The sequence below is a fragment of the Mycobacterium marinum genome (assembly GCF_003391395.1).
Taxonomy (GTDB): domain Bacteria; phylum Actinomycetota; class Actinomycetes; order Mycobacteriales; family Mycobacteriaceae; genus Mycobacterium; species Mycobacterium marinum.
Genome location: NZ_CP024190.1, coordinates 4,608,084 through 4,718,592 on the forward strand (window position 1 = coordinate 4,608,084; position 110,509 = coordinate 4,718,592).

Sequence of the window (110,509 nt, forward strand, 5' to 3'; positions counted from 1 at the left end):
TACGCCCAGGGCCACCCGGCGGCGGTGCGGGGATTCCACCCATACGCCGACCAGCGGAGCCAGCAACGCGATGGTCAGGCCAGCGGCGGCCGCGGCTCGACCCAGCCAACTGGCCGGGTCACTGCCTCCGGGCATCCCCTCTCCCACCATGCTGGTCAGGTAGACGGAAAACACAAAGGTCGTCACGATCGCGTTCAAACCGGTCGACCCGCAGTCCCACAGCGCCCATGCCACCACCCGGGATCGCACAAACGTTCCGGTGGCCGGGTTGGTCATGCCCGGCACTCTATCTCGCGATTGGCCGCGACCTGCTGCGTCGGCTCCGCTGCGCTTGTGGTCGTTGTGAAAAGGCCACTGTCTACGATTGGCTCATGCCGATACCTGCGCCCAGTCCCGACGCACGTGCCGTTGTTACCGGAGCTTCGCAAAACATCGGCGAAGCGCTGGCCACCGAGTTGGCCGCGCGGGGGCACAACCTGATCGTCACCGCGCGCCGCGAATCGCTGCTGAACGAGCTCGCCGCCCGGCTGACCGACAAGTACCGCGTCACCGTCGAAGTCCGGCCGGCAGATCTCGCCGACCCACAGGAACGCACCAAGCTGACCGACGAACTCGCCGCGCGACCCATCTCGATCCTGTGCGCCAACGCCGGCACCGCGACGTTCGGTCCGGTCGCATCGCTGGACCCGGCGGGCGAAAAGGCGCAGGTGCAGCTCAATGCCGTCGCCGTGCACGACCTCACCTTGGCGGTGCTGCCGGGCATGATCGAGCGCAGGGCCGGCGGGATCTTGATTTCCGGTTCGGCGGCCGGCAACTCGCCGATCCCCTACAACGCGACCTATGCCGCCACCAAAGCCTTCGCAAACACCTTCAGCGAATCGCTGCGCGGTGAGCTGCGCGGCTCCGGAGTGCACGTCACCTTGCTGGCCCCGGGGCCGGTACGCACCGACCTGCCCGACGCCAGTGAAGCCTCGCTGGTCGAACGGCTGGTACCCGATTTCTTGTGGATCTCCACCGAACACACCGCCCAGGTTTCATTGGACGCCTTGGCCCGCAACAAGATGCGCGTCGTTCCCGGCCTGACCTCGAAAGCCATGTCGGTGGCCAGTCAGTACGCTCCCCGGGCCATCGTGGCACCCATCGTGGGCGGCTTCTACAAGAAGCTCGGGGACGGCTAGGCGTTACTTGCGCCGCCGCCGCCCGGTACCGAAGATGCTGCGGGTGAACTCTCGTGCGGCGGTGTTGATCGCGCTCTTCACGGTGGGATTCTTGAGCACTTCTTCCCACAACGGAGGTCCCTGCGGCTCCACGGGCGTCGGCATCGGCGGCAAGTCGAAGTCCTGCGGCCAGGGCAGCGGGTCGTATTTTCCTCGTGGGGGCTGAGGCGCCGTTGTGGGTGGCTCCGCCGCCTCGGTCGCCGGCGCGTACTTGGCGCTCAATATCTCGTGGGCCGATTCCCGGTCGATGGTCTGGCCGTAGACGGCCTGCAGTGGGCTGGCCTGGGCCACAGCGCGGATCGCCTCGGAGCCGATAGCACCCATCAGCGACCGCGGCGCGCGCATGCGGGTCCACGCCACCGGCGTCGGCACCCCCTTTTCGGAGAGCACCGTGACGACGGCCTCGCCGATTCCCAGCGAGGTCAGCGCGGACTCCAGGTCATAGACATCGGTTTTCGGGTAGGTGCGTACGGTCTTGGTCAGCGCCTTGTGATCGTCGGGGGTGAATGCCCGCAACGCGTGCTGAACCCGGGCGCCGAGCTGGGACAGCACGTCCTTGGGCAGGTCGGTCGGCAATTGGGTGCAAAAGAACACCCCGACGCCCTTGGAGCGAATCAGCTTGACGGTTTGCTCGACCTGCTCCAGGAAGGCTTTGGAGGCGTCGCTGAACAGCAAGTGCGCCTCGTCGAAGAAGAACACCAGCTTCGGCTTGTCCAGATCCCCCACCTCGGGCAGATAGGTGAACAGGTCGGCCAGCACCCACATCAGGAAGGTGGAGAACAACACCGGGCGCAGGGACTGACTCCCCAGCTCGAGCAGAGAGATGATGCCCCGGCCCTGGCCGTCGACACGAAGCAGGTCATCGGGTCTGAGTTCCGGCTCGCCGAAGAAGCTGTCGGCGCCTTCGGCCTCCAGGTTGACCAACGCCCGAAGAATGACGCCGGCCGTCGTCGGAGATACCGCGCCAAGAGATTTCAGCTCGGCCTTGCCCTCATCACTGATCAGATGCGTGATGACCGCACGCAGGTCTTTGAGGTCCAGCAGCGGAAGTTCCCGCTGGTCGGCCCAGTGAAAGATCAGTCCAAGCGTCGATTCCTGGGTGGCGTTAAGTCCCAACACCTTTGCCAGCAGGATCGGGCCGAAGCTGGAAATGGTGGCGCGCACCGGAACGCCCACCCCGCCGGCACCCAGCGACAGGAACTCCACCGGAAATGCGGTGGGCGTCCACGCATCCCCGGTCTCTTCGGCCCGCGCCGCCAGCTTGTCATCGGTCTGCCCGGCTCGAGACAGGCCGGACAGGTCTCCCTTCACGTCGGCCATCAGCACGGACACCCCTGCCGCGCTGAGTTGCTCGGCGATCAGCTGCAGCGTCTTGGTTTTTCCGGTACCGGTGGCCCCAGCTACCAGACCGTGCCGGTTGACAGTGGCCAGCGGAATGCGAATCTGTGCAGCTGGGTCCGCCTCGCCATCGATCACGACGCTGCCCAGCTGAAGCGCTTGACCGTCCACGTCGTAGCCGGCTGCGATCCGCTGCGCCGGCCCCACCTGCCCGTCGGGCCCATCGGTACTCATCGTTGCCGCGCCCCCTTTTCCCAGTGGTTCCGGCGTGCAGTTGGGGAAAGCATCACACTACTTTGCCGGGGGCAGGCGGGGTGCGAGCCGGGCGTGGGCCTTAGTCTGAGCGCTGTGCGTGAGGAATTGGTATGGATCGACTGTGAAATGACCGGACTGGATCTTGGGTCGGACAAGTTGATCGAGATCGCCGCACTGGTCACCGATGCCGACCTAAACATCCTGGGAGACGGCGTGGACGTAGTGATCCACGCCGACGACGCCGCGTTGTCCTCGATGGTCGACGTGGTCGCCGACATGCACTCGCGCTCCGGGCTGACCGAAGAGGTGCGGGCATCCACGGTCGACATGGCCACCGCCGAGGCGATGGTGCTCGACTACATCGGTGAACATGTGAAGCAACCCAAGACAGCGCCCCTGGCCGGGAACTCGATCGCCACCGACCGCTCGTTCATCGCCCGCGACATGCCGGCGCTGGACGCATTTCTGCACTACCGGATGATCGATGTCAGCTCCATCAAGGAACTGTGCCGGCGCTGGTATCCGCGTATCTACTTCGGACAGCCGCCCAAAGGGCTGGCGCACCGGGCGCTAGCCGACATCCACGAATCCATCCGGGAGCTGCAGTATTACCGGCGTACCGCATTCGTACCCCAGCCGGGGCCCACTACCAGCGAAATCACCGCGGTAGTCGCCGATCTTCAGGGCGCGGACGACGCACCGGAGACAACCGATTCGGCCCAGGAGCGTCCGAGCGGCTAGTATCGACGTCGCCGTTGGTTAGTCCCCGTTGGGGGCGGGCGACGGCCATGGTGAGTGTAGTTCAGTTGGTAGAGCACCAGGTTGTGATCCTGGGGGTCGCGGGTTCGAGTCCCGTCACTCACCCCACTGGTCAGAGGGCGTTTCCCGCCCTCTGACCTTTTGTTTTGGATGGCCCTCGAGACGCCCTCATGACGCCGTTGGAGACCCGGAGCCGGTTTGGGTGTCTGCGCGCATCTCGTGGATTCGTTGCGATCTGGCCAAGATCAGGCCGCTGACCAGCAGCACCCACGCGGGAAACATCAGCGTCACCCACATGCTGACGTCACTGACGGTCAACAGGGCCGCGGCGGCCAGGTAACTGATTCCGGCCAGCCAGCGCGGCATCAAGCCGGTCCGCAGCCAGATCGTCGCCAGCGAGATCATGAACACCGCCGCCATCCGCAGCGCGTAGGTCTTGCTGGCAGTCAGCACCACCGCCTTGCCAAACCTGACCACCTCGGCATGCGCGGCCGGGTCGACGACATTGGCATTGCTGGCCACCAGCCCGGCCGACGCCGCCGTCATGACGAAGATCATCGCCAAGAACAGCAAGCCGCTGCCCAGAAACACCGTCGCGAAAAACCGGTCCTCATAGCGGCCGAAGCCATCACGCACCACCCCGATGAACCACAAGAAGCTGATCCCCGCAAACGGCATCAGCACGGCAGCGGTCGCGATCCCGCCGTGCTCGTTGTTGAGCCAGCCCGCGGTATCCCCCTCTCCCTCAGGCATTCTGGTGCGAATCAGGATGATGACGGCGCCGAACAACAGCGCAAAGACCACTCCGGCCAGCGCCGCGGCTCGGGGGGTCGTCAACGGGTGCAGTGATGCCTGCGGTGGTGGATGCACGGCCTCATCCTTTCAAAGCTGCACGCACTGGCGCGGGGGTTTGAGCCGCTCCCGCTTGGACGCACCCAAATATCTTGGCGTACCACGAAGTTGGGCTCCGCTTCGCGACCCGACGGGAGATGCCTGATCGTATTACCGGAATCCGGCGAGCGCGATCCGCAACGCTTGGTCCATCTGGACGTGAAAGATCGGGCTGGACGGCGGATCCGTGCTCAGCCAGCGATCGAATACGAATTTCACTGTGCCCAGGCTGGTGTGGACCAGCAATGCCGGTCGAATGTCGATGCGCGCGTCGACTCCCATTCGGGAAGCGACGTGCTCGATGAACTGGTGCTGGTCGTCTTCGCTCACCAAAGCCGACTTGCTCAACAGGTAGGGAGCGGTCGCGATCGCCCGGCGCCAGGTATCCAGTTTGAGATCACCGGCGTCCCTGGCGTAGCTGACGAACAACGCGATCAAAGCCTCGACCGCGGATTCATCCGCGGGCCAGCTGCGGTAGGAGCTGACGATCTCGGTGATGGCCTGCCGGACCGGATCGACCAGCAGTCCCTCCTTGGTGGGGGCGTGCCGAAAGTAGGTGCTGATGGAGACTCCAGCCGCCGCGGCAATGTCTTCGGTCGTCACCGCATCGAATCCACGCTCGGCAAAGAGTCGGTGGGCGGTCTGCTGAATCAGCGAAAACAACTCGGCGCGCCGCCGGTCTCGCAGCGAACCAATGTTTGCTGGGTTCATACCATCACCCTCGGACGCCATCCCGGAACAGCAAGGCGATTATGCCTTCCGCGCTGATGGTAGATCATCGCGGATGAACGTTTCTACACTATTGAAAGTGCCTATCGACTAGGCTAGCGTGTTACCGCATACCGTACTGAGCTGCAGAGTCGCGGAACCCGAGCGCGCAACCCAAGGCAAGACTCGCTCCATGGCGCCCGATAACTTCTGCTGGACGATGTAGGACAAAAGCGGTGGGGAGGGCGCCAATGGAGTCGGGCGCTAGCACGCGATGAGGCGCGGCTTGGGTTTGCTCACGACGCCGTTGGTTGCACCGCGATGACCACCCAACCCGAGCCCGCACTGCTCGGTTCACGCAATGACGACGGCGTTGCCGCCATCGGTGACTGGGCCGCCGGCTACGTTAGGCGCCACCCACTAGCCGCACTCACCACCGTCGGTCAACAGTTCGTCCTCGGGGTGCGCACCATCCAATACTTCTTCGTCGATCTGGTCACCGGCCGCTTCCAGTGGCAAGAGTTCGTCCGCCAAGGCGCCTTCATGGCAGGGACCGCGGTGCTGCCGACGATCCTGGTTTCGCTGCCGATCAGCGTCACGTTGTCGATTCAGTTCGCGCTGCTCGCCGGCCAGGTCGGGGCAACCTCCCTAGCCGGAGCCGCCAGCGGCCTGGCGGTCATCCGGCAAGGAGCCTCGCTGGTGGCGGCCGTCCTGATGGCGTCGGCTGTCGGATCGGCCATCACCGCCGACCTAGGTTCGCGAACGATGCGCGAAGAGACCGACGCCATGGAAGTCATGGGCGTATCGGTGATCCGGCGCCTGGTGGTGCCGCGCTTTGCCGCCGCGATCATGATCGGTGTCGCGCTGACCGGTGTCGTGTGCTTCGTCGGCTTTTTCGCCAGCTACATGTTCAACGTGTACTTCCAGAACGGGGCACCGGGCAGCTTCGTGGCAACGTTCGCGTCTTTCGCGACGACCGACGACATGTTTCTGGCGCTGTTCAAGGCCGTCATCTTCGGCGCCATCGTGGCGGTCGTATCGGCCCAGAAGGGCCTGTCCACCAAGGGCGGGCCGACGGGCGTGGCGAACTCGGTGAACGCGGCGGTCGTCGAGTCGATCCTGGTGCTGATGATCGTCAACGTCTCGATCAGCCAGTTGCACGTCATGCTGGCTCCCCGGACGGGGCTGTGACATGACGGTTTCCGCCTACCGGCCGCTAGCGCCCATCACCGAGCAGGTGGTTCGGCTCTACCGCAGGACCACCAAGCCGATCATTCGGCTGGGCCACATGCTGGTCTTCTTCTTCCGGGCACTGGCCGGAGTGCCGATCGCGGTGCGCCAATACCGCGGCGAGTTTCTGCGGCTGTTGTCCAACATCACCTGGGGCAACGGCTCGATTGTGGTGGGGGGCGGTACCGCCGGGGTGGCGGTGGTGCTCGGCATGACCGTTGGCGCGCTGCTGGGCATCGAGGGTTACAACTTCCTCGATCTGCTTGGCCTGGGCCCCGCAACCGGCTTGATCTCATCGTTGGTCAACACCCGCGAGCTGGCTCCCCTGATGGCGTCACTGGCGTTTGCGATGCAAGCCGGCTGCCGGTTCACCGCACAGCTGGGTTCGATGCGCATCGCCGAAGAGATCGACGCGATGGAATCGATTGCGATCCGCCCGATCCCGTTCTTGGTGACGACTCGCCTGGTTGCCTCGATCGTCGCGATGATCCCGCTTTATGCCGCTTGTCTGGCCATCGGCTACCTGACCACCCAAGTGGTGGTCGGCATCAGCAGCGGGAGCTCCACCGGCTCCTATTTGCACTACTTCTCGCTGATGCTGGCCGGTCAGGACATCTTCTATTCGTTGCTCAAGACCGTCATCTTCGTGTGGATCGCCTCCACTATCCAGTGCTACTACGGCTTCTACGCCAGCGGCGGCCCCGAGGGGGTCGGTGTTGCCGCGGGACACGGCATGCGGGCCAGCATCACCGTCGTGATCATGGTGAACATGCTGATCACCATGGCACTGTGGGGCGTCGACTCCGGGGCACGGTTCGGCGGCTAGGTAGATGGTCAGGTTGATGACAGATGCCCAATTCCATTGAGTCCGACGGGCGTGGCCCGTCGGATCGCCAGCTGATCGGCATCGGACTGGTGGTTGTGCTGCTGGCGGCGGTGCTGACTATTGCGCTGCTGGTCAAATCGACCGGCCGGCTCAACGACTACGTGCGCGTAACCGCGGACCTGCGCAACGTGGGCGACGGCCTGCCCAAGAGATCTGACGTCAAGTATCACGGCGTGCTGGTGGGCATGGTGGACGACGTGGCTCCGGCGGCCAACGGGCGTCCCAACTACGTCCACATCAATCTCAAACCCGATTACGCCGCATCGATTCCGGCGGCGGTAACCGCTCGCGTCGTGCCCAGTAGCGTTTTCGCCGTGTCGTCGGTGCAGCTGATCGATGTCCCCGCACCGCGTGGTCACCAACCTGCCATCCGGACCGGGGCGCACATCCCCGAAGACAGCCGGCTACCCACGGTACTTTTTCAAACCACCGTCAGTAAGCTGCGCGATCTGCTCGCTGCGGCCGGACGCGGTCGTGAGGATAACTCGCTGGGAATCCTCGCTGCGATCGCGGCCGCCACCGACCACCGCCGTGCGGCCTTACTCAGCGGTGGAGCTCAGCTCAATCGCCTTCTCGATCAAGTCAATTCGATCGTCGCCACCGATTCGGAACCCTCAACGGTCGCCGCGCTCATCGACGCGACCCGTGGATTGCAGGCCAGCGCACCCGAACTCGTCGAGGCGTTGCACCAGGCCGTGGAGCCGATGAAGACGTTCGCCGAGACCCGTGCACAGCTCGCCGCCCTGCTCGCCGGCGCCGACCACACCATCGGGACCGCGCAGCAATCGTTGGGCAACCACATCGATCAGCTGATCCAGATCACCACCGACTTCACTCCGGTGCTGGGCGTGCTGGCGCAGGAGTCCGACAATTTTCTGCCCGCGGTCATCAAACTGGACAACCTGGCCACCAAGTTCATGGACGAAGTCTGGATGCCCGAGAACAACACCGGAAACATGCGGGTGAACCTGTCGTTCACGCCCAGCCACTCATACACGCGCGCGGACTGCCCGCGCTACGGCGAACTCAAGGGGCCCAGCTGCTTCACGGCGCCGCTGGTTCCGGTCCGGCCCGATCTACCGGAAGTGCTGCTGCCGCAGAACTATCAACCACCCAAAGATCTGGCACCGCCGCCGGGGACCGCCGTCGGGCCAGACGGCAACCTGGTGGCCCTCGGCCCGCCGCTGATCAACCCGAGCCCCAATCTGACCGATCCCAATCCACCGTTGCCCACATGGTTGACTCCATCGCCGCGGGTGCCGGGGACCGGGGACCCTGACGATGCGCCACCCGCGCCACCAGGGCCCGCTGCGCCGTCGGCATTCGGCGGCAACGTCGGTCCCGTCGGCAGCCGCCAGGAGCGCGACGCACTCGCCCTGATCACTGGCCGGCCCGCCACCGTCGCCACCGAATTGCTGCTGGGACCGCTCGCCCGTGGGACGGTTGTGTCGCTACGTAATTCGGGTGCGGGTGGGGAGCCACGATGAAGTTTCGCGGTCCGCTCATCGGGCTTTCCCTATTCATGGTCGTTGCGGTGGCACTCACCTGGATGGTCTATGTCAGCCTGCGACGTGAAGTCGCCGGAAAGACCGTGGCGTATGCGGCGGTGTTCACCGACGTGTACGGGCTGCGTGAAGGCGACGACGTCCGCATGGCCGGCGTTCGGGTCGGCCGAGTCGAAAAGATCGACCTTGAAGGGAAACTGGCGAAGGTACGGTTCGTTGTACAAAACGAGCAACGACTCTTCGGCAACACGGTCGCCTCGGTGACCTACCAGAACATCGTCGGGCAACGTTACCTCGGGCTGTCGTTGGGCAAGAAGGGCAGTCCGGATCAGCTCGCGCCGGGCAGTGTCATCCCCGTGCAGCGCACCGAACCATCCTTCGACGTCACGGCGCTGCTCAACGGTTACGAGCCGCTGTTCAGCCTGTTGAACCCACGTGACGCCGACAACCTCACCAAGGGCATCATCGAGTCGCTGCAGGGCGACACCTCCTCGCTGGCCACATTGGTCAGCCAGACATCCACGCTCACCGAGACATTCGCCGGCCGCGACCAGGCGCTTGGCGATGTGATCACCAACCTGAACAAGGTGATCTACAACCTGGCTCAGCAGAACGACAACCTCGACGGCGTGATCACCGATACCCGGGAGGTGGTGTCCACCCTCGACCAGCGCCGTCCAGAGCTGGTTTCCTCAATCGGCTCCCTGGCCCGGGTACTAGAGCGACTATCCGCCTCCGCCAACGACGTATACCCGCAACTGCGTGAGTTCATCGACCGCCAGCCCGGCGCCATCCGCCATATTCTCAGCGTCGAGCCCCAGGTGGCATTCTTCGGCGACAACATTCCGCTGCTGTTGAAAGGACTAACCCGCGTAGGCAACCGGGGCGCCTACGGCAACGCATACGTATGCGACATCAACGCCTTCGGATTCTTCCCCGGCCTCAACGACGTCATGCCGATCATCGTCAACGCCGCGACCCCGGGGAACCAAGCCCGGCACACGCCGCGATGCCGGAGCATGGCTGATGGCTGATTCATCGCTGCGCCAACGGCTTTCCGCGTTGCAGAGGCGCCCGCTGGAGAGCTACAACAAGACCTGGCTGGGGTTTGCCGCCGTCGCGGTGGTCGCGGTGGTGATCGCGGCCATGCTGGTGGTGCATCTGGTCGGAGCCGGATATCGGCGCTATACGGCGGAGTTTCTGCAGGCGGCTGCGCTGCGAGCCGGTAACCCGATCGCCATCGCGGGCATCCCGGTCGGCACCGTCACCAGCATGAGGCTCGTCGGTGATCACGTCGAGGCGGGTCTGCGGATCCGCGATGACGTGGTGCTGGGCAAGGACTCCACGGCCACCATCAGAGTCACCACCATTCTCGGATCCCGCTATCTGGCCATCGAGCCCGACGGCGCGGCGTCGCTTCCCGACAACACCTTCGACTTGGCACACACCGCGGTTCCCTACGATCTGCAGGCCGCGTTGAAAGACGCGACAACAACTTTCGAGCAGGTCGACTCGGACCGATTCGCGCAGTCGCTTACCGTGCTGGGCAGGCAGCTCGACAAGCTACCCCCGGTGGTGCCGCAGGCGGTGGCCAACATCGACTCGCTGTCCTCGATCATCGCCACCCGCCGCGATCAATTGGGCCAGCTGCTCGAGAGCACCGAGCAGGTCACCAATACCTTGCGTCGGCAGCTTTCCACCATCGGCGGCCTGGTCAACCAGGGACAGGACCTGATGGGCCAGTTCGTCGCGCGGCGCGCCGTCTTCCACGCGATGATGCGATCCCTCGACAGCTTCGTCGGCACCTTGCGCCAGATCATCGGCGACCGCCCGGGCGTGGATGCGCTGCTGAAAGACATGCGCGAGTTCACCGGCCTGTTGGCACAACACGACGACCTGTTGAGCAATCTGCTGCAGATCAGCCCGATCTTCTTCCGCGAGGCGACCAACATCACCGGCGATGGCAACGCCGTCAACTTCAACGCACCCAATGGCCTGCTGCTGGTGGATTCATGGATGTGTGCCATCAGCGGCCGCGCCGAGCAGTTCGGGATGATTCCCTATTTCAAGGACTGCAAATGACAACCAGCAAGGTCAAGATCCTCGCCGTCGTCGCCGCCGTGCTGGCGGTGGTCGCGCTGGCCGGTGCCGGGTGGTGGCGGATGGGTGCGGATGATGACCCGATGACCGTGACAGCCCAGTTCGACAGCGCCTCGGGGCTGTATGAGGGCAACGTGGTGGCTGTCTTGGGTATGCCGGTCGGCCAGGTCACCAAGATCAGGCCCAAAGGCGGCTACGTCGAAGTCGAATTCACCATCGATCGCAAGGTCAAGATTCCCGCCGACGCCCAAGCCGTCACGGTGTCGACCTCCATCCTCACCGACCGGCAGATCGAGCTCACGCCGCCCTATCGGGGTGGCCCGGTGCTGCAAAGCCACGACACCATCGGCTTGACCCGCACCAAGACTCCCGTCGAATTCAGTCGGGTGCTCAGCGTTCTCGACAAGGTGACCAAGTCGCTGCAAGGCGATGGTCACGGCGGTGGTCCCGTCGCCGATGTGCTGAGCGGGGGCACCGAGATCGTCGACGGGAACGGCGCCAAGATCAAGGGAGCCCTTGACGCCCTGTCGCGGGCGCTCCGGCTCAGCAGCGACGGCGGCGCCCAGACCCGCGAACAGATCACGACGATCATCAGAAACGTCAGCTCCTTGTTCGACGCCGCAGCAGCCAACGACGCAAAGCTCCGGGAGTTTGCCTCGACGATCCATCAGGTCAGCCAGATTCTGGCCGACGAGGATATCGGCGGCGGCAACACCGGCAAGCGGCTCGATCAACTGGTGCAGCGTGCCGGTGACCTGCTCGACGCCAACCGCGAGGCGATCCGACAGACAGTTCTCAACGGCAACACCACATTGCAGACGGTCAGCGACCAGCAGCGGGATCTCGCGGAAATACTTGATCTCGCGCCGCTGGTGGCCGACAACGGGTACAACGCCATCGACCGGGCCAACGGTGCCGTTCGAGCTCACTTCCTCACCGACAGAATGATATTCGACAGCCAGCTGACCAAAGAGGTCTGCAACATGATGGGCTTGAGGCAGCTGGGATGCAGCACCGGGACCCTGCAGGATTTCGGGCCCGACTTCGGCCTGACCTTCGTGCTGGACGGCATGGCCGCCATGGGGCAGAAGTGATGAGCGGGTTCGGGAAAGCCGCCGCCGCGATCGCGATGACCACGCTGCTCAGCTCCGGATGTGCCGCTAACGGCCTTGATAGCCTTCCTCTTCCGGCTCCGACACTGGGCTCCGGGGGTTACACGCTGACCGCAGTGTTCGCCGACGCGCTCAACCTGCCGATGAACGCGAAGGTCAAGCTCGCCGGCGCCGACGTCGGACAGGTCGAGTCAATGGTCGCGCGCAACTACACGGCGGTGACGAGGCTGCGCATTACCGATGACGTTCGGCTGCCTCGGGGCAGCACGGCGGAGTTGCGGACCGCCACCCCGCTCGGTGACGTGTTCGTGGCGTTGCGCCCACCCGCGGGAGCCGGTACCGAGGCGGCGATGTTGAAGGACGGCGACACCATCGGGTTGGATTCCACGACGGCGGCCGCAACCGTGGAATCGGTGCTGAGCTCTGCGGCAATCCTGGTCAACGGCGGAGCAATACGCAATTTCACCAACATGATCAACGGCTTCGGCAACGCCACGGGCGACCAGGGCCAGGCATTCGGAAATCTCATTCGCAAGTCCAACCGGCTGCTGGCCACGCTGGACTCGCGGTCTGAGCAGATCTCGACGGGCTTGAGCGAATTAGCCAGCCTGGCGGAACAACTCGATGCCAAGAACCAGGCCGTCACCGAGTTGATGGCCGCCGCCGAGCCTGCCGCCGACGCCCTGGCCGCCAACACTAGGGAGCTGTCCAACCTGGTCGTCCAGGTCGGCGACACCACCCGCCTGCTGGCCAGGTTCCCAGCATTGGGCGGAACCGACACCAGCGGCCGCAGCATGATCCGAGACCTCAACACGATTGCCGGGGCCGCCAACGACATCGCGGTCAGCCCCGACACCAGCTGGCTGGCCTTGAACCGGATGATCCCGCCGATGGTTAAATCCACTGCTGGGGGCGCACTTTCGGTGCGCGCCAGCGTGGACCGGTTGGTGCTCGGATCGATACCCGACATCGGCTTCCCCGGCGACGTCGGATTGCACGGACCGCACCGCTACAACTGGAACCAGTTCATCGGCTCGTTGAAGTACACCCTGTGGCGGCTGCAGGAACGAGTGGTCGGGCGCGGACCGGGTTCGCCGCAGCTGCCGGTGATGCCCGACCCGGAGGTTCCGGGCGAAATCCAGATCGCTCCTCCCCTGTCCCCCCAACCGCCGGGACCCCCACCGTGATCACGCCGATCGCCAATGCCGTTGTCCGCGTGGTGCGGGCGGGACATCGTCAGCAGACGTGGCTGTCAGTGGCGGGGCTGGTTCTCACCCTCGTCGTCTCGGCCGCATACTTGGTGGTCGGCGCGTTGCGGCTGACGCCGTTCGCCTCGAGCTACCGGGTTACCGTCTCGCTACCGGAATCCGGTGGCCTACTGCCCAATCAGGACGTCGCACTGCGTGGTGTGCGGATCGGACGAATCGAGTCGCTGCACCTCACCGAATCGGGTGTCGATGCCATCGCCAGCATCACGTCGCAGGTAAAGATTCCGGCGTCCAGCGCAGTTCATGTGTCGGCGCTGTCTCCGGCTGGTGAGCAGTTCCTCGATTTCGAACCCGAATCCGACACCGGGCCCTATCTAAGCGAGGGCGCAGGGATCGGAGTTGATCAGGCGAGGGTCCCGGTCAGCCTCGCGCAGTTGCTCGGTGATGCCAACGGATTGCTCGCGCAGATCGACCCGCACCAGGTCGAGCTGATCAAGAAGGAACTGAGCCTGAGCCAGGCGGGGCCGAAAAAGCTTGCCGCCATTGTTGATGGCGGCACGTTCCTGCTGTCGACGCTCGATTCGGTGTTGCCCGAAACCACCAGCATCATCAGGACCAGCCGGGTGGTGCTGAACCTGATAGCCGACAAGAATGCCGGGCTGGCCGCGACCGCCGTGGCACTGGATCGGACCCTGGCCGGCGTGGCCAGAATGCAAGGCGGGTATCGGAGCCTCACCGAGCGGACACCGCACACCCTGGCGGCCATCGACCACTTGTTCGCCGACAACTCCGACACGATGGTGCAGTTACTGGGCAGCATGGCTACCGCCGCGCAGCTGCTCTACCTGCGGGTACCGGCGCTCAACGCGCTGTTCCCCGACTATCGAGGATCGGTGCTGGACGCTCTGGCAAGCGCGTTCCACGACCACGGCGTCTGGGCGACGGCCGAACTCTATCCGCGCTACACCTGCGACTACGGCACCCCGTCGTATCTGCCTTCGGCGGCCGGCTATCCCGAACCGTTCATGTACACCTACTGCCGCGACGACGACCCCGCGGTCTCGATTCGAGGAGCCAAGAACGCGCCGCGTCCGGGCGGTGACGATACTGCCGGACCACCGCCTGGGGCAGATCTGGGCCGGCGAACCGATCCAACGCCGCGGGGCCGCTTCACCATTCCCACCCCCTACGGGGGGCCGGTGCTGCCGATCGAACCGCCTCACTGAGAACGACACCACGTCCAAAGCAAGGAGATGATTGTGGTCGCTACCACGGAGAAAGACGACGAAACCCAGTCCGAGGAACCCGCTGCCTCGTCGGAGGACGACCAAGACACCGAAGACACCTCACAGACCCCAGACATCGAAGTCGACTCGGTTGAGCACGCCGAGGCCGAGTCCGCGGACGACGACGAGGACAACACGCTGCTGGCGGGCAAGCGCGAAAAGGCGGCGCGCCCAAGCAGTTCCTGGGTGCAGTATCTACGGCGCGGCGCAATGCCGCTGTTGCTCGCTGGTGCGCTGGCGCTTTCGGCATTCCTGGGCTGGCAGCAATGGCAGCAGCACCAGGTGAAGCTGGCGGGCCAGCAGGCTCAACAGGCCGCCATCGCCTACGCCCAAGTGCTGACCAGCATTGATTCCAACAACGTCGACCAGAACTTCCGTCAGGTGCTCGACGGGGCGACCGGCGAATTCAAGGACATGTATACGCAGTCCAGCGTTCAGCTGCGCCAGTTGCTGATCGACAACAAGGCCAGTGCCCATGGCGTCGTGGTGGATTCCGCAGTTGCCTCCGAAACCGTGAACAAGGTCGTCGTGCTGGTCTTTGTCGACCAAACCGTGACCAACATGGCGGTACCGGACCCGCGCATCGATCGCAGCCGGATCAAGATGACCATGGAAAAGGTCGACGGACGCTGGCTGGCCAGCAAAGTCCAGCTGCTCTAAACCGTTCGGAGCCAACCCATGCCGATCACACGATTGCTCACGACACTGACGCTGGTCATAGCGGCAGCAACCTCGGGGTTCGTCAGCCCGCCAACGGCGCGGGCATCAGCTTCGTCGTTCTGCGGGGAGCTCGGTGGGGACTGGGACGGCCAGTACTGCCATACCTCGGTGGTCTCCGAACACAAAGCGGTCCGCGATATCAAAGTGGCGGTGCCCGCTGACCTCATCGACGATGCGACGGCAGGTCCGGTGGTCCGCGACTATCTGCGCACCCTGGTCACCAACTGGAAATCTGTGGGCGCACAGATGGTCGCGGACAGCTTCGGCGAGGAGAACTACCAGGTGTTCCGGCACGGCAGCATGCTCAGCGCCGTGTTCCACGAGGATTACCACGCCGACGGCCCCAAGCCCAACAACGCCTATCGCACGTTCACCTTCGACACGGGGGGCGGGAGGCGAGTGCAGCTGGCGGACCTGACGACCTCGAATCCGCTTACCGCAATTCCCCCGCTGGGCCAGCCCTACATCCAGGCAGCACTCGATGCGGCCGCGCCACCGCACGACCCGGGAACCTACCCATTCGTCGCCGACCGTTGGACACCCGACAAGGTCTATTCCGGCGGCTACCGGGCTTGGGCACTAACCCCAGACGAATTGGTTCTCTACCTGCCCGACTACCCGGTGGGTCACGACGAGCCGATCGACTTCACGCCCGGGGCCGCGCAATGGTCCATGGACGGAGGAGCCGTCGTAGCGCACATCCCGCTCTCGGCACTGGGTCCCGTACTGCGCGGCTGAGTTACGCGTTGGCGTTGCCGGCGCGCCACTGCTCCCAGGGAATGTTCCAGTCGCCAAGCCCCTCGGTGCCGGGCAGCGTGCCTCCCACGGTGTTGACGACCTCGACGACGTCGCCGGTCTTGATGTGGTCATAGAACCACTCCGCGTTGCTGGGGCTCACATTCAGACACCCGTGGCTGGTGTTCGTGTGGCCCTGGGCACCGACCGACCACGGCGCGGAGTGCACATAGACACCGCTATAGGACAGCTGCGTGGCCCAATTGACATCGGTGCGGTACCCATTGGGTGAGTTGACCGGTACGCCGTAGGTCGAAGAGTCCATGATGATGTGCTTGAACCGCGCGCCCACGATGTAGATGCCGTTGGCGGTCGGGGTGCTGTCCTTGCCCATCGAGGTCGGCATGGTCTTGACCACCTCGCCGTTGACCCGGATGGTCAGCATCTTCGTGTTGTCGTCGGCGGTCGCAATCACCTCGTCGCCGATGGTGAAGTGCGTCTTGACGTTGTCCTCGCCGAACATGCCCTCGCCCAGATCGACACCGTAGGTGTTCACCGCGACATCAACGCTGGTCCCCGACTTCCAGAAGTGCTCTGGGCGCCAACGCACCTCGCGGTTGTTGAGCCAGTAGAAGGCGCCCTCGACGGCCGGTTTGGTGGTGATCTTGATGGCCTTCTCGGCAGCCAGGCGGTTGGCGATGTTCTCGTCGAACCGGATCGCGACCGGCTCACCGACGCCGACAACCTCACCGTCGGCGGGACTCACGTACGGCATCGTCAGATGGGCCGGCGAACTGGTCTGGAACGTCATCTGGCGGGTCGCGGCACCGCCCAGGCCAAGCGCCTTGGCGTTGAGCGTATAGCGCCGGTTATATCCGAGCGGCTCGTCAGTCGACCAGTGCAGTCCGTCGGAGCTGAGTTTCCCGCTGATGGACTTGCCGCTCTCGTTGACCATGGTGACCGCGGCCAACACACCGTCGGAGACGCTCACGGTGACCGGTGCGTCCACGGTGACCCCGACGGCCCCGTCGGTCACCGATGCGGTGAGCTTGGGCACCAACAGGTCGGCAAACGGGGTGCCCTTGTTCTCGATCACCTTGGTCGCGGTGGGGGTAGCACTGCTGCCGCCGCAGGCGACGGTCAGCACAGCAACCGGGATCAGGATCGCAGCCAGCCACGATCGACGTCTGCTCAAAGGCGCCATCAAGTGACCTTCCAGATACTCACGCTTACTTTGGTCACCGCTGACCTCGGATTGTTACTAGCATTGTACTGCCTCATCACCGCCAGCTCGGCGAATGAGGCTCCGTTCCTGCGGTCCAGTATCGCACTGCACCCCGTGTGATCCGGAGATTTCCCTCTGCGCCGGGATGCCTGTTATTGTCGCAACGCGGTCTTGCCAGACCGATGCGCCGTTAGCTCAGTTGGTAGAGCAGCTGACTCTTAATCAGCGGGTCCGGGGTTCGAAACCCTGACGGCGCACAGCTAGGAGCGTTTTCGCGCGCGTTGTTGTACACAGAACTGTACACATCGCGCGCGATTGCGCGTACCATCTGCCAGTATGGCGACAGCCAGTACCCACGCGCAGACCAGCGAAGTACTGGCCGCGCCGTGCACATGCCCACGATGCGGGCTGGAAACTTCTTGCTCGCATGGGAGTTGGGCGGATCGGCATCCAACCGCCGCGGTGATGCTCGGCATGCCCACGGTGTTGTTCACACTCGGCGCGATCGGCGCCTACCCGTGGGTGTTCATCCCCTTGATCGCGGCGGCCGCGCTCGCTTACGCGGCGGATCGCGAGTGGCGGCGCCGGCAGGCGCTGGCCGCCCGCGCCGACTGGGACTACCGGGCGGAGACCCGCAACCAGCAGACACCTGCCGTCCGGGATGCGGCCGAGCAGATGCGCCGCACAGCATGGCAGCCAGACATCTGGTCGGCAGAACAGCTACTGTCGCCGCAACTCCCCCACGCGGTGCGGCCGAACAACCCGGCTCCGTGGCATGTCGTCACCCAATGGCCAACACGGCAATTCAGAACCGGTAGGCCACAGTGATAACCGATGGCATACGAGTCGCGCTTCAAGCAGTCCTTGACGCTGGCGTCGAGAACTGTGTGGAAGACCTGCCGCCCTGCACGCGCGCCGAAGGCCACGAGTGGACGCTCCGCAAAGGCGGAACCGTGACGATTCCAGGCCCGGCGCCGATAGTTGCTATTCAAGCATTCCGCCTCGACTGCGAGCACTGCGGATTTACGTTCTCTATTAGAGGGTGAGAGGGGTAAGAGTGATACGCCTATCCATTGCTGCGGCGTTCGTGGTGCTCGTCGCTGCAGCGCCGCCCGCCCAGGCCGCTCCCCCACCCGGCTGCCTCTACCAGTCCCCCAATTGGTATGACCCGTGCTCCGGTGTCCCGCCCTGGGTGCAGCAGAACGGCACCAACTGGTCCCCCGTAGACGGCCGGCCCGGCATGTGGGGCCCCCACGGCTACACCCCGGTAACCCAGCAGCCAACCCCCGGCCAGTGCACCGACTACCGCGCCGCCTGCCCAAGCTCCTAACGAAAGAGGAACGGTCGATGTCCTTTCTGACCACTGCCCCGGATCTTCTCGAAGCTGCCGCCTCAGATCTGGCAGACATCGGCTCGGTAGTCGCCCAAGCCAACGCCGCCGCGGCAACACCGATGACGGGCGTTCTCGCCGCGGCCAAGGACGAAGTGTCGACAGCGGTCGCAGCCCTGTTCTCCGAGTACGGCCAGGGCTATCAGGCACTGAGCGCCCAGGCGGCCGAGTTTCACACCCAGTTCGTCCAGGCACTGACCTCTAACGCGGGCGCCTATGCCACCGCCGAAGCAGCCAACGCGAACCCGCTTCTCAGCGCGATCAACTCCCCATTCCAGGCCATCCTCGGACGCCCCCTGATCGGCGACGGCGCCGATGGCATCACCAACGCGCAAGGCGTGGGAACCGCGGGCGGCGCCGGCGGGATCCTGTACGGCAACGGCGGCCGCGGCGGCGACAGCACAGCGGTCGGCATAGCCGGCGGGGCCGGCGGAATGGGCGGAATGATCGGCAACGGCGGCGCCGGCGGCAACGGCGGCCCGGCCGGGCTCATATTGGGCAACCTCTACCGGGGCGGTGCCGGCGGAATGGGCGGCGCCGGCGGTTGGCTGATCGGCGACGGCGGCGCCGGCGGCACCGGCGGATTCGCCGGCATAGACAACGGCCGCGGCGGGTGGGGAGGCTGGGGCGGGCCGGCCACAATGTTCGGTTCCGGCGGCGCCGGCGGCAACGGCGGGGATGCGAACGCGGGCTTCGTCAACACACTCCCAGGTAACGGCAGTATCGGTGGGCACAAGGGCGGCCTTCCGCTACTCCCAGACATCTTCGGATCCGTGGGCATGACGGGCATCAACGGGCAGTACGTGTAGTGCCCGTTGGCCGACAGACAAAAAGCCCCGACTGTCTCGGAGCCACGGGCGTAGCTCGACGAGACAGCCGGGGACGGCTGAACCTTTGGTGTTACCTAGTCATCGACGACGAGCACAGTCACAGCGCCGCTACGTCTAAACAGCATGCGAATCAACACGAATCCGATGCCAATCGGATCAGCACGCGGATCCAGTTCATTCGCCAGGTGCTTTGAAACCACACGGATCACATGCTTGAGCCAGGGCCAACGTTTCAGGTATCGGTCCCAAGCCTCCGACAACGTGTCGCCTTCTTCGGCCAGGAACACGTTGTAGACAACCGCGATGATCGGAACGACGATCCAGAAGCAGTCGGACGGACGCAGCTTCACCACACGGCCCTCCCCCTTATGGATCTAGGTCTGGTTCGAGTTCCGGTGGCGGAGGTGGCATTTCCTCGCCTGGCCAGTGCTCGGCGAACCAGCTCGCGATGCGTCGCAGATAGATGATGGCGACGGCATACAGTCGCTCCGCCTTGTGGCGCGCCAGAATCTCGGCTTGCAAAGCCAGATCGGTCTTCTCTTGGCGCTCCGAGAGCTTGCTCAGCTCAACGGACTGACTCTCGCACCACTTCTGCACGGCATCGGTGTAGCGGGCCCAGTTCAGGCTGGCCGCCTCGTACGCACGTGTGAAGGCGTCCCGGTTGGTGCTCTCGGCGTTCTTCTTCGCTGTGAGGTGCCCGAACCAGCCGCCGACGGCCGCGGCGAGGACGACGCCGGCACACGTGATGATCGTGGGCGCCAGCTCTTGCCAGTTCATCGCGGCTGGGTGGTGCGGTCGGCGGCCACAACATCGGCCAATGGGCTGGCGGTGCCGTTGTCTACGCGCAATGAAGCGAGTGATCGCAAAATGTCCTGGCCGGCCCCGCAGGCGAAGGCGATGGGGACTGCGTATCCGGGGACCGAGGGGACGACGTTGAATGCGCCCAGGGTCCATGCGGCTACAGCCGCCGCGCCGCCGGCGGCGACCGCGCGGTCAATGGTGTCCTTCCAGAAGATCTTGGTGAAGATGCTTTTCGGCATAACGCGGCACTGCCTTTCCGTGTAGAGGTCAGCGACCCGAAAACACTGAAGGTCGGTTCACATCTGAAATGGGCACTACGCGGCGTCGGGCTGCACAGTGCTGGCCCAGTAGCGGACGTGTTGGATCGCGAGGCCGAGGTAGGTTTGGCCGGGCCAGACTTCGTCGACTTCGTAGCGGATGTGCGGGCCGGTCCCGGCGGCCAGGAAGGTGAGTCCGATGCGGGCGGCGGCGGCCCCGGCCGCGGTGCCGGTGAGGGTGTCGTTGTTGCCGAATCCGATCAGCCCGGACAGCGCGCCGACCAGCAGCGGGATACCGTAGCCGGCCAAGCCGGGGATTCCGCCGGCGAGCGCGGCCAGGACGTCGGGCACGTCGATGCCCATGTCTTCGGCGATCTTGGGGACGGCCTGCACGATCGCTCGAGTGGCGGTGAGAATGTCGGAGAAGCTGAAGTCGGTGACCATGTCGTAGGCGGCCTGCATGATCTCACCGGTGACGCCGAGCGGAGTGATCGCGTACATGTCCGGCCCCAGGTTCGGTGGCGCGGTGTGATTCGACAGCCAGCAATGCCGCGGGTCGGTGACGTCGCCGTAGTGCCAGGAACCGATGCCTTGCCCGCCGGGCTGCACCGAGGCGTCGAACGGGTAGTAGGCGCCTCCGGGTGGCCGGGTGGGGTCTCCGAGGCTGAACGAGCACAGGTAGTTATCGGGGTGGCGTTGCTGGACGTAGCGGCGCACCAGGGCGGCCACGTAGGCGCCTGCACTGTATCCGCCGATGATGATGCGTCGCTGCGGGTTCTCGCTGATGGCGCGCTCGATCATGGGGATGCTGGCTGTCAGGGCGTCGGCGGCGCCCTTGTTCATCGACGGGTCGCTGGGGGCTCCGGCGGCCGCGACGGGAAGCCCGCCCATGGTGGCGGCCCAGGGCGGGTTCTCTTCCTGCACAAGGTCGGCGAGGGGCTGGCAGACGCGGGACACGTAATCCTCGCCGATGATGCCGCCGGTGCCGCGGTAGACCAGGGCCAGGTGGCGGACCATCAGCGCAGCCCTTTGAGAAAGCCGGGAATGACGATGAGCCAGGTGAGCATTACCAGCCTCGCTTCCGGTCGTTGGTGCCCAGTACGGCGTCGCGGATCTCGGCGACGGCTTCGACGAGGGTTTGGTCGCCGAGGCATGGCCAGCGCAGGGTGAGTTGGTCGTCGGCGGGTCCGACGGGGACGGGTCCGGCCGGGGGCGGGCCGGGCTCCGGGTCCGGTTCGGGCTGCAGGTCACCACTGATTCCGCAGGCAGCGGCGAATTCCGCTGGTGTGAGGCCGTTGGCGGCGTTCATGTCGCAGTTGCCGAACGGGGGGCATCCTTCAGGGAGCCCACCGCCGTAGCCCTGGCCGTCGGTGTACTGGTGGGCGACCATTCCCGGATACGTGGGGAGTCGGCCGTATCCGGCGACAATGAGTCGGATGCCGGGCGGTTTGGTGCGCCACATGCCGTTGAGGTCGCTCACGTTGCCGTATCCGATGATTCGGGCTGGGTCGCCGGTGTAGTCGGCCAACGCGGAGTAGAGGGCGTTGATGCCGCCAGACTGATCGCCGGGCGGGTTGCCCCCGCTCTCGATGTCGAGCATGAGCGCGACGCGGGGGTGCAGGCCGCCCGCAGCGTCGATCATTTGCTTGACGGTGGCGGCGTTCGACTGCCAGGTCTGGGGGCGAACGTAGGTGTAGACGATTCCGAATGTCAGCTTCCCGGAGTTCAGCGCGGCGCGCATCCACGTGTAGTTCCGGGCGAAGTTGCGATCTTGGTACGAGCCGTCGCTGACGCGGATCGACAACACCGGGTATGGGTAGGAGTCGTCCACGGGCACTTGCCATTCGGAGACGTCGGCAAATAGCGTGTCTTTCGGCGGTGCATCGGGCATGGGGATGGCCTCGCTCTGTCGGGTGTGGACGTGGTCGGTGTGGCCGGAGTAGTCGGCGGCGTAGTAGGCGGTCTGGGTGACGTCTTTGCCGCCTGCGACGCCGATGCGGGCTCCGGTGGCGGGGTTCTGCCAGATCACCTGCTCCAATGAGCCGCGCGTGGAGAGCAGATATTCGGCGAAGCGGTCCATGTCCGGCACTGCCCCGGCCCAGTCGATACCCCGGTTCTGGCGATTGGGGTTGCGTGCGTACCCGGCTTCGACGCGGTCTGATTCCTGGTGCCCCGGATAGGTGGAGGCGCGGAGGTTGAAGGCTGCTCCCAGCTGGTAGACCCAGTCGGGGAATCCTGGCTGCCCGTAGTTGATGTTGGTTCCGGTGGGCAGGCCGTAACTCATCAGTTCGCCTCGTCGTCCACAGTGAAGACCTCGCGCAGAACGTCTTTGATGCGCATCTGTGCGAGGCCGGCGAAAGCCTCCCCAACGGTCTTTTCGCCGAGCGGTGAGCGGATCAGCGCGTCGACGACGGACGCGCCCTGAGTCGCAACGTCGGGCGTTGACTTGGGTTCCGACTGAGGACTAGGGAACGGAATGACACCCATCTATCAGCGCCCCTTCTTGTGGTCGTGGTGGATTTTGGCGGCGATTTCGCCGATGATGAATCCGATTGCGAGCAGCGCTGTTCCGACGAATCCCGTCATGAGCAGGAATTCGGCGACAGTGAGTTTCATCGCCGTCGCGGCCGCAGAACCCTGCAGAGGCGCGCGGGCAGCATGTGCAGGAGCCAGGCGCGCAGCGGATACCTGAGTGGGATGTGGTCGCCGCCTGGGCAGCCACAGATGATGCAGCGCGCCTCGGGTGGGCCGGCGCGCCGCGCAATGCTCATCTCACGCCAGTCCACGCATGCACGGCTTGGCGGCTATCCATTGCCCGGATCCTGCTCAGCGGGAGGATCGGGATCTGGAGGTTCGGGCATCGTGAACGTCACCGGATCGCTGCTGGCGGAATTCCCGTAGCCGTCTGTGACTTTGACGACCGCGGTGTGTTCGCTAGTGGGCTCTAAGCCAGTAGCGGTGTGGGTGACACTGGCCCCGATGATCATGCCTTCAACCTTCGGACCGGGCGATTTGACCAGCGCCACGGCGGGTTCACTTTCGACAGGTTGGCCATCGATCGTGACCGCGAAAATGAAGGGGCCGTTTATCGATGTCGGCTGAGCCACCGAGATTTCAGCCGTCCCGTCCGCGCTCGCCCTGACTGTGACCAACGATTCCCACTGCAGGGGAACCTCCTGGTGCCAAGCCGCGACCGCTTCGGGCCCAGTGAGGACTTGCACGTCCTGCAGGTCGTCGGAGAACACGATCCAGTAGCCGGGATTGGCCACAATGTCGGCGTTGCCCTTGGGCGTACGCAGAAACACGCGCCAGCCCGCCCCTCCACCGTCTAGATCTATGAGCTGAGCGTCAGCGTTAAATCTGCCGGTTTCCTTGAGCGTCTTCGCGAGCCCCATCACCTCGGCGGCGTTGGCATCGATAACTTGGATAGCACGGTATTCGCGAGGAGTTATTCGGGTTACATCGATCATGCCCATGCGACGACTTCCCTGTCAGTACTCATTGATAGACCTGACTCGTAGAGATAATGGTTGAGACCAGCCGGTGTTCTGCCGAACAAAGAATCCGTACTGGTCTGGAATGGTGTGGGTGGATCGCGTCTGAAGCCATATCGATCGCCAATCGACGCCATTTATCGACACTTCGAAGTACCGGTCTGTCCCGTCCTCGCGGAACCGCATGAAATGCGGGAACTCTGGCCAGAAATTCAAACTCTGGTTAATATACGCAGCCGCCCCGCTGGTCGTGTACCCATTCCAATGCGCGACACCTATATAAGAACCAATTGTAGATACGCCAGAACTTTGTACCACAGACATCATAAGAATGTATCCGGTTGATGAGTTTCGTAGCAGCATGCCGCAATGCCAGAAATCCGCAACTGCCGGTGGCGTTACCTCAAGATATGACTCGATAGAATAATTGCTTGTGTTCGCCATTGATCGCACAAACGCGTGTAGCTGGGTGTCGTCTCCACTGGAGCTTGGCGTCTCAATCAGTAGCGAGTCGTTGTCCAGAGTTAGGCTTGCTGATCCTTGGTTAACTGGCGTCCAGCCCGGATAAGGCGGGGCTATCCAGCGGTGTATTGGACCGCGACGCTCCCATTCCAGATCGGGGTTACCCCGCAGAATCAAGGGTGTGTCAGTTGGCCAATACTGCTCCGCAGAGGTATTTGGATTATCGGGTAACAGTGCCCAGCCACCGGGCACGACACCCGGGCCATATACACCCCATTGCGTATATCTTCCCGGAAGACCGATGTCGAGGGGTGGATCATCGTCAAATTCCGAATACCCGATGGACCGGTAATCTGAGCCTTTCTGCGATACCGGAACTGAATCAGTAATAGTGCCCTTCAAAATCCCATTAACCGATACTTTGAAATTGTAGTCATCAGGTCCAACTGCGACCGATACCGATCGGCCTGGCAGAAAGTAGATTGGCCAACTGGCGCTACCAATAACGGTAGCTACACCAGATACAATGGCATAAATTGTACATCCGTTCGCGGCCACCTGAGCAAAAACGAAGGAGTCTCCCCCCTTTCGCAATAACAAGTGAGCGCTGATGTTACTCGGAATAATTGTTACAATTTGTTCATCTGTGGGGGTTTCGGCGGCATTATATTCTGCTATTGCATATGTTGTACCACCAATGACAATGGTGCCATCATCATCGAATTCACTCGGAAGTGAGCCATTGGGGTCGATCTCTACTGCCGCATTCAAATCCCCCACAGAGCCACTATTCGCCGAGGCTAATGCGGCTTGGATGGCCGAGATGTCGGCCGAATGCTGGCCCACGGTACTTGCGGAGTTCGCGGCGGCGGTAGCCACTGTTGCCGGCGTCGCCGCGGTAGCCCCGAAGCCGGGTATCCAGGCGTTGACGATCGTGTTCCACGCGCCCTGCACGGCCATCCCGAAGGCTGTGGCCACCACGCCCGCGTCGTTGAGTGCGTTGTTGACCACATCGTCGATACCGTCCACCGCACCGGCAAGCGCGGCACCCACCTGCGCCGCCGTCGACTGAGCAGCATTGCTGATGATGTCGGCGATATCCCCAACAGCAGCACCAGCATTAGTGATCGCAGCCGGTAGAACTGCGCCTGTCGCCGCCCACCAGTCTTTGATCTGTTGCACCACAGTGTTTACCGGTGTCACAACCGACCCGTTGAAGATGTCGCTGATCTGGGTGAGCATCGTCAACAAGCTGGCGATGAGCGTGCCGACCCCGGCTGCGTCGACCTGGAGCGCGTTCGCCACCAAATCGCCGAGAGCGCCAATCGCGTCGACAGCGTTGCTGCTCGCGGTGGCCAGGAACGAAACCAGAGACGTGATGTTGGCCAGGCTCAGCCCCGACAGAAGGGCGGTGAAGTTGTCGGCCGCCTCAGCCGCCAGCGACAGCCCGGACGCGATGAAAGTCACCAGGTCGCTGAAGGTGTGCCCGGTCCCCAGGATGCCGTCGATCATCGCCGCGAAGTTGCCGAACAACTCGGTCAAGTCGTCGACGAGTCCCTGGATGAAGCCTTTCTGCATCAGGTTGGTGCGGCGTATCGGGGCGTCGTCGAACCACACTTGGCCGGCGGTGGCGTTGCCGCTGACGTAAAGCCGTGTGCGGATTGTCGCCACCCCGGCCGGCACGGTGTAGGTGCCCGACAGGTGCGTCCAGCCTGCCGACGCCGCGGGCGAGGACACCGCCGCAATGTCGGTGGCCGACCCGCCGTCGGTCATCACCTGGAGCCTGAACGTTGACCCCGCCGCGGTCACCCCCGACCACGTCAGCCAGCACTCGGGGGCGAACGTCTGCCCCTCCACCACAGGGATCTCGGTGCCCAGCAGCGCATGATTGGCGCCGTCGCAGTCCACGGTGGCCGAGCCGGGCGCATTGCGCCCAACCAGATCCCACAGCCAGCCTTCCGGGTAGTCGACCAGCGGATCCAAGTCTTGCGGCGCCCACGCCGGCGAATCCTCGGCGATCGAAGACGACTCGTCGAAGCTCGAATCCAGCTGCAGGTCCGGCTGCACCTCGCTGATACCGCCCAGCGGGATCAGCAGCCGCCCAATGAACTGCTGCGCCGCGGCCAGAGGATTGAAGTTCGCGATAGCGAAGTTGATGCCGCCGAGGAACTTGATCAGGTTCGCCCACGGGGCGGTAAGCTGCGGCAGCGGGGAGTTCAGGACATCCTCGCCCGATCCCAAAATGTGCAGCACAGCGTTGGTGAAGTTGATGATCGACGTCAACTGCACGATCCACGGATCGATCGCGTCGGTGATGAACTCGACCGCGTTGCCGAACTTCTTGATGTCGATCGCCTCGAACAGCTTGATGATCGGCGCCAACGCCAAACCCAGCGGCCCCAAGCCGGCCGCGGTGATACCCAACGCGCCGAAGAACTCGTTGACGTTCGGCAACAGCCCGGTAACACCGTCGAACAGCTCGCCCACCGCGGTGACCAGAGCCTTGACGTCGGCGACGAACTTCTCGTCGATACCGAACGCCTCAAGCCACGTGCCGATGAAATGGTTCAACAAGTCGGTCCATGCCTGCGTGGGCACCACGTAGCCGAAGAAGAACTTCTCGGCCGCCGCGATCAAGTTCAAGGGGAACGGCCCGTCACCGAACCCGAACAGTGCGCCCAGCGCGGGCAGGATGTAGGTCAGGTCGCCGAAGTCGAGCACACCCTGGGCCAGCTGGCCGCCGCCGAACAACACGACCAGATCGGAGATGAACTGCTGCAACTGCTGGATCGGGTTCTGGGTCGCCTCGTTGATGCCCTTTTGCATCTGCTTCTGATTGCTGGCCAGGAACCGGATCTGAGCCTGCTGCGTCTGCAGCATCCGCGAGATTTCCTCGGCGCTCTTCGGCGTCTGCTCGCGGCCGTCGGTGATCGACGTCAGCGTCCGCTCCTGCGGCGAGCTGTAGGGGGCGCCGCCGAACCCGGGCGGGCTCACAGCACCATCTCCGCGTCGTCGAACCACACCTGGCCGGCCGTCATGCCGGCACCGACATACAGGCCCAACGCGCAGCGCGTGTTCGGCGGGATCGCGATCAGCTTGCCGCCCAGCCTGGTCCACGGCACCATGCCGCGCGGGCTCACGCTGCCCACCATGAACGCCTGGGTCGGCGTCAGGTCATCGTCGTAGAACTGGGCGAACACCTGCACAGCGGCCCCGGACGAGACGGCGTTGGAGCATTTCACCGACGCCCGCACGGGGAAGATCTGGAATGGGCTGAGCCCGAACGGCTGCGTTATCAGGTAGTGGTCGCCGCCGTCGGCGACGACGGTGGCCGAGCCGAGCCGGTTCGCGCCCTGGCCGGCGTCGTGGGACCATCCCCCGCCGCTGGCGGTCCAGCCGGTCAGGTTGAAGTCGAAGCCGGGGTTGCCGACGATGTTGGACACACCGCTGGGGAAGAAGATTGGATCGTAGTTGAACGCGCCTTCTGCCTTGAGCGTGAGCTTGCAGATGTTTTTGGTGTCATCGATGCCGATCGCAATGATCTTGTGCGCCAGCGCAATATCGCCGACCCAGGGCATGAATCCGGATACCGTGATCGTATCGCCGACATCGTAGGATCCGAACGGGGCGTTCGGATGGTTCATGTCGACGGTGATCTCTTCCCAATACGCCGGGGTCTGGCGGCGCGCCAACCGCTTGTGCGCCCAGGACGCGGCGCGTTCGTTGGAGTCGATGAACCCGTCTGTCTCGTCGAGGTATCGGCGTAGCCGGTCCGGGTCGGCGTTGGCCAGCTCGTAGGAGGCCTCCATGCCGGGGAACCAGCCCGACACCCCGACGTCGCTGATCCAATCGATCTGGGTTTCGATGTGCGGCTTGGCCGATAGGACGTTCTCGTTGATGACGAACGCCAGGTTGGTCTGGATCAGACCAAGGCGGGGATAGCCGAGCTCGATCTTCTTGACCACATTGGTGCGGGCTGCGTTCCACTGCGAGCGTTCGGCGTAGTCGAATGGAGTATCGCGCGCCAGGGCGTCGATGTAGTCGCCGCAGTCCAGCTTGTCTTGCGCCCGTATGAATGTGGCGAAAAAGTTGAGGTTCAACAGGTCTCCGTCGAACGCGTACCCGGGCAGCTGGATCACACCGGAGGTTTGCGGGAATACTTCGACGCCTAGGTCACCGTTGGGGAAGTCGTGCTGGATGTGGTCCCAGATCGCGACCACCGGCCGGAACACATCGTTGGCGAGCCAGTTGATGTCCTCAAGCCACGGGGTTTTCTTCGGGTAGCAGGAGAAGCCTTTGGCTTTCAGGTGCAGGATGCCGGTCTTTTCGTCGATCTCGGATGGCTGCACGATCGCGCTGATCCAGACGCGGCGCTTGCCGAGCATGACCCGTTCGATGTGGATGAGGTGGCCCCACGGCTTGAAGACGACGCCGGCAACTGAGTCGTCGTGGAAGTCGACGTCGCATTGGATGTCGGCCGGCGCCGACAGGGCGCGCTGGTGGACCAGGTTGGTGACGGTCAGGTCGGGGATGACGATCTGGCCGCTGCGGATTTCCTGCACGATGACACGCCAGCGCGGCGGGTCGATGATGTATTCGCCGTTGTCGGCGGTCGCCCGGCGCAGGCTCCAATCGAAGCCGCCGGACGCGGTGGCGGTCTTGGGGCTCAGCGCCACCGCGGTGGCGGCCCATTCGAAGATTCCCGATGCGGATGCGTGGGAGGGGCGCACCGCGACAGCGGTGCCGGCCCACCCGTATGTGCCGGACGCTGTGGCTGTGGCCATCGGCTAGCTCGAGGATCCGTTCAGTGCGAGGGATGTGATGGCGATGGACCCGGTGGCGTCGAAGGTGAGATCACCGGATAGCTCGAAGTTGCCGTACCAGATGCCGGATCCGGTTGTGTTGGACCACAGCGACACCCATGTGCATGGCCCGTTGGGTGTTCCGCCGGAGAAGTTGAGGTTGGCGGCCAGGTCGAAGTCTCCGTCCGCGTCGGGCGTCGTCCATGCGGGTACGACCATGGCTGCGCTGGACGCGTTGGCGGCCCCACCGGTGCCCGGGTTATCGGTGTGGGCTTTCGCCCCGCCCAGGGCCAGGCGGATCGCGTTGGCGCCGACCAGCATGGCGGCATCAGAAAGCGGCATTAGTTTCGACCACCTGTGTTGTGGGCTACCAGCCTGCCTAAATCGGTAGGTTCCCAGAGTGCTTCAGACGTCTGGCGCATTAGCCCTTTTACCTCAAGGGATTTCAATACGGCTTCGACTTGTTCTTTGCTCATCAGGTGCAGCTCCCTCAGAAGATGTGGTAGGCGTCGCGCCACACCACGAGGCACTTGCTGTCAACGCCGGTCAGGGTGGCCGACCAGGACATTGGGATCGATGTGTTCGGCGGAAGTTTCGGCTGGTCCAGGTACTTGGTGTTGCCGATCAGCTTGGTGCGCAAGTTGATTCCGTGATTGCTGATGACGCGCCGCTGCCACGGGTAGGAGCTGATCTCGACGAAGTCCCCGGCCAAGATGTCGCCGTTGAAAATGAAGTTGTCGACGCCGACGTCGATGACCGGGTTGTGCATCGGCCCATACAGCAGGATCCGGTACCAGGCTTGCGCGTCCCCACCAGCACGCGTGTAGTAGACGGGCTCGGCGTCGTTGATCAGCGACACCACCGTCTCGGTATCGTCGTAGGACAGGGTGTCGATGCGCGCATACTCGGCGGTCACCTTGTGGAACTGCGACGTCTGTGTCTTTCGGGTGTAGTCGAATTTCCTTGGGCGGCCGTAGATTCGGCGCGTCGACCCGTATCCGTCGCAGAAGATCAGCGGCTTGAGCTCGCCCCACTGCTTACGCACATCGTCGGCTTTCCATTCCTTCTGCAGCGCGGTCAGCAGCCTCGACGACTTCAACACCAGATCGGCGGGAAGGATGCCGGCGATGTAGCTGACCGGGGCGTTGTCCTTCACCCCGATCGTGAAGGTGATCGGCGTCCCCTGCAGGGTGTCCTGGCCCATGCGGGTCTCATCTGCCAGCGGAACCTGGGAGTCCTGGTCCTTCACGTTGTAGGACTGCGGTTTGACCCCGAACACCGGGTATTGGGTGTGGGCTCCGAAAACCAGGTCTCCCAGCTGGTATTGGAAGGGGCGAAGGTTGCGGGTGACCATCAGAAGTTCGACGGGGCTAGTGCACCTGTGGTGCCGCTCGTGTTGACCATCCACACCACCTCCCGAAGCATCTCCCCCGCCGGCTGGCCGGGCCCGGCATAGACGTTGAGTTGCTGATTGACTTGCGGGTTGGGGTTGCCGCCCCCGTACCCGTAGGCGGCGTTGAGGAGCCCGGGTACGGCGAGCGCGTTCTGGTTGCCGGGATTGTCGCGGCTGTAGGACAGCAGTTGTCCGGTGTTGGTGTTGAGCAGGAATCGAACGTCACCCATCAGCGGTGTGCCGCCGGGGCCGGCCACCAGATTCGACAGCAGCCGCCCAAAGTAGGTGCCGGCAACATGGTAGGCCTGCTGGCTGAAGTCGATGGCGGCGTTGACGGCCTGCAGGGCGCCTGACACGAGCTGGGAGATCATGCCGGCCAGCTCGAAGGCCTGGCCGACCGCGGCCACCGCGGCGCCCGGGTCACCGCCCGTCGGCCCCGAACCGGCCGATGCCGCCCCCTGGCCGGCGACCGAGATCACCGACCCGATCGACTGCAGGATGCTGCCCGTCGCCGAGGCGATCTGGGCGGCGAACGTGATGTACTTCTGCATGTCATCGACGATCGCGTTGATGTCCTCGGTGTTGCGCACACCGTAAACGAGCCGGTCAGCGATGTCTTGAGTCGCCGTAAGCGAATCCAAACCACCCTGAATCGCCTGGATCACACCGGTGATCGCGTTCGCCGCCCCACCACCGAGCGCCTGCGCAACCTGCAAGCCCTGAGAGAATGACGTCGGCCCCTGGGCGAACCCAGTCGACTGCGCAATCTGACTCTGAGTCGCCTGCAACGCCCGGATCGTGTTCTCGTTACCAATCGCATCCTGCGCCTTCAACCCAGAGATCGTGGTGTCAATCCCGGTCAACGCCTGCAGCACCGTCGCATCAGATGCGCCCGGCGTACGGGCAGCGCCGATCTGGGCTGCAAGGTCCGGGTTGCCCGCCAGAAAGGACTGCAGCAGCCGGTCATTAGCCGACAGGTTGCTACTGTCCAGCAGCTGGTCCACCGTCTTACCCGACGGCAGCACCAGTCCCCCGCTGGTGCGGCCAGCCGACGAACCCAACCCGCCGGCACCCGGCAGCACGCCCTGCACGGGGATGACCTTGCCGTCGGAGGTCAGCATCACCGGCGGCACATCCGTCGCCCAGTGAACGTGATCAGTGTGACCCGGTAGGTCGCCGCCGTAATAGCCCGGGCCTACCGTCTGTCCGCTGGCGATGCCGTAGTCGCGCGAACCGCGGTAGATCAGCTGAAGCGTCTGCGATGCGAGGTTCGACGAGATGAACTGTGCGAGAGCCTCCCTGCCGGCCGCGGGACCGTTGAAGTCGAACGCGAAACCCATCTGGTGCAGACTGCCGCCGCTGGCATACGTCGATGCCGTCAACCCGAACGCGGCGGCAAGCTGCTGCGCCCACGCCGGCACCTGATACGCCCCGGGCCCGCTCGTCGGGTACAGCGTCGGCAGACCGCCGATAGCCTTGATGCCGGCCTCAACATTCGGGGCATTGGGAACCTGGCCGGCCCGCGACGCGGCGTTGAGCCCGATCCCAGAACTCGGCAGCGGCGTACCAGGCGGCACCGAGATCGAACCATCGTGGCCGACCTTCGTTCCCGGCGGCAACGCGATCCCCGTGGTCGGCACACCACCGCCACCAGTGACCTGCTGCCAAGACGGGCCCTTCACACCGGGGCCGAACTGCTGCAGGATCTGGCTGGCCAACCCCAGCTTGTTGCTGACCGCATTCCAATAGTCCGAGCCCTGCGCCCCGCCGCCCAGCTGCGGGTTCTGGGTGAGCACCGCGGCCAGCAGCGGATTCGTCGGATTCTTCTCCAGCTGCTTCACGAATGCGTTGTAGAACGCGTTGATCGCATAGTTCGGATCGTTGACCTGATCCAAAGTCCCCCAGCCCGAACTCGGCGACTGCTGGTACAGGCCCGACACCAGACCCGCGCTGCCCTGCACACCACCGGAGATCGTCGGGTTGAAACCGCTCTCGGCGGCCGCGACCGCCAGCGCAGTCTGAATGTCGGCGTCGCTGAGACCGCGGGCCCGGCCGGCCGCAATGATGGCCTGCTGGATCTGCTCTTTACTCGAGCTCGCCGACAGCCCAAGCGGGGTCTGCTGCTGCCCGCCCGCGCCGGACGCGCCCGCGCCCGCGCCCAGCACATCACGCCAGCTCGGCCCCTTGTTCGCGTCCTGCAACGCCTGCCGCTGCAGATCCGCCTGCTGCTGCGCCGCGAACTGTGCCGCCGGGATCTTGCGCCACGTCTGCGCGTTGGCCCCGGGCAGCATCCCCATCACCTGCATCAGCGGCTGCAACCCCTGCTGGTAGGCCAGGTTGAACCCGTTCTGGAACACCGAAAGCAGGTTGCCCAGATCCTTCGCCAAGCCCTTGAGCCCGCGATTGTCGGGGAACTGGTGGCGCAGGTAGGCGTCGAGGATGCTGTTGTCGGCGCCTGCGATGTTGTCGGGAAGCAGGGCGCCGCCGGCAGTTTCCAGCCCGCCGGGCAGCGGTGCCCGGCCGCCGCCCAGCCCGCCGCTTGCCGCGGCCGCCGTCGACGCCGCAGCAGAAGCGATCGCAGGCTGTGCAGCCATCATTCCGGCCGCCATGTCCTGCACCATCTTCTGGCCGCGGATCAGCGTGTATCCGGCGCCCGAGAACGGGCCTTCCTTGGCTGGCGAGCTCTGGAACCACGATGCGATCCGGTCGACAATCCCCTTCGCGGCGTTCCGCAGGCCACTAAGACCGGTGGCGTCCAGCATGCCCTGGATCAAGCCGTGCACCAGGTTCTTGCCCCAATCCAGAGCCTTGCCCGGCAGGTCTTTGAAGAAGCCAGCGATGGCATCGCCGATACCCGACAGGTTCTTGGGCAGGTCGCCGATGAAGTCGGCGATCCCGTTACCCACCGTCAGGATGACGTCGATTATCTGCTTGAGCGTCTTTTCGACGCCGGCGCCGATCTCGACCAACACCGTGATTGCGGAGACGAAGTCGCGGATGAAGCCGATGATGGTCGGCATCAGCGGAATGAGTTGCTCGATCAGATCGGTGACAGCACCGAAGAACTTCGGCAACTGTGGGCCCACGTGCTCGATCAGCTGTGTGAATATCTGTACCAGCGGGGGGATTTGGGGCAGCAGCGCCACAAATGCGTTCGCCAGATCCTGGAAGATTTGCGGAAGCTGCGGTCCAAGGGTCTGTGTCAGCCTGATCATCGCCGCGGCGAGGTTGTCCAGGAATGTGCTGATGGACGGCGCGATTCCCGCAATGTGCGGTCCCAGCTCGGCCATCGTCGACGCGAACGTGTTGAAGAACGTCTGCCAGGCCGGTGCTGTCGCGACACCCAACTGCACGAACGCCTGACCGATCGACATCAGCCCCTCGGTCAACGGCTTCAGCATCGGCAGAAACGCATCCGTCGCCGTACGCAGCGTGGAGAAGAAACTCGACATGGCCTGCTGGCCTTCGGAGCTTTGCGTCCACGCATTGAGCTGCGTACCGAGCTTGTCCAGGAAGCCGAGCAGGCCGCCGCCACCGAACTTGTCGGCGACCGTCATGATCTGCGAAAACGCCTGCCCAAACTGCGACACCGCGCCGACAAGATGCCCAAACGCGTTGATGCCGGTCTGAATCCAGTCGTGCAACGCCCCGGACGCGTGAGCTTTCGACAACATCTGGTCGAACGCCGACAAGAAGTTAGTGATGTGGCCGCCGATCTCGGCGAAGAACGACGACCCCTCGACCGTGAGTTTCGCGAAGATATTCGCCAACGGGGTGATCGCCGGCAGCATCGACTGCAGCCCGGCGCTGATGTTGTCGATGAACGTCTCAAACACCTGCATCGCCTGCGGTGTCATCAGCGTCTTCGCCAGATGATCAGCGAACGTACCGAAAATCCCCGCAACCCGAGACATCGACGACGTCAATGCAGGCAGCCAAGTCTGGATCAGCGGAACAATATCCGCGGAGACCTGAGCGAAAAACGACTCCTGTATCGCCCCACCCGCAAGTTTGAACTGGTCCCGGAACTGCGCGACCTGCAGCATCGACTGCGCCGCCAGCGGACCCATATTCGCGATGTCCTCAAGGAACTTCTTGGGGTCATCGGCCATCATGTCCTTGAGGGCATCCCCGACACCGTGCAACGCGATCTTGAGCGTGCCCATTGAGAACCCGACACCGGCGACCGTCGCGGGCAGCAACCCCAACACCCCCGACAGCTGACGCACCGCGTCAGCGACATCGACCACGCCCTGCAACACCGACGCCCCACCCAGGCCCACCAGACCGCCCAGCGACGGAACACCCAGCGATACGCCCGCGATCTTGCCGAACGCCGCCTCGAATCCGGCGATCTGCTTGAAGAATCCGGCGATATGGCTGCTGCCCGCCGACGCCGAAGAACCCGCTTTGTCGAAGCCCTTCGACAAAATCTCAAGCCCGCCCGCAGCAGCCCGACCTTCCGGACCCAACAGGGCGACCGCCCTGGCCGCCGCACCCAACCCTTTGGCCAAAGTGTTCGACTTCTGCGACACGTCCTGCTGCACGCGCCCCAACTGCGTGAGCCGACTTTCCATGTTCGGGACCAGATCAGCCAGGCCACGCATTACCCGCTGGCCAACGGTCAGTTCACTGGCCAGCGCCCGGTGCGCCGCCCGGGCAGCCTCAGTCGCCCGCGCATGCCGGCGGTGAGCCTCGTCAAGATCTTCGGTGGCCCGCCGCACATCCTCCAGCGACGCCCTGCTGTCCAGCAGTGTCCGGTGAAGTTCCTTCTCTGCCCGGTCGACATCCTCGCTGGCGTCGCGGACCTCATGGAGCCTCACACTGTAGCCGTGCGCCGAGTTACCGGCTGAATCGAAATCCCGGTCGGTATCCTTCAGCGTGCGACTGGTTTTCGTCAGCGACGAATCGGCTTCGGCCGACGATTTCGCTACCCTGTCAAGATCCCGGGCGGCCTCATCAGCGCCCGAGCCGTTGTAGTCGATTTCGATATTGGCGTGGGCGCGTCCCAGGTAGTAGTCGGGCATCTAGCCGAGACCTACAACATCCTCGTCGCCGAGCAGCACTTCGTCGTCCTCATCGAAGTCATCCGAATCGTCTTCAGCGGGGCTCGGCTCGGCGAAAACAGTCGTCGGCAAGCCATCCCCCATCAGGCGCTCCCATTCCAGCTCGCGCTGCGCCCGGGCCAGGACCGGGTTTTCGCTGCGGCCGGCCTCATTGACGCGCCTGCCGACGTCCTCCCCGAAAGCCCAGATACCGCGGTCGAAGTAGCGCAGGAAAAGCGGCCCAACCGAATCGCCGAAAAATGCGACATCACTGGGCCTCTGTCCGAGGTCCTTGGCCTGCTTGTAGATCTCGTAGGCCCTCCTGCGGTTCGCCGAGTACACTTTTGAGCTTGGCGAGCTGCTCTCCAAAAGCAGCCTGGAAGATCACTATCCGGTCGGTCAGGTCGACGTCCTTGACGTTGATTTGCTGATCCGTGCTGGGCCCCGACGCGACGATCCGCGGGCACACCACCGCGGCGACCACAACCCGGTCGATCGGGTCGAAAATCTTGGCACGGTTCTCTTTGTTGGCGATCGCGCGGGTCATCTCGACCCGGTCGTCGCCTTGGGCTGATACCACCATTTCGGGGGTGAACCCGTCCAGCAGCTCGACAAGATCCAGTTCGAGTTCGCTGCCGTCACGGATCTTGCGGTAACGCACACGGCCGCCGCTGGGCAGGTCTAGATCGGCTTCGATGTTGCGCGGTAGCCAATACGGCGCGCCCTGGTCGATGGTGACGGCCTTCAGCTGCTCCTGGGCACGTTCAGACGCGGAGGGAGCCGCCGGCGCCGCCCCTTGTTCAGGAGACGGCGCCGGCGGCTCTGTGCTGTCCTGCGATGCCACGCACGGCGGCGCGTGCCCATCCTCCCTCGAACACACCCACCCTGGCGGGGGCAGTGTGCACGCCTTGGCGACCGGCGTGACTGTCGGGATCGCCTGGTAGGGCTGCTGGGCTTGCATCGGTGTGGACATGTCGGACATGTCGGCCTCCTAGGGCTCCGGTACTTGATGCTGTTGCGGCTACAGGGTGGTGGCTGTCACCAGCGAGCTGTATTCGCCGACAACCCCGTTGACCACGGCGGCGACCCGGAAGTCGTAGCCCGTGGCCGTAGTCAGTCCCTCGACAGTCGTGGACGGGTCGGTCGGCTCGCCGCCGTTGAGCGCCGTGACATCGGTCCACGTTCCGGCACCGGTGGGCGACTGCTGCACCTTGAAGCTGTCGGCGATCGGAATGTCGGTCCACAACAAGTCCACCGTCGTCGCGGCGATCGTCCCAACCGTCAAGTTGTTCACCGTCGGCAACGGGTTCGGCGTCGGCGTCGACCCCAACGTGGTCTTGGTCTGGTTGAAATCGATGTCGTAGGCGTAGTCGGAGTCATCGAACGGCAAAGGGGTGCCCTTGAAGTCGATGACCGGTGTCATGAAGGTGCCGTACTGCATGTCGATCTGGATCTTGCCGTTGGCCCTGCAGCGGTAGATCCGGGCGACATTGTCACCGCCGCTGTTGGAGATCACCTGGCCATCGACCCGCCAGTACGGGCGCTGGTCACTACCGCGCTTCCGCATCGTGCGCTTCAGGTTGGGCTCGAGACCAGATTCGACCAGCTGGGCGCCGGTAAAAATCGACATGGTCATCAGATCCAGACCGCCGGACTCGATGGAGCCGTCCACCGAGCAACCCTTGCCTTGGATCGCGACCGCAGCCTTGTCGTCACCGTCGAGGGTATCGGTGTCCTCTTTCTCGGCGAACATCAGCTTACGGGCCAGCGGAAGACGGTAGCTGGTGTTGCTCAGCACCGAACCGTCTTCGTCCAGGTAGGGGGTAATCCAGGTCCGGTGTAGACCATATGGCTTGCTGTCGGGTTGTCCAAGTGATGCAACCATTTAACGGGTTTCCTTCCGATATCTTGGGCTCCGAGGCCTCCGCGCGAATGGGTCTTGCAGCCTCACAGTGCGCACCAACTCAAGTTCTGGCAGCGAGTAGTGGTGGTAAACGACGACCGAATTGCCTTCCGTGCACGTCTTGTTGTTGCAACGGATTTCAAGAAAGCCGTCGACAACTCTGAAGTGCAGCGCGCCGCCCGGGCACCGAATGTCCCGGGGATTATCGCTATGCACGACAGGCTGTCGTTCGCCCCTATCGGGCGACTTTCTTTCCGTTACCGTCGACCAGCTCGAAACGCTTGCCCTGCGTGCTCAGCAAGTGGTCGATCTGCTCCTGCGTGAACTGGCTCGCCGGAATCCGGAACTCGTTCTGCAACTTCCACACATGGCCGTGAGTGGCCTTGATACCAGCCTGCGACCACTGCGTAGCGGTGACCTCGCAGAACGATCCGACACCCGGCGACTTGATCCGCGCCTCGCGCTTCACGGGATCCTTGATTTTGGATGCACGCACCGCTTCACGAGCGCCCGTGTAGAACACGTACCTCTCGCTCGACTTGTCCTTGGCCGACGCGCTGACCACAGCCTCGGCCTTGGCCTTGTCCTCGTCGGACACCGCAGTCTGCGCGCCCTCGGGAGCCTCGATCGGTGGAGTTCCACGCCCTGCTGATCCTGCTGCCATCACCCTGACACCTTTCTCTGGTCGCGCACAATCACGCAGTTACCTTGTTACTCAAGGCCATATACGACGCCTTCCGGCAAATCGTCTGATAGCCACTGTCTTTGAAGTCCGGGCCACGGCCCTCGAACCCCACGTAATACAGGGCCCGGCCATCCCCGCCGACCACAGGCGGGCCATCCTCAACCGCCTTGAAGATCTCGTCGATCCGATCATTCATGTCATCGATCCGCACAAAGTCAGTCGACAACGCAACCGGCCAATGAATGTAGAGGTCAAAATGCCAGGGCCCATTGTCCTGAATCGCCTCTTCGAAATCAGTCACACCCCAAGCGATCACAATAAACGCGCCCGCATCATTCGGCCGCTGATCAGCCTCAAAGTTCGGGACCACCACAAACCCAGACCCACCCAAAGCGACCAACGGCGCATCGTTACGCAGCAGCGTCAACACCGCGGCACGCGCCACCGCGCCTATGCCCGCTTCCGAAGCTCACTGAGCGAGCCGCGCAGGCTCTTCATCAGCCTCTTGGCCATCACCGCCACACTCGGCATGATGATCTGGTCCTTGCCGTTGTTCTTGATCTCCAGCCAAATCCCCCACGCCACACCGTGACTAAACCGGATGACCTTGTGGGCGCCCTTTAGGCTCGTCGTCGTATGCAGCGCAGACCTCGTCTCCCCAGGAACACGATCCTTGCGGTTGCCGGTGCTATCCCGCCACGGCGCATGATCTTTCATGTACGACTCACCCTCAACGGAGGTGAGAACCATCTGGGTATCCAGCAGCCGCTCATAGTCCGACTTCACGTCTTTCACGTTGTCCCGCAACCGCACCAGACCGCTATTCAGCTCAGTCAGCCGGCCATAGGACTTAGCCAATGCCGTGCCCCGTCACCTTCAAAAACGCTGTCCCGACAGCCTTCACCTGATACGGCTTCGTATTGTCGACACTGCCAACCGTGTACTTCGCGGCATCGTCTTCCCACGCATCCCCCACCTCCACGACCGCATCGAAAGCGCCGACCATGTCGAACGGCACCTGCCGCGTCGTGCCCTGATCCGCCGACGAATCCTGCCGGGCATCAGCACCAGAAGCGATGAACACCGCGAACGTTTGCACGGCCCGCGCCGCGCCCGGGCCGTAATCCTTACCACCGCCCGGCTTCTCCGTCACCGTCCCCGTCGCCGGGACCAACGCAATCGGCTGACCGCGTAGCTCAAGCAGCTCGGCGACCACCCCGCGGGCGTCTCCGGTCATCTGGTCCTCAGCGACAGCCACAGCTTCTCACTTGCTGATCAGACCTGGGACGACCCGGATTGTGCCAAACTTTTGCCGCTTCTTGCGTAGCCGAACCTTAGCCAGCTCGGCGGTGCTGAATTCGACCCGGCCGCGCGTCGTGTCTGGCGACCAGGTACGACTCACGGTGATGTCCGGCGTGGTTCGGCTCAACTGGCTGGACCCGTCCGGGTTGCGGAACAGTTCCAAGACCTTGCGTGCGACAAGACCTTTGACCCGGTTGATGCGATCCGAGTCGCCAGCCGCTACCGATTCAGCGGTGATCTCCTCGATCGACTTCCGCAAGGACGGCACCTGGTACATGAGTTCGGTTTCGACATCGCCGATGTAGGTGTCGACCCAGTCCAGCCGGTTAGCGGGAATGGTGCCCTCAAACCGTCCGGTCACGTCAGCGCGGGCCGCGAACTTGCCTTCGGTCACTCGACCGCGATGCCCTTATCCTCACAGGCGTCGATGATCTGGTCGCGTTTCCAGTCCTCATCGACGTCGATACCGTGTGCTGCGGCGTAATCCGCCCAGGCGCCACGCCCGGATCCCGCGCCGGCGCGCGGCGGCGGCCCCTCACCACCGCCGCGGCTGAAGTCGGCCACTTCCTCGTCCGGCTGGTCCTTGGCGAAGCAATGCGGACCCATCTGCTTGGCCGCCCACGCCGGCACACGCTGGCCGGGCAGGAAGCTGTGTACGGTGCCGTCATCGTCACGCAGGTAGACCGTGTGCTCGCCAATTACCGCCATCAGCGCAACCCCTCTTTCCTGTTACCGGACCTTGGCGACGAGGATCTTGCGCGGGTCGGCAATGACCGGCAGAACAACGCCGTCGACGAACGTGCGCTTGACGAACGGCGGTGCTTCCTCGCGGACCAAGATGCCGATGAGCCTGGTCGTCACCTCGACCTGAACGTTCTTGGCGTTCAGCTCCATCACCGTGGTCGGGGTGCCCCAAGCGGTGAACCCGAGCGTCGACATGTCGGCAGGCAAGAACAGCAGCCTGTCCTCCGGGAACGCCGCCACCGTGACGTCGTCCACGTCGAAGCTCGAGCTGTAGATGGATCCGCCGGGCTGCCCGTCGAGTGGGACCACAAACGGCGGGATACCGAAACCGGCCAGGAACGCGTTGATCTCGGAGATTGACACCCAGGTGACGCCGGTCTGGTCGCCCTTGATCGCGTCCCTCAACTGCTTGTTCTGCATCAGGTCCTGCACCACCGCGGTGGAAGTGCGGAACTGCCCGTGCGGCATCCCGTTGATGCCCGACCACACACCGGTCCAGGTGATCAGGTCGGTCAACGGCGTCGCGTTGGCGTGGTCGGACCACAACGTGTTCGCCGTCACCTTCTGAGCTGCCGGGATCCCGTAGTCGACCTGCTGCTTGACACCGTTCTCGTCGATGGTGAGCACACCATCGGTGAGAACGTCACCCCACGCCAGCTCGACACGGTTCTGCGCGTACCGGGCCAGGTCTTGCAGGTCGTTGTAGATCGCGTCGACCAGGATCGACTGGATCGTGCCGCCCACACGGGCGAACTCGATCTGGCGTCGCTCGTACTCGCCGACACTGAGCTGACCGCCCAGCGGCAGCATCCGAACCCGCCTCTCGGACCCGGTGTCACGCGGCGCAACCCAGTACGAACCATCCCAGTTGCGGAACTTCGCCGCACGGTTCGTCTTCTTGATCGTCGCGAAGTCGATCTCGTCGGTACCGACGTAGTCCTGTTCCGGGAAATCCACCGTGAACCGGTTGTTCGACGGAATCGGAATCTCCTGCGTGAACGTCAGGACATCTTCGAGCGGCAGTGGGCCGTCCAGGAAAAGTGCCATCAGTCAATCTCCTCTCAGGCCTCGAACCGGATGGTGGGCAAATCGGCTTTGCCGTTCGCGTCGATCGAGCCCGTCCCGGACTGGAACGGCAGCTTCGACGCGGAAACGGCGCCGGACACGACAGCGCCGGTGCCGACCATGTCGGCGACGGTCCCGTTCTGATGGACCGCGCGCACGTCGGCGTAGGTGAGCCCGTAGCAGACCTCCCGGCCGTCCACGGCAGTGTCGTCGTACGGGCCGAACAGACCCGGCGTCGCGGTGATCTCGCCGATCGCGGTGCCCGACGGGATGTAGCCGTTGGCGTAGTGGGCCGGGTTGACCAGCGACACCGTCGCCGATGAGCCACCACCGGTCAGCAGCGCGTCGTCGGCGACCAGCAGCGGAACGTCCTGGCTGGCCAGCGCGCCCTGGAATGTCACGGTGTACGGGCCGCCGTCAGCGCCAGAGACCGACACGTTGCCCGCGCCGATCGTCGACAGGCCAGCCAGCGCCGCCTGCACCGCGGCAGCGGTCGCGGCCTCTGCGATACCCGCGGTCGGGTCGCTGCCATCGAAGGCCAGGGTGTAGGTACCGCCGGTGGCATCGATCGTGAGCAGCTGGGCCTCGTCGCGCGAGAACTTCGAAATGTCCAGCGTCACATTCGGCTTGAACGTGGGCTCGTCCAGGAGCCACTGCTTGTTGCCGACCTGATAGGTCGTCGTCTGCAACGAAATGTCGGTCGACATAGCGTGCGTCCTTTCGGTTACGTGGTTTTGAAGCGCTTAGCCGCTTCGGCTCTGCCGGCTTCGCCGGGCCGTATCTGGCCACCGGTGCCGCCGCTGTGCTGCCCCCAAGACGGCTGCTGGTGCTGCTGCTGGCCGCCGTTTCCGGGCTGCTGTCCCTGGCCGCCGTCCGCGCCGAAAATGGCTGTCAGGTGGCCCATCACCTTCTCCTCGTCGATCTCACCGTCCTCGCCGGCGAACTTCGCCGGATCCGTGACCGCCATGAACGACTTCAGCTGCTCGCCCTTGAGTACCTGGCTGGCGAGCGACTTCAGCTCGGACGCCTGGTACTTCGGCCGCCACTCAGCATCAGCGGCCGCACGGGCAGCCTTCTCGGCATCCTTGACCGCCTTCTGATCAGCCGACAGCTTCGCGTTGGCTTGCTCGTCGAGCTGCTGCTGCATCTGCTGTACCTGTTGCGGTGTAACACCTTTGAACGCGGACAGCTTGTTGTCGGCCTGACGATTCTGGTGCTTGTAGTAGGCCAGCTGCTGCTCGACAGACATGTCCTTGACAGGCGTTTCGGCCGGGAACCCCATATCGGTGCCACCGGATTGCTGCCCCTGGCCGCCGCCATGCTGCTGCTGGCCGTTGCCCTGCGGCTGGCCACCAGTAGCCGCATTCGCGGCGTCTGACAATGCTTGCTGACTCGTACCTGGTTGAGAAAGTGGTGTGGACAATGCAACTCCCATATCGGGTGAGATGTGGCGCCCATAGCGGGCCTGCCGCCGTTAACCAGGCGGAAGTTCGATGTGCGTAGACGAAATAGCCCCTGGGAAACACAAGGTTGAGGTCATCGTCGAACCGGCCCGACGGATCTCATCTCCGCTTTCAAGTCGCCGCGGAGGCGATCGATTGCTCTCTTGTGATAGGAGATCTGCGGTGAATCTTCCGATAGGCCCTTGTTGCGTAAGTCCTGCAGGTTCTTTTCCAGCCCCGGTAGCAGTCGTGCCGCGATCTGCGCCTTGGATTCCGGATCCGACACCGCGGTTCCGCCGGACCTCTTACGAGAAGCTTCGCTACGCGGCTTGTACTTGCGTTTCGGCACCAACACCGGCCCCAGCTCGCCGTGCTGGTCGACCACGTAGCGGGTTCGCTTCAGGTGGGCCGCCGACGTCCCACCAGCCGCCTTGTACAGGGCGTTGAGATCGACTGCGTTCAGATCGTCCGCGGGGTCATGGTCTTCGGTTACCGCGGCGATCGTGCAGTGGCACAGGTGGTGGATCGGCATAAGCTCGCCGACCTTGTAAATCCGGTCCGACGCGGCAATACACATGCCGCACGTGCCGCCGCGAGACAGCTCCGGGTGGATCACACGCCGATAGCCGATGATCTTGGCCCGCCGCCGGCCGCGTCCGGCCCGGTTGTCATCCAGGTCGACGGCCTTAGCCAAGACTTCCTGCTGCGCCAACCGCTGGGCGAGCATCAGGTTGTCGTCGATCAGCGCGCCGATCCGCATTACTGCTTGTGCGTCAGCGTTCGGCTCACCCTGCGAGATCAGATATCGGAACAGCGCGGCCGGCCGCTGAAATACAGACTCCGTTGACATCTCCGCGGCCGACACTTTCGCGCTATCGCCTGCCCCGGTGTAGTCGACCTTCGCGCCTCGGTACCGCAGCCGAACCTTGCCGCCGCGCACCACCGCGGCCGGGGCCCGCACATCGACAGGGTTCGACGGTGCCGCCGACACCGGAATCCCCAGCGCCCCCAGCTGCTGCGTCTGCCCCGCAGCGGCAACCCGGGCCGCCGCGGTCTGCGCCGACACCATCAGCGCCGCTGCCTTGGTCACAAACTCTCGAACCTGCACCCCGTCATACGGGTTCACCGATAACCACAGCGCCAGGATCGCGCGCTTGGCCCACACCGCCGCGCGCTCCCGGGCCTGCGTGGTCTGCTCCGACAAATGCGCAGTCACCGCGACCAGATCAGGTGCGGCGCTACGCGCAGCATGTATCTTCGCCGCTTCAGCCAGCGCCTGCTGATAGGTGGCTGGCTTACCGGGCGCCGTCATCGCCGGTCGCAGACCCAGCCAAAGCCGTTGCCGGCGCCAGCTCGCCGGCCCCTGGCGATGTCTGCGCCGGCTGGCCCGGCGCCGGCGCACGCAACAGATCCTCGGCGGTCAGCCGCTGCATATTGCGGGCCGTCTCATCGGGCGGCATCTGCCAAATCCGCTCACACCGATCCTCAGTCGACAGCGTCCCCTGAGCCTGCGACGACGCCGACGCCTGCTCGGCCAACGTCCGGAACTCGATTGGGCCCCAGTGCAGCCGCATCCTCTTGCCTCGTTCAGATTCACCAGCAAACGCAAACGCCATACGCCAAAGCAACTTCAGAGACGGTGTGAACCGTGCACGGCGGTCACGAACCTTCGCCGTCAAAGCCTCGCGCAATAGGCCCGCGCCCTCAGCCGACCCCTTTGCGGCGTCAGGGCTGATCAGGTGCAGAGGTGTGCTGCTGACCGCCGCAAACTCCTGGACATCGTCACGTTTACCGGTGAGCAACGGGCCGAAATCCGTCTGCTGCGACTCCCAAATCTCGAACTCTTTCGGAATCCGCCACAGCGCCCCCGGACCCGCGCGGAACAGCTTGTCGTAGTCGATCGGCTCCGCGGCGGCGGCGTCCGGGCTGTCTTCTTCCTCTTCTTCGTCCTCGTCACCACGCAACGCGCGCTGCCGCAACGCCTGGTACCAGAACCCGATGATCCGCTGCAGCGTGGTGTCGATGATGCGGTCCAGTACGTCCAGATGTGGCTCGTACTCCCCCATCCCGTTGAGGTTGTCGAACCGCACAATCGGAATGCCGCCCAACTTCTCAAGGCCCACGACCGGCTCCGGCCGCTCGCTGACCAGATCCCACTTACGCTTGCCTGTATCCCAGCGCAGCGTCCACTTCCAGCCCGGCAGAAACAGGAACGCGATATTCTGCTCCATGATCGGGTCGTACTGACGGACCAAAGCCGCCGACAGTCGCACCGGATTGCGCCAATCCGGTACACCGATGCACCGCCGCGGATCAATGGCATGGATCGACGGAGACGGCCGACCGTTCGACAACACCGGATCGCCGGGGCCTCCGGGAACTACCATCCCGTAGGACTCGCCCATCCCGAACCCGTAGGCAAATAGATCCTTGCTGAACGCCGCAAATCCTGTTTCGTCCATGATCTCAGCGGCCAGATCGTCGCCGTCGGTGTCCGAATCAACGAACGTCGACACCGCCTGCAGCTCAAGTCGATCCAGCATCGCCGCGACACACATTGGCGCGTAGTTCGACCGCGACTTGCGCAGCACGCTGCGAAACACATCGTGGTACTCGGGCTCGATCTGCGGCAGCGGCGGATCACCAACATAGTACGACCACAACGTGTCCAAGAACTTGTGACGCGGCGTCGCGTACCGCGAAACCGACCCTTGGCACGGCGACAACCCATCCGCGTAAGCCACCGTCGACGGACGCTGCAAACCGTCCTGCCACGGCGGCCGCGTCGGCTCAACAAACATGCCCGACAAGCGCCTAAACCACTTCTCCGGAGTCAACGGTTCAAGAGCGGGGGCGAGATCAGCCAAATCGTCACCCCTTCTATCTGATCCGCGTGATCACACGCTTCTTCGACTTCGGCAACAGCGGTAGTACCTCCATGCGGGCATCCCAGGACAAAACCCCCGCCATAGCGCCGTCGAACTTACGATCCTTGTGGAGCTTGCCGAGGATCCATTTCCGCTTGCCGGTCTGCAGATCCACGATGTTCAACAGTTTCTTGCCGGCGTTACCGACATGACGTGTCAGGTCGCCGTGCTTCGTGGTCTCGCCGGTCGAATAGTCGACATCGGAGTAAGTGACCACGCCCGAGTTGATCGCCGACTCATACCCAAGTAACGCCTTGACCATGCGGTCCTGCTTGTTTGTCCAAAACTCCTGCACAACTGGCCGTTTCGTGACGTGGCTGACTCCGGCCCTCGCGGCCCAGGAGCCCAACGTCGCCGTGTAGTACGCGGGGTCGCCGTAGCACAGCAACACCTTGTAGTTCCGGCGAAGGTAGTTCCACTTCGCCGTCAACGCCGCCTCGTCGACCTCCCAGTCCTCAACGTTCAGCGGCTGCTCGGCCAAGAATTCCAACTGCTGCAACCCGGTCTTGACGTCGGTCATCACCAGGGCCGTCGCATCCCGGAACCGTGCCCCGTCAAACCCAACGGTCACGTACGCGCCGCGAGGAATCGAAAGCTGCGGACGCGCCAGCGTTTTCCAGAGGCCAAGGTTGAACGCCTGCAGGCCCTGCTGTGTCCACCGATTTGTCCAGACCCGCTCGAGGTAAGGCTTGTCCGCGCCCGGGATGTCCCACTGCGACGCCAGGTCTTCCAAGTCGGTGCGCGCCGCCAGCTCGGGACCGGACGCTTCGCGGATCGCCTCTACGCGGTCCTCGAACTTGTCCATGTCCCAGTCGTCAGACGCCTGGCGGTGGAAATAGAACATGCGCGGCCGCTTGATCTCGCCCCGCGCCATGGCTTCAGCCTCGAAGTGATCCGTCTCAGCGACCGAGTTCTGCCCCGGCTCGCCGGCGGTCGTCGTCGACATCGACCACGGGTCCTGTGCAACACGCTTGCCCAGGTTGGCTTCCATCGTCGTCACCGCAGCACGCTCCGACGGCAGATACAGGCGGTGCGTCTCGTCGAAACCTTGAAACGTCGTGCGACCACCGTCATTGGAGTCCGGCGCGTTGGCCAGCGGGACCGCTTTGCCGTCGGCGCGGCCGCGGACATCGAGCCGAATGATCCGTTCCAGCGACGAATCGAACAGATCCGCATCTGGGCCTTCCTCGCAGATGTACTTCAGCGCACCGAAAGCGAGCTCGTTCACCTGCAGCTTGGCGTTGGCAAGCATCGGAATGTACGGGTCGAACACGGGACGGCCCTGCTTAAGGCCGCCGTCTCGGTTGAACCCGTCGAACCTGACCGGCGACTCCGGATGCAGCTCGGCGTACGCGATCAGCGCCATCAACTCTGTCTTGGCGAACCCCTTGCGCACCGAGACCGCGATCCGCTTCCACCGCCGCCGCCCGGCCCGGTTGTGACCCATCGGCCATACCTCGTAGGCGCGGTAGATGATCGCTACCCGGTCCGGATCAAGTTCGAGAGTCTTCCCTTTGAGGTCGCCGGGCCCATAACAGGCACGCTCCTCGAGGAACGCGCAAACCTGGCCCCCCAAGGTGGGGAACTCTTGGCCCTCCGGTTCGATCGGAGGGACGACGAAGTCCACGCGGCGCTAGCCGCCGTTGACGACCCTGAACCGCGACCGAGGATCGGCTACGGCCTTCTTCGGCGCAACCTTCCTGGTGGTGGTCTTCTTCGCCGGCGGCTTGGGATCACCACCGCCGTCGGGCTTGCTGATATTCCACTGCAACGTCCGCCGCGCCATCGGTGTCAGCCCGAACTGCACCATGATCTGCCGGAACTCACCAGCAAGTGCCTTGGCCGCCGTCACCTTCGTCTCCGGGTCCAGCATCATCTGATACAGACGCGCCGCGACTATCAGCAGATGGAGATCCGCGTCAATCCATTCGTCGCGCGGCTCCGACGTCCACAGGTCGTCCCACCAAGTCACCACGTCCGGAAACCACTCGATGGTCGTCGGCAGCTGGGGAACGTCGCCGGCGTCGTCCGGCTTCGTCAGGAATGCCCTCGTGCTGGTCTGGTTGCGCCTCGCACGAGTTGAGGAATGCTTCGCAGGTGGTCCGGACATCGCAAGGCTCCTATATCAGGAAAGGATTCGCCATCCCATATCGGGATGATGAAACATGTTGCGTCACAACAGACTTGAGTTGATATGAAATCTCTTACCGCGCAAGCGAATTCGGCAGTACGCCCCCGGGGGTTTTTCCCCAACCCGTACAGACCATATTTCACAGAACCCCGCGGCGATCCGCCCTTACCCGGGGAGGGGGGTGGTACCCATGGGGGGTACTGGCGGTCGGCGGCGGCGGTCGGCGGCGGATCAGATGGGCATGCGTGGCGGTTCCGGCAGGCCACGGTCGGCGGTGCGCGCTTTGTGTTCGTTGCATGGGTCGCATGCTGCCCGCGCGTTGGACGGTTCGCAGGCGAGGTCTGGGCGGCGCGCTGCGGGGACGATCTTGTCGACGGTCGTCGCGTAGCCGGTGCAGATTCCTTCGTAGCGGATCTGGCATTGGTAGCCGTCGCGTTCGAGGATGGCCGGCTTGAAGTGTTCTTTCCAGTAGCGCTGCGAGGTTACGCGGCTCGACGCTGTGCGTTCGCCTGACCATGCGATGGTGTGCTCGGGGCAGTATCGGCGGTTGACGATCAGCTCAGTGCAGGTGCCGTTGCCGCCTGGGCAGCGGCGTGGTGCGCGCGGCATCAGATCGGTGTGCCGCAGTCGTGGCAGCGGCGGATGGTGCCGATCAGGCCGCATCTGCTGGCGCTGAATGCGTAGACGCGCACTTCGTATCCGCTGGGCAGCATGCATGTGGGGCACCACAGCCCGAGTGTTGGTTCGCCCGGTTCGAGATGGAGTGGTGCGGGCGTGGCGGCCATCAGCGCCGCGTGTGCGGGTGCAACTCGTACATGCCGGTGGGGCCGGGCGTTTTCAGTAGGCTTCCGCGTAGCACCTGTTCGTACTCGTCAGGCAGTGGCAGCGCGTTGCTGTCGATGATCACGGCGCGGAGTCGCATGCCTTCGATAGTTTCGGCGCGACTGGGCAGGGCGCGGGCGCCGGCGAGTCCCAGTGCGCTGATCAGGTTGTTGGCTTGCGCGAGGGAGCTGGCGACGACGCCCACTGGCGCCAGGCTGTCCATCAGTGACTCACCTTCTTGCCTGGTCCGTGCCCAAACACCCGGACGTAATACTCCGTGGCCAGTCCGTTGGCTTTCGCCTTGGACATGTACTGCAGGAGTAGGTCACGCAGTGTGGTCCAGGGGTGTGGGTTGTCGCGCCATTTGGCGAGTCCGGGGCCTGCGGTCCAGTAGCGGTTGATTGCTGCGGATGCTCCTACGCCTGGGCTGGTGTCGACGCCTGCTGACATTGGTCTTCACCTGCCCCTGAAAATGTCCTTCTGAACTGCAATGTTTTTTGTCTATCGAGATTTACTAGATAGTGTCTAGTGGACTAGACTATCGTTGTGGCCAAAGAGGAAAGCGCCCGGTCAGTCACCAAGCGACTTAAGGCTGCTGGTTTCACCCGGACCAGCACCGACGGCCGCCACTCCAAATGGACCCACCCGTCAGGTGCCTGGGTACCGGTCCCCGACAGCCACCGAACGATCAGCCCAGGCGTGGTCCGCAAGATCGACAAGGCCATCGCAGACAGCCAGAAGGAGGCGTGATGGGCCACTACAAAGTCGAAGTCACCCGCGACGGCCGCTGGTGGATGATCAACGTGCCCGAAATAGACCAACTCACCCAAGCCCGCCGTATCGACGAGATCGACGAGATGGCACGCAGCTTGATCGCCATCAGTACGGGCGAACCGATCGAGGAAATCAGTATCTCAGTCAGCATCGACGTGCCCGGGATGGGCGACATTACACGCAGCGCTGAAGAAATCGTGCACAAGCGCTACGTGGCCACAGACGTCATGTACCACGCCCAGGAAGCGGCTGCCAGGTTCGTGCGCGACCTCACCGCTGCCGGCATCCCCGTACGCGACGTCGGCGAACTACTCGGCCTCTCACCACAACGGATCAGCCAACTCAGTAAATCGAAGTAGAAAACCGCCACACCCGGATCTGGGCATAGCGGTACTTGTGCGTCAGTATGTCATGAAATCACATCGATGTCATTTAGCTGCCTGGCGGTGTTGCGCTCGCGCGGTATCGGGCCTACTGGGAATACCGTTGCTTCATGAGCGATGACTGCCCGTACCCGTCGCATCCGACCTTGGTATGTCTGGTGCTGATCGGCGATGAAGTCGCAATACCGATTCAGCCGATCCGGGAAGACGGTGTCCATCCTGTTGAGTATTTCCGGGGCCAAGTCACCGCTTTGGGTGATGACGAGCCGAATCGGCAGATCAACATGCAGGTCCGTTTCCCTGATCTGAAGCAGACCATGAACCATGGCGTCAAACCGGGCGACCTGGTTCATCGTTTGAACGACATCGACGAGTCCCGCTTTCCCGTTTACGTTCGGGGAGTTGATCTTTGGAAGTTTGAAGGGTTGTGGCTGAACGATCCTGAGCGTGCCGGCCAGGTTCAGCTTGTGCGAGTTGACCGTGGGCCGCATCCGGACGACGGGCGTGAAATTCTCGGCATGGAAATCGAGGATAGCCAGGGGCAGCGCAGGAGGATCTTCACCGAGCTCGACAGCGGGATGGTCGTCGAGCACCGCTAGCGGAGTTGTTTGATGTCGCCCCAACGGTATCGGCCGTTGATCTGTTGAAGACTGTAGCGGTGGGCCCAGACGTAGATAGTTGATGTGGCGTATCCGAGGCGGTGGGCTATTTCGTCAGGGGTGAGCCAATCGTCGTCGTTGAGGCCGTCGTCGATTTGGCTGGGAAGTGCCCAGCCCATTCCTTCTTGGCGTATTGCCCATTCGAGCGCGCCGGGGTTTCCGCTGGGGTTGCGGATTTCGCACCAGAGGGTGTGGACGAGTTGCAGCAGCCGTGTCTCGCGGCGGGTTGGGCTCATTCGTCGGGGCAGGCGACGCATTCGCCGTCGTCGCTGAAGCGGTCGCGCCCGCAGCGGCACGGAGTTTCTTGGCTGAACCGCTCGACGGCCCAGTTGGTTACCTGCGTGTGTAGACGGCTGGCCCATGGGGGCCACACGGCGCACTCTGGCTTGCCGGGGCTGAACACGCAGTCGAACACGTGGGCCAAATCTTGGGCCACGTTCTCCCGGAATGTCTGTCTGCCCATCGCGATAATCCCTTCTTACGTCCAACCACAGCGGCATTCGGGCGGGATTCGGAGACAGCCGCGACAACGGATTGTCTTGCCGTGGCGGTCGTAGTGGCCGACGTAGAGCGGCCAACGGCCGCAGGGGCAGCGGCCCAGGTCTGGCTTTCCGTTGCAGGTGCAGCCGGGGTGCGAGCAAGCCATGGTCAGTCACCCGCTGTTGCTGGCTCTGGGGGACTACCGATCCACATGCGGTCGTTTCCTTCAAAGGGCCCGTCGACGAAGAGCGCCTTGTGTAGTTCCCAGGTGGTCCGTTGGCCTTCGTAATCGATGTGGAGGTAGGTCTTGCTGCCTTCGCGGGTGGCGCTGGATACGCCGCCGCGTATGCGTTCTAGCGGGCCGTCGGTGAGGTCGTGGATCATCATGAGGCGTGGTAACCCGATTGCGGGTTCGCCGCAGGTTGCTTCGATGTGGCCGTATTTGCAGTAGCGCTCGCCATCTTCGCCGGTGTGGATTTCGATTGCTTCATCGGTGGTGCTCATCAGTTCTCCTTCATTGTGGGGGCCAACTTTCGCGTGCGTCATGCGCATTGGCCTCGGTGCACAAGGTTGCACCCGGGGCATGCGTTGGTGGCTTGTTCGGGGTTGACGAGTTCTTCGATGGGTGGTCCGGCTTGGCGTGTTGCTTTGCGGGGTTTGCGTTTTGGTGGGTGGTAGGGGGTTTCGTTGCGCCAGGCCCAGTTGTCTTCGGTGGTTTGGCGTTGTTGGGTGGTTTTTTGGTCGGTGGTGATGGCGCGTTGTTCGGGGGTGGGGTGGCCGGCGATGGCTTGGTTCATGGCTTCGGCGATGACGAGGCCGGCGCCGGGTAGTGCGAGATCTTCGGGTGTGAGCTTGTTGAGGCGTTGTTGGGCGTCGTCGAGGCGTGTGTAGGCTTCTGCGAGTAGCCATTTGAGGATTTCCATGTCGAGCCTTTCCCGTGTAATCAAGCCGGCGAGGAACTGGTATTCGCGTTCGGTCCAGGAGGCGCGGCAGGTGTCGCGGTCGCAGGTGATGATGGTGTGGCCGTCGTCGCGTCCGACGCGTCCGCCGCAGCGTGGGCAGGGCATGGGGTAGCGGTGGCGTAGTCGGGTTTTGCCGAGTTCGGCGCGGGTTTGGTTGTGGAGTTCGACGAGTTCGAGCGCGATATCGAGGCCGGACCTTTCGACTAAGGTTCGTTCTTGGCCGTAGTGCCCCCAGCCGTTGCAGTCATCGCAGGCGCCGGCGGTGTGGTGGGCGCGGGTGAGTTGGTTTTGGGCGGTGGCGCGTTCCTTGGGGCGGGTTTCGGAGGCGATGCGTTCTTCAAGCGCCACGATGAGCCGGGTGTGGGTGTCGCAGCGCGCCGGTTTCGCCCAGATCATCATGGTTTCGGCTGGGGCGGATATCAGGAGGTCGATGTTGGGTTCCACGATCGCGATGGAGGCGCGTACGACGTGTTCGGCGTGGGTGGGGATGCCGCGGCCGTGGTAGGTGGCTGGTTGGCCGGTGTGGAGGCGGTCGGAGACGATGGCGGCGGCGCGGTCGGTCATGTCGACGATGGCGGCCATGAGGGCTTCTTTGCGGGTGGAGATGGGGATGGCTGGGGTTGGGGTGGATCGGATTTTGGTTCCTGTGGTGTTGGAGCGTTCGCCGAGCGCGTTGCGGAGTTCGGCCCAGTCGCGTGGGAGTTGGCGGATGGCGTGGGTGAAGTAGCTGTCGCAGGCCGGGCAGAGGGTGTTGGGGGTGATGGTGGTGGCGCCCAGGCGGCCGGCGTCGCCGGTGGTGGCTTCGCGGCAGGCCGATCCTGCGAGACAGCGGTGGACGATCACTGTGCGCCATCTCGAGCTCGATCGGCGGCTTCTTCGCGGTATAGCTGCCGAATCACAATGCGGATGGCCGCTATTGCCGCACTGGGCTCAAGATCTTCTGTGAACGCGAGGTTGGTAACCGTCACGAGGGTGCGCACGCGTGTCATGAGCCCCTGAAGTTCCGGCGGGCAGATTGCCGCGGCCTGGTCTACGGTCATCTCGTTCATGCGCTGAGCCCTAGTCGTCGGCGGCGTGCTTGGGTGGCGGCTTGCCGGCAGTCGTCGCAGGTTTGTTCTTGGCGGGTGTTGTGTTCTTTGGCGCCGGCTTCGGTGCCGCATTTGGGGCCTGGTGTTGGTGGTTTGGTGGGTTGGGTTCGTGTTTGGTAGCCGCGGCGTTGTCTGGATTCTGCTGTGATGGCTGCGCGGCAGGCTGGGCAGGTTTCTTCGCCACGGCGGTAGTGGGCTCGGGCGCCGGTGTAGGTGCCGCATTGTGGGGTGATGGTGGGTTGTTTCTTGACGCGTTGGAGGTGGCGGCGTTCTTTTTCGTCGAGGCCGCCCCAGATGCCCCATGATTCGTCGTGTTCGATGGCGTGGTTGAGGCACTGGGCGCGTACTGGGCAGGTGTTGCAGACTTTCTTGGCGGCGGTTTTGTCTTTGGTTTCGGGGAAGAAGCGGTCTGGGTCGCCTTGTGTGCATGCGGCTTTGGCCATCCATGGCTTGGTGTTGGTGCTGAAGAGTTGGATGGTCACAGGCATTCCCCTCTGTGGTGGGTTAGGCAGCTGTGGCATAGGGGTGGGTATCGGCGTGCGCGGGTGGCGCAGGCGACGTGCATGAGTTCGTCGTCGATGTATTCGACGTCGTCTCCGGGGCTGATGTGGTCGCCGTAGTCGCAGTCGGTGCTGGCGCAGCGGCCGTCGTATCGGGCTGGGAAGCTCATTCGAATCGCTCCCGGCCGTCGAGGCTGTGGTGTGTGATCACCCAGCCGCAGGAGCCGTCATCGGCGAGGACTGGCTCTACCGTTGGCCCGCAAGGGCATTCGGTGCCCTCTTCGTCGTGCTCGATCAAGTCGTTTACCGGGAGCACGTGCACGGTCTCAGGCATCGGACAGCCGGATTGCGTAGATGCCCAGCGGCACGCGGTTGCGATGAGAGATCTCGACTCCGAATCGCTGGGTTTCGTTCTTCCACGAGATGTGTGCGTCTTCGTCGATGCCCTCCCAGGCCCCCCTCTTCGCCCCGATTTGCAAGGCTTCAAGCAACTCTTGGCAAGCCTCGTCGGGCATTGTGGCGTGCCAGCCTTGGCCGATCAGGTTGCACGGGCCTCGAACGCCTTCTTTGATGTCGAGGATCGTGTAGAAGACTTCGCCTTTCGTCTTGAACTCCGCTTGTCGGGTGCAAATGGCGAACCTTCCGTCGGCCGCCCGAACATCCCACCAGCGTGGTGCGTCGCTCGTCAGCTTCACTTTCGAACCGACAGGCGGTAGTTCCGTTGTGTTCATCGGCGGACCTTTCTGCGGATGGTTTCGAGTGCTCGTCGTGGGCCTGTATGGGCGCTGATGTTGGTGGCTCTGAGTCGGCGGATGGCGAGTGCGAGTGCGTCGAGTGGGTCGATGTGGTCGGGCATGGCTTGCTCGAGTAGGTCGGCGAGTGCGCAGACGGCTAGTGGGTGGTCGGCGGGTGTTGGGTGGGTTTCGTGGATGCCGGCGATGATCTGGTCGAGCCATTGCGCGGTCTGTGTGACCCGCAGCTCCGCGAAGTTGATCTCGGCGGGGATAGTCAGCAGGGTCGGCGGTGCTGGCGGCTCTGTGGGCGTCTGGGCGCCGCGGAGGGTGATGCTGTCGGCTGTCTCGACCGGGCGATGTTCAGGGCAGCCGCAGTCGGCGCATGCGTGCGGCGGGAAGTCGGAATGCTCGTGTGCCGGGTTGCACCGGCAAGGGCCAAGCTCCGGGGCGGTCACGGTGTCGCACCACCGTTGCACGCTGGGGTACCCGAGTAAACGTGGAACCATTGCCTGCTGCTCTGGTCGTAGCAAACGACGAGCGTGCATCGTGGGCAGCGCATCGGGAAGTAGTGGAATTGGAACGCCCGCAGGATCTGCGGTTCGCTGTAGGTGGTGCTGTGGCTCGTGGTGTCCGGCAGGTCAAATGACCGCAGTAGTTCGGCGACGATTTCGGCGGCTTGCTGCTGGTCTTTGACGTCGTGGAGCTCGGTGGTGCCCGAGATCGTCCACTCCACTTCGACCATCATGGCTGGCCTTCTTCCGTTGTGTTGGGGTGTTTGGCGTCGAATTCCTGGTACAGGCGGCGGATTCGGCGGATCGCGGCGTGGGAAAGCAGTGACTGGTCGAGTGCGATTTCGCGGGTTTTGTGCCAGATCTCAAGCTGGTCGTTGATGGCTTTGAGGCGGTCGAAGGCGGCTGCTTGTTCGGGTGTGAGGGGTTTTGGGCCGGCGGTTTCGAGTTCGCGCTGGTTTTCGTGGTCTGGCATCACTGGTCCCCTTTGGATTTTTGGTTTGGTGCTCCTGCTTGTGCGGCGGTGATGATGCGTTTGGGGCAGGGCACTTTGCGTTGTCCGCCGCCGTGTTCGGTGTCGTGGCGGCAGAAGTCGCCAGGCTTGGCGTTGCAGTTTGGGCAGGCGTGTTCGAGGGCTTCGGTGTCGACGTAGGCCTCGATGACGGGGCCGCGGGTGATCGGCTTGGGGCGGCCGGCGTGCCAGGGCGGGGGGTAGGGGTCTCGGTCGTCGTCGTCAAGGTCATGCATCGGGGATCACTTTCGATTCGGCGATGCCGGCGGCGATTTCGGCTAGGCGGTTGCGGTTTTCAAGCTCGGCGTCGCGGCGATCCTCGCGGGCCCTACGCTCAGTCTCTGATTCGCGCTCGGCGCGGTCGCGGCGGATTTCCCGGGCGAGCGCGATGATCTCGGCCGGCTCGGGAGCTTCGGCGTGCGATAGGGCGCGCTTCTTGACGGCCTTGATCAGGTCCGGCACTTCAAGCCTGTACGCGCTGAACAGGTCGGCCCAGATGCGGGCGGTGGCGAGCGTGGCCTCCGTATCGTCCATGCGTGGTGCGGTGCGGTGGTGGCAGGCGGTGACGATGGTCATGACTTCGAGTGCGTCGGCGGTGGTGGTCATGTGGTCAGCTCCGGGGTGGTTGGCGAGGCCAGTGCGGCGTGTTCTTTCGCGCGTTCGGCTTGTGCGAGTTCGGCTACCGTGCGCAGCTTGTTGGGCGGTCTGCCGTTGTTGCCGGGTTGGGCTCGGGAGCGTTTAACGAGATCTCCGAGGACGGTCGGGAGGAACTCGGGTTTGGTGCAGTCCGCGCGGCGGTCCCACTCGGTGAGCGCTTCTCGGATGAGCGCGTCTGGGTGTTGTTCCCGCGCGAGTTTGGTGACCTGGATGGCGAGTCGGTCACGGATCGTTTTGGGGTAGCCAGCGTCGCCGAGGACTTGGCGGACGACGGTGCGGGCTGCGTCGTTGGCGTGCGGTGGCGTGCGTTGCTGGGTTGTTTCGATGTGGGCGGGTGGGGCGTCGGCGGCGGCGTCTGGCGGGCGGTGGTGGGTTGCCTTGCTAGGTGAGTCGTCGTCTTTTTCCTCTGTTCCCCTGTTCCTCTGTTCCCCTGTTCCAGGCGCGAGGGTCTCGGGAGTATTCGCGAGGGTCTCGCGAGGGTTCCTGTAACTGTCGCGATTGACGGGTTCGTTGTAGTCGAGAGTGCCGTCTGGCCTGCAGAAACGCCCTTTGTTTGGTTTGTCGACGCGTTGGATGTCTTTCCACTTGTCGATGTAGATGAGTTCTTCGCCGTCCCAGGTGTATCGGATGATCAGACCGGCGTCGGCGAGTCGAGAAATGGATTCGGAAAGTCTCGCGAGGGTCTCGCGAGGGTTCGCGGAAAGGTCGCGAGGGAATACGTCGGCGGCGATCAGCGCGAGGTCGTCTTTGCCGACACCATTGTCGTCGACATAGGATTCGAGGCCCTTGAGCACCAGGCGCGTGGACCAGTCGAGTTGTGCGATCGTCTTTGAACGCCAGAACTCAGGTTTGGTGCTGCGAATCCGCATCAGCCGGCAACCTCCGGTCGTTCGGGAACGTCACGGGCGATGGTCAGCACCTCGCCGTCGTAGAGCGTGACCTGTTCGTCTTGGTAGTAGGGCGCAGTCACAACGCACCGCCGTCCCGGTTCGCGATGTCCAGCAGCACATCGGCATGACACGGCTGGCCGAGTGGGCACCAGCAGGCAAGGTCATGGCCGGCGAGTCCGGTCAGGTGGCCGAGTATCCAGCTTCGGCGGCAACTGAGTGTTTTCCAGCTCGGGGCCAGGTGGGCTGCGATGAGCCATGCGCGGTATATCTCGACAGCCATGGCACGGGCAGTTTCGGGTGTTAGGTAGGCGACGTGGTCCATGCCGGGTCCGACGACAGCGGCGAAGTCGACGCGCCATGGATTTCCCCACTTGCTCGACCGCGTAACAACGATGGCGTCCGGTGAGATGTCGTGCAGGCGCCAGCCTTTGGTACGGCGGAGTTGGATGCGGCGGGGCGTGGTCACGACGCGCCGCCCCGGTCGTGTCGCTCAGCCTTGGCGGCCAGCCAGGCGTCCCGCTTTCGTCTGAGAAGGTCCATTGACTCTCGGCTCATGTAGCCGATTTCGACCGCGCCGAGCTTCACCGCTTCGCGGCGGCTGCTCTCGGTGAGGTCGTAGTGGGATGTTGGCCGATCGACGTAGACGGTCATGGGATGTAGACCAATCTGTTGAAACCCCAGAGGATTCGGTGCAGTGCTAGGCGCCGTCCGTGGATGTGTTGGAGTCGGCCGTTGTCGCGGCGCCGGCAATACCAGCCGGGATAGAGGTATGGGGTGATCCAGATGGCCCGGAGACCGTATGGGCGCGCCATTTGCGTGCTCATGATGCGGCCGCCTTGGCCCGGTCGTATTGATTTATCCCCCAGACGATCGCGTGCAGCGACACCAGAAAGTGGTAGTCGTACTCGCGGAAGTCCCATTCCCAGCTGTCGGTGAACTCGAAGATGTCGCAGGCTGCCCGGTGCGTCGGCTGTGCCGGCCGCTGAATGCGGTGCGGCCGGAAGTCTTCAACCGGCTCTGACGGCAAGGGATCGTTGATCAGGTGGAATCGGAAGTTGGAGAGCGCCTGGCGGGCGGTGCACTCGTCGTGGATGACGTCGTCGGAAAGAACGCGGTCGCAGATGGCCTGCCACAACGGGCGGTGGGGGCCGGGGGTCCAGGCTCGGCTTTCCCAGAAGTATTCGAATACGCGCTGTTTGAACCGGTCTGGGGAGTACGACTTATATCGGGTCGGGCCGCGAAGCTTCTCAGCCCAATAGCTCGCGTTGATGTATCCGACGGGATTTCTGAAGAACTCGAACATGTCCGCCAGGCGCGCGAAATGGAAGTCTTCAAGATCGCCGGTGATGACGAGGTGGCCCGGCCAGGTGACGAGGTCGAAGCGCCAGATCGATGTACCTGGCTCAGCGAACCTGATGTGTCGATAGAGGCCTTCGTCTCGCAGCACCGCCATCTGGTGGTTGCGGGTCGACACTTCCAACATCTTCTCTGGCTTCATGACGCGCCTTCCCCGAGTGATTCGGCGACGACCCCGACGAGGTCGCGTGCGGCCGGAGGTGTGACGGCGTTCCCGGCTTGGCGTACTTGTTCGCGGCGGTTGCCGAGGATGACGTATTCGCGGGGGAAGTCCATGGCGGCGGCGATCTCGCGGGGCTCGAGCATCCGGAACAGAACGTCGTCTACGTCGATGGTGGGGCTGTCAGCAGCGAGCAGCGACTGGTGCCCCTTCGTCGTCACCGTGCGGATGGGTTCGGTCGCGGGCGTAACCATCTCGGCGCCATCGCCCTTGCTGCCGTTGTTCCGCATCAGCAGCGCGTGCCGCTCCGTCGCCGTCACTGTGGCCAGCGGGTCGGCGGCCGGCCGGGTTGCGCCGTTGCCGTAGTAGGTGGTCACCAGGCCGTGGTGGTTGCCGTTGGCGACGACGGTGCAGAGCGGGTCTGTGACGGGGCGGTGTGTGGATCCGCCGCCACGCAGTTCGGCGATGAACGCCAGGCCTGTCTCGTTGCGTGTGGTCTGGGTGCGTAGTGGCTCGTCGACTGTTTGCGCAGTCTTGCGGAGGCGGCTTTCTACGGGTACGGCGAGTGCTTTGGAGATCGTCGTGTGGACGGTGCGCATTGGGTCTTCGAGCGGCCATGCGCGGTAGTAGCCGTCAGCGCGGCCGTGTGCTGGATGGCGGGGATTCGCGGCATCGTAGGTGTTTCCGGCGGCTTCGACGAGTAGCGGCGCCCAGTAGCGTTGGATGCCGGCGCGGATCCGCGCCAGTGTCTTCTCTGCCAGTGGTTTGGCACGGTCTCCGATCCGCTGCCCCAGCAGTGTCCAGTCGATGATCTCGGCGGCCGGGCGGTAATTCGGTTCGATGACGGTGATGCAGCCGCGGACGGGGCAGGTGTAGACGTATTGCTGGCGGTAGCGCCCCCACGGGGCCCGGTCGACGCGTTTGAACGCCTGCCGGGCCCGGACTTCGCCGTGCTGTGGGCACACGGCGACTGGCGCGGTTACGCGATCGATGTCGGGCCGTTGGTTGCCTTTGCGCCAGAACAGGACGTACATGCGGTCACGTGACTGCGGCGCCCCGGGCCCGTACGTCTGGGCGTGCATGCTGTTGAGGAACACGATGTGGTGGTCGTAGCCGAGGGAGTCCATCGCCATCAGCCATGCCCGGAACGGCTGCCAGTTCCAGGCGTCGACAACGTTTTCGACGATGACTGCCTGGTACCGGTGGGCTTCGGCGAAGCGGGGTACGTCCCACATGGTGGCCCGGGAGCGTTCGGCCGCGGCGTCGGGGAGAATCTCGCCGAACAGGTCTGGTTGCGTGTCGGCGCGTTTGCGGCCTTTGGCGACCGAGTGGTTGGTGCATTCGGGGCTGGCCCAGAGTAGGTCGGTGCGCGGGAACCGGCGTGGGTCGACAGCCGATAGGTCGGCGCACAGGTGGTCGGCGTCGGGATGGTTGGCGTTGTGCGTTTCTACGGCCAGATCCCAGTGGTTCGATGCGATCCGCACGGTTACCCCGGGTACCGCGATGGCGCCGGTGGAGCTGCCGCCAGCGCCGCAGAACAAGTCGGTCAGTGTCAGTGTCATCTGCTAGAACCGATCCCCCGTCACGTCCACGTAACGGGCCCCAATGGGGAATAGGTTGCGACATTGCGCGAGTGTGGCGTGCGCCTGGGCGCGGGCGATGAACGTTTGCGTCACGCGCAGGCCGGGGTCCATCTCGCCGACCTGGGCGAGTAGCCGCTCGGCCTCGGCGTAGTGCCAACCGGGAAAGTGGGATTCGGTCATGTCGCCTCCGTCCCGGCAGGCACTTCTTTGCCGTCGGCGATGATTCGGTTGATCTCGCGGTCGATATACCAGCGGGCCTTTTTCAGATCCTCGATGGTCGCTTCGCCTTGTTTGCGGCCGGCGCGGGCGAGGTATTTGATCGCGGATCCGCGGTTGAAGTTCAGCCGCTCGGCGATGTCGATGACTTCGGCGCCGTTGCTGAATCCGCGGTAGTGCGATGGGTTTATCTTGTCGTCGCTCACGGGGCGACCCTTCCGTTGCTGACGAAGGCGCTGTACGTCACTGGGGCGTGCGCAGCGAAGTGCCCCTCGTACTCGGCGGCGATGACGTTGATCTCCCGCATCGGCTTCGATGGGAACCAGGAATCGGGACTGTCTACGCGCAGTGAGAGGAAGTTCATCAGGGCACGCGCATTCATCTTCACGATGCAGGTGGACATGATGTTGACGGGCAACACCATTCGCGCCACCTCGCGCAGGATCCCGGCGTCGAGCATCGCCTCATACTGCCGATAGCTGTTCTCGCAAGTGGCGCGGAAAGCTGCCTGCAGCAGGGCGTATTGATCATCTGTTCCGGGGGCCACCTGATAGTCCATCGATTTCGACCCGGGCACCTGCTGCAGGGGGCGTAGATCGTCGGGCAGGTAGAACACCGGTGCTAGCTTCTTGTATCTGCCGGATTCCTCGTTGTAGGACGCCATTCGGTGGCGGTGGTGCTCGCGCCACACGAAGATCGGCGCGGTCACCCGGAACGTGATGTCCATGTGCTCGAATGGCGTGCCGTGGCGGTCTTTGATCAGCCGGTAGATCAGGCCGGCGCGCGCCTGCGGCGTCGCTTCGTCGCCCCGTGTGGATGTCCACGCCGAGAAGCACGGCCACTCATCGGAGAAGTCTGTTTTGACCAGCTCCACGCTCATCTGGGAGGTTAGGCGCACGGTCATGCTGCTGCCCCTGCGATGGCTTTCTCCAACATGTCTTCGACGTCAGCTTGTGTGCGTCCTGGTTGGCCTTCCCAGAAGCCGATGAGGCCGAGGGGTTGGCCGAGTGCTGCCGAGACGGCCTGGCGGGCCGCCTGGTTCGCTGCGTCGCGTTCGTGCGGGAACTCGTGTGCCCGGTCGACGACGTGGTTGATCGCGCGTCGGATGCACCAGGGTGGGACTAGGCCCCAGGCGTTGTGTCGCCAGCCGTCGCGGCGGATCAGGCCGAGGGTGCTGAGGAGGATGCCTTCGGTGGTTGTGTCGGGTGCTTGGGTCGGCGAGGTCATCAGCTGTCGCTCTGCGGCGTAGTCAGGGTGTTGTCCGGCCATGTGGCGTCCCAGGTCGGCGAACGTGCGCTTGCAGCAGGGGCACACGCCGTTCGCGACGCGTTTGCGTGTCTTGGTGAGAACACCTTTGGTGGCGATCAGCGATGCGCGTGTGGAGCGGAGGTCTTCGTCGCGGTTGGCGAGCTGGCGTTCCAGCCGGTCGGCACGCGCACGCTGCTTCTGCTCCTCAGTACGGCCGGTGTAGTGCTGGCGATGGCCAGCCGGGCAGAAGAACCATTCGTGGTCGTTGAGGCGGCGGCTTTGGTAGTCGGCTGGCATAGCGAATGCCATTCCGCATCTGCAGCAGTGCTCAACGATGAGCTGTTCTGTGTAGTTCAGGGTCGCGGTCATTCGGGGTTGGCCTCGCGTAGTAGTAGATCGGCGTGTCCGTCTCGGCGTAGGTAGACATCGGTGCCGGTGCCGAACAGCTGATCTATGGCTGCGCGGCAGTCGGCCTCGTTGGTGTAGGCCTCGGAGCTGACGGCGAGGACTCTGTGGTTGCCGCCGTTGATGGCGCGCCAGCGCCAACGCTGCGGCCGCCGGGAGGGGCGGCCGAGCACGCTCTTGGCTGGCACTTGATACAGGTCGACGAAGACGACCGCTGGCATGTTCACTGACACGGTTACTGTCCTTCCCTTCCTTTGATTCCCATGAGTGCAGCGACGGTGTCACGCTGCGGCGGCACACGATTCGTGTCGATAGCTCCGGGAAAGGCGTAGACCATGTGTCCTTCCTTTAGGAAGGCGAGCGTGACGTTCGGGTCGTCGATGGCGCTGAGGGTTTTGTGCAGTCGCCTGCTGGATAGGGCGATCTTTCGGTCTCCCCCGTGTTGAACGGCGGCGACTGTCTCGTCGATGTTGCCGGCGGTGGACTGCGTCGTTGTGACCGAGAGTGTGTCGGAGTTGATCGCGACGTCGATCTGGGCGTTTTGGTCGTCGGCGATCGACGCTGCACGTTTCAGTGTTGACGCCAGCTCGGCGGTTGGGACGGTAACAGCTGCGTGAAACGGTGATTTGAGGCTAAGAACTCTGTCGACGTTGGGGAACTCCTCGTCGAGCACCCGAGTGATAACGGTGGTTGACGGTGTCCGCAAGCCTAATGTCGCTCCGTTCCAGAGTATTTCGATAGGTTCGGCGCCGTTACCGGAGGCGGCCTTGATGGTGGCCAGCAGGTCTGCCGCGGGAACGTTGATGTTGGCTTCGCCAGCGCCGGTCCATTCAATCTCGCGGCGGGCAATCATGTAACGGTCGGTGGCACACAGTCGCATCTGGCCCGGCCGACAGTCGATGTTGAGAGCCGTAAACTCGGCTGGTAGCGCATCGGTGGAGGCAAACCGGCCAATCACATGCACTGCTTCACTGAAGGATTCAGCGTTTACGCACCCGATGGCGTCCTCCGATCCCATGACAGGCAGACGTGGATAGTCTGTGGCGTGTAGCACAGGCAGCCGGAACTCGGTTCGCGGTGTTGCGATCACCATCTCTGCGTTGCCGACTGTCACTTGACATTCGGGACCTTTCGGCAAGTTCGCGCCGACTGCGGCTAGGAGCCGACCCGCGACCACCACAGTGTCGGTGTCAGCTACGTCCGCGGCGGTTAGCCGCGTGGTCGCACGGTTGTAGTTGAAACTTGAGAACGTGACCGTTCCGAGTTGTGCCTCAACCAGTACGCCACCGAGGATCGATGCGGCTGGTCTGGTTGGAAGCGAACTGATTGCGGCAGCAATAGTTTCAGCGAGAGTTCCTGAATTAATAACGAACTTCACCGAAAGTCGCCTTCGGCAAAGTCTATGGCGTCTTGCTCGGTGAGTATGAATACGCGGGCGCCGGGGTGCAGTGGGATCACGACCCCCGGAGGGGATTGGCATTCGACAGTGATGGTGGTGGTGTCGGCCGAAATGATCTCTCCCGCAGCGGAGGCTTGCGCGTGAAGTTGTTGCAGGTACGGGTGTTCGGATCCCATGCTCGTGCCTTTCAGTTGCCGCCGTCGATGGTTTGTTGTCCGTCTTGGTTTGCCCGTATGTCTGCGGTGTTGAGTGCTTCGCGGATCTGGGCGTCGAGGTCGCCGTGCTTGTTCCACGTGTCGAGTTGTGCCGCGACCTTGGTTAATTGGGTGTCTGTGAGCGCGGTTTCCGGTTGGATGGTGGTGCCGAGGATTTCGCCGAGGACTAGGTGTCGGTCTTCGGGGTTGCCGCAGTTGGCCTGGTTGAACAGTGCTTCGATTTCGTCGATGCACTGTCGGCGGGCTTTCTCGCTCAGCCCGCTGCTACGGCTTTTTGCGGCGCTTAGGGCTTTGGCGACACGATCGGTTTGGCCGGGCGTGGACTCGGTGGGCGCGCCGGGAGGTTCGGTGTTGGCCAGGTCGGCGCCGTCATACGTATCGTTTGCGTCGGCTTCCTGCGTTTCGGCGCTATCTGCGCCGGCGTCGACCCGGCTTTCCTCCTCCTGCACTGTGGTGGTTTTCCCCGCGCCGGCGGGCTTGACCTTGCCGCGCAGCTTCCCCGCTGGCGGCGCGTCGGTGTCTGCGGTGCAGGCGAGCTCGTCGACTGTTTCAGCGTCGATCGGCGGGAATATCTCGTCGCGACCGACTTCGCCGGCCGTGATGGACTTGCCTGCGATCTTCATCTGCGCGACGTCCTCGGCTGACCAGGCGCCGCGCTTCTTCCCGAGTCGGGCTTCGAGTTGCTTCTCGGTGACGCCGATCTTGTCGCGGAACCAGGCGACCATGGTGTTGATGCGGTCTTGGAGTGGTTCGCCTTCGCCGTGCTCGAGGGTGTGGCGGCAGATGTCCTGGGCTTTCTCGGTGAACCAGCGCGGCAGGATCGTCTGAATGCATTCGCGGACCGCGCGGGCGCCGACGTTCTGGTTGTTGAGGTAGATGTCGGTCAGGTCCACGAGCTGGGTGCGCTGCCCGGCGCGCATCCTCTGGTGCGGCACGATGAACGTGCGCGAGCTGCGGGTGTTCTTCTGCATGTCCCAGCACGTGGCCAAAACTTCGGACTCACCTTTGTCGTCGTTTCGGGCAAGTTCTTTGACGCCGTAGTCGACGTTGCCCCAGATGCGAGCGAGCTCGCGCATGAGGTGCACTGAGGGGCCGGATCCACGGTTGGTGACTTGGTAGAAGGCTTGCTCGGCCATGTCCAGGCGGCTGCAGACGTATTCCATTTCGCGTTCGGCGTCGGCCATGTCGCGGGGGCAGTTTTGGGCGACGGTGACGGCGGCCTGGACGTCTGCGATCGCGCGGGACTGCTCGATCGATGTCGCCTGACTAGCTGCGGCCGCGCGTCCGTTGCTGGGCGGGGCGTAACGCTGGATGGTCGCGGTCATGATGCCAGTTCCTCTTCTTGTCGGTAGGCGGCGTAGGCGGGGAGTTCGAAGCTGTGCATGTGCTCGCCGAAGCCCGGCCATACGCCGGCTTCGGTGCATTGGTGATAGATGTCGATGGCTTTCCGGTTTCGCCGGCGGCCGAGCTCGACATGGTTCGGCTTGATCCGGCCCACCGTCACCGGGAAGGGCGGCGTCTTGGACTGAAAGATCAGCCAGAAGTCGGGGTCGTCGGTGACGTCGGTTGCGATGAGCCCGTCTTCGTACCAGGCCTGCTGCATGTTGTATCCATATTCGCCGCAGGACTTTTCGCACTGCCCGGGGTAGGCGTTGGTGGTTGTCTTGTAGTCGGCGGCGACGATGCGGCCGCCGAGTTGGCACAGCCAGTCGGTGCGGAACCGCAGCCGCACGCCGGTTTCTTGGTCGTGCCAGTACCCCGACAGTTCCGGTGCGCCGTCCACGCTGTCGTTGAACAGCGCCCGCACGAGCGGATGCCGCATGGCGGCGTCGGCCATTTTTTTCGCCTTGGCGACGTCTTTGGACAGCAGCGGCACCTGGTGTGCTATCCAGGCTTCTTTGCGGGCGGATTGTGCACCACCGCTGCGCCAGTTGTCGAATGGGACTTCGACGATGTCGGATCCCTCGCCGAGCACGTACTTGTGGGCGCCGTGCCCGAAGTCGTACTCCGGCTTGGGGTCCGGCGGTGTGAGGCGTTGGAACGCGAAGATCTCCGGCGAGCTCGGCGGAAGCAGCGCGCGGGCGCCGGACGATGAGAGGCTGTCGAGGTCGGCGTGGTACGAGATGTCGTCGATGCCGCTGTACACGCCGTCTTCGGCGGGGATCTCTTGGTAGAGCTGTTGCACGTCGAGGTACACCAGCCCGGTTTCGCCGTCGGGTTGAACCCCTGGCCGGTCCTCGAGTTCGCGGACTGTGCCCCGCGCGATGGTGGTGGCGGTTGTCTTCCACCACACTTGGTCGCCGATGTTGAACGTCATGAGGCGATCAGCTCCCGTCGTTCGTTGCGGATGCTGGTGAGGATGCGGTCGACTGATCGTTTTGCGATGCCGAGTAGTTCGCCGATCTCGGCGCTGGTGAGTTTCCCGGCGAGCCTGCGCACGACTTCGCGGCGTTCGGCGGCGTTGATGGGTAGGCGGATGCGTTCGGTGACAACCCATTCGACTGCGAGCAAGTCCACATCGGTTCCGCAGCGTGGGCCGATCATCGCTGTGCCTCGTCGTGTCGGCGGATCAGTGTGGCGGCGGCCGCGAACGTGACTATGCCGATTGTGAGTGCGCACGCGCTGACGGTCAGATCGCCCAGCGCGAACGCCGCGACGGAGCAGAGTGCGGTGAGAACGGTGATCAGGATGAGGAAGTCAGTCACAGTCGTTCCGTTTCGAGGATGTCGTGTAGGCATGCGATGGGGCGCCCGCAGGTGAGGCAGGCGATGTGGTGTGTGCCGCGCGGTAGCGCGGCGAGGCGGTTGGAGATGTCGCCTTGGATGCGTTGCGCGGTGCCGGATAGGCAGGTCAGGCAGAGCAGTAGGACGATGGCGCCGTCTGGGGTGAGGGCGTGTGGGTCGCGGTCGCCGCGGGGCTGGCAGCAGTCGAGCTGGTGGATTCGGACGATGTGTGTGGCGGGGCCGTGGTGGGTCACGTGGCCGTCACACGCGGTGCGCTCGATATCAGCCCAAATCTGATCTGCGGGCGCGCTCATACGATGCCCCGGTAGGTGTCGAAGCAGTCGAGGCATGTGTTGGTGCCGCGGACTCGCTTTGCTCGGTCGAAGCCTATCCCGCAGATGTCACAGCAGCGTTTGGTTTCTTTGGCTTCCAGTGCTTTTCGGCGTTCCCGTAATCGCTTGCAGGCTTCCGCGTTTCGTCCGGGGTTCGCCTCGCGGTAGGCGCGCTGCTTGGCGGCGATGTCGTCCTTGTTCGCCTCGTAGTAGGCGCGCTTCTTGGCGGCGATGTCGTCCTTGTTCGCCTCGTAGTAGGCGCGCTTCTTGGCGGCGATGTCGTCCTTGTTCGCCTCGTAGTAGGCGCGCTGCTTGGCGGCGATGTCGTCCTTGTTCGCCTCGCGGTAGGCGCGCTGCTTGGCGGCGATGTCGTCCTTGTTCGCCTCGCGGTAGGCGCGCTTCTTGGCGGCGATGTCGTCCTTGTTCGCCTCGTAGTAGGCGCGCTTCTTGGCGGCGATGTCAGCTGATCGGCTACGGTTCCGACGAGGACTCATACGACTACTCCCCCGTTCGCGCTGGTGACGGCGTACGCGTACCGCTGAAGCAGATCAGCGTGTTTGGGGCACATGTTGTTTACTGCGAGTCCGACGGCACGGCCGGTGTCGTGGTCACTGAATCCAGAGTCTTGTTGGACGGCGTCGAGTAGGCCGTCGACACCCGCCAGGGTCGGATACCGGTCGAGGGTGGCGCATACGCGGCCGGCGTTGCGGGTGGCGTAGTCGAGCACCGGGTCCGGGTCCGCGCCGGCGGGCACCGAGTAGTAGAGGGCGGCGCCGATGATCGCGCCGGCCGTGATAGTGGGAAACGACCAGTGGATCCGCATCAGGACACCGACCTGAGCAGGGCGATGCGCTCGTTCGGTGACATGACATTTGCGATGTCGCGCAGGTTGGTCAACGAGATTTCGTCGAGCATCTTCTCCGCGATCGAGATGCCCCACGAGTAGTACAGGGGGCCGGTCGCGTGGAGAACGTGCTCCACAATCGCGCTGGATAAGCCCTGCAGGTAGGCCAGGTCGGCATCGAACTCGGCCTGTTCAGCCAACACGGAGGCGAGCCCGGCTTGTGTTGCACACCAGTCGCATTCACCACGCACATCAGGCAGAGGCAGGCCGTCCATTCCGGCGTTTATCTCCTGCTCGGTGACGTCGCCGACGAGCTGGCCGCAACCGTTGCAGGCCCGCTTGACGCGGACGATGCGGCGGCCAGGCGCCGGGTACTCGGTGGGCGTGAAAGTCCTCATAGCGCGATTCCCGCCGCGAGCCGGGTTGCGCTGTAGTCGCTAATGGCTTTGTCGACAGCGTCTTTCCACTGGTTCCACAGCTCGATCGTCAGGCAGAGGTGAACGCCACCGCTGTTCCCGAATGGGCTGGTGCGGATGAGCGGACCGAACTGGTCTTCGCCGATCTTGACGATCGGCGGCAAACTCGAATCGACGAACTCGCCGATGCACGCATAATTTCGGCGAGGGGCCTGCTTGGTATCCTGAGTTTCACTCACGGGAAGGTTCCTTTCCTGGTGGGTTCTGGCCCCGCCCGGCGCGCACCGGGACGGGGCCGCTTTTTACTTTTTGGCCGCCGCGGCGGCGTTGAGCTTGTCGGCGATATCGCCCCAGAACTTGCGTGCGAACTCGGTGGTGCATTGCTCGCCGTAGTCGCGGACCGCGAAAGCTGCGCAGTGCAGTTCGGTGTAAGTGATGTTCGGGTGCCCCGCGTCGGCAGCAGGCATCACCGGCTCGGGGCATTCCCCTGCCGCGGGGCCGCGTTCTGTGCAGGACTCACCGTCAGCAGGGGAAGTCAGATATGTTGCCAAGGTGCCGAACAAGTCCACCCCAACGATCACATTGAGATCTGAAGAGAACTGAAGGAGCTGATCACAGAGATCGGGAGAGATCACTTTCAGAAGTTCTAAGGCACGCTCAAATTCTCTGTCGGATAACGCTCTAAAGAGATCCAGGCAGCAAGCCGCCCGATCATTGACGCAATCCCCATACCGGACGCTCATTGCAGCCTCGATTCATGCGCGTCCGCGGCGATGATCCGCGGCCTAGGAATGAACGGCTCACCGCGGCCATCGCAACGGAACGCGTCGCCACGGCGCTCCCAAGCCTCGGTGCAATCGATCTTCGAAACCGCCCTGGTGGAACACAGCCAGCCAAAGCCGTAGCCCACCGCGGCGCCGATCACACGGCCAGCGACACCAACACCAATCCGCAAGAGCATCACCGGAACTCCTCGTCACAGCCGCACCCGCGTCGGCGTGTCCACCCCTGCTCGCGGATCACAGCCAGCGCCGTCGACGCCGGGTGATGCTGGTCGTCGTCGCGCGACAACCACCAGTCGACCCGATAGGAGGCCCAGCCCAGCGCGAGCGTGTCGACCGCGAGGCCGGCCGCCGGCAGCCACCGGCCGACACAGGCGAGCGCGCACGACATTCCGAGAGTGGTGGCCGCGATAGCACCGAGAAGGTAGGGCAGGTACGCGGCTAGGCGAATCAGGGCGGTCATAACTCAGCTCCTGGTTCGTGGGCCGGCAACTGCTTGATGTAGCGCTGCAACTCGTCGGCCGTGAACTTGATGAGCCGGCCGTCGCGAAGCGCTGCGAGGTCACCACGGGCAACCAGCACGTCGAGTTGACGCTCACTCATCGCAAGCGCGGTGGCAGCTTGCTTGCGCGTGTACAGCAGCTTGGTCATGACGCGGCCGCCAGCTCAGAATCGGGCCAGGAGATCCGTGACGATCGTTCGACAATTGCTGTTGCGCCGTAGGATTCGAGTAGGTCGGCGCGTTTCTGTGCGGTCGAGCGTGACCCGTAGACCTTGTTGGTTACCGGCCAGACGAACTCGTCGGTGCCCATGATCTGGGTGTAGTTCCCGACCGGACGCCAACCCGGAGGATGCCAGCCAGGAACTGGCTCCCAGATGGAATCCTCAGGATGTTCACGGTCAATCGGGCCGATAGGCTGGAAAGCCCCATCGGGATAACGGACTACACGAACTCGGTACAGGTAGTCGCCAGAGAATTTCATCGCGACTCACCACCGGTGTAGGTGCGTGAAGCACTGTCCCAGCGCGCCGCCCATGATCGAGCGTCGTCGACTGCCTGCGTAAATGCGGCTGGCAGATCCGCGGCCTCATCCGGCGTGAGGCGCGCGAAGCCGGCCAGTGTGATCTCAACGAGTCCGCCGTTGACCCACACCGCGATACCGCTGGTGCCGTCGTCGGCCCAGATTGGGCATGGCGGTTTGAGGCTGTCGCTCATGCTGGATCACCGCATCGAAGTTCGCGGGGTAGCCGGAGGTGCCCGTTCTCGCCGATGTACCTGGTGATTCGTTTCCAGGCGTAGTCCTGTCCGGCCGCGGTCAATTTTCCTGTGGCCCAGGCGTGCCCGTTCTTGGCGGTGCCCTTGTCGGTAAATGCCAGTCCGCGGCGCTGCGCGTCGGCGGTGGCGTGTCCAGTGTCGGTGCGATCACCGCGGATGAACAGACCGGTATGGCTGAGGAACCGCATTACCTCGCTGTGCTTGATGTCGACGCCCTGCTTCTGTCCCCAGTGCTGCACCTCGCGGGCGAACGCCTGGCGGTGAATCGCGGAATCCGAACCGGTATGGGCCTCGGCCTTGGCTACCAGCGGGGCATCCCGCTCGATGGCGGCTTCAAGGCACTTCTTCTCTCCGGCTATCGCCGCGAGCTGCTCGTCCTTCTCGGCGAGCATCTGTTGGGCATCGATAACCGCCAGGGCGAGGCGTTCCTCGCGACTCTGCGGTAGCGCGGGCGCCGTGGTGTATGAACCGGTGTCACGGATTGATGGCCACACGGTGTGGGTCAGGAACCGCCGGAACCGACGGGCATCAGGCTTACGGGAGTCGAGCACGAGATCGGTTGCGCCGTCTTCGGAGACGAGGCCGATCGATTGGACCTGCGCAGCAAACGAGTCCCAGATACCCCTATTTGAAGCCGGAGTATCTGACCTGCGGATAATCAGTTTGTCGTCGTCGTCGATGCGCCGCAGCGAAGCTGACGCATCCTTGATTTCCAAGAACGAGCAGATGTCGGCGGCGACCGCCCAGCGCTTTCCGTTGATGATGACTGTGCGAATCTGGGTGTGCTTGTAGGCGAAGACTTCAAGCGCGCCGGGCGCTGCGTTGATTTCGGGGTAGGCCAGCTCGTACGCGGTGTCCTCGCAGCCGGCGCACCAGTCCCGCGCGGACAGGCCGACATCGACCTGGTCGCCGCAGTTAGCGCACGTCCGGTACTGGCCGGCGCTCATGGCTTCTCGGGCCGAACTCATGCCGACGCCTGATCGCCGCGCCGACGTGGTTCGTATTGGGTGTCGATCGAGGTAGTCGAGATGCCTAGCGCATCCGCGTAAGCGGCCAGCATTCTTGCGCTGCCGCCGCGGTGCCCGTTCTCGATCGCCGAGATTGTGCCTCGATCGACAGCCATGCCGTGCTCATCACGAAGGTGATTGCAGACGTCTTGAAGGGTCAGTCCCTTCGCTTTGCGTAGGACGGAGGTGGGGACTACCGGAACCGAAACCTTGGGCCGCTGCTGCGCGTACTTTGCCCGTGTCGCGGCTTTAGTTGGGGCCATGCCCAAACTTTAGGGCAAACATTGCTATCAAGCAACGATTTTGAGGGCAAACTTTCGACTGCCTGCGAAATCACATGGCGGTAGTTTTACGGCCTGGTGGGCGCCACTTGGCTATGTTTGCCAAACCGGGCTTTTGTTTGCCAAAGTTTTAGGGCATCGTTGGCCCCATGGAACGGGACTGGGAGCGCTTGAGCGCAGCTGTCCTCAAGCGGCGCGCAACGCAGCAATGGACCCAGCAGCAGGTCTGGGATCGTGGCGGGCCATCCGACACTCTCCAGTCCGACATCGAAGGCAAGCGCTGGAAGCCCACGCGCAACGTCAAGGAAACGCTACGCAAGATCGATGTCGGCCTTGAGTGGATGCCGGGCAGCGCGGCACGGGTGCTCGCTGGCGGTGACCCAACTCCGGTCACCCGACACGATGTGACGCGTCGCGGCGCTGAGGAAAATCAAACCGGGCTTGACCAACTCTTCGAACGGGTAGGCCGCCTGGTGAGCCATGCTCACGAGTCCATCCGTGGAGGGGACTACCTAGGAGCGATCCATGGCCTGGAAGGTGTCGAATCAACCGTTGAACTTCTCATTGAGCGGATCAGCGACAAGATTCGCGGCGACCAGTCACCGCACGACGCGGAGTCGTTGCGGACGGCTCGCGACGTCGATACCGCCACTTCGGAGGCTATCGCCGAATTGGAGGTCGATGAGGATCGCGACGACGGCAAGCAGTTGGGCTGACCACAGGCTTGGTGGGTAGGCACGGAGCCTCCGCACCAGCTCCTGTCGCAGTTGGTTCACATCGGCAGTGGGTGGGATAGCCTCAGACACAGTTCAGTTCTCCCTCGAGCGAGTGCGGCTGGACAGTGAATGCGTTTTCCTACGTTTACCTGCAGGTTTCTAACTCTTCACCGCGTGTCGTAGCTGCGTCAAGATCCTCGGATGTGCAATTTTTTTGCACTATGCTCAACCGTGGAGGTTTCGTGCACGCAGCCCGGGAACGCGCCGGACTTACCTGCCGAGAGCTAGCCGAAAAGGCCGGCTGCAGCCTGCGTTACGTGCACGACATTGAGCAGGGCTGCTCCCCATCGATTCGGGTGCTCAACGGTCTGGTGCAGGCGTTACAGCTGTCCGCCTGGGAGCAACGATTTCTTTTCGCGGCGTGCGGCCGGATACTCCCCGACCCAGCGCTCACTGATACGGACATCAGTCAGCGATACCTCGATGCGCTACAACCACATCCTGCCGCAGCGCTACATCCATCCTGGCGGTTCAAGGCATGGAATCAGCAGTGGCAGAGGCTGTTCCAGGGGGTTCTGTTGGCTCCGAGCATGCACCAGTGGCTATACCTGTCCACCACCTCGCGGCGTATCTTGCGCAACTGGGACGAAGTGTCACAGTGGTGTGTTGGATGGCTGCGTTACGGCCTTGCGGTCGACGTTGACGCTGTGAAGCCGATGGTGAGCGCGCTTATGCCGGTTACTGAGTTCCGCCGGGAGTGGGAAGCGCAGGTGATTCCAGTCGACCCCGCCACGCGCCTATGGGTGGTACGTGACGGCGGTACCGAGTTGCGGATTGACATGCGGTTCTGGCATGCCAGCCCGATGCCGGGCGGTCTTCTACTCGGGGTGATCCTCGACGCTGGGTAGCCACGCCAGGATTTCGGCGCCGATCTGGGGGTGGAAGGCGCAGGTTATCGCGTGGTGTCCGGTATCGACGGGAACGAAGGCGGTCGGGCCGCCCAGGCTATCGGCAACCTCTTTGCCAAGGAACATGGGAACGAAAACGTCCTGCGTCGAGTGAACAACCAGGGCCGGACAGGCGACGGTGGATAGTTCAGCGATAAACGTCGGTCGTGTGGCCAGCGCGTCGGCGGCGGCCCGGTATTCACGCCAAGCGCTGCACCGCCACCGTTCCATCAACGCGTCTGCCGCATCAGGTGTTGGTGTGGCCATGGCCGCGGTTGGCCGGTAAATGTCTGGCAGCGGACCTTGTGTGCACCAGATTTCCATGGCTGCGGTTAGGGCCGCATTCTCTCCGTCCAATGCCGCTTCCGCGGTCGGTCCAATGAGCGCCAGGGCGCGTACCCGCTGCGGCGCAAGCAGCGCTGTACGCAAGGCAACTACCGCGCCTTGGCCCTCCGCTACGAAAATGAACCGGTCGACGCCGAGATAGTCCGCCAGGCCGATCACATCGCCGGCAACATCCACGTACGTGTAGGGCTGCCGGTCGTAGACGGTCTCTCCGTGCCCGCGCAGGTCGAAAGCAATCACGCGGTAGCCGGCGTCGACCAGCTTTGTTGTCACCGGCTCAAGCGAGATCAGATCCATGAGTGTCGCGTGAGTCGCAATCACCGGTGGACCGGCGCCGGCATCTGTGTAGTGGATCTTCTGCCCGTTGATCGTCGCTATCGGCACCGCGACACATTAACCCGGCGTAGCGTTCGAAGCCATGACGTGGCCGATTCCACCGGGGTGGTATCCGGACCCGTCGGGCGCGCCCGGGGCCCGGTACTGGAATGGGCTGGCTTGGACAGTTCACCGGGCCCCGCCCGCACTGCGGGTGCGCGCCGCCGCGACGCCCCGAACGCTCTCGTCCGCGTCGCGCCGCATGTCCGATCTCATAGCGGCGCATCCCGGGATCACCGTCGCCGCCGTCATATATCTGGGGATCGGCTTGGCCTTCGCCATGGACGGATATTGGGCGGCCATGAAGGGGTGGGCGTTGCTGGCCGCGCTCGTCGGCGGGCCGGCCGGGCTGGTGCTACTGGCCGTACGCCGGACCAAGCGGCGCCGCGAAGCCCGCGAGCGGTGTCGCCAGCACGATGCGCGCTTGGCGGCCCGGGCCGAACGGGAACATCAAGCGCTGCTGCGCGGCGACCTGGACGTCGGCGTGTTCGGGGCATACCGTCCAGAGCCGCTGAGCCAGCCGGATCGGTCACCTGATGCGGCCGAGCAGATGCGCCGCACAGCGTGGCAGCCCGAGTTATCGGACCAGCGACCAGCCGTGCGGCCGAACAACCCGGCTCCGTGGCACATCGTCACCCAGTGGCCGACACGACAATTCCGAAGTCCCGAGGAAAACTCCACTCCCCCGGATGCCTGCTCAGCTGAGTAGGACGCGTTCAAGTTTGCCGAGCGCGGCCCGGGTTTGGGTTTGGTCGACGTGGATGTAGGCGGCGTGCGCAGCCGCGGATGAGTGGCCGGTGATCTGCATTCGGACTTCCTCCGGGATACCGAGTTCCTGCAGAAGCGTCGATGCGGTGTGGCGGGTGGTGTAGACCTCGAGCCGTGGAAGGCCGGCCGCGGTGAGGACGGCGCGCCAGGCTTGGGCGTCGTCGCGTTTGGACAGTGGGCGGCCGTCTCGGCGGTGCCAGACCAGCCCGTGCGGGTTCTCGTCGGCAGCGGTGTCGGCCCGGTGCTGCTCGAGCATCGCCAGCAGTGGCGGCACGATCGGGACGATGCGGGTGCCGGCCGAGGTTTTGGGTTTGGTCCAGACGAATGAGCCGATGCATTCGCGGTAGATGAAGTCGTCGTTGAAGTCCCAGTGGGCGGCCGGGCAGAAACTGGGGCGTTTCTTGCCGCAGGGGTACTGGCGGTTGGTGTCGGGGTCTCCGCAGCCGTGGGTTTTGTCTAGTTGCTGCAGTTGCCAGGACAGGTCGAACACGGCGTTGTCGAAGTCGACGCGGTCCCATTCCAGGCCGAGTAGCTCGGCTGGGCGGGCACCGGTCAGGAATGCTGTCGCCCATCTGGTCGCGAGTAGCGGCGCGGTTTCGTCACGTGACTCTTGGAGCTCGATGGCGGTGCGGATGACGAGCTTGGCGGCCGGCGCGCCGAGAGATCCACGTGAGCGTTTCACGTGCCCTGGGGTGTCTACCGCGTCGGCGACATTGCGGACGATGATGCCTTCGGTCACCGCGGCTTTGAGAGCGACCTTTAGCGTCTTGTGGGCGCGCTGCCTATTGCCGCTCGTCTCGATCTGGTCGAGCATTCGGCGGATGTCGCTCGGGGTGAGCTGCTTGAGTTTCAGCTTCGAGTTGATGTTCGGCAGGATGTGGAGCCGGATGGCTTCTTCGTACCAGTCGTAGGTGTTCGGCCGGACTTTGGGCTTCTTGATTTCGTCGACCCAGTAGCGCAGCCACACGGCGGCGGTGGTGGTGGAGCTGACGGGGATGATGCCTTTGGCGAGCTCGGCTTTGAGTTCGTCGAGCTTGCGTTTGGCTTCGTTGCGGTTCTTTGAGTAGACGCGTTTCTGCCGGCGCTGGCCGTCACCGGTGGAGTAGTCCACGCTGCCGGTCCACATGCCGTCAGCGCGTTTGAATAGGCCGCCTTCGCCGGGCGCGCGGCGCTTCGTCGGACTCATGCCGCACCGGTCATTAGGGTGTCACTACCGACAGATCGCCGGGCCTGTGAATGCCGATGAAGCAGACTGGCCTACTCCACTGGACGCGTACCCAGCCGCGGGGTGCTTCTGCGTCGCCGAGCACCTTGCCACGCCACTCGGGTTCTTCGGTGAACTCGACCACGTTGCCGTCAATATCACTCATCACTTCATCCCGTCCACCAGTCTTGATAGACGCCGATTAGCCAACGGTTGAGCCGGTCGTAATCGCACTGGTCTGGAAGGTTGGAACTGACTGTGCGCGCGACGAGTTCGTTGCGAGATTCATCGATCGCGTCGAGAACATCCTGCTTGTCAATCTTGCCGATGCGTAGGTCATGGAGCCAGCTGCGCGATGGTTCGGGGATTGGCAGGGTGATCCGGCCGGTGGTGAGCAGTTCGACGCCTTGCAGCCCGAGACGTGCGGCGTGGTAGGCGAATTTTGTGTCGAAGCCGTAGATATCGATGAGTTCGGGTCGGTTGGTGTGCTTGGAGCGCAGTCCGAGCATCTGGTCGCGTTGTGCGTCCAGGTAGCCGATAAAGCGGCGCCCGCACTCACGGGACAGGAACAGCTCAGGGTGACGGCGCATCTCTTCGCCGGGGCCTTCGATGTGGACGACCTCATTGGCGGGGGCGAACAGCAGGAGTAGCACTGTGGGGTTTCCGCCGGCCGCAAGTTTGGCCCACTTACGCAGGCTGTAGATGACGAGGTCGAGGTCGCCAGCGCCGGATCGGACGCCTTCGGGCTGCGTGCGGTACTGATACTGCTCGAATTGGCGTAGGCCGATGACGCAGTCGGGGGGTTCGATGCAAACACCCATCTCGTCGCGATCGTCGGTGCCTTCCACAGTGACGCCGTGCAGTCCTGAGCCGACCTGGGTGCGCAGGATGGTGTTGGCTTGCGCGATGTCACGGTGCCAGCTGGTTGCGTGCCGATTCTTGTAGACCTGGTCAGTTGTCACCGAACTCCTTCTTTCGTATCGCGATAGGCCCTCAACTGTACACATCGACTGTACACACAACTGTACACACGCTATTGCGAGAACCTGCTAGAACTAGCTAGCTGTAAAATGGCTCTGAACTGCCCATATCAGGTGTTGGCAATGGTGACGGCGCATGGGAATAGCTTACTCTTAATCAGCGGGTCCGGGGTTCGAAACCCTGACGGCGCACTTCACGAAATGCCCCTTGTGGGAGCCACGATGCGGCGAGCGGCCTCTACGGCCGCTGCCCGTCGCCCCTCGATAACCGCGCGATCAGTAGCGACGGCATCGGGATGAGGCGACTGCGCCCAGGCCAGACCCACCCCAAACAACAGGACGAGCAAGTCCATCGGATGCCAGTGCGGGTCGACGTGGCCGGCAGCTTGGGCCGCTTCGATCACGCCGACGTCGCGCGCCTGGACCGATTCCACGCCCTCGACCTGCGGCGGGTCCAGGACCAAACCCTCTAGATTGGCCCAGGTAATCATGCGCAGGTGCTCGGGCCTGCGGCAGGCCAGGTCGTAGATGTCGCCGACGAACTCGGGGACCGCGTCGGGACGCAGCGTCACCGCGGCAAAGAACTCCTCCATGTCGGCGGCGACAACGCTGCGAAATAGCGCCTCCTTGTCCTGGAAGTGCGCGTAGAGCCGCTCCTTGCTCGCCTCGGCGGTCCGCGCGATGCGGTCGATCCGGGCACCGGCCAGGCCGTATTGCGCGAACTCGGACCGCGCGGCGGTCAGGATCGTCTCGCGAAGTTCCGCCGTGGTTCGCACAGCATGATCATAGCCATACGAACTAGTTCGTTTGATAGCGTGGTGGTCCGAGCACGAATCCGAGCGGAGGAAGCCATGAGCGGACGCATCGATACCGAGGCAATAATGAGCCCGCCGCGCCGAGTGGAGTTCCTGCGCGGTGCGCTAGACCGGACCCAAGACGGGATTGCGCCGCTTATCGACCTGTTTCGGCCCCATGTAACCGGCCTGGAAACACTGCCCGGCGACGGACGATTCTTGTTGGTGGGCAACCACACTCAGTTTGTCGGCGGTGAGGTGCTGCTGGTTCCGCACTTCGTTCGTCGGGCAATCGGCAGCCGAGTGCGTCCACTGGCCGATCGCCGGTTCGGGCGGCGCCGCGGCTTTGGTTACGACCTGATGACCGCCTACGGCGGCGTCGTCGGCGCCCCCGAAAGCGCACGAGAACTGATGCGGCACAACGAAACCATTCTGGTATTCCCCGGCGGAGGCCGCGAGATCGCGAAATTCAAGGGCGAGGAATACCACTTGAATTGGAATGGGCGCAACGGATTCGCCCGCATCGCGGCCGAAAACGACTATCCGATCGTTCCGGTCGGACTGGTCGGCGGTGACGATGTCTACAAGAGCATGGTCACCCGCGACAGCGCGCTCGGCCGGCTCAGCCAGGCCGTCAGCGTGAAGCTGACCGGCCGCTCCGACATGGCGATGCCGTTGATGCGCGGGATGGGACCAACCCTGATCCCCCGCCCCCAACGGATGTACCTGCGTTTTAGCGAGCCGATCGACACGACGCAGCCGGATGGGAGAGCGGCCCAGGAGTGGGTCGAGTCGGTGAAGAAAAGCACTCAGCACGCTCTGGAAACAATCCTGGCCGAGTTGCTGAGCATTCGCGCAGGCGACCCGTTCCGCGCGCTCAACCCGTTGTCCTGGGCGAGCGCGGCCAAAGCCGAAGCGACCAGCATCGCGAGCCAAAATTAGGGTGCCGCCGCAACTTTGGCAGCGCCCAGCCGAGACCCGCCAGGCCTGGGCGACGCGCGCTGTCCAGGGGCCGACGAAAAGATCCGAGTCGGTGCTCGCGCACTCGGCCCGATGTATCACCTGCAACTCGAGCGGCTCTACAACAGCAAAGAGCAAGCCCTGGTGCCGATTCACCTGGCCTTCGCGTTTCGGGGGATGAACACCCATGGTCGCGCGCTCTACACGCTGGTGCATCGCGCACTGGCCGGGTACGACGAGGACGACTACAACGTGTGCGAGGGCGAGCAACTTTGCGCCATGGTGCTCGGATGGAACTTCGGCGACGGGCATCTACATAGCGAGTGCCTCATCGAGGCCCTACAGCAGCGGTATGGATTCGAGCCGGGTGAGGTTCGGGTGGTGATTCTCGACTCGCAGCCCATCCATATCCAGCGCCAGCAGTACCGGCTCGTCGACGCCGCCACTGGCGAGTTCGAGCGCGGTTACGTCGATGTGGCTGACATGGCCGAGGCCCAGCCCTGGGTCGATGACCTGCCGATACACGTCGAAAGCGGCACCGCGGCCGGAATGACCTGAGGGTACTGCGGTGGTGCCCAATCGCGTCGAGCGTGCCCCCAGGGCGTCGAGTGTGCGCTCAGGGTGGAAATCCGGCGATTTCCACGCCCTGGACGCACATCCGAAGCCGTCTCAGCGGTTCCTGATCTTGCGGATCACCACGACCACGACGACAGACCCGACCCCGACCAACGTCACGGTCACGGCCGGTTTGGTGACGAACTCGATCACCTTGGCCTTCACGTCGTCGGCCAGGCGGCGGGGGTTGGCACGCTCAACCAGCGAGTCGACGGTGGTCGCCAGCTGGTCGCGGGCGACGTCGATGTCCTGCTTGATGGTGTCGGGATCGCGGTCCGCCACGTGTCTGTCCTCCAAGTCTCCCGCTATCCGGCCTATACACCTGCCCGCACTACCCTAGATCAGCCGGTGCGAGTCCTAACGCTCCGGTGAACAGAAAGGGACCTACGTTGAGCGAGACCACACGCCTGGCGCCAGGCGACAAAGCGCCTGCATTCAGCCTGCCCGACGCCAACGGCAACAAGGTGTCACTGTCCGACTACAAGGGGCGCCGAGTGGTGGTGTACTTCTACCCGGCCGCTTCGACGCCCGGATGCACCAAACAGGCCTGCGATTTCCGCGACAACCTGAGCGAGTTGAACGAGGCCGGCCTCGACGTGGTCGGGATCTCCCCCGACAAGCCGGAGAAGCTGGCCAAATTCCGCGATGCCGAGGGGCTGACGTTCCCGCTGCTATCGGACCCCGACCGCAAGGTGTTGGCGGCCTACGGCGCCTACGGCGAGAAGATGATGTACGGCAAGACCGTCACCGGCGTGATCCGTTCCACGTTCGTCGTCGACGAAAGCGGCAAGATCGCCGTCGCCCAGTACAACGTGAAGGCGACCGGGCACGTCGCCAAACTCCGTCGCGACCTATCGGTCTAGTGGTCGCTCTAGTGGCGGCCGCAAGCGCGGCGTAGCCACGATCAAGGAGGTCGTCGAGCAGATCACGGCGTCCGATTGGTCAACACTCGCCGTCGCGACGGTGCTCGCGCAGGAATCGCATCGCGATGTCGCCGACTTGCTCAGCCTGGTCGAACCAGGGTGCATGACCGCCACCGACGATGTTCAGTTCGCCGTTCGGGATGAACTCCATCGCGCGCCGTGCCACCGCCACCGAACCGAACGGATCGTCCTCTCCCCAGATCATCTGGACCGGATGCCGAATGTCCGCCAACTGCTCACCGGTCAGGGAGATCTCCGGGCGGATTCGGCCGAACCGCATCACCGCACCGAGTAATCCGACAAAGCTGCCGACGTATGTCGGCAGCTGCTCGCATGCCAGCAACACATCGCGGACCTCGCCAAGGCCCGACACGTCCTCGTGCACCATCGCGAACACCCGGTCGACCTGCCGGTGTGAGGGAGTCTGAAGCGTCATCAGCATCCTGCCGATAGCGGAGATCGACATCACTCGCATCGGCAGAGGCGCCGTCGTTCCGAGGATGTGCGCCGGACAGGCCACCATGACTTGCGCATCAACGGTTCCCGGGTGGTCGAGGGAAAGCCATGCGCTCCACAGCGATCCCTGCGATTGCGTGATGAATGGCACGCCTTGCAGGCCGACGCCACCGAGGACCTGCGCCAAGAACTCGACGGCCAACGAACGCAGGGGTTTTGCGCTGTAGTCGACGCCATCGGTGAGTCCGAAGCCGGGAAGATCGACGGCGTAGAGCGTGTAGCCGGTCAGATGCGGCATCAGGGGCGCCCAGAACGCGGCGGGAACCATGCCGCCGATCACCATCATCAGCGGCGGACCTTCGCCAACGACCAGTAGGTGCGCACGCCCACCAATCGCCGGGACATCGACGAATCGGGATTCTGCCCGCAGCCCGAAGCGCTCCAGCAAGCGGCGCTGCGCATCCTCGAATTCCTTTACGGATGCTCGGTTCTGCGCGCTGCGGCCCTGTCCGTTCGACCGCTTTCCGAGAAAGCCGGTCATGTATCCAAACGTACACCTCGACCGACCGGCACTTCATCGACAAAGCGACCGGGCACGTCGCCAAACTCCGTCGCGACCTAGGGGTGTGATCAAGCCAGGTTGGCCAGCAGCAGCGCCTCGGCCACCGCGGCTCGCTCCAGCACCCCCAGATGCAGGCTCTCGTTGACGCTGTGCGCCTGCGTCCCGGGATCCTCCACCCCGGTGACGAGGATCTTCGCGTCAGGAAACGCCTCGGCGAACTCGGCGATGAACGGGATCGATCCACCCATACCCATGTCGATCGGGTCGGCACCCCACGCCTGGCGGAACGCCGTGCGTGCGGCGTCATAGACCGGACCGCTGGCATCGATCGCGTAAGGCTGACCGATGTCGCCGCGCTCGACGCTTACCTGGGCTCCCCAGGGCGCATGCTTACGCAGGTGAGCTTCCACGGCATCGAGGTGCGCCGCGGCGTCCCCGCCAGGTGCGATCCGAATGCTGATCTTGGCGCGAGCCCGCGGAATCAACGTATTCGATGCTGCCGCAATGGAAGTGGTGTCGATACCGATCACGGTGATCGCCGGCTTCGCCCACAGCCGCTGGGGCACCGAACCTGACCCGATCTCGGTGACACCGTCGAGCAGACCCGAGTCCGCACGCACCCGCTCGGGCGGATAGTCAACGGCGGCGGCCGTGCTTTCGTGCAATCCGGCCACCGCCACGTTGCCGTCGTCATCGTGCAGGCTGGCCAGCAGCCGCACCAACACACTGAGCGCGTCGGGAACCACACCGCCCCACAAACCGGAGTGCAGCCCGTGGTCGAGGGTGGCCACTTCCACAACACAGTCAGCCATGCCACGCAGCGACACCGTCAGCGCCGGTACATCGGTGCTCCAATTGTCCGAATCCGCGATGACGATCACGTCGGCCGCCAGCACGTCGCCGTGAGCGGCCAGCAATCGGCCCAACGACGGCGAACCGGACTCCTCCTCGCCCTCCACGAAGACGGTCACACCCACCGGCGGTTTGCCATCGTGCGCCCGGAAGGCCGCCAAATGCGTTGCGATTCCCGCCTTGTCATCGGCGGTGCCACGCCCGTAAAGACGACCGTCGCGTTCGGTCGGCTCGAACGGGGCCGAGGCCCACTGATCGGGGTCGCCCTCGGGTTGGACATCGTGGTGGGCGTACAGCAGCACGGTCGGCGCGCCCGGCGGCGCCGGATGCTGCGCGATGACCGCCGGGGCACCACCTTCGCTGACGATCTGGACGTCATCAAAACCTGCCTGTGCTAACAAATCAGCTACCGCTTGAGCACTGCGATGGACCTCGGCGCGTCGCCCCGGATCGGCCCATACGGATTCGATCCGGACCAGCTTCTCAAGGTCCTGCCGCACCGACGGCAGCACCTCGCGCACACGCTCAACAAGATCAGTCATGACACTGAGGCTAACCAACGGGCTGGCTATGCTGAGCGCGTAATGGCGACACGCGGTCCCGACCCGACGGCGCCGCTCTGGCGGGCGGCGCAGCTGTTCCGGCTGCTGAGCTGCGGCTACGCACTCGGCTTCCACATCGCGATCAACTCAAACCTGCAGCGGCCGCTGCTGGGCTGGGCGCTGTTCGCGGTGCTGATCGGCTGGAGCGCAGCCTGCGCGGTCGCCTACCTGCGCGGCTTCGGCCGGCGGCCGGCCTGGGTGATCACCGAGATCGCCGTCGTCGTCGTGCTGATGCTGTCTACCAAGATGGTGGCCTCGGCACAGTGGGCCCTGGACAACCAGACCTGGCCGACCACGCTGTGGGCCAGCAACGCCACCATCTCGGCGGCACTGCAGTTCGGCCCGGCCGGCGGCATGTTGACCGGTATTGCGGTGACGGCCGCCAACGAGGCCGTCAAGGGCTACGTCAACGTCAACCTTGGGCGCAGCGCGACCATCGTGATCGAACTGGCGGTCGGCCTGGCGGTCGGCATGGCCGCCCGCACCGCCCGGCGCGCCCACGCCGATCTACAACGAGCGGCTCAGCTGTCGGCCGCATTGCAGGAGCGGGAGCGGCTCTCCCGGCAGGTCCACGACGGCGTCATCCAGGTGCTGGCGCTAGTCTCTCGGCGCGGGCACGAAATCGGTGGCCCCACATCCGAGTTAGCCGAACTCGCCAGCGAGCAGGAACGCGCGCTGCGCCGATGGATAATCTCCACCGACACCGACCGTGACGGCAACACCCGCAGCGTCGACCTGTGTGCCCTGTTGCGGCGCAGGGCGTCCGACCGGGTATCGATGAGCTTGCCGGGATCTCCGGTGACACTGACGCGGGAGGTCGCCACCGAGCTGGATGCGGCGGTGGGCAACGCCCTCGACAACGTGCGCCTGCATGCCGGGCCGAGCGCCCGCGCATTCGTGCTGCTCGAAGATCTCGGCGACTCGGTCACCGTCAGCGTCCGCGACGACGGCGTGGGCATTGCCCCGGGGCGACTTGACGAGGCCGCCGGCCAGGGGCATCTGGGCATCTCGAAGTCGATTGTGGGACGGCTGGCGGCCCTGGGTGGCACCGCAGAACTGAGCACGGACCAGGGCGAGGGCACCGAATGGGAGCTGCGGGTGCCACGCCGGGAAGGATCGTCATGAGTGAGCACGAATCGCCGACGGTGATGGTCGTCGACGACCATCCGATCTGGCGTGACGCGGTTGCCCGCGATCTCTCCGATGACGGCTTCGCAGTGGTCGCCACGGCCGACGGGGTGGCGACGGCGCAACGGCGGGCCGCAATCGTCAAGCCCGACGTGGTGGTGATGGACATGCGGCTGGCCGACGGCGATGGTGTGCAGGCAACCACGGAGGTGCTCAAGGTCTCGCCCGCGACCCGCGTGCTGGTGCTGTCGGCCTCCGACGAACGCGAGGACGTCCTGGAAGCCGTCAAGGCGGGGGCAACCGGATACCTGGTCAAGAGCGCGTCGAAGGCCGAACTCGCCGATGCGGTGCGCGCCACCGCCGCGGGGCGAGCCGTCTTCACCCCGAGCCTGGCCGGGCTGGTCTTGGGCGAGTATCGGCGTATCGCGCAAACCGCGGACTCGAGCCAGGATCGGCCCAGCCTGACCGACCGGGAGACCGAGATACTGCGCTACGTCGCAAAAGGACTGTCCGCCAAGCAGATTGCCGAAAAGCTCTCGTTGAGCCACCGGACGGTCGAAAACCACGTCCAGGCGACGTTCCGCAAGCTGCAGGTCGCCAACCGGGTGGAGCTGACCCGCTACGCGATTGAGCACGGGCTGGACAAGTAGCCGCCCGGTTTGCGTAGTCCTACTCATCCATGCCGGGGCCAGGAACGGCAGAGTAATCGACATGACCGAATCGCAGCACGCTGTCATCAGTCGACTCTCCGCGGAATTCGACTCATTGGCTCGTCAGATGGCCCGCGTTTCCGGCGAACTCAGCCAGCTTGACCGCCTGATCTCCGATTCGGTCGGCGCGCCCCACCCCGCTGCGGCCGCGCCGCCGCAACCGCAACCCCAGCCTGTGGCTCCGTACTGGTACCCCTACTGGCAGCAGTGGGCACCCGTGGCGCCAGCACCCGCCGCGGCGCCGCCACGCCAGTACGCTCCCCCACCCCCCGCGCGCCCGGCCCCCCACGGCCCACCGGCTCCGACACCGGCCGCGGCACCAGTCTCCCCGCCGCGGCGCCCCGCCGAGAGCACCGAGTCCGGCTGGATCGGCAAGCTGCTAGCGGTCGCGGGAGTGGCGGTCACGTTGACCGGCGTGGCGCTGTTGCTGGTCCTCGCCGCGCAAGCCGGGCTGCTGCGACCCGAGATCCGGGTCGCCGGTGGCACGGCGTTGTCGCTCGCGCTCGTCGGCGTGGCCGTCCGGCTGCGCGGCCGCCCCGGTGGACGCATCGGTGCGATCGCGTTGGCCGCCACCGGTATTGCAACCGCCTACCTGGACGTCATCGCGGCGACCACCATCTACCAGTGGGTGCCGGCGCCCGCCGGGCTGGTGCTGGCCGCGCTGGTCGGTGGGGCGGGACTTGCGCTGGCCCGCCGCTGGGATTCCGAGCACCTGGGGCTACTGGTGCTGGTGCCGTTGATCGGGCTGGCGCCCGTGCTCACCCGAGGTGCCGATCTCTTGCTGGTGAGCTTCATGCTGGCGCTGTCGGCCGCAGCGCTACCGGTGCAACTGGGCAAGGATTGGGTCTGGCTGCACGCCGCGCGCGTCGCGGCACCCACCGTGCCCCTGTTGATCGCCCTGGTGGCGGCCGGCAAGCACGACAACACCTGGCTGCTGGGCGCGGCCTGCGGTGTCGCGGCGATCCTTGCCATCGTGAGCGGCCTGATCGTGTTGCCGGGCGGCAAGAACGCCGCCGCCCTGGCCGTGCTCACGGTGGTCGGGACCCTGCCCGTCTTGGCCGCCGCCGTCGCGGTCGATCGCGTGTTTGCCGCGCTGCTGGCCGGCACCCTGGCCGCGGCACTGTTGGCAATCGTTCTGGTAGGCAGTGAACTTCCCACCATCTTCACCCGGGTCTTGGCGGCATGGTCGGCAATCTCGGCGCTGGTCGCCGTTACCGTTGCCTTCGACGGCCACGTCGAGGGGCCGATCCTGCTCGCCCTTGCCATCGTCGTCGCGGTCGCCGGTCGCCACGACCGCATAGCGCTCTGGGCCGCAGCGGGTTTCGGCATCGTCGGCCTCGGCCTGCACTACAGCTATGCGCCGCTGCATGCGCTGCTGACAGCGACGGTGATGCCGACCTCGATCGCGGTGTCCACCTTGGCCGCCAGCCTGCTCAGCATCGCATTTGTCGTTGCGATGAGCAGGGCGTGTGCCGGCATCGGAGGCCAGAATCGCGACATCCGCCGAATCCTGGCCGCCGTCGGCGGGGTGCTGGTGATCTATGCCGTCACCGCGTTTACGGTCACCGCCGGTGTCCTGATCGCCGGCACCGAGGCGGGCTTCCTGGCCGGCCACATGGCGGCCACCATCTGCTGGATCGCCGTAGCGGCGGCGCAGTTCGTCTACGCACTGCGAGTGGCAGACCGGGAACGCCGCACCGCCCCGATCAGCGCCGGGCTGGCGCTCACCGGGGCCGCCACCGCCAAGCTGTTCCTGTTCGATCTCGCCACGCTCGACGGCATCTTCCGGGTCGCGGCGTTCATCGTGGTCGGCCTGGTGCTGCTGGCGATGGGAACCGGATACGCGCGCAGCCTCGCGCGCTAGCACCCTGGCGAGCAGACGCGAAATCGCACGGGATCGGAGATTCCGATGCGATTTCGCGTCTGCTCGCCGGAGATCAACTGGTCTCGAGAATGGCCACGGCGGCCGCCGTATCCCCCTCGTGGGTCAACGACACATGGATCGTCACATCGGCCAGGTGCTTGGCGATCTCCCCGGTGAGACGCACCCGCGGCCGTCCCCACATGTCGGTGACCACCTCGATGTCGCGGTGGATGTCTTCGGGCAGCACCGGCCGCTGCGCGAACCGTGATCCAGACCAGGCCTTGATCACCGCTTCCTTGGCGGCCCAACGGGCCGCCAAGTGCCGCGCCGCCGACGAACTCTTATCGGAGGCGTCGCGGCGCTCACCGGGGGTGAAGGTCGCAGCGAACGCCGTTCCCGGCTGATCGACCTGCTCGGCGAAATCAGGAATGGAGACGAGGTCGATCCCGACGCCGACGATGCCCATGGATCGCCACGTTAATCGATGACCAATCTCATCCGATGTAGGCCTCGCCGTCGCCGAGCCGAGCGGCCGGATTCAGCAGCATCGCTGCCTCTTGCGGCTTCTCGGCCGTGTCGTGGTCGAAACGGCGGTCCGGAGGCCGCTGATACATCGGCTCTCCACCGGCCATGGACGACGCCAGCCGCCGCTGACCGGCCAGCAGCCGCGCATCGGCACGCCGCTGGTAGTCCGCGCGCTGCTCAGGAGCCAGCGAGGCGATGAACGCCTGTGGGTGCACCAACGCGACCAGACCGGACACGTGGCCGAACCCGAGGCTGGTCAGCATGCCGGCTTTGAGCGGGAACTTCCCGCCCAGCCGCAACGCGTCACGCACCCACACGAAGTGCGCTGCCCCGGCCAGTTCATCGTCCACGCAGTCCAGACTTCGGTTGGGCGGAATGACACCGTCACGCAGAATCTGGCACAACCCCATCATCTGGAAGACCGCCGCGCCACCCTTGGCGTGACCGGTCATGCTCTTTTGCGACACCACGAACAGTGGCGCACCCTCGGATCGGCCCAGTGAGTCGGCGAGCCGCTCGTGCAACTCCGTCTCGTTGGGATCGTTGGCCAGCGTCGACGTGTCGTGCTTGGAGATGATGGCGATGTCATCGGCACCCACGCCCAACTTGGCCAGCGCCCGCGCCAGCGCGGAGTCCCGGCCGCCGCGTCCGGCGCCCAATGCGCCCAGCCCCGGAGCCGGAATCGAGGTGTGCACACCGTCTCCGAAGGACTGCGCGAAGGCCACCACCGCGAGCACGGGCAGGCCCATCTTCAGAGCCAGGTCGCCACGGGCCAGCAGAATCGTGCCACCGCCCTGGGCCTCCACGAAGCCCAGCCGGCGCCGGTCATTGGGCCGGGAGAACTTCGAGTCGGCGATTCCGCGGCCGCGCATCATGGCGGTGTCGGCGGTGGCCGCCATGTCACCGAAGCCGATGATGCCTTCCAAGGTGAGGTCGTCGATACCGCCGGCCACCACCATCTCGGCCTTGCCCAAGCGGATCTTGTCGACGCCCTCCTCGACCGACACCGCGGCCGTCGCGCATGCGGCGACCGGGTGGATCATCGAGCCGTAGCTACCGATGTAGGACTGAACCACGTGCGCAGCGACGATATTCGGCAGAATTTCCTGGAATATGTCGTTCGGCTTGTTCCGGCCCAACAGGTTTCCGTGGTACATCGTCTGCATCGACGTGCCGCCACCCATACCGGTGCCCATGGTGTTTGCCACCAAACTCGGGTGCACATAACGCATTACCTCGGTCGGGCTGAACCCGGCGCTCAGGAACGCGTCGACGGTGGCCACGATGTTCCAAACCGCCACGCGGTCAATCGAACTGGCCATGTCCTGACTGATGCCCCACACCGTCGGATCGAAGCCCGTCGGGAGCTGGGCGCCAACCACCCGCGACAGTGTCGTCTTGCGCGGCACTCGAATCTCGGTGCCGGCCTTACGGATGACCTGCCAGTCACCCGAATCGGGCACCGGCCGGATGACGGTGTGCTCGGGATCGAAGTCTGCGAAGGCACGCGCGTCGGCCTCCGAGGACACCACGAAAGAGAAGTCCTTATCCAGGAACACCGACACCAGCAACGGCGACGAGTGGTCGGAGTCGATCGTGCCGTCGTCGACGAACTCCCGAATGCCGACGCGCTCCACCACCACATCGTGATAACGCTCGACCAACTCGGCTTCGTCGACCAGCTCACCGGTTCCGGTGTCATACCAGCCCGGTTGCGGGTCGTCTTCCCACCGGACCAGCCCGGTGGTCCAGGCCAACTCCAGCACACCGGCGGCGGAGAGCTCGTTCTCGACCTCCATCTCGAAACGCGTCCGCGAGGAGCCGTACGGACCGAGCTCGGCACCGCCGACGATCACCACCAGGTCGGACGGGTCCACGTCGAGGTCGTCCCAGTGCGGTGGCGGCGCCGGCGTGTATCCACGCGGCGGTGACGGCAGCGCGGGAATTGCCCCCTCAGTTGACTCTTCGTCATCTGCGGTCGCCTCGGTCGACATCTCCTCACGCGCCTTGGCGGCTAGTTCGGCCATGTCGAGGTTGGCCTCCGCCAGCCCACCCGTGAGGTCCGCTTTGATCGGGGTGCTGGCCGCAGCGACCTTGGACTCCACATCGCACAGGCCGAGCAGCATCGCCGCCATCTCGTCAGTGGAGTAGGTGGTGACGCCAGCCTCTTCGACAGCGCTGACGATGGCGTCGTTGTGACCCATCAGGCCGGTGCCGCGAGTCCATCCGATCAGCGCGTGCGCCAGGCTGACCCGGGCCGCCCACGAGGACTCGGCGTGCCAACGACTCACCACCGCGTCCAGCGCCGACTTGGCTTCGCCGTAGGCGCCGTCACCACCGAACATGCCGCGGTTGGGCGAGCCGGGCAACACCACGTGCAGTCGCGAGGCGATGTCGCGCTCGGCGCCGATCGTCGAGAGCCCGCCGATCAGCCGCTGCACTGCCCACAGCAGCACCTTCATCTCCATCTCGGAGCGCGAGCCGGCCTCCGACAGGTCGCCGACCACGCGCGGCGCCGCGAACGGGAACAGCAACGTCGGCGTCTGCGCGTCCTTGATGTGAATCGACTGCGGCCCAAGGCTTTCGGATTGCTCGCTGCCGACCCATTCGACCAGGGCGTCGATGTCGGAGTAGGAGGCCATGTTGGCCGCCACCACCCACAGCGCCGCACCGTAGCGGGCATGGTCTCGGTACAGCGTGCGGTAGAACGCCAGCCGCTCGTCGTCGAGTTTGGACGTGGTGGCAATGACGGTGGCACCGCCATCGAGCAGTCGTGCCACCACCGATGCCGCGATCGACCCCTTCGAAGCGCCGGTCACCACCGCCACTTCGCTGCTGTCCGGACCCGGGTCCGGGTTCTCCGCACCGGCGGCGATCCGGCCGTACAGCGACGCGTGGATCTGCCGCCCCGCCGCCAGCGACTTGCCCTGCCACCAGGTGGCTTGGGTCGCGACGACGTGGCCGGCTCCCTCGAAGCGTTGCGATAGCCGCGCCCAGTCGGCGTCGATGTCACCTTCGTCGGTTAGCCACAGCTTGACCAGGTCTTCGCGGGCGCTGGCCCAGCGGTCGTCGAACACGACTGCTTTCTTCCCGTCGAACACCGGCGCCACCAAACGCGGCCAGTCCGAGCCCAATTCAGCGGTGACCAGTTCGATGAGGTCTGCGTCGGTCGCGGCCGGCAGCGCGGTGGCCGGGGCGTCGAGACCCAACTGGCCCAACACCAGACGAGCAGCCGAGGCGAGCACCCCGTCGCGACCGGTGATCTGATCGGTGAATTCGGCGAGCGCCGCCGCGTCGACGGTAGCGCCACCGCCACCGCCAGCCGACGGCAGCGCCACGGCGACACCACGGCGGGCGGCAACCGATGCAACCGCGGCGTCGACCACCTTGTCGACGGAAGCCGCATCGGCCAACGCGCCCTCGTGCAGGTTGCCCAGGGCGCCGCCGCGAACGCTGCTGCCCTCGCGGGTGCCTAGCGCCACCTCGACGGTGACGTGTTTTGCCCAGCCATCGCCAAGCTCCCAGGTCTTCTTGACCCGCTCCGCGATGGCACCCGGGCGCTTGCCCGAGGGTCCCAGCACCGTGCGAAGTTGATCGTTGATCGCATCCGAAAGCACTGGGCCGTAAGGCTTGTAGGTCCGTGCCAGCTTGGTGACCTGCGAGCGCAGCCCGGCCAGGTCGGCCTCGGCCGCGCCGTCGATGGCACCCAGATTCAATTCGGAGCCCAGATCCACCAGCAGCTGGTTACGCCGCGACGACGCGCCGTCGGTGATGGACTCGATGGAGTCCAGCTCCTCGATCTGGTCCAGGCGCATCTTGGCCGACAGCGCGATCAGCGCCAGAGTGGCATCGGCGGCGTCAAACCCGATGTCGTCGGGCCGCGGGCCACCCGAAGGTGCGGCCGGAGCGGCGGCCGGTGCCGGTGCCGCGGCAGCGGCCGCGTCGCCCGCCTCCGCCGCGGGCTCCTCTGCCTCGGGCTCCGGCTCCGGTTCGGGGTCGGTGTCGGTGGCGAACAGCACCGCGGCATCGCGCTCGGCATTGAGCACTTCCACTGTGCTGTGGGCGTATTCGGGCAGCTTTAGCGTGTTGGTAGCCAGACCCGCCACGGTCGGCGAGGTCTTCACGCCGATCTCGACGAACCGCTCCACGCCGAGCCCGCCGGCGGCCTCCTCGATGAAGAGCAGATCCTGGGTCTCAATCCAGCGCACCGGACTGGCGAACTGCCATGCCAGCAGCTCGATGAAGACGGTGCGCGCCAGCTCTCGCGGGCGCTCCCGAATCCAGGTGTCGTAGTCGGCCAGGATCTCGTCGAGCGGCTCGGCCGGCACCAGATCCCGGATCTCCTGGATGAAGTCACGGTCCAGGTTGAACAGCCGCGGCACCAGGTTGGGGATGTAGCGCCCGATGATCAGGTCCGGATCGGCGTCGCGCGGCATCACGCGGTCCAGCGAACGGCGGAACTCCGCGACACCAACCCGCAGCACCCGCGAGTGGAACGGAACGTCGATGCCGGGCACCAGGATGAACGAGCGTCGTCCGCCGCTGAGTTCACGGCGCCGCTCCACTTCAGCCTCCAGCGCCTCCAGCCCGCGCACCGTGCCCGCGATCGCGTATTGCGACCCGCGCAGGTTGAAGTTCACGATCTCCAGGAACTCACCGGTGCTCTCGGCGATCCCGGCGACGAAGGCCGGAACGTCGTTGTCATCGAGGTCGATCTGCGACGGCCGGATGGCCGCCAGCCGGTAGTTGGACCGCCCCAGCTCGTCACGAGGCACGATGTCGTGCATCTTCGAGCCGCGGTGGAACACCATCTCCAACAGGGCTTCTAGTTCGTAGATACCCGTCACGCAGGCCAGTGCGGTGTACTCACCCACCGAGTGTCCACAGGCGATCGCGCCCTCAACAAAGGCACCCTGCTCACGCATTTCGGCCACCTGCGCGGCCGCCACGGTGGCCATCGCAACCTGGGTGAACTGCGTCAGGTACAACACCCCGTCGGGGTGGTGGTAGTGCACACCGCTGGCGATGAGGCTGGTCGGATTGTCCCGAACCACGTGCAGCACCGAGAAACCCAGCGTGTCGCGGGTGAACCTGTCCGCGGTGTCCCACACCTTACGGGCCGCCTTGGAGCGTGCTCGGACCTCCATGCCCATGCCTTTGTGCTGAATACCCTGACCCGGGAATGCATAGACGGTCTTCGGCGCGGCCAGTCGTGCGGACGCCGACATCACCAGATCCGAACCGATGCGCGCTGACACTTCCAGAACCTCTGCGCCCTGGTCGATTCCAACGCGCTCGACACGGAAGTCCACATCGTCACCGGGGCGCACCATGCCCAGGAAACGCGCGGTCCACCCGACCAGGCGGGCCGGCGGGCGAGCTTTCCCGTCGGTGGCGGTCACGGTGTGCTGCGCTGCGGCCGACAACCACATGCCGTGCACGATGGGCGATTCCAAGCCCGCCAGCAACGCCGCGGAACGATCGGTGTGGATGGGATTGTGGTCACCGGACACCACCGCAAACGGACGCATATCCACGGGCGCCGTGAGGGTGACGTCGCGGCGACGGCGCCGCGGGGTGTCGGTGGCGTTCTCCGATACCGTGCCACCGGCCCGAACCGGGTCGCTGAGTTCAGCGGTTCCGGTACGGCCCAGGATCGCGAACCGCTCTTCGAGAGTGGCGATCGTCGCACCGTCGGGCCCGGCAACTGTCACCGAGACCGGCACCACACGACCCATGTCGGTGTCGGTGGCATTGGAAGCCGTTGCCGTAACGGTCAATTGGGCAGGAATCTTGGGCAAATCGCCGACCACGCGAGCCGCATGGTCGAGGTGGACCAGGCTGAGCAGCCCCTCCACCACCGGCACACCGCTGTCGGTCACCGCGGAACCGATCGCTGCGAAAACCGCCGGCCAGCACTGCCCGACCAGTGCGTCCGGAACGGTTGTGAGGCTAGGTGCCAGCGGCTCACCGAAAGTGGCCGTGACCCCGGTGTGGTCGGCCACCTTCTCGGGGTCCCAGTCGACGGTCACCGTCGCCGTTCCATCGGTTACCGGGGGCAATGACTCCGGCCCGTCCACACCGGCCGCGATCGCCAGCACCGAGCGCATCGCGGTGGTGGCGTCGTCGGTGGAGACCACCGGGATGCCGCCGTCAACGGTGTTGGCGGGCAGGGTGAACCGGATGTCGATCCAGGTGGCCGAAACCGGCACACTCAATACCACGTCGCTGCCCTGGACTTGCAGCCGAGCGCCAGTGGACGTGTGCGTGGCGCGGGGACTTTCGGGTCCGTCGTGGACCTGCCACTCGCTCGGGTCGGCGATCCGGTGGACCGGATTCGTCGCGGTACGCCCGGCCCACAACACGTCCGGGGCATCCAGCACAACGGCGAGCGGCCCGGTCACATCGGGACGGCCCAACCGGCGCGATGTGACCGCCTTCGCGTCACCGTCGCTACCGAGCACCTCATCGATGGCGGCCCGCTCGAAGCGGTCCAGCAGCTCACCGACCGGCTCGTCCATCCGGGTGATACCGGCGACCGCCGCGGGGCCGGGAATGATGCACACCTGGTCAGCGTCGTAGCGGGCGTCATGGGCCTGCCACAGCGAGTCACTGCGCCACCAGCGCCGAACGTCCTTGTCGATGACGGGCACAAAGTTGACCGGCTTGCCAAGGGTCTTGCACAGCGTCACAAAGAACGGCACGTCCGCCGGGTGCAGCTGGACGGTCTCGGCGTCCGGGTAACGGGCCAGCAGCGCGGCGATGGTCTGCGTCGGATTCTCCAGCAGCGCCGGATCGGCGAATGCGGTCTCGATGGGACCGAAATCCTGTGGGTGCAAACGCGCTTCGGCGCGCTGCAGCATCTGCTGGAACCGGTCTCGCCAGGTGTCGGCCAGCCACGGGCTGCCCGGCGCGGCGGTGTCGGCAGTCGAATTGCCTTCGCCGATAGCCAGTTCGACGTAGCGCTGCAGCCACTGCAGATATGTCATGTCGGCGATGTCGCCGAAGTAAGGCTTGGCGGTCTTGGCCATCGCGGCGATGATCTCGTCGCGACGCTCGGCGACCGCATCCGCGTCTCCGGCCACCTCGTCGAGCAGCTGCCCGCAACGCGACGCGCTGTTGTCGATCTCGTGGATGTCCGCACCGAGCTGGCTACGGCTGGAAGCCATGCCGCCCTGAGCTTTTCCGGCGCCGATCCACTCGCCGGTGCCCTGGGTTTCGACCAGCATCTTCTTGACCGACGGCGAGGTGGTGGCCTCCAGTGCGGCCATGGCGGCGGTGCCGACCAGGATCCCGTCGATCGGCATCAGCGGGAAGCCATAGGCCTGCGCCCAGCGCCCGGACAGGTACTCGGCCGCGCGCTCCGGGGTACCGATGCCACCGCCGACGCAGACGGTGATGTTGGCGCGCGACCGCAACTCCGAATAGGTCGCCAGCAACAGGTCGTCGAGGTCTTCCCAGGAATGGTGGCCACCGGCGCGCCCACCTTCGACGTGCATGATCACCGGCTTGGTGGGCACCTCGGTGGCAATGCGGATCACCGAGCGGATCTGCTCGATGGTGCCGGGCTTGAACACCACGTGGCTGATTCCGATGTCGTTGAGTTCGTCGATCAGCTCGACGGCTTCTTCGAGGTCCGGGATGCCCGCGCTGATCACCACACCATCGATTGCCGCGCCGGACTGGCGCGCCTTTTGCACCAGCCGCTTGCCACCGAGCTGGAGCTTCCACAGGTAGGGATCGAGGAACAATGCATTGAACTGATAGGTGCGCCCCGGCTCGAGCAGACCGGACATCTCGTTGATGCGGTCGGCGAAGATCTCCTCGGTGACCTGCCCGCCGCCGGCCAGCTCGGCCCAGTGCCCAGCGTTGGCCGCCGCGGCGACGATCTTGGCGTCCACGGTGGTGGGCGTCATGCCCGCGAGCAGGATCGGCGACCGACCGGTCAGCCGAGTGAACTTCGTCGAGAGCTTCACCCTGCCGTCGGGGAGACGAACAGCGGTCGGGGCATAACTCGACCAGGCCCTAGCAACCTCGGGCGTGGCTCCGACGGTGAAGAGGTTGCGCTGGCCGCCGCGCGTTGCCGCGGGCACGATGCCGATGCCCAAGCCCCGGATCACCGGCGCGGTCAGCCGGGTCAGGATGTCACCGGGCCCCAGGTCCAGGATCCAGCGTGCGCCGGCCTCGTGGACCCGGTTGATGTCGCTGACCCAGTCCACCGTGTCAACCAGGATCGCCTCGGCAAGCTGGCGGGCCAGGGCGACGTCGAGGCCAACCTTTTCGGCCCAGCCGCCCACAATGTCAATTCCGTCCGCCAGCCGCGGAGTGTGGAAGCCCACCTCGACCTTTACCGGATCGAACACGGGCGCGAAGACATCGCCGCCGCGGACCTTGGTCTTGCGCTCGGCTTCTTCTTTCTCCGATATCTGGCGGCAATACAGCTCGAAGCGAGACAACTGCTCGGGGGTGCCGGTGATGACGACCGAACGCCGACCGTTGCGGATGGACAGCACGGGCGGAAGCACGGTGCGCACGTCCTGGGCGAAGTCCTCCAGCAGCTGCTGGATGCGCTCGGGGTCGGCGTTGGTGACCGAAACCATCGGCGGGCGATCACCGAGGACCGATATCCCACGTCGCCGGGCCACCAGCGTTCCCGCCGCACCGATCAGCTGAGCCAGGGCCAACAGCTCCACGTCGCGCACCCCACCGGCGTTGAGTGCCTCCACCGCCAGCACGCCCTGCGAGTGCCCCACCGACACCACCGGAGGGGTCGCAATCAGGTCCATACCCTGGCGCGCCAAGGCGCGGACGGCTGCGACCTGGGTGAGCAGCACGCCCGGCAACGACACCGCCGACGATGTCAGGTGCTTGTCGGACGGGACTGGATCCTCAGCAGCCAGCGCACGTACCCACTGCAGCGGCTCGAAACCGATCGGGCGGACCACAACCAGTTCCTTGGACACCGGCTCGAGCAGCAGCTCGACCTCGCCCACCAGGGCGGCCAGTTCTGATTCGATTCCGGCCGCCGAAACCAGTTCCTCGAGAGTCTCGAGCCAGGCGCTGCCCTGTCCCCCGAATGCCACCGCGAATGGCTCACCCGTGGTCAGACGATCGACCAGAGCATGGGTGCTGTGCGGGCCAGTCTCGTCGCGGTCAGCTGACACCCGGTCGTGCTCGTGGATCGTCACGTTCAACATCTCCTGTTTGTGCGTCTGTACATCTCAGCTCGTTCGGCCGCCCGGACTCCCTGCGGGGGTTGCTCGATTCCGCGTCGAATCGCAGCCGAAAAATCCTGTAACCGGTGTGTTGTCGGCGGGCCGGCCCATGGATCGGGCGGCGCGACGGACTGCATCGGCCATATAAGAGTGTCATAAGGATCCGTCCACTCTTTTGACGCCAATAAGTTACTGGCGAGTTCTACGCACGGGTAACCGTGTCATGGGTAACACCGCGTTTAACCGACGGCACAGGCATGCCGAACAAACGTCCTGCATGCAGGTGGTTACGCCTGAGTAGCTATAACTGCGCTGATCAAGGCAGTATTGTTACCAAATCGTTATGTTAAAAGTTAGCGCCAAGGCCACCGTGCGACATCGTCTCAGCCGTTTCAGCGCGCGGGCATCGGCGCGGACGGCGCTGCCCAGCGAGCGAACAAGTGTTTGCTGGAGTGATGGCCCCAAGGGGTGGCCAGGCCGAAGGTCAGGCCCACTGCCCAAACTGGGGCTTGAGGATCTCGTTGATGTCCACGCCGACTCCGCCAACTTTGCGCTTGTCGATCTCGACCTGGTGCAAATTGGCGGCCGGGTGCGTGTATCCCTTCGGCGAGCCCCAGTTGTGCTGCCAGAAGTAGGAGCCCAGGCCGTCGCGCACCGCCCAGTCGATCGTCTTCGAGTTGGCGTACACACCGGTGCGCTGATGGCCGATCACCGACTCCCAGGCCCGCAGATACGGAACTATCTGGTTCTTGTACTGCTCGTAAGACGGGTTGTCGTCGACTGAGGCATAGATGGGGGCACTTGGCGGGCCGCCGGCCGCCGTGTGCAGCTCCACGCCGCGCCTGGCGTGCTGTACGCCCGCGGCAGCACCACCCAGCCAGTCCGAGGTGCTCCCCTTCCCGTACTGATAACAGGAGACGACCTTGAGCCCATTACCGACCAGATCGCGCGCCTCACCGATTTGGATCGGCTTACCGAGCATCCAGGCTCCGCCGGGCCGACGGTCGGAGACATACCGGATCGACCCGACCGCGCCGGCGGCCCTGATCTGACTGGCCGGAATGACGCCCGCGGCATAGTCCAGCAGGGTGCCCAGCGACGCCGCCGACACCGGCGCAGCGCGCAACGACGCGGCAGCAGCCCCCAGGCCTACCAGCCCGGGCGTCGCCGCCGCGAATTTGAGCACCTGACGCCGCGAAACCGACACATGCCCCAGATTACTTCACAAGTAACACATGACACATTGGCCACAACCATCACATCTGCATCACATCGCCGCATCCTCGCCATCGCGAGCCCGCGGGGCCGATTCACACCAGCGCGCCCGACCGCACCAGCACCGGCGCCGCCGGGCATCGTTGGCACGGATTCGCTTTCACTATAAAATTAGTAAAGTTACTGCTACGGCTGCAGCTGGCTCGGTTGGCTCGACTGCAACGGGGGATCCGATGGATCGCGATCAGCTCATCGACCTCACCCGACGGGCGTTGAAACTCGCCCGAGACAAGACCACCGACCTCGCCCCGCATCAGCACGCCGTCGACGCGCGCGAGTACACGTCACTGGACAGACACGAGCGCGACCGAGCCATGGTGCTCGACAGCCCGCAGCTGGTCGGCTACTCATCCGAACTACCCGGTCCCGACACCTACTGCACCAAGACGGTCATGGGCCGATCCATCCTGTTGACCCGGGCTGCCGATCGGGCGGTCCGGGCCTTCGACAACGTCTGCCTGCATCGACAGTCCCGGGTGGCGACGGGTTGCGGTACCGCACTGCGGTTTACCTGCCCCTACCACGGTTGGACGTATGACAATGGCGGTCGCCTAGTCGGGCTGCCGGGCCGTGAAGGGTTCCCCGGGATCGCGGTGGGGTCCGACGGGCTGACCGAACTTCCGGCCACCGAGTTCGCCGGGTTCCTCTGGGTGTCATTACATCCCGCGCATCCCGCCGCGAGGCTGGACGTCCCGGCACATCTGGGCCCCCTGGCCGGCGAGCTCCAGTCGTGGGGCATCGGCCGGTGGTCTCCATTGGGCGAGAAGGTGCTCGATTCGCCCATCAACTGGAAACTTGCCGCCGATACCTTCGCGGAGAACTATCACTTCGCCACGGTGCATCGGCGGACCTTCGCCACCATTGCGCGCAGCAACTGCACCGTCTTCGACTCGTACGGACCGCACCACCGATTGATCTTCCCGCTCAACACAATCCTGGAGCTGGAGAACGCCCCCGAGGACCAGTGGGACCCGTTCCACCACATGGTGGTGATCTACGCCCTGTTCCCCAACGTCGTACTGTCGGTCACCATCGCCAACGGCGAGCTGTTCCGCATTTATCCGGGCGACCGGCCTGGCAGCTCTACTACGGTGCACCAGAACTCGACTCCGTTGGAACTCTCCGACGAATCCGTCGCCACCGGCGCTCAAGCCGTCTTCGATTACGCGCACGCAACCGTGCGCGATGAGGACTATCGGCTGGCCGAAACGCTGCAGACCAACCTCGAATCCGGTGCCCGGCAACGATTGGTGTTTGGGCGAAACGAGCCCGGGCTACAACATCGCCACATCACCTGGGCCCAGGCCCTCGAGACACCCGGCTGAGCCGCAGCCGTCCCCAGTACCGCGCGGGCCGCCATGACTGGCTTCCCCTGGCAGCCCGGAGCCGCTTTTTCGCTATGTTAGCATCAATAGCGAAGTTACCGTCGCCTGCCCCGAGGTGGTGCCCCGATGACGGCCGATTCCACGCACCGTTCGTTTGACGAGCTGTTCATCGGTGGACGCTGGTGCAAACCCACCATCGCGGAACCGATCACCGTGATTTCCCCACACTCGGAGGAGCCGATCGGGCGGGCCCCGGCGGCTGGCCGCGACGAAGTCGAGGCGGCCGTGGCCGCCGCGCGGCGCGCCTTCGACTACGGTCCGTGGCCACGGCTGGATCCGGGTGAGCGGATACGCAAAGTCGAAGAGTTGGCCGCGATCTACGCGAGCCACCTCGATGACATGGCTGACCTGATCACCGCGGAAATGGGCTCGCCGCACAGTTTCAGCAGGCTGGGCCAAGCGGCCGGAGCAGCGGGCCTGATGCAGCTGGCACTGGCGGCGGGCCGCAACTTCCCCTGGGTGGAGCGGCGCCAGGGAATACGCGGACAGGCGCACCTGCGTCGGGCCCCGGTCGGGGTAGTCGGGGCGATTGTGCCGTGGAACGTGCCGCAATTCCTCATCATGCCCAAGCTGATCCCCGCACTGATCGCTGGTTGCACCGTGATCATCAAGCCGGCTCCCGAAACCCCCTTGGACGCTTTGTGGTTAGCCGAGATGATCGAACAGATCGAGCTACCCGAGGGCGTCGTATCGGTGCTTCCCGGCGGACCGTCGGTCGGCGAGGCGCTGGTTCGCCATCCCGGGGTCGACAAGATCGCGTTCACCGGGTCCAGCGCCACGGGCCGTCGGATCGCCGCCCTGTGCGGCGAAGGACTCAAACGGGTGAGCTTGGAGCTGGGCGGAAAATCCGCGGCGATAATCCTCGACGACGCCGACGTCGGCAAGACCGTCGCCGGGTTGAAAACAGCAGGATTGATGAACAACGGGCAGGCCTGCGTTGCTCAGACCCGCATCCTGGTGAGCGAACGCCGTCACGACGAAGTCGTCGACGCCCTGGCCGACATGATGTCGGCGCTGCAGGTCGGCGATCCCGCCGATGAGAAGACCGACGTCGGGCCCCTGGTCGCGCAGCGACAACAACGTCGGGTTCGTGACTACATTCGCTCCGGTCAGCAGGAAGGCGCACGCATCGTGCTCGGCGGCCAGGACAACCCACAGGACCGAGGCTGGTACGTGCGGCCCACCCTGTTCACCGACGCCACCAACGACATGCGCATCGCCCGGGAGGAGATATTCGGACCAGTCCTGACTGTCCTGACCTACCGGGATGAACAGGACGCGATCCGGATCGCCAACGACAGCGACTACGGCCTGGCCGGTTCGGTGTGGACCGCCGATACCGCGCACGGACTCGAGATCGCCGCGGCAGTGCGTACCGGCACCTACGGCATCAACATGTACACGCTGGACATCAGCGCACCATTCGGCGGGTTCAAGCAGTCGGGCATCGGGCGTGAGTTCGGACCCGAGGGGCTTGCCGAATACGTCGAGCTGCAGACGGTGCTGTGTAGCGGAAAAATGCCACCACTCAAGGGCTTTGAGGAACCTGCAGGGTGATCTCGACGGGACAGCACAGCGCGCCGTGCTGGTTTTGGACCTCGATCTGGATCTCTAGGAGGTACTGCGGCGGGTCAACGCTGGTGTCACGCCGTTTGGCCACCACCCTTGCGCGGCCCACCATCGTGTCACCGGCATAGATCGACCCGGTCAATCGCATCCGGCGACGTATTACTCGGCTGGCCGGCCCCGCCCAGTCCGTCGCGATCCGGTCGGCGAATCCGGCCAGGTGCATGGTGTTGACGAAAATCGTCGGGCTGCCCTGATGCCGGGCATAGCCCGGATCGAAGTGGCCGGGAAAGTAGTCCCATGTCGCCCCGGCGTTCTCCACCACACGCTGGTAGCTGATCGCATCAACGACCTCGGGCAGGTCGAACGGAACGCTGATCTCGTCCCAATGCAGCTCCGAACTTGTCATGACGATGGCCCGGGGGTGAAGCGAAACAAGGTATTCCGCGACCTGGCGACCACCATGCCGTCCTGGCGCCGGTAAGTCTCCAGGGTTTCGACGAAATGACCGACGCCAAGCCGCGTTCGCTTCTCCGGAGAAACCGACACCAGCTCCTCGACTACGCAGAGACGGTCCCCCTCGACGATGGGCTGCAGAAACTCGACATCGTTTGCCGCGTTGATAAATGCGGTCCCCGGCAACGGCACTCGCAGCGCCAACGACCCTGCCGAGTCCCGCTCCGCGGGCTGCCAGGGCGGAGTTGTCAGCCAGCCCATCAGCAGTGCCGGCGGAGCCAGCAGGCCTCCCCAGTGCGCCCGCGCATAGTCCTCATCCCAGTACGAGCGGTTACCGTCGTGAACGAGGGCGGCGAACAGCTGGATACGCGCTCCGCTGACCGCCGTGGCCGCGGTTCGTGGCGGGCTCGCAGTGCCGACCATCTGCAATGCATCCTGGTAGGTGCCGAAGGCCAGTCGGTACCCCACCTGGCTACCGGGAGCCACGCCGTCTACATGACCAGCGGATGACGGCTGGGCACCGAATCCCACTCGAGCACACGGGAAGTGAAGTACCAGCCGCCGCGCTCGTAGACCAATTTATCCCGGAAGATCCCGGTTGCCCGCAGGTTGGTGTCACCATGCAAAGCCGCGAAAAGCACAGCAACACAGCGCTGGACCGCGTTGACCCCGTCCACCTGAACCTCGTGGTCGAGACTGACCAGGCGTTGACCATCACCACCATCGAAGGCGGCCCGCAGGTCGGTGAATGACTCGCCATCACGGGTGTAGCTGGCCCCGGAATGACGGAAAGTAGCGATCCAGCCGTCACGGTCGCCATCGGAGTAGGCGCGGTTGTGCCGGGCGGTCAGATCCAGGATGGCAGCACGGCCCGTCGCAGCCTGCAGCAGTTGCTGTTCCTGATAGGACATGGTCATCTTGCTCTCCAGCCGCACTTGCGGGAAACAACAGCACCAACTGACGTAACAGTAACCCAAATCACTGGCCGAGGCAGTGGCCGCAGCGACCCGACGGAATGCCGCTCCCCCACCAGAGGAAAGACTCAGCAACACCGTGGCAGGCCGCACTACACCAGGCGGCATGACAAGCCCAGCAAAGCCCCGGTTCACCCCGCCCGGCCCGGGCGTAAATCCGAGTCCACAACCATCCATCATCAGATCCGGCCGCCGGGGATTCGCCTAGCCGGTCACCATCTATTCACATTCCAGGCATGACCATCGCCAAACGCGCGAGCGTATAGCAGTCAAATTATTTGACACGGTGAATGAAACATAAACAGTGCACAGTGCACAGTCCCGTTTCACAAACAGTGCACTTTGCACAATGCACAACGGACAATTAACAACGTGTTCACAAGCGGGACTCCGGGGCTGAACGACCAGACCTTTTGCGCGAAAGACGTTGTTGTAGTCGATAACTAAGTCACACCGGCCGAGGGACTACGCCAGGTCTCGAGGCGCGCCGCCGCAGGTTGTCCGGCCCCTCTGGGAAATAATCGCAATCCCTTGCCAGCGGGTTGTTCCATGGAATAGATTCGCATATCAGCGACACTCATATTCTGAACGCCATTCCGCAGTCAGTTCTGGACCGACATATTCGTCCCAAGACCGACATATCCGTCTCAAGATTTGAAGGGGTGACATTTTGGCCTATCCTGAAACCAATATTGCAACGGACTACCCATTCACTCAGCCGGACGCGTTGTCGGCGCCCCGGGAGCTCGGCAAACTCCGGCGGCGGTGCCCGGTCGCCGACGTGCGGTTTCCCAGCGGCGACCCGGCGGTTGTCGTCACCCGCTACGACGATGCCAAGCGAGTGCTGGACGACCCTCGAGTCAGCCGGAACATGTACCGCGCGGACGCCGCCAGGCTGTCGACCACCCAGCTCAACATGCTCGAGCTGGAGTTCGTCTCGACTCTGGTTGACCCGCCCAATCACACCCGGATCCGCCGGCTGTTCGCCAAGGCACTGCGCCGGGGGCGAATCGAGGAGTTGCGGCCGAGGATCGTCACGATCGTCGATGAGCTGCTCGACGCAATGCTGGCCGGGCCGATGCCCGCCGACGCCGTCGATGCCCTCGCCCGCCCACTGCCGCGGCAGATCATCGGCGAGATGTTCGGCTTTCCACCGGGCGAGGGCGACCGAGCCCAATACTGGGCGGAGCGGCTGTTCAGCCTCTCGCTCCACACGGCCGAGGAAATGGCCGCGGGCCAGCAGGAGTTCGCGGCGTTCATCTGCGAGCTGGCCGAGAAACGGCGGGCCGAGCCGACGGGCGACTTCTTCAGCGATCTAGTCGCGGTGTCCGACGTCGACGACGGGCAGCTCAGTCACCTCGAACTGGTCTACCTCGCACAGGCCCTCTTCGCCGCCGGCATCGACTCCACCTGGGTGATGATCTCCCGGATGATCGGTCTACTGCTGCACAAGGGTTGCTATGGCCGGGTGGTTGCCGATCCCAAGCTGATCGAGCCCACGGTCGAGGAGGTGTTGCGCTACCTGCCGCCGTCTAATCTCGGTGCTCTCCGTTATGCAGTCGAGGACATCGAACTCGACGACGCGGTGATCCCGAAGGGAACCACGATTGCGGTCAGTACTACTGCGGCCAACCGCGACCCCCGTTTCTTCGACGACCCAGACGAGTTCCTGGTCGACCGGTCGGAGAATCGGCATGTCAGTTTCGGCCACGGCCGGTTTCTGTGTCCGGGGGCCTGGCTGGCTCGTTGCGAGATGCAGTCGCTGCTTCGCGGTCTGGTCACCCGGGTGCCGACACTCGAGCTCGCGGCGGATGTGAACGACTTGAAGGTTCGTACCGGGATGATGAACGAGGGCATGCTGTCGCTGCCGGTGCGTTGGTGACACCCTGACGACGACCGAGAGGCTGCCATGATGCGCCCGAGAGCCACCGTCGCCGCGGCCACGCCGACCACCGATCTCGCGGCCGGCAGGGCGCTGATCACCCCGAGGCGCCGCAACTTCATTTTCCTGGCGCTCGTGTTGGGAATACTGCTCTCGTCCCTGGATCAGACCATCGTCGCCATCGCGTTGCCAACCATCGTTGCCGACCTGGGAGAGGCGGGGCGCCAATCGTGGGTGGTCACCAGCTACCTGCTGGCCTCGACGATCGCCACCGCGCTGGTCGGCAAGCTCGGCGATATGTTCGGACGCAAGAGGGTATTTCAAGTCGCCGTGCTGCTCTTTGTGGCGGGGTCGGCGTCGTGTGGGCTGACGCAGTCGATGACCATGCTGGTCGCATCCCGTGCCTTACAGGGCGTCGGCGGAGGCGCCATCACCGTCACCGCCATCGCCCTGATCGGTGAAGTGGTGCCACTTCGAGATCGGGGTCGGTATCAGGGGATCCTCGGCGCGGTAATCGGTATCGCGACGATCGGCGGCCCGTTGCTCGGCGGCTACTTCACCGACTGCCTGAGCTGGCGGTGGGCATTCTGGATCAACCTCCCGGTTTCGGCGGTGGTGATCTGCGTGGCGACGGCGGCGATCCCGGCGCTGGCGGCGACAACCCGACCCGTAATCGACTATGCCGGAATCATGTTCATCGGCTTGAGCCTCGCCGCCTTGACCCTGGCTACCAGTTTGGGCGGGTCGGTCTACACGTGGGGATCGGCGCCCATCATTGGTCTGTTCACGGCTGCCGGCGTGACTCTAGCCGTTTTCGTCTGGGTGGAAACCATCGCCGCGCAGCCCATTCTGCCAATTCGCCTGTTCGCCGCGCCGGTATTCAGCGTGTGCTGCGTGCTGGCGTTCGTCGTGGGGTTCGCGATGCTGGGCGCACTGATCTTCGTGCCAACATTCATGCAGTACGTCAACGGCATTTCGGCAACCGCCTCGGGACTGCGCATCGTGCCGATGGTGATCGGCATGTTGATCACGTCCATCGGTAGCGGCAGCATGGTGGGGCGCACCGGCCGCTACAAGGTCTTTCCAGTCCTGGGCACGGCGCTGATGACACTCGCGTTTCTTTTGATGTCGCGCATGGACGAATCGACTTCTGCGGCAGTGCAGTCGGTCTACCTGCTGATCCTGGGGTCCGCCATCGGGATGTCCTCGCAGGTGCTGGTAATCATCGTGCAGAACACGTCGGAGTTCGAAGACCTGGGCGTTGCGACCTCTGGCGTTAGCCTGTTCCGAACCATCGGCGGCTCGTTCGGAGCCGCCATCTTCGGTTCCTTGTTCGTCAACTTCCTCAACTCGCGGCTGGCTTCGGCGCTGACGGCCACCGGCGCGGCCACCGAAGTGGCTAGTTCCCCCGAAGCGCTGCACCGACAATCCCCTGCCGTGGCAGCGCCGATCGTGCACGCCTACGCCGGATCACTAGCCCAGGTATTCCTGTGCGCGGCACCGGTCGCCGCCATTGGTTTCGTCTTGGCCCTATTCATGCGCGAAGTCCCGTTGCGCGATATCCACAACAGGGAACACGACGCACGCGTGCCGCCCGGCGATGGGTCGGGTCAGCAGAACAAGCTCGAGGGCGACTTGGACACCGGCGAATCCGTAGGCGCGCCGGGCAAGGAGCCGGATTTCGGTGTTGATCCCGCCATGGGGCCGGTTCGATAGTCCCGGCCCACCGTCACCTGCATGCCTTGGTGGCGCTTGTCGATACTACTGCGCGGCACACCAACTCATCGGCCGAGGATGTAGCCATTTTTGTCGCGATCCCAGGCCCTGGGTTCAATCCCCTAGCGCATGCGTGCCGTGCAGAAGGCGAGCAGCCCAGCCGGCGCCAGAACACCACCAGGTTATCGTCACGATGTACTGGCTGAGGCATTTCTTCTCGCGGTCCGGGGGGCCGGTGTGAAACCCGTCCGGGTGCGGGGCAATGTGCAACCCGAAGCCGCTGTGCTGACGTAGGTACCCCGCGCTCATCGCGTTGGGGTAGCCGGGCCGACAGACAATCTCACCGACCATGCCGGTAGGCAGTCCGGTGCCGTCGTCGTCGACGATCCGGACGTCGAAGTTCGGATTCGGCCGTGCCGCACGCCGGTCGCGCACCGCCGGGACCGTGAAGCGATCGACTCCGAGATCAGACGGACCGAAGGGCCCGCTCAGCTGCCGATCAGGCTTTCGACGCGGCCGGATCGGGCAGGCCGTCGGCGGTGTATCCGAAATCGGCGGGCGAGGTTTGCGCCCCCGGGTAGAAGCGGTGCGCCCAGCGACGAAGGGCAGCATAGTCGCGCGCCTCTTCGGGAGCCAGGTTCGGCTTCTCCAGGTATTTCATGTTCTCCCAGGTGAAGAAGTCTTGTTTGATGACTTCCTGCTGCAGCGCCAGGAACCTTGCGGCGCGACCGATCGGTACGTCGCCGGCGTCGCCGGGTTCGCGAATGGAAGCCTGGGTGTAGAAGTAGTCGGTGTAGTCCTCGTCGACCGGTGTCTGTCCGGTGACTTGAACGGTGGCCACCAATTCGCTTGGAAAGCGCACAATTCCGAGGCCCAGTGAGTAGTTGTCGTAGACGATCTTCGCATCAACCGGGCCATTCGGGGTCAGCCATGTCTTGGTCCGTCCGCCGCCGAAGTTCGCATTGACTGTCGCGTGCAGGTGATAGCCGGAGACCTCGAACGAGGCCGTGTTGGCGGGGCTGGCCGCCTTGTGCACGTATTGAACGTGGTAGGGGTCCGCGGCGTTCTCGATGATCATCTGCGGATGCACCTTCACCCGGTTGAGCATTCGGGTATGTGGGTGCAACGGGTAGTACTCATTTGTTTCCAGCTCGGGCAGCACTGGCGGCTGCCAGTAGGGCGGCCGGCCGTGGCGCTCGTGCCAGACCAGGATAAAGCCGTACCACTGGATGCTCGGGTAGCTGCGGATTCGTACGTTGTTCTTGCAGCCGATCTTGCTGTAGGGAATCAGCGCGTTGGTGCCGTCACCGCGCCACTGCCACCCGTGCCATGGGCAGACGATGTGTTCACCCTCGACGGTGCCGCCGACGCCCAGGTTCGCGCCGAGGTGCTGACAGTAGGCGTCCAGCGCATGCACCCGGCCCGACGCGGTGCGGAACAACACCAGCTCTTCAGCAAAATAGTGCACTCGCTTGACTTCGCCGGCACCCAGCTCGGATGAGAACGCCACGATGAACCACCCCGTCGGGAACCGGTACGGCGACAGCGCGATGCCGGAGGGACCGAATTCTTGTTCGGAGAGTTCTTCGGCCGAGTTTGAGGCCGAGTTCGAGGTGGAAGGCGCCACAAGGCCTCCGTTTCCCACGCGGCCAAGCGGCAACCGAGCCGCGCTCATGCTTCGTGGTCCGACGACTATGCCTATTTTTACTATTTTAGGCACCACACGTCAACGCGGGAGCGGACCGGGCAAGGCCGCTGTCCGAACAGGGTAGGCCCCGGCACGGCGCGGCGCGGCGGAGTCATTCACTTTCGCTCGTCCGGCTCTCGGTTCTCTACCACTGTGCAGCAATCCGTTTCGGAATCGGCTCAGCGCCACCTTGCCGGCCTACAGCCCCCGATGGCGTCCCCTTCTTTGGCAACCGCCCAAGAGGCACCGCAGTTGCAGACGTTGGTACCGTCAGCGCTTTTCGACTCCCGCTGAGCGGCAGCGACATGTGTCTGATGTGGCCGAGTTTGAAGGTACGGGCGGCAAAGTCTGTACCTGCCCTACCGGGGCGCGAGGGCGATGAGATCAATCCATGCGAGGTTTCGCGTATCGAGTGCCGCTAAGCCCCCAGGGTGCAGAGTCATCCAACTCTGCACTTCACCCAGCTCGGAGCACCTTCAATGACTGTGATGCGGCCGCTCCGGGCGCACGGTAGTTCGGACGTCAGTCGATAAGCCGCAGTGCGGCTTTCGGGCATTGATCGACGGCAGCGTGCACATCGATCTGCCGATCCGCAGGCACCGGCCATCGGCGATCTGCACCACGTCAGCATCTCCGAGCGCAAATATGTCCGGGGCGAGCGATTCACAGAATCCATTCGCCTCACACAAGGTCTCGTCAACTATCACTCGCATCGGCTACTCCTTTGCCATCAGACGCCCTTGGGACGGGTCCCGATTACCTCACCGGCCCTGAGTCGCTCCAGTTCGTGCTCGTTCAGCCCGCACCGATCCCGCAGGATCTCCTTGGTGTGCTGGCCCAATGTTGGCGGCGGGCGCCGTAACCATTCGCTCTGGCCGGCCAGCCGGGCGAACGGCGGCGTGGGATAGAGCATCGGGCCGGTGCGTGGGTGGAGCAGCCCCTCGAAGAACCCGCGGCCGCGCAGTTGCGGGTTTTCGGTCACCGACGAAGGCGACACGACGGGCGCGGCTGGAATACCGGCTGCGGCCAACAATTCCACTGTCGAGTCCCGCGGCTGGATGGCAAACCATTCCCGCAACATGCCGTCGACTTCGTCGGCACGATCTCGCCGCCCTGCCGCGGTAGATAAGCCCGCATCGCACCACGGCGGATCATCCATCAGGTCAACCAGTGCCCGCCATTGCCGGTCGTCGCACACACTGACCGCGATCCAATGATCGTCGTCACCGGCACAGCGATAAATGTTCTGCAACGCCCCGCCTAGGCCACGATTACCCCTTCGGCCCAGGGTAGTCCCGAACACCTCGAACTCGATGGGCTGAACTGCGGTGGTGTTCAGCACCGCTTCGACCATCGGCAGTTCGACCTGTTGACCCAACCCGGTTCGCTCGGCAAAGCTCAGCGCGGCAAGCACTGCAAACGCGGCATGGACACCGGCCAGCGGGTCGCAGGCTCCCCGCGGCGTTACCGGTGGCGCGTCGGACAATCCGGTCAACCAGGTCAGGCCCCCGATCTGTTCCATGGTGGGAGCGAACCCGACCCGTTCGCGCCACGGGCCGTCCAGTCCGAACGCCGGCATCCTGGCGACAACGAGTTTGGGATTGGCCTGCAGCAGCACGTCGGCACTGAGACCAAAGTGGTCCATTACCCGCGGCGAGAAGTTCTCGATAACCAGATCGGCATCGGCGATCAACCTCAGGAACAGACCGCGACCTTCAACCGAGCCCAAATCCAGTGTTACCGAACGCTTGTTGGTGTTCATTGCATGGAACACCCAGCCGTATTCCCACCAGTCATCCACGTCGGTGCGCATGCCCCCCGAATAGCGAATGCCATCCGGACGCTGAATCGACTCGATCTTGACGACGTCGGCTCCGAACGCCGCCAGCAGGTGGGTGGCGGCGGGGCCGGCCCAGAAAGCGGTGAGATCGATGACGCGAACCCCCTCCAGCGGCAGGCCTTGGTCTACCGGCTTGGGCTTGGATTCGGCCGCGGACCAGCGGGGCTCGTCGTCGACGTCCGTACCGGGCGCAGCGGTGCGTCCAACCGGCGCCGGGGCGCAGCGCGACATCAACCACGGCGGGCGAGGCTGGTGAAAGCCCGCGGGATTTTCCACGAAGACCCCACGCGCGGTGATGTGGTCCATGTTGCGGATGGTGGCACCGTTGCCCAACGCCGCGATGGGTAGCCGGAAGAGCTGTCCCAGTTCGACGATCTCCTCGACGGTTCGTTCGGCCATCCAGGGACCGATCGATTCTCGGATCAGGTCCCGGTATTCCCATCGGCCGATCTGGAAGCGCAACTGCGGAATATCTTCCAGTTCGGGGCATTCCACCATCGCGCAGAAGTCGAGCCACTGCTGACCGGTGACCATGGTGATGCCGACGTAACCGTCTTTGACGGGCACGATGGATGGGACCTCGAGGGTGCGTCGAACCGACGGAACCTGCAGCAGCTGCGAATGCAGCCATTCGCTGCTCTGCATCAGCGCCATCGCCTCGAGCATCGACAAGTCAAGGTGCTCCCCCGGACCGCCACGTTCGACACGGCGACTTATAGCCAGCGCACCGAATGCGGCGAACGCGCCGCCCATGTACTCGCCCAGGTCTCCGCCGATCGAGATGGGCGGTCCAGCCGGATCACCGCGAAAGCCAGGCGAGCCCGCCCACGCCTGCAGGGTGAACTCGCTAGCGGCACGCTCAGCGAACGGACCGGCCCAGCCGAAGTCGGAGATCGTGACGATGATGACCTGCGGCGAGTCAGCAAGCAATTGCACCGGATCGATGCCCAGCCCCCCGGCCTGCGAGCGCCCGGCGGTGACGATCAGAACGTCCGCTGCGGCCAGCTCGGCGCGGTAGCGCTGCGAATCCGGCGCCAGGGTCAGGCTCTGCTTGCCGGCGTTGAGATAGCAGTACAACGGTGCGGCTGGCGCACCTTCTGGCACCGGAGCACAGCTCGCCGAGTAGGTCCTTAGCGGATCACCTTGTGGCGGTTCAATTTTGCGCACATGGGCGCCCGCATCAACCAACAGCTTGCCACAATAGCTACCGGCCATGCGGTCACTGATCTCGAGTACGTGCAACTTGTCCAGCGGGGTTGGTCGGCCCTCAGACCCATGACTCACGCTGCCGAGCATAGTTCTATCTATGCCATCACTGCTAAGATAGCGAAGCAAATCGAGTTCGCGGAGCCAGCGGCCGTGCGCTCCCCCTGTTGCCTAGCGCGAGGACCGGATGACCGCCTTGGGTATTGGCCCTGACCCCCGACGCAGACTGTCAGCACCGAGAATTGCCGAAATAGTAGCCGACGAGTTGCGTCGGCAGATCATCGACGGCGAGCTTGCCGACGGCGACCTGCTGCCACGCCAGGAAGTGCTGGTCGAACAGTTCAACGTCAGTCTGGTTTCCCTGCGAGAAGCGCTGCGGATCTTGGAAACCGAGGGATTGGTTTCGGTTCGTCGGGGCAATCGTGGCGGTGCGGTCGTGCACGCACCGGCCAAGACCAGCGCCGCTTACATGCTTGGGCTGCTCCTGCAAAGCGAGTCCGTGGCCGTCAGCGACCTCGGCGCGGCATTGCAGGAACTCGAACCTGCCTGTGCCGCACTGGCAGCGCAGCGGCCCGACCGGGCCGACACGCTGGTGCCCGAACTCAAACGGGTCAACGAAGCCATGTCTGAGCACCTCGACGACGGTGCGATGTTCACCGAGATCGGCCGGCAGTTCCACGACCTCATCGTGCGCGGCTGCGGCAACCACACCATCATCGCGGTGGTCGGCAGCCTGGAGACGCTGTGGACCAGTCACGAACAGCAATGGGCGGACGAGAGCGCGGCCCGCGGCACCTACCCGTCACTGGCCAAACGCCGCGCGGTACTCAATACGCACATCAAGCTCACCGAGACGATCGCCGAAGGCGACGTGGACCGAGCCCGACGCATCGCCGGCCGGCACCTGGCCGACACCCAGAC

The 110,509-nt window shown here is 64.4% G+C and carries 125 protein-coding genes, 2 tRNA genes and 3 pseudogenes (2 of these 130 only partly in view); 34 read left to right on the top strand and 96 right to left on the bottom strand.

Annotation, left to right across the window (positions count from 1 at the left end):
- Positions 1–276 carry the beginning of an MFS transporter gene (locus tag CCUG20998_RS19030; RefSeq protein ID WP_036456226.1) on the bottom strand. 1,053 nt of this gene lie to the left of the window's left edge, so the window shows 276 of its 1,329 coding nt (coding positions 1–276); its start codon is at positions 274–276; the stop codon falls past the left edge of the window.
- A gap of 95 nt (positions 277–371) precedes the next feature.
- Between CCUG20998_RS19030 and cmrA the strand changes: the two genes are divergently transcribed.
- On the top strand, positions 372–1,178 hold the full coding sequence (gene cmrA / locus CCUG20998_RS19035) for a mycolate reductase (RefSeq protein WP_020730183.1): 807 nt from the start codon (positions 372–374) through the stop codon (positions 1,176–1,178).
- A gap of 3 nt (positions 1,179–1,181) precedes the next feature.
- Here the strand turns inward: cmrA and CCUG20998_RS19040 are convergent, their stop codons facing one another.
- Positions 1,182–2,789, bottom strand: a complete 1,608-nt coding sequence (locus CCUG20998_RS19040) for a helicase HerA-like domain-containing protein (RefSeq protein WP_020730182.1) — start codon at positions 2,787–2,789, stop codon at positions 1,182–1,184.
- A 114-nt stretch (positions 2,790–2,903) separates the two neighbouring features.
- Between CCUG20998_RS19040 and orn the strand changes: the two genes are divergently transcribed.
- Both orn and CCUG20998_RS19050 read left to right on the top strand, forming a co-directional pair.
- The gene (orn, locus tag CCUG20998_RS19045) at positions 2,904–3,551 is read left to right on the top strand and encodes an oligoribonuclease (RefSeq protein ID WP_020730181.1); all 648 of its coding nucleotides are present in this window, start codon (positions 2,904–2,906) and stop codon (positions 3,549–3,551) included.
- 50 nt (positions 3,552–3,601) lie between these two features.
- A tRNA-His gene (locus CCUG20998_RS19050) sits at positions 3,602–3,677 on the top strand.
- A 60-nt stretch (positions 3,678–3,737) separates the two neighbouring features.
- Here the strand turns inward: CCUG20998_RS19050 and CCUG20998_RS19055 are convergent.
- Complete coding sequence (locus tag CCUG20998_RS19055) at positions 3,738–4,439, bottom strand: hypothetical protein (RefSeq protein WP_020730180.1); 702 nt, start codon at positions 4,437–4,439, stop codon at positions 3,738–3,740.
- Between the two features lie 132 nt (positions 4,440–4,571).
- Positions 4,572–5,171 carry a TetR/AcrR family transcriptional regulator gene (locus tag CCUG20998_RS19060; RefSeq protein WP_020730179.1) on the bottom strand — a complete coding sequence of 200 codons (600 nt, stop codon included), beginning with the start codon at positions 5,169–5,171 and terminating at the stop codon, positions 4,572–4,574.
- Positions 5,172–5,489: 318 nt separating this feature from the next.
- Between CCUG20998_RS19060 and CCUG20998_RS19065 the strand changes: the two genes are divergently transcribed.
- Genes CCUG20998_RS19065 through CCUG20998_RS19110 form a run of 10 tightly spaced genes read left to right on the top strand, consistent with a single transcriptional unit; the run spans position 5,490 to position 15,953 of the window.
- Positions 5,490–6,359: an MlaE family ABC transporter permease gene (locus CCUG20998_RS19065; RefSeq protein WP_020730178.1), complete on the top strand. Its 870-nt coding sequence runs from the start codon at positions 5,490–5,492 to the stop codon at positions 6,357–6,359.
- A 1-nt stretch (position 6,360) separates the two neighbouring features.
- Positions 6,361–7,224: an MlaE family ABC transporter permease gene (locus CCUG20998_RS19070; protein ID WP_020730177.1), complete on the top strand. Its 864-nt coding sequence runs from the start codon at positions 6,361–6,363 to the stop codon at positions 7,222–7,224.
- 23 nt (positions 7,225–7,247) lie between these two features.
- Positions 7,248–8,771 (top strand): MlaD family protein, encoded by a 1,524-nt coding sequence (locus CCUG20998_RS19075; protein WP_020730176.1) that lies wholly within the window; start codon positions 7,248–7,250, stop codon positions 8,769–8,771.
- Positions 8,768–9,823, top strand: coding sequence for an MlaD family protein (locus tag CCUG20998_RS19080; protein ID WP_020730175.1), 1,056 nt, complete (start codon positions 8,768–8,770; stop codon positions 9,821–9,823). The genes CCUG20998_RS19075 and CCUG20998_RS19080 overlap by 4 nt, the downstream gene beginning before the upstream one ends.
- Entirely contained in the window at positions 9,816–10,871 is a 1,056-nt protein-coding gene (locus CCUG20998_RS19085; protein WP_020730174.1) for an MCE family protein, read from the top strand. Before CCUG20998_RS19080 ends, CCUG20998_RS19085 begins: the two co-directional genes overlap by 8 nt.
- A complete protein-coding gene (locus tag CCUG20998_RS19090; protein WP_012395466.1) occupies positions 10,868–11,983 on the top strand; it encodes an MCE family protein in 1,116 nt (371 codons plus the stop codon). Before CCUG20998_RS19085 ends, CCUG20998_RS19090 begins: the two co-directional genes overlap by 4 nt.
- Positions 11,983–13,188: an MlaD family protein gene (locus CCUG20998_RS19095; RefSeq protein ID WP_103653827.1), complete on the top strand. Its 1,206-nt coding sequence runs from the start codon at positions 11,983–11,985 to the stop codon at positions 13,186–13,188. The genes CCUG20998_RS19090 and CCUG20998_RS19095 overlap by 1 nt, the downstream gene beginning before the upstream one ends.
- Positions 13,185–14,435 (top strand): MlaD family protein, encoded by a 1,251-nt coding sequence (locus CCUG20998_RS19100; RefSeq protein WP_020730172.1) that lies wholly within the window; start codon positions 13,185–13,187, stop codon positions 14,433–14,435. Before CCUG20998_RS19095 ends, CCUG20998_RS19100 begins: the two co-directional genes overlap by 4 nt.
- A gap of 27 nt (positions 14,436–14,462) precedes the next feature.
- Entirely contained in the window at positions 14,463–15,155 is a 693-nt protein-coding gene (locus tag CCUG20998_RS19105) for a tetratricopeptide repeat protein (RefSeq protein WP_036456223.1), read from the top strand.
- 18 nt (positions 15,156–15,173) lie between these two features.
- Positions 15,174–15,953, top strand: a complete 780-nt coding sequence (locus tag CCUG20998_RS19110; protein ID WP_020730170.1) for a mannan-binding family protein — start codon at positions 15,174–15,176, stop codon at positions 15,951–15,953.
- 1 nt (position 15,954) lies between these two features.
- Here CCUG20998_RS19110 and CCUG20998_RS19115 read toward each other — a convergent pair whose 3' ends face one another.
- Complete coding sequence (locus CCUG20998_RS19115; RefSeq protein ID WP_020730169.1) at positions 15,955–17,154, bottom strand: L,D-transpeptidase; 1,200 nt, start codon at positions 17,152–17,154, stop codon at positions 15,955–15,957.
- Between the two features lie 205 nt (positions 17,155–17,359).
- Between CCUG20998_RS19115 and CCUG20998_RS19120 the strand changes: the two genes are divergently transcribed.
- From CCUG20998_RS19120 to CCUG20998_RS29090, 4 genes and pseudogenes are all read left to right on the top strand, one after another.
- A tRNA-Lys gene (locus tag CCUG20998_RS19120) sits at positions 17,360–17,432 on the top strand.
- Positions 17,433–17,511: 79 nt separating this feature from the next.
- Complete coding sequence (locus tag CCUG20998_RS19125) at positions 17,512–18,003, top strand: hypothetical protein (RefSeq protein ID WP_142399641.1); 492 nt, start codon at positions 17,512–17,514, stop codon at positions 18,001–18,003.
- A 229-nt stretch (positions 18,004–18,232) separates the two neighbouring features.
- A complete protein-coding gene (locus CCUG20998_RS27535) occupies positions 18,233–18,505 on the top strand; it encodes a hypothetical protein (protein ID WP_142399640.1) in 273 nt (90 codons plus the stop codon).
- A gap of 17 nt (positions 18,506–18,522) precedes the next feature.
- Positions 18,523–19,203: pseudogene (locus CCUG20998_RS29090) on the top strand (PE family protein); the annotation flags it as partial.
- A gap of 266 nt (positions 19,204–19,469) precedes the next feature.
- Here the strand turns inward: CCUG20998_RS29090 and CCUG20998_RS19135 are convergent.
- From CCUG20998_RS19135 to CCUG20998_RS27540, 32 genes are all read right to left on the bottom strand, one after another.
- On the bottom strand, positions 19,470–19,748 hold the full coding sequence (locus CCUG20998_RS19135; RefSeq protein WP_049785248.1) for a DUF7427 family protein: 279 nt from the start codon (positions 19,746–19,748) through the stop codon (positions 19,470–19,472).
- 13 nt (positions 19,749–19,761) lie between these two features.
- Complete coding sequence (locus tag CCUG20998_RS19140) at positions 19,762–20,172, bottom strand: hypothetical protein (RefSeq protein WP_012395475.1); 411 nt, start codon at positions 20,170–20,172, stop codon at positions 19,762–19,764.
- Positions 20,169–20,435, bottom strand: a complete 267-nt coding sequence (locus tag CCUG20998_RS19145; protein ID WP_041324821.1) for a holin — start codon at positions 20,433–20,435, stop codon at positions 20,169–20,171. The genes CCUG20998_RS19140 and CCUG20998_RS19145 overlap by 4 nt, the downstream gene beginning before the upstream one ends.
- Positions 20,436–20,510: 75 nt before the next feature.
- The gene (locus tag CCUG20998_RS19150; RefSeq protein WP_103653825.1) at positions 20,511–21,470 is read right to left on the bottom strand and encodes a hypothetical protein; all 960 of its coding nucleotides are present in this window, start codon (positions 21,468–21,470) and stop codon (positions 20,511–20,513) included.
- A gap of 49 nt (positions 21,471–21,519) precedes the next feature.
- Positions 21,520–22,737, bottom strand: coding sequence for a glycoside hydrolase family 25 domain-containing protein (locus CCUG20998_RS19155; RefSeq protein ID WP_373145058.1), 1,218 nt, complete (start codon positions 22,735–22,737; stop codon positions 21,520–21,522).
- On the bottom strand, positions 22,737–22,940 hold the full coding sequence (locus CCUG20998_RS19160; protein WP_103653824.1) for a hypothetical protein: 204 nt from the start codon (positions 22,938–22,940) through the stop codon (positions 22,737–22,739). The genes CCUG20998_RS19155 and CCUG20998_RS19160 overlap by 1 nt, the downstream gene beginning before the upstream one ends.
- A 3-nt stretch (positions 22,941–22,943) precedes the next feature.
- Positions 22,944–23,069, bottom strand: coding sequence for a hypothetical protein (locus tag CCUG20998_RS29005; RefSeq protein ID WP_258036778.1), 126 nt, complete (start codon positions 23,067–23,069; stop codon positions 22,944–22,946).
- A 188-nt stretch (positions 23,070–23,257) separates the two neighbouring features.
- Positions 23,258–23,929 carry a hypothetical protein gene (locus CCUG20998_RS19165; RefSeq protein ID WP_103653823.1) on the bottom strand — a complete coding sequence of 224 codons (672 nt, stop codon included), beginning with the start codon at positions 23,927–23,929 and terminating at the stop codon, positions 23,258–23,260.
- Positions 23,930–23,944: 15 nt separating this feature from the next.
- Complete coding sequence (locus tag CCUG20998_RS19170) at positions 23,945–27,403, bottom strand: DUF7257 domain-containing protein (RefSeq protein ID WP_103653822.1); 3,459 nt, start codon at positions 27,401–27,403, stop codon at positions 23,945–23,947.
- On the bottom strand, positions 27,400–29,193 hold the full coding sequence (locus CCUG20998_RS19175) for a hypothetical protein (RefSeq protein WP_103653821.1): 1,794 nt from the start codon (positions 29,191–29,193) through the stop codon (positions 27,400–27,402). Before CCUG20998_RS19175 ends, CCUG20998_RS19170 begins: the two co-directional genes overlap by 4 nt.
- 3 nt (positions 29,194–29,196) lie before the next feature.
- Positions 29,197–29,553 carry a hypothetical protein gene (locus CCUG20998_RS19180; RefSeq protein WP_012395482.1) on the bottom strand — a complete coding sequence of 119 codons (357 nt, stop codon included), beginning with the start codon at positions 29,551–29,553 and terminating at the stop codon, positions 29,197–29,199.
- Between the two features lie 148 nt (positions 29,554–29,701).
- A complete protein-coding gene (locus tag CCUG20998_RS19185) occupies positions 29,702–30,565 on the bottom strand; it encodes a hypothetical protein (protein WP_103653820.1) in 864 nt (287 codons plus the stop codon).
- Complete coding sequence (locus CCUG20998_RS19190) at positions 30,565–35,631, bottom strand: phage tail protein (RefSeq protein WP_103653819.1); 5,067 nt, start codon at positions 35,629–35,631, stop codon at positions 30,565–30,567. The genes CCUG20998_RS19185 and CCUG20998_RS19190 overlap by 1 nt, the downstream gene beginning before the upstream one ends.
- On the bottom strand, positions 35,632–35,991 hold the full coding sequence (locus tag CCUG20998_RS19195; protein ID WP_103653818.1) for a hypothetical protein: 360 nt from the start codon (positions 35,989–35,991) through the stop codon (positions 35,632–35,634).
- Positions 35,918–36,631: a DUF7391 family protein gene (locus tag CCUG20998_RS19200; RefSeq protein ID WP_142399638.1), complete on the bottom strand. Its 714-nt coding sequence runs from the start codon at positions 36,629–36,631 to the stop codon at positions 35,918–35,920. The genes CCUG20998_RS19195 and CCUG20998_RS19200 overlap by 74 nt, the downstream gene beginning before the upstream one ends.
- 39 nt (positions 36,632–36,670) lie before the next feature.
- Positions 36,671–37,534, bottom strand: coding sequence for a fibronectin type III domain-containing protein (locus tag CCUG20998_RS19205; protein WP_103653816.1), 864 nt, complete (start codon positions 37,532–37,534; stop codon positions 36,671–36,673).
- Positions 37,535–37,787: 253 nt separating this feature from the next.
- The gene (locus tag CCUG20998_RS19210; RefSeq protein ID WP_142399637.1) at positions 37,788–38,216 is read right to left on the bottom strand and encodes a hypothetical protein; all 429 of its coding nucleotides are present in this window, start codon (positions 38,214–38,216) and stop codon (positions 37,788–37,790) included.
- Between the two features lie 31 nt (positions 38,217–38,247).
- Complete coding sequence (locus tag CCUG20998_RS19215) at positions 38,248–38,667, bottom strand: hypothetical protein (RefSeq protein ID WP_142399636.1); 420 nt, start codon at positions 38,665–38,667, stop codon at positions 38,248–38,250.
- A gap of 20 nt (positions 38,668–38,687) precedes the next feature.
- Positions 38,688–39,095, bottom strand: a complete 408-nt coding sequence (locus CCUG20998_RS19220; RefSeq protein WP_103653814.1) for a hypothetical protein — start codon at positions 39,093–39,095, stop codon at positions 38,688–38,690.
- Complete coding sequence (locus CCUG20998_RS19225) at positions 39,088–39,474, bottom strand: hypothetical protein (protein ID WP_142399635.1); 387 nt, start codon at positions 39,472–39,474, stop codon at positions 39,088–39,090. The genes CCUG20998_RS19220 and CCUG20998_RS19225 overlap by 8 nt, the downstream gene beginning before the upstream one ends.
- Before the next feature lie 27 nt (positions 39,475–39,501).
- Positions 39,502–39,933 (bottom strand): hypothetical protein, encoded by a 432-nt coding sequence (locus CCUG20998_RS19230; protein ID WP_012395492.1) that lies wholly within the window; start codon positions 39,931–39,933, stop codon positions 39,502–39,504.
- Positions 39,930–40,247: a hypothetical protein gene (locus CCUG20998_RS19235; RefSeq protein WP_103653812.1), complete on the bottom strand. Its 318-nt coding sequence runs from the start codon at positions 40,245–40,247 to the stop codon at positions 39,930–39,932. The genes CCUG20998_RS19230 and CCUG20998_RS19235 overlap by 4 nt, the downstream gene beginning before the upstream one ends.
- A 21-nt stretch (positions 40,248–40,268) precedes the next feature.
- Entirely contained in the window at positions 40,269–41,330 is a 1,062-nt protein-coding gene (locus CCUG20998_RS19240) for a major capsid protein (RefSeq protein WP_103653811.1), read from the bottom strand.
- A 14-nt stretch (positions 41,331–41,344) separates the two neighbouring features.
- Positions 41,345–42,055, bottom strand: coding sequence for a hypothetical protein (locus tag CCUG20998_RS27690; RefSeq protein WP_153234283.1), 711 nt, complete (start codon positions 42,053–42,055; stop codon positions 41,345–41,347).
- A gap of 17 nt (positions 42,056–42,072) precedes the next feature.
- Positions 42,073–42,597 (bottom strand): hypothetical protein, encoded by a 525-nt coding sequence (locus tag CCUG20998_RS19250; protein WP_142925868.1) that lies wholly within the window; start codon positions 42,595–42,597, stop codon positions 42,073–42,075.
- 287 nt (positions 42,598–42,884) lie between these two features.
- Positions 42,885–44,102: a hypothetical protein gene (locus tag CCUG20998_RS19255; RefSeq protein WP_012395497.1), complete on the bottom strand. Its 1,218-nt coding sequence runs from the start codon at positions 44,100–44,102 to the stop codon at positions 42,885–42,887.
- Complete coding sequence (locus tag CCUG20998_RS19260; RefSeq protein ID WP_012395498.1) at positions 44,086–45,657, bottom strand: phage portal protein; 1,572 nt, start codon at positions 45,655–45,657, stop codon at positions 44,086–44,088. Before CCUG20998_RS19260 ends, CCUG20998_RS19255 begins: the two co-directional genes overlap by 17 nt.
- 13 nt (positions 45,658–45,670) lie before the next feature.
- Positions 45,671–47,113, bottom strand: a complete 1,443-nt coding sequence (locus tag CCUG20998_RS19265; protein ID WP_240642820.1) for a terminase — start codon at positions 47,111–47,113, stop codon at positions 45,671–45,673.
- Between the two features lie 237 nt (positions 47,114–47,350).
- Complete coding sequence (locus tag CCUG20998_RS19270; protein WP_012395500.1) at positions 47,351–47,827, bottom strand: phage terminase small subunit; 477 nt, start codon at positions 47,825–47,827, stop codon at positions 47,351–47,353.
- 252 nt (positions 47,828–48,079) lie between these two features.
- Complete coding sequence (locus CCUG20998_RS19275) at positions 48,080–48,457, bottom strand: HNH endonuclease (RefSeq protein ID WP_103653808.1); 378 nt, start codon at positions 48,455–48,457, stop codon at positions 48,080–48,082.
- A 175-nt stretch (positions 48,458–48,632) separates the two neighbouring features.
- A complete protein-coding gene (locus tag CCUG20998_RS19280; RefSeq protein ID WP_103653807.1) occupies positions 48,633–48,893 on the bottom strand; it encodes a hypothetical protein in 261 nt (86 codons plus the stop codon).
- Positions 48,893–49,120, bottom strand: coding sequence for a hypothetical protein (locus tag CCUG20998_RS27540; RefSeq protein ID WP_142399633.1), 228 nt, complete (start codon positions 49,118–49,120; stop codon positions 48,893–48,895). Before CCUG20998_RS27540 ends, CCUG20998_RS19280 begins: the two co-directional genes overlap by 1 nt.
- A gap of 96 nt (positions 49,121–49,216) precedes the next feature.
- Here CCUG20998_RS27540 and CCUG20998_RS19285 point away from each other — a divergent pair, with 96 nt between their 5' ends.
- The 3 genes from CCUG20998_RS19285 to CCUG20998_RS27545 all read left to right on the top strand — a co-directional run bounded on the left by CCUG20998_RS19285 (position 49,217) and on the right by CCUG20998_RS27545 (position 50,426).
- A complete protein-coding gene (locus tag CCUG20998_RS19285; RefSeq protein ID WP_103653806.1) occupies positions 49,217–49,420 on the top strand; it encodes a type II toxin-antitoxin system HicA family toxin in 204 nt (67 codons plus the stop codon).
- Complete coding sequence (locus CCUG20998_RS28670; protein WP_103653805.1) at positions 49,420–49,803, top strand: HicB family toxin-antitoxin system; 384 nt, start codon at positions 49,420–49,422, stop codon at positions 49,801–49,803. The genes CCUG20998_RS19285 and CCUG20998_RS28670 overlap by 1 nt, the downstream gene beginning before the upstream one ends.
- A gap of 134 nt (positions 49,804–49,937) precedes the next feature.
- Positions 49,938–50,426: a hypothetical protein gene (locus CCUG20998_RS27545; RefSeq protein ID WP_117407045.1), complete on the top strand. Its 489-nt coding sequence runs from the start codon at positions 49,938–49,940 to the stop codon at positions 50,424–50,426.
- Here the strand turns inward: CCUG20998_RS27545 and CCUG20998_RS19300 are convergent.
- From CCUG20998_RS19300 to CCUG20998_RS19490, 41 genes are all read right to left on the bottom strand, one after another.
- A complete protein-coding gene (locus CCUG20998_RS19300) occupies positions 50,423–50,722 on the bottom strand; it encodes a hypothetical protein (protein ID WP_103653803.1) in 300 nt (99 codons plus the stop codon). The two genes, CCUG20998_RS27545 and CCUG20998_RS19300, sit on opposite strands and share 4 nt — an antisense overlap.
- Complete coding sequence (locus tag CCUG20998_RS19305; RefSeq protein WP_103653802.1) at positions 50,719–50,949, bottom strand: hypothetical protein; 231 nt, start codon at positions 50,947–50,949, stop codon at positions 50,719–50,721. Before CCUG20998_RS19305 ends, CCUG20998_RS19300 begins: the two co-directional genes overlap by 4 nt.
- 185 nt (positions 50,950–51,134) lie before the next feature.
- On the bottom strand, positions 51,135–51,470 hold the full coding sequence (locus CCUG20998_RS19310) for a hypothetical protein (protein ID WP_103653801.1): 336 nt from the start codon (positions 51,468–51,470) through the stop codon (positions 51,135–51,137).
- A gap of 38 nt (positions 51,471–51,508) precedes the next feature.
- Complete coding sequence (locus CCUG20998_RS19315) at positions 51,509–52,771, bottom strand: hypothetical protein (protein WP_103653800.1); 1,263 nt, start codon at positions 52,769–52,771, stop codon at positions 51,509–51,511.
- Complete coding sequence (locus tag CCUG20998_RS19320; protein WP_103653799.1) at positions 52,768–52,977, bottom strand: hypothetical protein; 210 nt, start codon at positions 52,975–52,977, stop codon at positions 52,768–52,770. The genes CCUG20998_RS19315 and CCUG20998_RS19320 overlap by 4 nt, the downstream gene beginning before the upstream one ends.
- Positions 52,974–53,498 (bottom strand): WhiB family transcriptional regulator, encoded by a 525-nt coding sequence (locus CCUG20998_RS19325; protein ID WP_240642821.1) that lies wholly within the window; start codon positions 53,496–53,498, stop codon positions 52,974–52,976. The genes CCUG20998_RS19320 and CCUG20998_RS19325 overlap by 4 nt, the downstream gene beginning before the upstream one ends.
- The gene (locus tag CCUG20998_RS27550; protein ID WP_142399632.1) at positions 53,495–53,686 is read right to left on the bottom strand and encodes a hypothetical protein; all 192 of its coding nucleotides are present in this window, start codon (positions 53,684–53,686) and stop codon (positions 53,495–53,497) included. Before CCUG20998_RS27550 ends, CCUG20998_RS19325 begins: the two co-directional genes overlap by 4 nt.
- Positions 53,687–53,842: 156 nt before the next feature.
- A complete protein-coding gene (locus CCUG20998_RS19330; protein ID WP_142399631.1) occupies positions 53,843–54,247 on the bottom strand; it encodes a hypothetical protein in 405 nt (134 codons plus the stop codon).
- A complete protein-coding gene (locus tag CCUG20998_RS19335; RefSeq protein ID WP_103653796.1) occupies positions 54,244–54,705 on the bottom strand; it encodes a hypothetical protein in 462 nt (153 codons plus the stop codon). The genes CCUG20998_RS19330 and CCUG20998_RS19335 overlap by 4 nt, the downstream gene beginning before the upstream one ends.
- The gene (locus tag CCUG20998_RS19340; RefSeq protein WP_103653795.1) at positions 54,702–54,995 is read right to left on the bottom strand and encodes a hypothetical protein; all 294 of its coding nucleotides are present in this window, start codon (positions 54,993–54,995) and stop codon (positions 54,702–54,704) included. Before CCUG20998_RS19340 ends, CCUG20998_RS19335 begins: the two co-directional genes overlap by 4 nt.
- Positions 54,992–55,234, bottom strand: a complete 243-nt coding sequence (locus CCUG20998_RS19345) for a hypothetical protein (protein WP_103653794.1) — start codon at positions 55,232–55,234, stop codon at positions 54,992–54,994. Before CCUG20998_RS19345 ends, CCUG20998_RS19340 begins: the two co-directional genes overlap by 4 nt.
- Complete coding sequence (locus CCUG20998_RS19350) at positions 55,234–55,506, bottom strand: zinc finger domain-containing protein (protein ID WP_103653793.1); 273 nt, start codon at positions 55,504–55,506, stop codon at positions 55,234–55,236. The genes CCUG20998_RS19345 and CCUG20998_RS19350 overlap by 1 nt, the downstream gene beginning before the upstream one ends.
- Complete coding sequence (locus tag CCUG20998_RS19355) at positions 55,499–55,876, bottom strand: hypothetical protein (RefSeq protein ID WP_181005757.1); 378 nt, start codon at positions 55,874–55,876, stop codon at positions 55,499–55,501. The genes CCUG20998_RS19350 and CCUG20998_RS19355 overlap by 8 nt, the downstream gene beginning before the upstream one ends.
- A complete protein-coding gene (locus CCUG20998_RS19360; protein WP_103653792.1) occupies positions 55,873–56,796 on the bottom strand; it encodes a hypothetical protein in 924 nt (307 codons plus the stop codon). Before CCUG20998_RS19360 ends, CCUG20998_RS19355 begins: the two co-directional genes overlap by 4 nt.
- Before the next feature lie 97 nt (positions 56,797–56,893).
- On the bottom strand, positions 56,894–57,283 hold the full coding sequence (locus CCUG20998_RS19365; RefSeq protein WP_103653791.1) for a DUF4326 domain-containing protein: 390 nt from the start codon (positions 57,281–57,283) through the stop codon (positions 56,894–56,896).
- The gene (locus CCUG20998_RS19370; protein ID WP_240642822.1) at positions 57,280–57,468 is read right to left on the bottom strand and encodes a DUF4031 domain-containing protein; all 189 of its coding nucleotides are present in this window, start codon (positions 57,466–57,468) and stop codon (positions 57,280–57,282) included. The genes CCUG20998_RS19365 and CCUG20998_RS19370 overlap by 4 nt, the downstream gene beginning before the upstream one ends.
- Before the next feature lie 169 nt (positions 57,469–57,637).
- A complete protein-coding gene (locus CCUG20998_RS19375; RefSeq protein WP_103653790.1) occupies positions 57,638–58,315 on the bottom strand; it encodes a hypothetical protein in 678 nt (225 codons plus the stop codon).
- A complete protein-coding gene (locus CCUG20998_RS19380; protein WP_103653789.1) occupies positions 58,312–59,895 on the bottom strand; it encodes a DNA cytosine methyltransferase in 1,584 nt (527 codons plus the stop codon). Before CCUG20998_RS19380 ends, CCUG20998_RS19375 begins: the two co-directional genes overlap by 4 nt.
- A gap of 3 nt (positions 59,896–59,898) precedes the next feature.
- Complete coding sequence (locus tag CCUG20998_RS19385) at positions 59,899–60,096, bottom strand: hypothetical protein (RefSeq protein WP_103653788.1); 198 nt, start codon at positions 60,094–60,096, stop codon at positions 59,899–59,901.
- A complete protein-coding gene (locus CCUG20998_RS19390; protein WP_103653787.1) occupies positions 60,093–60,338 on the bottom strand; it encodes a DUF3310 domain-containing protein in 246 nt (81 codons plus the stop codon). The genes CCUG20998_RS19385 and CCUG20998_RS19390 overlap by 4 nt, the downstream gene beginning before the upstream one ends.
- Positions 60,335–61,012 carry an FAD-dependent thymidylate synthase gene (thyX, locus tag CCUG20998_RS19395; RefSeq protein ID WP_103653830.1) on the bottom strand — a complete coding sequence of 226 codons (678 nt, stop codon included), beginning with the start codon at positions 61,010–61,012 and terminating at the stop codon, positions 60,335–60,337. The genes CCUG20998_RS19390 and thyX overlap by 4 nt, the downstream gene beginning before the upstream one ends.
- Before the next feature lie 20 nt (positions 61,013–61,032).
- A complete protein-coding gene (locus tag CCUG20998_RS28675) occupies positions 61,033–61,749 on the bottom strand; it encodes a DUF6197 family protein (protein WP_240642823.1) in 717 nt (238 codons plus the stop codon).
- On the bottom strand, positions 61,746–62,018 hold the full coding sequence (locus CCUG20998_RS19405; RefSeq protein ID WP_103653786.1) for a YegP family protein: 273 nt from the start codon (positions 62,016–62,018) through the stop codon (positions 61,746–61,748). The genes CCUG20998_RS28675 and CCUG20998_RS19405 overlap by 4 nt, the downstream gene beginning before the upstream one ends.
- A gap of 2 nt (positions 62,019–62,020) precedes the next feature.
- Positions 62,021–63,163: a DNA polymerase III subunit beta gene (locus CCUG20998_RS19410; protein ID WP_161557099.1), complete on the bottom strand. Its 1,143-nt coding sequence runs from the start codon at positions 63,161–63,163 to the stop codon at positions 62,021–62,023.
- Positions 63,160–63,360: a hypothetical protein gene (locus CCUG20998_RS27695; protein ID WP_161557100.1), complete on the bottom strand. Its 201-nt coding sequence runs from the start codon at positions 63,358–63,360 to the stop codon at positions 63,160–63,162. Before CCUG20998_RS27695 ends, CCUG20998_RS19410 begins: the two co-directional genes overlap by 4 nt.
- 11 nt (positions 63,361–63,371) lie before the next feature.
- Complete coding sequence (locus CCUG20998_RS19415) at positions 63,372–64,583, bottom strand: hypothetical protein (RefSeq protein WP_142399630.1); 1,212 nt, start codon at positions 64,581–64,583, stop codon at positions 63,372–63,374.
- A 137-nt stretch (positions 64,584–64,720) separates the two neighbouring features.
- A complete protein-coding gene (locus CCUG20998_RS19420; protein WP_172607202.1) occupies positions 64,721–65,716 on the bottom strand; it encodes a PD-(D/E)XK nuclease-like domain-containing protein in 996 nt (331 codons plus the stop codon).
- On the bottom strand, positions 65,713–65,943 hold the full coding sequence (locus CCUG20998_RS19425) for a hypothetical protein (RefSeq protein ID WP_012395524.1): 231 nt from the start codon (positions 65,941–65,943) through the stop codon (positions 65,713–65,715). The genes CCUG20998_RS19420 and CCUG20998_RS19425 overlap by 4 nt, the downstream gene beginning before the upstream one ends.
- Positions 65,940–66,104, bottom strand: coding sequence for a hypothetical protein (locus CCUG20998_RS27700; RefSeq protein WP_153234286.1), 165 nt, complete (start codon positions 66,102–66,104; stop codon positions 65,940–65,942). The genes CCUG20998_RS19425 and CCUG20998_RS27700 overlap by 4 nt, the downstream gene beginning before the upstream one ends.
- Positions 66,101–66,436 carry a hypothetical protein gene (locus CCUG20998_RS19430; RefSeq protein WP_103653783.1) on the bottom strand — a complete coding sequence of 112 codons (336 nt, stop codon included), beginning with the start codon at positions 66,434–66,436 and terminating at the stop codon, positions 66,101–66,103. Before CCUG20998_RS19430 ends, CCUG20998_RS27700 begins: the two co-directional genes overlap by 4 nt.
- Positions 66,433–66,948 (bottom strand): hypothetical protein, encoded by a 516-nt coding sequence (locus CCUG20998_RS19435; RefSeq protein ID WP_103653782.1) that lies wholly within the window; start codon positions 66,946–66,948, stop codon positions 66,433–66,435. Before CCUG20998_RS19435 ends, CCUG20998_RS19430 begins: the two co-directional genes overlap by 4 nt.
- A complete protein-coding gene (locus CCUG20998_RS19440) occupies positions 66,945–67,277 on the bottom strand; it encodes a DUF732 domain-containing protein (RefSeq protein ID WP_012395526.1) in 333 nt (110 codons plus the stop codon). Before CCUG20998_RS19440 ends, CCUG20998_RS19435 begins: the two co-directional genes overlap by 4 nt.
- Complete coding sequence (locus CCUG20998_RS19445; RefSeq protein WP_103653781.1) at positions 67,277–67,696, bottom strand: hypothetical protein; 420 nt, start codon at positions 67,694–67,696, stop codon at positions 67,277–67,279. Before CCUG20998_RS19445 ends, CCUG20998_RS19440 begins: the two co-directional genes overlap by 1 nt.
- On the bottom strand, positions 67,693–67,953 hold the full coding sequence (locus tag CCUG20998_RS19450; protein WP_103653780.1) for a hypothetical protein: 261 nt from the start codon (positions 67,951–67,953) through the stop codon (positions 67,693–67,695). Before CCUG20998_RS19450 ends, CCUG20998_RS19445 begins: the two co-directional genes overlap by 4 nt.
- A 63-nt stretch (positions 67,954–68,016) precedes the next feature.
- Entirely contained in the window at positions 68,017–68,457 is a 441-nt protein-coding gene (locus CCUG20998_RS19455; protein WP_142399628.1) for a hypothetical protein, read from the bottom strand.
- A 217-nt stretch (positions 68,458–68,674) separates the two neighbouring features.
- Positions 68,675–68,959 carry a hypothetical protein gene (locus CCUG20998_RS19465; RefSeq protein ID WP_103653777.1) on the bottom strand — a complete coding sequence of 95 codons (285 nt, stop codon included), beginning with the start codon at positions 68,957–68,959 and terminating at the stop codon, positions 68,675–68,677.
- A complete protein-coding gene (locus CCUG20998_RS19470; RefSeq protein WP_103653776.1) occupies positions 68,956–69,147 on the bottom strand; it encodes an excisionase family DNA-binding protein in 192 nt (63 codons plus the stop codon). The genes CCUG20998_RS19465 and CCUG20998_RS19470 overlap by 4 nt, the downstream gene beginning before the upstream one ends.
- Complete coding sequence (locus tag CCUG20998_RS19475) at positions 69,144–69,479, bottom strand: hypothetical protein (RefSeq protein ID WP_103653775.1); 336 nt, start codon at positions 69,477–69,479, stop codon at positions 69,144–69,146. The genes CCUG20998_RS19470 and CCUG20998_RS19475 overlap by 4 nt, the downstream gene beginning before the upstream one ends.
- Positions 69,476–69,712: a hypothetical protein gene (locus CCUG20998_RS19480; protein ID WP_103653774.1), complete on the bottom strand. Its 237-nt coding sequence runs from the start codon at positions 69,710–69,712 to the stop codon at positions 69,476–69,478. The genes CCUG20998_RS19475 and CCUG20998_RS19480 overlap by 4 nt, the downstream gene beginning before the upstream one ends.
- The gene (locus CCUG20998_RS19485; protein WP_197720201.1) at positions 69,709–70,740 is read right to left on the bottom strand and encodes a BRO family protein; all 1,032 of its coding nucleotides are present in this window, start codon (positions 70,738–70,740) and stop codon (positions 69,709–69,711) included. The genes CCUG20998_RS19480 and CCUG20998_RS19485 overlap by 4 nt, the downstream gene beginning before the upstream one ends.
- On the bottom strand, positions 70,737–71,042 hold the full coding sequence (locus tag CCUG20998_RS19490; protein WP_103653772.1) for a helix-turn-helix domain-containing protein: 306 nt from the start codon (positions 71,040–71,042) through the stop codon (positions 70,737–70,739). Before CCUG20998_RS19490 ends, CCUG20998_RS19485 begins: the two co-directional genes overlap by 4 nt.
- A gap of 167 nt (positions 71,043–71,209) precedes the next feature.
- On the opposite strand from CCUG20998_RS19490, the gene CCUG20998_RS19495 reads away from it, so the two are divergent.
- Together CCUG20998_RS19495 and CCUG20998_RS19500 are read left to right on the top strand one after the other, a co-directional pair.
- Positions 71,210–71,776, top strand: a complete 567-nt coding sequence (locus CCUG20998_RS19495) for a hypothetical protein (protein ID WP_103653771.1) — start codon at positions 71,210–71,212, stop codon at positions 71,774–71,776.
- A 242-nt stretch (positions 71,777–72,018) separates the two neighbouring features.
- The gene (locus CCUG20998_RS19500) at positions 72,019–72,684 is read left to right on the top strand and encodes a helix-turn-helix domain-containing protein (protein ID WP_161557101.1); all 666 of its coding nucleotides are present in this window, start codon (positions 72,019–72,021) and stop codon (positions 72,682–72,684) included.
- On the opposite strand, the gene CCUG20998_RS19505 is transcribed toward CCUG20998_RS19500, so the two are convergent.
- Complete coding sequence (locus CCUG20998_RS19505) at positions 72,655–73,452, bottom strand: alpha/beta fold hydrolase (RefSeq protein ID WP_103653769.1); 798 nt, start codon at positions 73,450–73,452, stop codon at positions 72,655–72,657. The two genes, CCUG20998_RS19500 and CCUG20998_RS19505, sit on opposite strands and share 30 nt — an antisense overlap.
- 34 nt (positions 73,453–73,486) lie before the next feature.
- On the opposite strand from CCUG20998_RS19505, the gene CCUG20998_RS19510 reads away from it, so the two are divergent.
- On the top strand, positions 73,487–74,152 hold the full coding sequence (locus CCUG20998_RS19510; protein WP_103653768.1) for a DUF2510 domain-containing protein: 666 nt from the start codon (positions 73,487–73,489) through the stop codon (positions 74,150–74,152).
- Here the strand turns inward: CCUG20998_RS19510 and CCUG20998_RS19515 are convergent.
- The 4 genes from CCUG20998_RS19515 to CCUG20998_RS19525 form a co-directional block, all read right to left on the bottom strand.
- Entirely contained in the window at positions 74,141–75,397 is a 1,257-nt protein-coding gene (locus CCUG20998_RS19515; RefSeq protein ID WP_103653767.1) for a tyrosine-type recombinase/integrase, read from the bottom strand. The genes CCUG20998_RS19510 and CCUG20998_RS19515 overlap by 12 nt on opposite strands.
- A 13-nt stretch (positions 75,398–75,410) precedes the next feature.
- On the bottom strand, positions 75,411–75,581 hold the full coding sequence (locus tag CCUG20998_RS27705; RefSeq protein ID WP_153234288.1) for a hypothetical protein: 171 nt from the start codon (positions 75,579–75,581) through the stop codon (positions 75,411–75,413).
- Between the two features lie 4 nt (positions 75,582–75,585).
- Positions 75,586–76,377, bottom strand: coding sequence for a DNA polymerase beta superfamily protein (locus CCUG20998_RS19520; RefSeq protein WP_240642824.1), 792 nt, complete (start codon positions 76,375–76,377; stop codon positions 75,586–75,588).
- Between the two features lie 212 nt (positions 76,378–76,589).
- Positions 76,590–77,171 (bottom strand): TetR/AcrR family transcriptional regulator, encoded by a 582-nt coding sequence (locus CCUG20998_RS19525; RefSeq protein ID WP_015356608.1) that lies wholly within the window; start codon positions 77,169–77,171, stop codon positions 76,590–76,592.
- 75 nt (positions 77,172–77,246) lie between these two features.
- Here CCUG20998_RS19525 and CCUG20998_RS19530 point away from each other — a divergent pair, with 75 nt between their 5' ends.
- Together CCUG20998_RS19530 and CCUG20998_RS19535 are read left to right on the top strand one after the other, a co-directional pair.
- The gene (locus CCUG20998_RS19530; protein WP_020730168.1) at positions 77,247–78,131 is read left to right on the top strand and encodes a lysophospholipid acyltransferase family protein; all 885 of its coding nucleotides are present in this window, start codon (positions 77,247–77,249) and stop codon (positions 78,129–78,131) included.
- A 63-nt stretch (positions 78,132–78,194) separates the two neighbouring features.
- Positions 78,195–78,707 (top strand): annotated as a pseudogene (locus tag CCUG20998_RS19535) (DUF3556 domain-containing protein); the annotation flags it as partial.
- Between the two features lie 111 nt (positions 78,708–78,818).
- Here the strand turns inward: CCUG20998_RS19535 and CCUG20998_RS19540 are convergent.
- Entirely contained in the window at positions 78,819–79,046 is a 228-nt protein-coding gene (locus CCUG20998_RS19540; protein WP_012395549.1) for a DUF3618 domain-containing protein, read from the bottom strand.
- Positions 79,047–79,153: 107 nt separating this feature from the next.
- Here CCUG20998_RS19540 and bcp point away from each other — a divergent pair, with 107 nt between their 5' ends.
- Positions 79,154–79,627 (top strand): thioredoxin-dependent thiol peroxidase, encoded by a 474-nt coding sequence (gene bcp, locus CCUG20998_RS19545; protein ID WP_020730166.1) that lies wholly within the window; start codon positions 79,154–79,156, stop codon positions 79,625–79,627.
- Between the two features lie 79 nt (positions 79,628–79,706).
- Here bcp and CCUG20998_RS19550 read toward each other — a convergent pair whose 3' ends face one another.
- Complete coding sequence (locus tag CCUG20998_RS19550) at positions 79,707–80,684, bottom strand: alpha/beta fold hydrolase (protein WP_020730165.1); 978 nt, start codon at positions 80,682–80,684, stop codon at positions 79,707–79,709.
- Positions 80,685–80,773: 89 nt separating this feature from the next.
- The gene (locus CCUG20998_RS19555) at positions 80,774–82,099 is read right to left on the bottom strand and encodes a dipeptidase (RefSeq protein WP_020730164.1); all 1,326 of its coding nucleotides are present in this window, start codon (positions 82,097–82,099) and stop codon (positions 80,774–80,776) included.
- Between the two features lie 42 nt (positions 82,100–82,141).
- Between CCUG20998_RS19555 and macS the strand changes: the two genes are divergently transcribed.
- The 3 genes from macS (at position 82,142) to CCUG20998_RS19570 (ending at position 85,861) form a co-directional block, all read left to right on the top strand.
- On the top strand, positions 82,142–83,284 hold the full coding sequence (gene macS / locus CCUG20998_RS19560) for a MacS family sensor histidine kinase (protein ID WP_020730163.1): 1,143 nt from the start codon (positions 82,142–82,144) through the stop codon (positions 83,282–83,284).
- Positions 83,281–83,937 carry a response regulator gene (locus CCUG20998_RS19565; protein WP_020730162.1) on the top strand — a complete coding sequence of 219 codons (657 nt, stop codon included), beginning with the start codon at positions 83,281–83,283 and terminating at the stop codon, positions 83,935–83,937. Before macS ends, CCUG20998_RS19565 begins: the two co-directional genes overlap by 4 nt.
- Positions 83,938–83,998: 61 nt before the next feature.
- On the top strand, positions 83,999–85,861 hold the full coding sequence (locus CCUG20998_RS19570; RefSeq protein ID WP_036456222.1) for a DUF2339 domain-containing protein: 1,863 nt from the start codon (positions 83,999–84,001) through the stop codon (positions 85,859–85,861).
- Between the two features lie 73 nt (positions 85,862–85,934).
- Here CCUG20998_RS19570 and acpS read toward each other — a convergent pair whose 3' ends face one another.
- The 3 genes from acpS to CCUG20998_RS19590 form a co-directional block, all read right to left on the bottom strand.
- The gene (acpS, locus tag CCUG20998_RS19575) at positions 85,935–86,327 is read right to left on the bottom strand and encodes a holo-ACP synthase AcpS (protein ID WP_011741517.1); all 393 of its coding nucleotides are present in this window, start codon (positions 86,325–86,327) and stop codon (positions 85,935–85,937) included.
- Positions 86,328–86,355: 28 nt separating this feature from the next.
- Positions 86,356–95,574, bottom strand: coding sequence for a type I polyketide synthase (locus CCUG20998_RS19580; RefSeq protein WP_020730159.1), 9,219 nt, complete (start codon positions 95,572–95,574; stop codon positions 86,356–86,358).
- 511 nt (positions 95,575–96,085) lie between these two features.
- Positions 96,086–96,808 carry a DUF1906 domain-containing protein gene (locus CCUG20998_RS19590; protein WP_015356614.1) on the bottom strand — a complete coding sequence of 241 codons (723 nt, stop codon included), beginning with the start codon at positions 96,806–96,808 and terminating at the stop codon, positions 96,086–96,088.
- Positions 96,809–97,049: 241 nt separating this feature from the next.
- On the opposite strand from CCUG20998_RS19590, the gene CCUG20998_RS19595 reads away from it, so the two are divergent.
- Both CCUG20998_RS19595 and CCUG20998_RS19600 read left to right on the top strand, forming a co-directional pair.
- The gene (locus tag CCUG20998_RS19595) at positions 97,050–98,201 is read left to right on the top strand and encodes an SRPBCC family protein (RefSeq protein WP_020730158.1); all 1,152 of its coding nucleotides are present in this window, start codon (positions 97,050–97,052) and stop codon (positions 98,199–98,201) included.
- Between the two features lie 126 nt (positions 98,202–98,327).
- Positions 98,328–99,818 (top strand): aldehyde dehydrogenase, encoded by a 1,491-nt coding sequence (locus CCUG20998_RS19600; RefSeq protein ID WP_020730157.1) that lies wholly within the window; start codon positions 98,328–98,330, stop codon positions 99,816–99,818.
- Here the strand turns inward: CCUG20998_RS19600 and CCUG20998_RS19605 are convergent.
- The 3 genes from CCUG20998_RS19605 to CCUG20998_RS19615 all read right to left on the bottom strand — a co-directional run bounded on the left by CCUG20998_RS19605 (position 99,790) and on the right by CCUG20998_RS19615 (position 101,200).
- Positions 99,790–100,236 (bottom strand): MaoC/PaaZ C-terminal domain-containing protein, encoded by a 447-nt coding sequence (locus tag CCUG20998_RS19605; protein WP_020730156.1) that lies wholly within the window; start codon positions 100,234–100,236, stop codon positions 99,790–99,792. The two genes, CCUG20998_RS19600 and CCUG20998_RS19605, sit on opposite strands and share 29 nt — an antisense overlap.
- On the bottom strand, positions 100,233–100,706 hold the full coding sequence (locus CCUG20998_RS19610) for an FAS1-like dehydratase domain-containing protein (protein WP_050674695.1): 474 nt from the start codon (positions 100,704–100,706) through the stop codon (positions 100,233–100,235). The genes CCUG20998_RS19605 and CCUG20998_RS19610 overlap by 4 nt, the downstream gene beginning before the upstream one ends.
- Before the next feature lie 68 nt (positions 100,707–100,774).
- Entirely contained in the window at positions 100,775–101,200 is a 426-nt protein-coding gene (locus CCUG20998_RS19615; RefSeq protein WP_015356618.1) for a nuclear transport factor 2 family protein, read from the bottom strand.
- A gap of 727 nt (positions 101,201–101,927) precedes the next feature.
- Here CCUG20998_RS19615 and CCUG20998_RS19620 point away from each other — a divergent pair.
- Positions 101,928–103,139 carry a cytochrome P450 gene (locus CCUG20998_RS19620; protein WP_020730153.1) on the top strand — a complete coding sequence of 404 codons (1,212 nt, stop codon included), beginning with the start codon at positions 101,928–101,930 and terminating at the stop codon, positions 103,137–103,139.
- A gap of 27 nt (positions 103,140–103,166) precedes the next feature.
- The gene (locus CCUG20998_RS19625) at positions 103,167–104,855 is read left to right on the top strand and encodes an MDR family MFS transporter (RefSeq protein WP_020730152.1); all 1,689 of its coding nucleotides are present in this window, start codon (positions 103,167–103,169) and stop codon (positions 104,853–104,855) included.
- Between the two features lie 114 nt (positions 104,856–104,969).
- On the opposite strand, the gene CCUG20998_RS19630 is transcribed toward CCUG20998_RS19625, so the two are convergent.
- From CCUG20998_RS19630 to CCUG20998_RS19645, 4 genes and pseudogenes are all read right to left on the bottom strand, one after another.
- Entirely contained in the window at positions 104,970–105,290 is a 321-nt protein-coding gene (locus CCUG20998_RS19630; RefSeq protein WP_020730151.1) for a hypothetical protein, read from the bottom strand.
- A gap of 64 nt (positions 105,291–105,354) precedes the next feature.
- A complete protein-coding gene (locus CCUG20998_RS19635; RefSeq protein ID WP_406682433.1) occupies positions 105,355–106,530 on the bottom strand; it encodes an aromatic ring-hydroxylating oxygenase subunit alpha in 1,176 nt (391 codons plus the stop codon).
- A 534-nt stretch (positions 106,531–107,064) separates the two neighbouring features.
- Positions 107,065–107,255: pseudogene (locus CCUG20998_RS19640) on the bottom strand (ferredoxin).
- A gap of 17 nt (positions 107,256–107,272) precedes the next feature.
- Positions 107,273–109,678: a CaiB/BaiF CoA-transferase family protein gene (locus CCUG20998_RS19645; protein ID WP_020730148.1), complete on the bottom strand. Its 2,406-nt coding sequence runs from the start codon at positions 109,676–109,678 to the stop codon at positions 107,273–107,275.
- A gap of 97 nt (positions 109,679–109,775) precedes the next feature.
- Between CCUG20998_RS19645 and CCUG20998_RS19650 the strand changes: the two genes are divergently transcribed.
- Positions 109,776–110,509, top strand: the 5' portion of a protein-coding gene (locus CCUG20998_RS19650) for a FadR/GntR family transcriptional regulator (protein ID WP_020726071.1). The gene runs 88 nt beyond the window's last position; 734 of the gene's 822 nt are visible here — the first part of the coding sequence; its start codon is at positions 109,776–109,778; its stop codon lies beyond the right edge, outside the window.

Bases quoted from the DNA above. Each gene is read 5' to 3' on its own strand.
- cmrA (WP_020730183.1), top strand. From the start codon at position 372: ATGCCGATACCTGCGCCCAGTCCCGACGCACGTGCCGTTGTTACCGGA.
- CCUG20998_RS19610 (WP_050674695.1), bottom strand. From the start codon at position 100,706: ATGGTCGGCACTGCGAGCCCGCCACGAACCGCGGCCACGGCGGTCAGC.
- CCUG20998_RS19490 (WP_103653772.1), bottom strand. From the start codon at position 71,042: ATGGCCCCAACTAAAGCCGCGACACGGGCAAAGTACGCGCAGCAGCGG.
- CCUG20998_RS19110 (WP_020730170.1), top strand. From the start codon at position 15,174: ATGCCGATCACACGATTGCTCACGACACTGACGCTGGTCATAGCGGCA.
- CCUG20998_RS19240 (WP_103653811.1), bottom strand. From the start codon at position 41,330: ATGGCACTTTTCCTGGACGGCCCACTGCCGCTCGAAGATGTCCTGACG.
- CCUG20998_RS27705 (WP_153234288.1), bottom strand. From the start codon at position 75,581: ATGAGTGATATTGACGGCAACGTGGTCGAGTTCACCGAAGAACCCGAG.
- CCUG20998_RS19125 (WP_142399641.1), top strand. From the start codon at position 17,512: ATGGCGACAGCCAGTACCCACGCGCAGACCAGCGAAGTACTGGCCGCG.
- CCUG20998_RS19355 (WP_181005757.1), bottom strand. From the start codon at position 55,876: ATGACCACCACCGCCGACGCACTCGAAGTCATGACCATCGTCACCGCC.
- CCUG20998_RS19385 (WP_103653788.1), bottom strand. From the start codon at position 60,096: ATGACCGAATCCCACTTTCCCGGTTGGCACTACGCCGAGGCCGAGCGG.
- CCUG20998_RS19440 (WP_012395526.1), bottom strand. From the start codon at position 67,277: ATGCGGATCCACTGGTCGTTTCCCACTATCACGGCCGGCGCGATCATC.
- CCUG20998_RS19235 (WP_103653812.1), bottom strand. From the start codon at position 40,247: ATGGCGGTAATTGGCGAGCACACGGTCTACCTGCGTGACGATGACGGC.
- CCUG20998_RS19605 (WP_020730156.1), bottom strand. From the start codon at position 100,236: ATGACAAGTTCGGAGCTGCATTGGGACGAGATCAGCGTTCCGTTCGAC.
- CCUG20998_RS19180 (WP_012395482.1), bottom strand. From the start codon at position 29,553: ATGCCGCTTTCTGATGCCGCCATGCTGGTCGGCGCCAACGCGATCCGC.
- CCUG20998_RS19070 (WP_020730177.1), top strand. From the start codon at position 6,361: ATGACGGTTTCCGCCTACCGGCCGCTAGCGCCCATCACCGAGCAGGTG.
- CCUG20998_RS19550 (WP_020730165.1), bottom strand. From the start codon at position 80,684: ATGACCGGCTTTCTCGGAAAGCGGTCGAACGGACAGGGCCGCAGCGCG.
- CCUG20998_RS19155 (WP_373145058.1), bottom strand. From the start codon at position 22,737: ATGAGTTACGGCCTGCCCACCGGAACCAACATCAACTACGGGCAGCCA.
- CCUG20998_RS19565 (WP_020730162.1), top strand. From the start codon at position 83,281: ATGAGTGAGCACGAATCGCCGACGGTGATGGTCGTCGACGACCATCCG.
- CCUG20998_RS27540 (WP_142399633.1), bottom strand. From the start codon at position 49,120: ATGTCAGCAGGCGTCGACACCAGCCCAGGCGTAGGAGCATCCGCAGCA.
- CCUG20998_RS19595 (WP_020730158.1), top strand. From the start codon at position 97,050: ATGGATCGCGATCAGCTCATCGACCTCACCCGACGGGCGTTGAAACTC.
- acpS (WP_011741517.1), bottom strand. From the start codon at position 86,327: ATGGGCATCGTCGGCGTCGGGATCGACCTCGTCTCCATTCCTGATTTC.
- CCUG20998_RS19250 (WP_142925868.1), bottom strand. From the start codon at position 42,597: ATGTCTGTCGAGCAGCAGCTGGCCTACTACAAGCACCAGAATCGTCAG.
- CCUG20998_RS19115 (WP_020730169.1), bottom strand. From the start codon at position 17,154: ATGGCGCCTTTGAGCAGACGTCGATCGTGGCTGGCTGCGATCCTGATC.
- CCUG20998_RS19510 (WP_103653768.1), top strand. From the start codon at position 73,487: ATGACGTGGCCGATTCCACCGGGGTGGTATCCGGACCCGTCGGGCGCG.
- CCUG20998_RS19425 (WP_012395524.1), bottom strand. From the start codon at position 65,943: ATGATCGGCCCACGCTGCGGAACCGATGTGGACTTGCTCGCAGTCGAA.
- CCUG20998_RS19635 (WP_406682433.1), bottom strand. From the start codon at position 106,530: ATGAGCGCGGCTCGGTTGCCGCTTGGCCGCGTGGGAAACGGAGGCCTT.
- CCUG20998_RS19210 (WP_142399637.1), bottom strand. From the start codon at position 38,216: ATGGCAGCAGGATCAGCAGGGCGTGGAACTCCACCGATCGAGGCTCCC.
- CCUG20998_RS19145 (WP_041324821.1), bottom strand. From the start codon at position 20,435: ATGCCGAAAAGCATCTTCACCAAGATCTTCTGGAAGGACACCATTGAC.
- CCUG20998_RS19320 (WP_103653799.1), bottom strand. From the start codon at position 52,977: ATGAACGAGATGACCGTAGACCAGGCCGCGGCAATCTGCCCGCCGGAA.
- CCUG20998_RS27550 (WP_142399632.1), bottom strand. From the start codon at position 53,686: ATGAGCTTCCCAGCCCGATACGACGGCCGCTGCGCCAGCACCGACTGC.
- CCUG20998_RS19085 (WP_020730174.1), top strand. From the start codon at position 9,816: ATGGCTGATTCATCGCTGCGCCAACGGCTTTCCGCGTTGCAGAGGCGC.
- CCUG20998_RS28670 (WP_103653805.1), top strand. From the start codon at position 49,420: ATGGGCCACTACAAAGTCGAAGTCACCCGCGACGGCCGCTGGTGGATG.
- CCUG20998_RS19515 (WP_103653767.1), bottom strand. From the start codon at position 75,397: ATGAGTCCGACGAAGCGCCGCGCGCCCGGCGAAGGCGGCCTATTCAAA.
- CCUG20998_RS19305 (WP_103653802.1), bottom strand. From the start codon at position 50,949: ATGGGCAGACAGACATTCCGGGAGAACGTGGCCCAAGATTTGGCCCAC.
- CCUG20998_RS19485 (WP_197720201.1), bottom strand. From the start codon at position 70,740: ATGAGTTCGGCCCGAGAAGCCATGAGCGCCGGCCAGTACCGGACGTGC.
- CCUG20998_RS19375 (WP_103653790.1), bottom strand. From the start codon at position 58,315: ATGAAGCCAGAGAAGATGTTGGAAGTGTCGACCCGCAACCACCAGATG.
- CCUG20998_RS19360 (WP_103653792.1), bottom strand. From the start codon at position 56,796: ATGCGGATTCGCAGCACCAAACCTGAGTTCTGGCGTTCAAAGACGATC.
- CCUG20998_RS19455 (WP_142399628.1), bottom strand. From the start codon at position 68,457: ATGAGCGTCCGGTATGGGGATTGCGTCAATGATCGGGCGGCTTGCTGC.
- CCUG20998_RS19140 (WP_012395475.1), bottom strand. From the start codon at position 20,172: ATGAACTGGCAAGAGCTGGCGCCCACGATCATCACGTGTGCCGGCGTC.
- CCUG20998_RS19420 (WP_172607202.1), bottom strand. From the start codon at position 65,716: ATGACGTTCAACATCGGCGACCAAGTGTGGTGGAAGACAACCGCCACC.
- CCUG20998_RS19435 (WP_103653782.1), bottom strand. From the start codon at position 66,948: ATGAGTCCTCGTCGGAACCGTAGCCGATCAGCTGACATCGCCGCCAAG.
- CCUG20998_RS27690 (WP_153234283.1), bottom strand. From the start codon at position 42,055: ATGTCGACCGACATTTCGTTGCAGACGACGACCTATCAGGTCGGCAAC.
- macS (WP_020730163.1), top strand. From the start codon at position 82,142: ATGGCGACACGCGGTCCCGACCCGACGGCGCCGCTCTGGCGGGCGGCG.
- CCUG20998_RS19480 (WP_103653774.1), bottom strand. From the start codon at position 69,712: ATGAGCGACAGCCTCAAACCGCCATGCCCAATCTGGGCCGACGACGGC.
- CCUG20998_RS19160 (WP_103653824.1), bottom strand. From the start codon at position 22,940: ATGGGTGTCATTCCGTTCCCTAGTCCTCAGTCGGAACCCAAGTCAACG.
- CCUG20998_RS19415 (WP_142399630.1), bottom strand. From the start codon at position 64,583: ATGGCCGACGCCGAACGCGAAATGGAATACGTCTGCAGCCGCCTGGAC.
- CCUG20998_RS19645 (WP_020730148.1), bottom strand. From the start codon at position 109,678: ATGCTCGGCAGCGTGAGTCATGGGTCTGAGGGCCGACCAACCCCGCTG.
- CCUG20998_RS19255 (WP_012395497.1), bottom strand. From the start codon at position 44,102: ATGACGGCGCCCGGTAAGCCAGCCACCTATCAGCAGGCGCTGGCTGAA.
- CCUG20998_RS19165 (WP_103653823.1), bottom strand. From the start codon at position 23,929: ATGGGCATGATCGATGTAACCCGAATAACTCCTCGCGAATACCGTGCT.
- CCUG20998_RS29005 (WP_258036778.1), bottom strand. From the start codon at position 23,069: ATGAAACTCACTGTCGCCGAATTCCTGCTCATGACGGGATTCGTCGGA.
- CCUG20998_RS19185 (WP_103653820.1), bottom strand. From the start codon at position 30,565: ATGGTCACCCGCAACCTTCGCCCCTTCCAATACCAGCTGGGAGACCTG.
- CCUG20998_RS19530 (WP_020730168.1), top strand. From the start codon at position 77,247: ATGAGCGGACGCATCGATACCGAGGCAATAATGAGCCCGCCGCGCCGA.
- CCUG20998_RS19300 (WP_103653803.1), bottom strand. From the start codon at position 50,722: ATGAGCCCAACCCGCCGCGAGACACGGCTGCTGCAACTCGTCCACACC.
- CCUG20998_RS19275 (WP_103653808.1), bottom strand. From the start codon at position 48,457: ATGCCGCGCGCACCACGCCGCTGCCCAGGCGGCAACGGCACCTGCACT.
- CCUG20998_RS19380 (WP_103653789.1), bottom strand. From the start codon at position 59,895: ATGACACTGACACTGACCGACTTGTTCTGCGGCGCTGGCGGCAGCTCC.
- CCUG20998_RS19095 (WP_103653827.1), top strand. From the start codon at position 11,983: ATGAGCGGGTTCGGGAAAGCCGCCGCCGCGATCGCGATGACCACGCTG.
- CCUG20998_RS27695 (WP_161557100.1), bottom strand. From the start codon at position 63,360: ATGGGATCCGAACACCCGTACCTGCAACAACTTCACGCGCAAGCCTCC.
- CCUG20998_RS19175 (WP_103653821.1), bottom strand. From the start codon at position 29,193: ATGGCCACAGCCACAGCGTCCGGCACATACGGGTGGGCCGGCACCGCT.
- CCUG20998_RS19495 (WP_103653771.1), top strand. From the start codon at position 71,210: ATGGAACGGGACTGGGAGCGCTTGAGCGCAGCTGTCCTCAAGCGGCGC.
- CCUG20998_RS19615 (WP_015356618.1), bottom strand. From the start codon at position 101,200: ATGACCATGTCCTATCAGGAACAGCAACTGCTGCAGGCTGCGACGGGC.
- CCUG20998_RS19570 (WP_036456222.1), top strand. From the start codon at position 83,999: ATGACCGAATCGCAGCACGCTGTCATCAGTCGACTCTCCGCGGAATTC.
- CCUG20998_RS19625 (WP_020730152.1), top strand. From the start codon at position 103,167: ATGATGCGCCCGAGAGCCACCGTCGCCGCGGCCACGCCGACCACCGAT.
- CCUG20998_RS19430 (WP_103653783.1), bottom strand. From the start codon at position 66,436: ATGAGCGCGCCCGCAGATCAGATTTGGGCTGATATCGAGCGCACCGCG.
- CCUG20998_RS19340 (WP_103653795.1), bottom strand. From the start codon at position 54,995: ATGATGGTCGAAGTGGAGTGGACGATCTCGGGCACCACCGAGCTCCAC.
- CCUG20998_RS28675 (WP_240642823.1), bottom strand. From the start codon at position 61,749: ATGACCGCGACCCTGAACTACACAGAACAGCTCATCGTTGAGCACTGC.
- CCUG20998_RS19090 (WP_012395466.1), top strand. From the start codon at position 10,868: ATGACAACCAGCAAGGTCAAGATCCTCGCCGTCGTCGCCGCCGTGCTG.
- CCUG20998_RS19465 (WP_103653777.1), bottom strand. From the start codon at position 68,959: ATGACCGCCCTGATTCGCCTAGCCGCGTACCTGCCCTACCTTCTCGGT.
- CCUG20998_RS19600 (WP_020730157.1), top strand. From the start codon at position 98,328: ATGACGGCCGATTCCACGCACCGTTCGTTTGACGAGCTGTTCATCGGT.
- CCUG20998_RS19445 (WP_103653781.1), bottom strand. From the start codon at position 67,696: ATGAGGACTTTCACGCCCACCGAGTACCCGGCGCCTGGCCGCCGCATC.
- CCUG20998_RS19330 (WP_142399631.1), bottom strand. From the start codon at position 54,247: ATGAACACAACGGAACTACCGCCTGTCGGTTCGAAAGTGAAGCTGACG.
- CCUG20998_RS19345 (WP_103653794.1), bottom strand. From the start codon at position 55,234: ATGCCAGACCACGAAAACCAGCGCGAACTCGAAACCGCCGGCCCAAAA.
- CCUG20998_RS27545 (WP_117407045.1), top strand. From the start codon at position 49,938: ATGAGCGATGACTGCCCGTACCCGTCGCATCCGACCTTGGTATGTCTG.
- CCUG20998_RS19280 (WP_103653807.1), bottom strand. From the start codon at position 48,893: ATGGACAGCCTGGCGCCAGTGGGCGTCGTCGCCAGCTCCCTCGCGCAA.
- CCUG20998_RS19060 (WP_020730179.1), bottom strand. From the start codon at position 5,171: ATGAACCCAGCAAACATTGGTTCGCTGCGAGACCGGCGGCGCGCCGAG.
- CCUG20998_RS19270 (WP_012395500.1), bottom strand. From the start codon at position 47,827: ATGTCCGGACCACCTGCGAAGCATTCCTCAACTCGTGCGAGGCGCAAC.
- CCUG20998_RS19205 (WP_103653816.1), bottom strand. From the start codon at position 37,534: ATGGTTGCATCACTTGGACAACCCGACAGCAAGCCATATGGTCTACAC.
- CCUG20998_RS19105 (WP_036456223.1), top strand. From the start codon at position 14,463: ATGATTGTGGTCGCTACCACGGAGAAAGACGACGAAACCCAGTCCGAG.
- CCUG20998_RS19555 (WP_020730164.1), bottom strand. From the start codon at position 82,099: ATGACTGATCTTGTTGAGCGTGTGCGCGAGGTGCTGCCGTCGGTGCGG.
- CCUG20998_RS19075 (WP_020730176.1), top strand. From the start codon at position 7,248: ATGCCCAATTCCATTGAGTCCGACGGGCGTGGCCCGTCGGATCGCCAG.
- CCUG20998_RS19200 (WP_142399638.1), bottom strand. From the start codon at position 36,631: ATGTCCGACATGTCCACACCGATGCAAGCCCAGCAGCCCTACCAGGCG.
- CCUG20998_RS19370 (WP_240642822.1), bottom strand. From the start codon at position 57,468: ATGACCGTCTACGTCGATCGGCCAACATCCCACTACGACCTCACCGAG.
- CCUG20998_RS19475 (WP_103653775.1), bottom strand. From the start codon at position 69,479: ATGAAATTCTCTGGCGACTACCTGTACCGAGTTCGTGTAGTCCGTTAT.
- CCUG20998_RS19040 (WP_020730182.1), bottom strand. From the start codon at position 2,789: ATGAGTACCGATGGGCCCGACGGGCAGGTGGGGCCGGCGCAGCGGATC.
- thyX (WP_103653830.1), bottom strand. From the start codon at position 61,012: ATGAGCGTGGAGCTGGTCAAAACAGACTTCTCCGATGAGTGGCCGTGC.
- CCUG20998_RS19080 (WP_020730175.1), top strand. From the start codon at position 8,768: ATGAAGTTTCGCGGTCCGCTCATCGGGCTTTCCCTATTCATGGTCGTT.
- CCUG20998_RS19310 (WP_103653801.1), bottom strand. From the start codon at position 51,470: ATGAGCACCACCGATGAAGCAATCGAAATCCACACCGGCGAAGATGGC.
- CCUG20998_RS19190 (WP_103653819.1), bottom strand. From the start codon at position 35,631: ATGCCCGACTACTACCTGGGACGCGCCCACGCCAATATCGAAATCGAC.
- CCUG20998_RS19065 (WP_020730178.1), top strand. From the start codon at position 5,490: ATGACCACCCAACCCGAGCCCGCACTGCTCGGTTCACGCAATGACGAC.
- CCUG20998_RS19470 (WP_103653776.1), bottom strand. From the start codon at position 69,147: ATGACCAAGCTGCTGTACACGCGCAAGCAAGCTGCCACCGCGCTTGCG.
- CCUG20998_RS19225 (WP_142399635.1), bottom strand. From the start codon at position 39,474: ATGACCGGAGACGCCCGCGGGGTGGTCGCCGAGCTGCTTGAGCTACGC.
- CCUG20998_RS19350 (WP_103653793.1), bottom strand. From the start codon at position 55,506: ATGCATGACCTTGACGACGACGACCGAGACCCCTACCCCCCGCCCTGG.
- CCUG20998_RS19150 (WP_103653825.1), bottom strand. From the start codon at position 21,470: ATGGTCCGCCACCTGGCCCTGGTCTACCGCGGCACCGGCGGCATCATC.